The organism is Caloranaerobacter longqiensis, assembly GCF_050286925.1.
In the GTDB taxonomy this organism is placed as follows: Bacteria; Bacillota; Clostridia; order Tissierellales; family Thermohalobacteraceae; genus Caloranaerobacter.
In genome coordinates this window covers 1-115,343 of record NZ_JBFWFX010000004.1, presented here as the reverse complement: position 1 = coordinate 115,343, position 115,343 = coordinate 1, and the positions used below count along the sequence as shown (strand labels likewise).

At 29.5% G+C, this 115,343-nt stretch carries 118 protein-coding genes, 2 other RNA genes, 3 pseudogenes and 2 riboswitches (1 of these 125 running past the window's edge); of the genes and pseudogenes, 11 read left to right on the top strand and 112 right to left on the bottom strand.

Annotated features, from left to right (window positions below; all coding sequences use genetic code 11):
- Positions 1 to 145: the 3' end of a putative polysaccharide biosynthesis protein gene (locus AB4Y15_RS05275; RefSeq protein ID WP_427338906.1), read on the top strand. Its footprint begins 1,397 nt before the window's first position; 145 of the gene's 1,542 nt are visible here — the last part of the coding sequence; its start codon lies off the left edge, out of view; the stop codon is at positions 143 to 145.
- A gap of 21 nt (positions 146 to 166) precedes the next feature.
- On the opposite strand, the gene ssrS is transcribed toward AB4Y15_RS05275, so the two are convergent.
- From ssrS to AB4Y15_RS05255, 4 genes are all read right to left on the bottom strand, one after another.
- Positions 167 to 345, bottom strand: a non-coding RNA gene (gene ssrS / locus AB4Y15_RS05270) — 6S RNA.
- A gap of 420 nt (positions 346 to 765) precedes the next feature.
- The gene (gene ftsH / locus AB4Y15_RS05265; protein ID WP_427338905.1) at positions 766 to 2,517 is read right to left on the bottom strand and encodes an ATP-dependent zinc metalloprotease FtsH; all 1,752 of its coding nucleotides are present in this window, start codon (positions 2,515 to 2,517) and stop codon (positions 766 to 768) included.
- Between the two features lie 169 nt (positions 2,518 to 2,686).
- Positions 2,687 to 3,004: a hypothetical protein gene (locus tag AB4Y15_RS05260; RefSeq protein ID WP_427338904.1), complete on the bottom strand. Its 318-nt coding sequence runs from the start codon at positions 3,002 to 3,004 to the stop codon at positions 2,687 to 2,689.
- A gap of 195 nt (positions 3,005 to 3,199) precedes the next feature.
- The gene (locus AB4Y15_RS05255) at positions 3,200 to 4,147 is read right to left on the bottom strand and encodes a calcium/sodium antiporter (protein WP_427338903.1); all 948 of its coding nucleotides are present in this window, start codon (positions 4,145 to 4,147) and stop codon (positions 3,200 to 3,202) included.
- 231 nt (positions 4,148 to 4,378) lie between these two features.
- On the opposite strand from AB4Y15_RS05255, the gene AB4Y15_RS05250 reads away from it, so the two are divergent.
- The gene (locus AB4Y15_RS05250; RefSeq protein WP_427338902.1) at positions 4,379 to 5,011 is read left to right on the top strand and encodes a hypothetical protein; all 633 of its coding nucleotides are present in this window, start codon (positions 4,379 to 4,381) and stop codon (positions 5,009 to 5,011) included.
- Between the two features lie 113 nt (positions 5,012 to 5,124).
- Here the strand turns inward: AB4Y15_RS05250 and AB4Y15_RS05245 are convergent, their stop codons facing one another.
- The 7 genes from AB4Y15_RS05245 to AB4Y15_RS05215 form a co-directional block, all read right to left on the bottom strand.
- Positions 5,125 to 6,399: an MFS transporter gene (locus tag AB4Y15_RS05245; RefSeq protein WP_427338901.1), complete on the bottom strand. Its 1,275-nt coding sequence runs from the start codon at positions 6,397 to 6,399 to the stop codon at positions 5,125 to 5,127.
- A complete protein-coding gene (locus AB4Y15_RS05240; RefSeq protein ID WP_427338899.1) occupies positions 6,392 to 7,003 on the bottom strand; it encodes a radical SAM protein in 612 nt (203 codons plus the stop codon). The genes AB4Y15_RS05245 and AB4Y15_RS05240 overlap by 8 nt, the downstream gene beginning before the upstream one ends.
- Before the next feature lie 119 nt (positions 7,004 to 7,122).
- Positions 7,123 to 7,296, bottom strand: coding sequence for an SPASM domain-containing protein (locus tag AB4Y15_RS05235; RefSeq protein ID WP_427338898.1), 174 nt, complete (start codon positions 7,294 to 7,296; stop codon positions 7,123 to 7,125).
- A gap of 31 nt (positions 7,297 to 7,327) precedes the next feature.
- Positions 7,328 to 7,600, bottom strand: a complete 273-nt coding sequence (locus AB4Y15_RS05230; RefSeq protein ID WP_427338896.1) for a hypothetical protein — start codon at positions 7,598 to 7,600, stop codon at positions 7,328 to 7,330.
- 1,060 nt (positions 7,601 to 8,660) lie between these two features.
- Positions 8,661 to 8,753: an IS3 family transposase gene (locus AB4Y15_RS05225; protein ID WP_427339027.1), complete on the bottom strand. Its 93-nt coding sequence runs from the start codon at positions 8,751 to 8,753 to the stop codon at positions 8,661 to 8,663.
- Positions 8,754 to 9,091: 338 nt separating this feature from the next.
- A complete protein-coding gene (locus AB4Y15_RS05220) occupies positions 9,092 to 9,361 on the bottom strand; it encodes a hypothetical protein (protein ID WP_427338894.1) in 270 nt (89 codons plus the stop codon).
- Between the two features lie 121 nt (positions 9,362 to 9,482).
- Entirely contained in the window at positions 9,483 to 10,385 is a 903-nt protein-coding gene (locus AB4Y15_RS05215; protein WP_427338893.1) for an RluA family pseudouridine synthase, read from the bottom strand.
- Positions 10,386 to 10,801: 416 nt separating this feature from the next.
- Here AB4Y15_RS05215 and AB4Y15_RS05210 point away from each other — a divergent pair, with 416 nt between their 5' ends.
- Positions 10,802 to 11,620, top strand: a complete 819-nt coding sequence (locus AB4Y15_RS05210; RefSeq protein WP_427338891.1) for an NAD(+)/NADH kinase — start codon at positions 10,802 to 10,804, stop codon at positions 11,618 to 11,620.
- Between the two features lie 37 nt (positions 11,621 to 11,657).
- Here AB4Y15_RS05210 and pepF read toward each other — a convergent pair whose 3' ends face one another.
- The 3 genes from pepF to AB4Y15_RS05195 form a co-directional block, all read right to left on the bottom strand.
- Complete coding sequence (pepF, locus tag AB4Y15_RS05205) at positions 11,658 to 13,463, bottom strand: oligoendopeptidase F (RefSeq protein ID WP_427338889.1); 1,806 nt, start codon at positions 13,461 to 13,463, stop codon at positions 11,658 to 11,660.
- Positions 13,464 to 13,638: 175 nt separating this feature from the next.
- Complete coding sequence (locus AB4Y15_RS05200) at positions 13,639 to 14,034, bottom strand: hypothetical protein (protein WP_427338887.1); 396 nt, start codon at positions 14,032 to 14,034, stop codon at positions 13,639 to 13,641.
- Between the two features lie 29 nt (positions 14,035 to 14,063).
- Positions 14,064 to 14,507 carry a cell wall hydrolase gene (locus tag AB4Y15_RS05195; RefSeq protein WP_427338886.1) on the bottom strand — a complete coding sequence of 148 codons (444 nt, stop codon included), beginning with the start codon at positions 14,505 to 14,507 and terminating at the stop codon, positions 14,064 to 14,066.
- A 179-nt stretch (positions 14,508 to 14,686) separates the two neighbouring features.
- On the opposite strand from AB4Y15_RS05195, the gene AB4Y15_RS05190 reads away from it, so the two are divergent.
- The 4 genes from AB4Y15_RS05190 (at position 14,687) to sdaAA (ending at position 17,617) form a co-directional block, all read left to right on the top strand.
- The gene (locus AB4Y15_RS05190) at positions 14,687 to 15,070 is read left to right on the top strand and encodes a PspC domain-containing protein (protein ID WP_427338883.1); all 384 of its coding nucleotides are present in this window, start codon (positions 14,687 to 14,689) and stop codon (positions 15,068 to 15,070) included.
- A 1-nt stretch (position 15,071) separates the two neighbouring features.
- Positions 15,072 to 15,947, top strand: a complete 876-nt coding sequence (locus AB4Y15_RS05185) for a toast rack family protein (RefSeq protein WP_427338881.1) — start codon at positions 15,072 to 15,074, stop codon at positions 15,945 to 15,947.
- 118 nt (positions 15,948 to 16,065) lie between these two features.
- Complete coding sequence (gene sdaAB / locus AB4Y15_RS05180) at positions 16,066 to 16,746, top strand: L-serine ammonia-lyase, iron-sulfur-dependent subunit beta (RefSeq protein WP_427338879.1); 681 nt, start codon at positions 16,066 to 16,068, stop codon at positions 16,744 to 16,746.
- A gap of 1 nt (position 16,747) precedes the next feature.
- A complete protein-coding gene (sdaAA, locus tag AB4Y15_RS05175) occupies positions 16,748 to 17,617 on the top strand; it encodes an L-serine ammonia-lyase, iron-sulfur-dependent, subunit alpha (RefSeq protein ID WP_427338878.1) in 870 nt (289 codons plus the stop codon).
- 48 nt (positions 17,618 to 17,665) lie between these two features.
- Here the strand turns inward: sdaAA and AB4Y15_RS05170 are convergent, their stop codons facing one another.
- From AB4Y15_RS05170 to AB4Y15_RS04790, 77 genes and pseudogenes are all read right to left on the bottom strand, one after another.
- A complete protein-coding gene (locus AB4Y15_RS05170; protein ID WP_427338876.1) occupies positions 17,666 to 18,640 on the bottom strand; it encodes a 5'-nucleotidase, lipoprotein e(P4) family in 975 nt (324 codons plus the stop codon).
- A gap of 382 nt (positions 18,641 to 19,022) precedes the next feature.
- Positions 19,023 to 19,376, bottom strand: a transfer-messenger RNA (tmRNA) gene (ssrA, locus tag AB4Y15_RS05165).
- Positions 19,377 to 19,406: 30 nt separating this feature from the next.
- Positions 19,407 to 19,877, bottom strand: coding sequence for an SsrA-binding protein SmpB (smpB, locus tag AB4Y15_RS05160; RefSeq protein WP_427338874.1), 471 nt, complete (start codon positions 19,875 to 19,877; stop codon positions 19,407 to 19,409).
- Positions 19,878 to 20,142: 265 nt separating this feature from the next.
- Positions 20,143 to 21,036: an MBL fold metallo-hydrolase gene (locus AB4Y15_RS05155; protein WP_427338873.1), complete on the bottom strand. Its 894-nt coding sequence runs from the start codon at positions 21,034 to 21,036 to the stop codon at positions 20,143 to 20,145.
- Positions 21,037 to 21,562: 526 nt separating this feature from the next.
- Positions 21,563 to 21,829 (bottom strand): S1 RNA-binding domain-containing protein, encoded by a 267-nt coding sequence (locus tag AB4Y15_RS05150; RefSeq protein WP_427338871.1) that lies wholly within the window; start codon positions 21,827 to 21,829, stop codon positions 21,563 to 21,565.
- A complete protein-coding gene (locus AB4Y15_RS05145) occupies positions 21,826 to 22,866 on the bottom strand; it encodes a hypothetical protein (RefSeq protein ID WP_427338869.1) in 1,041 nt (346 codons plus the stop codon). The genes AB4Y15_RS05150 and AB4Y15_RS05145 overlap by 4 nt, the downstream gene beginning before the upstream one ends.
- 29 nt (positions 22,867 to 22,895) lie before the next feature.
- Positions 22,896 to 23,711, bottom strand: a complete 816-nt coding sequence (locus AB4Y15_RS05140; RefSeq protein WP_427338868.1) for a hypothetical protein — start codon at positions 23,709 to 23,711, stop codon at positions 22,896 to 22,898.
- Positions 23,712 to 24,227: 516 nt separating this feature from the next.
- Positions 24,228 to 24,395 carry a hypothetical protein gene (locus AB4Y15_RS05135; protein WP_427338866.1) on the bottom strand — a complete coding sequence of 56 codons (168 nt, stop codon included), beginning with the start codon at positions 24,393 to 24,395 and terminating at the stop codon, positions 24,228 to 24,230.
- Between the two features lie 89 nt (positions 24,396 to 24,484).
- A complete protein-coding gene (rnr, locus tag AB4Y15_RS05130) occupies positions 24,485 to 26,599 on the bottom strand; it encodes a ribonuclease R (protein WP_427338865.1) in 2,115 nt (704 codons plus the stop codon).
- A 20-nt stretch (positions 26,600 to 26,619) separates the two neighbouring features.
- Positions 26,620 to 27,171, bottom strand: a complete 552-nt coding sequence (locus AB4Y15_RS05125; RefSeq protein WP_427338863.1) for an HDIG domain-containing metalloprotein — start codon at positions 27,169 to 27,171, stop codon at positions 26,620 to 26,622.
- Between the two features lie 23 nt (positions 27,172 to 27,194).
- Positions 27,195 to 27,938: an alpha/beta hydrolase gene (locus tag AB4Y15_RS05120; RefSeq protein WP_427339025.1), complete on the bottom strand. Its 744-nt coding sequence runs from the start codon at positions 27,936 to 27,938 to the stop codon at positions 27,195 to 27,197.
- Between the two features lie 152 nt (positions 27,939 to 28,090).
- The gene (locus AB4Y15_RS05115) at positions 28,091 to 29,254 is read right to left on the bottom strand and encodes a D-alanine--D-alanine ligase family protein (RefSeq protein WP_427338861.1); all 1,164 of its coding nucleotides are present in this window, start codon (positions 29,252 to 29,254) and stop codon (positions 28,091 to 28,093) included.
- 28 nt (positions 29,255 to 29,282) lie between these two features.
- On the bottom strand, positions 29,283 to 30,920 hold the full coding sequence (locus AB4Y15_RS05110; protein ID WP_427338859.1) for a UDP-N-acetylmuramoyl-tripeptide--D-alanyl-D-alanine ligase: 1,638 nt from the start codon (positions 30,918 to 30,920) through the stop codon (positions 29,283 to 29,285).
- Positions 30,913 to 31,686, bottom strand: a complete 774-nt coding sequence (locus tag AB4Y15_RS05105; protein ID WP_427338857.1) for an alpha/beta fold hydrolase — start codon at positions 31,684 to 31,686, stop codon at positions 30,913 to 30,915. The genes AB4Y15_RS05110 and AB4Y15_RS05105 overlap by 8 nt, the downstream gene beginning before the upstream one ends.
- 221 nt (positions 31,687 to 31,907) lie before the next feature.
- Positions 31,908 to 33,920, bottom strand: coding sequence for a sodium-translocating pyrophosphatase (locus AB4Y15_RS05100; RefSeq protein ID WP_427339024.1), 2,013 nt, complete (start codon positions 33,918 to 33,920; stop codon positions 31,908 to 31,910).
- An 18-nt stretch (positions 33,921 to 33,938) separates the two neighbouring features.
- On the bottom strand, positions 33,939 to 34,169 hold the full coding sequence (gene secG, locus AB4Y15_RS05095; protein WP_427338855.1) for a preprotein translocase subunit SecG: 231 nt from the start codon (positions 34,167 to 34,169) through the stop codon (positions 33,939 to 33,941).
- Positions 34,170 to 34,315: 146 nt separating this feature from the next.
- Positions 34,316 to 35,605 carry a phosphopyruvate hydratase gene (gene eno / locus AB4Y15_RS05090; RefSeq protein ID WP_427338853.1) on the bottom strand — a complete coding sequence of 430 codons (1,290 nt, stop codon included), beginning with the start codon at positions 35,603 to 35,605 and terminating at the stop codon, positions 34,316 to 34,318.
- Between the two features lie 95 nt (positions 35,606 to 35,700).
- The gene (gene gpmI, locus AB4Y15_RS05085) at positions 35,701 to 37,233 is read right to left on the bottom strand and encodes a 2,3-bisphosphoglycerate-independent phosphoglycerate mutase (RefSeq protein ID WP_427338851.1); all 1,533 of its coding nucleotides are present in this window, start codon (positions 37,231 to 37,233) and stop codon (positions 35,701 to 35,703) included.
- A gap of 14 nt (positions 37,234 to 37,247) precedes the next feature.
- On the bottom strand, positions 37,248 to 37,994 hold the full coding sequence (gene tpiA, locus AB4Y15_RS05080) for a triose-phosphate isomerase (RefSeq protein WP_427338849.1): 747 nt from the start codon (positions 37,992 to 37,994) through the stop codon (positions 37,248 to 37,250).
- Between the two features lie 11 nt (positions 37,995 to 38,005).
- Positions 38,006 to 39,199 carry a phosphoglycerate kinase gene (locus tag AB4Y15_RS05075; protein ID WP_427338847.1) on the bottom strand — a complete coding sequence of 398 codons (1,194 nt, stop codon included), beginning with the start codon at positions 39,197 to 39,199 and terminating at the stop codon, positions 38,006 to 38,008.
- Positions 39,200 to 39,277: 78 nt separating this feature from the next.
- Complete coding sequence (gene gap / locus AB4Y15_RS05070; RefSeq protein WP_427338845.1) at positions 39,278 to 40,291, bottom strand: type I glyceraldehyde-3-phosphate dehydrogenase; 1,014 nt, start codon at positions 40,289 to 40,291, stop codon at positions 39,278 to 39,280.
- A 41-nt stretch (positions 40,292 to 40,332) separates the two neighbouring features.
- A complete protein-coding gene (locus AB4Y15_RS05065; protein WP_427338844.1) occupies positions 40,333 to 41,358 on the bottom strand; it encodes a sugar-binding transcriptional regulator in 1,026 nt (341 codons plus the stop codon).
- 216 nt (positions 41,359 to 41,574) lie between these two features.
- Positions 41,575 to 42,954 (bottom strand): RNA polymerase factor sigma-54, encoded by a 1,380-nt coding sequence (gene rpoN, locus AB4Y15_RS05060; protein WP_427338843.1) that lies wholly within the window; start codon positions 42,952 to 42,954, stop codon positions 41,575 to 41,577.
- Between the two features lie 156 nt (positions 42,955 to 43,110).
- Complete coding sequence (locus tag AB4Y15_RS05055; RefSeq protein ID WP_427338841.1) at positions 43,111 to 44,043, bottom strand: ABC transporter permease; 933 nt, start codon at positions 44,041 to 44,043, stop codon at positions 43,111 to 43,113.
- Positions 44,044 to 45,165 (bottom strand): ABC transporter permease, encoded by a 1,122-nt coding sequence (locus AB4Y15_RS05050; RefSeq protein ID WP_427338839.1) that lies wholly within the window; start codon positions 45,163 to 45,165, stop codon positions 44,044 to 44,046.
- A gap of 31 nt (positions 45,166 to 45,196) precedes the next feature.
- Positions 45,197 to 46,693 carry an ABC transporter ATP-binding protein gene (locus AB4Y15_RS05045; RefSeq protein WP_427339022.1) on the bottom strand — a complete coding sequence of 499 codons (1,497 nt, stop codon included), beginning with the start codon at positions 46,691 to 46,693 and terminating at the stop codon, positions 45,197 to 45,199.
- 113 nt (positions 46,694 to 46,806) lie between these two features.
- Positions 46,807 to 47,711: pseudogene (locus tag AB4Y15_RS05040) on the bottom strand (BMP family lipoprotein).
- 299 nt (positions 47,712 to 48,010) lie between these two features.
- Complete coding sequence (grdD, locus tag AB4Y15_RS05035) at positions 48,011 to 49,192, bottom strand: glycine/sarcosine/betaine reductase complex component C subunit alpha (RefSeq protein WP_427338837.1); 1,182 nt, start codon at positions 49,190 to 49,192, stop codon at positions 48,011 to 48,013.
- Between the two features lie 11 nt (positions 49,193 to 49,203).
- The gene (gene grdC, locus AB4Y15_RS05030; protein ID WP_427338836.1) at positions 49,204 to 50,742 is read right to left on the bottom strand and encodes a glycine/sarcosine/betaine reductase complex component C subunit beta; all 1,539 of its coding nucleotides are present in this window, start codon (positions 50,740 to 50,742) and stop codon (positions 49,204 to 49,206) included.
- 93 nt (positions 50,743 to 50,835) lie between these two features.
- Positions 50,836 to 52,146 (bottom strand): glycine reductase complex selenoprotein B, encoded by a 1,311-nt coding sequence (gene grdB / locus AB4Y15_RS05025; protein ID WP_427338835.1) that lies wholly within the window; start codon positions 52,144 to 52,146, stop codon positions 50,836 to 50,838.
- A gap of 30 nt (positions 52,147 to 52,176) precedes the next feature.
- The gene (gene grdA / locus AB4Y15_RS05020; RefSeq protein WP_427338833.1) at positions 52,177 to 52,653 is read right to left on the bottom strand and encodes a glycine/sarcosine/betaine reductase complex selenoprotein A; all 477 of its coding nucleotides are present in this window, start codon (positions 52,651 to 52,653) and stop codon (positions 52,177 to 52,179) included.
- 79 nt (positions 52,654 to 52,732) lie between these two features.
- Complete coding sequence (locus AB4Y15_RS05015; RefSeq protein WP_427338832.1) at positions 52,733 to 54,019, bottom strand: glycine/sarcosine/betaine reductase component B subunit; 1,287 nt, start codon at positions 54,017 to 54,019, stop codon at positions 52,733 to 52,735.
- A gap of 44 nt (positions 54,020 to 54,063) precedes the next feature.
- Complete coding sequence (trxA, locus tag AB4Y15_RS05010; protein WP_427338831.1) at positions 54,064 to 54,381, bottom strand: thioredoxin TrxA; 318 nt, start codon at positions 54,379 to 54,381, stop codon at positions 54,064 to 54,066.
- 17 nt (positions 54,382 to 54,398) lie between these two features.
- The gene (trxB, locus tag AB4Y15_RS05005) at positions 54,399 to 55,346 is read right to left on the bottom strand and encodes a thioredoxin-disulfide reductase (RefSeq protein WP_427338830.1); all 948 of its coding nucleotides are present in this window, start codon (positions 55,344 to 55,346) and stop codon (positions 54,399 to 54,401) included.
- 81 nt (positions 55,347 to 55,427) lie between these two features.
- Positions 55,428 to 55,808 (bottom strand): GrdX family protein, encoded by a 381-nt coding sequence (locus AB4Y15_RS05000; RefSeq protein ID WP_427338829.1) that lies wholly within the window; start codon positions 55,806 to 55,808, stop codon positions 55,428 to 55,430.
- A 155-nt stretch (positions 55,809 to 55,963) separates the two neighbouring features.
- Positions 55,964 to 56,067: riboswitch (glycine riboswitch) on the bottom strand.
- A gap of 76 nt (positions 56,068 to 56,143) precedes the next feature.
- A complete protein-coding gene (locus AB4Y15_RS04995; protein ID WP_427338827.1) occupies positions 56,144 to 57,256 on the bottom strand; it encodes a DUF362 domain-containing protein in 1,113 nt (370 codons plus the stop codon).
- Positions 57,257 to 57,325: 69 nt separating this feature from the next.
- Positions 57,326 to 58,174: a DegV family protein gene (locus AB4Y15_RS04990; RefSeq protein ID WP_427338826.1), complete on the bottom strand. Its 849-nt coding sequence runs from the start codon at positions 58,172 to 58,174 to the stop codon at positions 57,326 to 57,328.
- 155 nt (positions 58,175 to 58,329) lie between these two features.
- A complete protein-coding gene (locus AB4Y15_RS04985) occupies positions 58,330 to 59,934 on the bottom strand; it encodes a Na/Pi cotransporter family protein (protein WP_427338825.1) in 1,605 nt (534 codons plus the stop codon).
- Between the two features lie 248 nt (positions 59,935 to 60,182).
- Positions 60,183 to 61,475 carry a glutamate-1-semialdehyde 2,1-aminomutase gene (hemL, locus tag AB4Y15_RS04980; RefSeq protein WP_427338823.1) on the bottom strand — a complete coding sequence of 431 codons (1,293 nt, stop codon included), beginning with the start codon at positions 61,473 to 61,475 and terminating at the stop codon, positions 60,183 to 60,185.
- The gene (gene hemB, locus AB4Y15_RS04975) at positions 61,476 to 62,453 is read right to left on the bottom strand and encodes a porphobilinogen synthase (protein WP_427338822.1); all 978 of its coding nucleotides are present in this window, start codon (positions 62,451 to 62,453) and stop codon (positions 61,476 to 61,478) included. It lies immediately after the preceding gene.
- 11 nt (positions 62,454 to 62,464) lie between these two features.
- Complete coding sequence (cobA, locus tag AB4Y15_RS04970; RefSeq protein ID WP_427338821.1) at positions 62,465 to 63,979, bottom strand: uroporphyrinogen-III C-methyltransferase; 1,515 nt, start codon at positions 63,977 to 63,979, stop codon at positions 62,465 to 62,467.
- Positions 63,980 to 64,912, bottom strand: coding sequence for a hydroxymethylbilane synthase (gene hemC, locus AB4Y15_RS04965; protein ID WP_427338820.1), 933 nt, complete (start codon positions 64,910 to 64,912; stop codon positions 63,980 to 63,982). It abuts the gene before it with no gap.
- A gap of 19 nt (positions 64,913 to 64,931) precedes the next feature.
- The gene (locus AB4Y15_RS04960) at positions 64,932 to 65,591 is read right to left on the bottom strand and encodes a precorrin-2 dehydrogenase/sirohydrochlorin ferrochelatase family protein (RefSeq protein ID WP_427338819.1); all 660 of its coding nucleotides are present in this window, start codon (positions 65,589 to 65,591) and stop codon (positions 64,932 to 64,934) included.
- Positions 65,584 to 66,351, bottom strand: coding sequence for a cobalt-precorrin-6A reductase (locus tag AB4Y15_RS04955; RefSeq protein WP_427338818.1), 768 nt, complete (start codon positions 66,349 to 66,351; stop codon positions 65,584 to 65,586). Before AB4Y15_RS04955 ends, AB4Y15_RS04960 begins: the two co-directional genes overlap by 8 nt.
- Positions 66,348 to 67,088 carry a precorrin-3B C(17)-methyltransferase gene (cobJ, locus tag AB4Y15_RS04950; RefSeq protein WP_427338817.1) on the bottom strand — a complete coding sequence of 247 codons (741 nt, stop codon included), beginning with the start codon at positions 67,086 to 67,088 and terminating at the stop codon, positions 66,348 to 66,350. Before cobJ ends, AB4Y15_RS04955 begins: the two co-directional genes overlap by 4 nt.
- A gap of 24 nt (positions 67,089 to 67,112) precedes the next feature.
- The gene (hemA, locus tag AB4Y15_RS04945) at positions 67,113 to 68,393 is read right to left on the bottom strand and encodes a glutamyl-tRNA reductase (RefSeq protein WP_427338816.1); all 1,281 of its coding nucleotides are present in this window, start codon (positions 68,391 to 68,393) and stop codon (positions 67,113 to 67,115) included.
- Positions 68,394 to 69,434, bottom strand: a complete 1,041-nt coding sequence (gene cbiG / locus AB4Y15_RS04940; RefSeq protein WP_427338815.1) for a cobalt-precorrin 5A hydrolase — start codon at positions 69,432 to 69,434, stop codon at positions 68,394 to 68,396.
- Complete coding sequence (gene cobM / locus AB4Y15_RS04935) at positions 69,427 to 70,188, bottom strand: precorrin-4 C(11)-methyltransferase (protein ID WP_427338814.1); 762 nt, start codon at positions 70,186 to 70,188, stop codon at positions 69,427 to 69,429. Before cobM ends, cbiG begins: the two co-directional genes overlap by 8 nt.
- A 44-nt stretch (positions 70,189 to 70,232) precedes the next feature.
- The gene (gene cbiT / locus AB4Y15_RS04930; protein WP_427338813.1) at positions 70,233 to 70,823 is read right to left on the bottom strand and encodes a precorrin-6Y C5,15-methyltransferase (decarboxylating) subunit CbiT; all 591 of its coding nucleotides are present in this window, start codon (positions 70,821 to 70,823) and stop codon (positions 70,233 to 70,235) included.
- On the bottom strand, positions 70,813 to 71,436 hold the full coding sequence (cbiE, locus tag AB4Y15_RS04925; RefSeq protein WP_427338812.1) for a precorrin-6y C5,15-methyltransferase (decarboxylating) subunit CbiE: 624 nt from the start codon (positions 71,434 to 71,436) through the stop codon (positions 70,813 to 70,815). Before cbiE ends, cbiT begins: the two co-directional genes overlap by 11 nt.
- Positions 71,433 to 72,551: a cobalt-precorrin-5B (C(1))-methyltransferase CbiD gene (cbiD, locus tag AB4Y15_RS04920; RefSeq protein WP_427338811.1), complete on the bottom strand. Its 1,119-nt coding sequence runs from the start codon at positions 72,549 to 72,551 to the stop codon at positions 71,433 to 71,435. The genes cbiE and cbiD overlap by 4 nt, the downstream gene beginning before the upstream one ends.
- A gap of 28 nt (positions 72,552 to 72,579) precedes the next feature.
- Complete coding sequence (locus AB4Y15_RS04915; RefSeq protein WP_427338810.1) at positions 72,580 to 73,200, bottom strand: precorrin-8X methylmutase; 621 nt, start codon at positions 73,198 to 73,200, stop codon at positions 72,580 to 72,582.
- Positions 73,201 to 73,219: 19 nt separating this feature from the next.
- Entirely contained in the window at positions 73,220 to 74,095 is an 876-nt protein-coding gene (locus AB4Y15_RS04910) for a GHMP family kinase ATP-binding protein (protein WP_427338809.1), read from the bottom strand.
- Positions 74,096 to 74,120: 25 nt separating this feature from the next.
- Complete coding sequence (locus tag AB4Y15_RS04905) at positions 74,121 to 75,644, bottom strand: cobyric acid synthase (protein WP_427338808.1); 1,524 nt, start codon at positions 75,642 to 75,644, stop codon at positions 74,121 to 74,123.
- A 1-nt stretch (position 75,645) separates the two neighbouring features.
- Positions 75,646 to 77,037, bottom strand: coding sequence for a cobyrinic acid a,c-diamide synthase CobB (locus tag AB4Y15_RS04900; RefSeq protein ID WP_427338807.1), 1,392 nt, complete (start codon positions 77,035 to 77,037; stop codon positions 75,646 to 75,648).
- Between the two features lie 11 nt (positions 77,038 to 77,048).
- Positions 77,049 to 77,855: a sirohydrochlorin cobaltochelatase gene (locus AB4Y15_RS04895; protein ID WP_427338806.1), complete on the bottom strand. Its 807-nt coding sequence runs from the start codon at positions 77,853 to 77,855 to the stop codon at positions 77,049 to 77,051.
- A gap of 19 nt (positions 77,856 to 77,874) precedes the next feature.
- Positions 77,875 to 78,600 carry a precorrin-2 C(20)-methyltransferase gene (gene cobI, locus AB4Y15_RS04890; RefSeq protein WP_427338804.1) on the bottom strand — a complete coding sequence of 242 codons (726 nt, stop codon included), beginning with the start codon at positions 78,598 to 78,600 and terminating at the stop codon, positions 77,875 to 77,877.
- Positions 78,601 to 78,693: 93 nt separating this feature from the next.
- Entirely contained in the window at positions 78,694 to 80,127 is a 1,434-nt protein-coding gene (locus tag AB4Y15_RS04885; RefSeq protein ID WP_427338803.1) for an RNA-guided endonuclease TnpB family protein, read from the bottom strand.
- Positions 80,128 to 80,242: 115 nt separating this feature from the next.
- Entirely contained in the window at positions 80,243 to 81,082 is an 840-nt protein-coding gene (locus tag AB4Y15_RS04880) for an energy-coupling factor ABC transporter ATP-binding protein (protein ID WP_427338801.1), read from the bottom strand.
- 28 nt (positions 81,083 to 81,110) lie between these two features.
- Positions 81,111 to 81,848 (bottom strand): cobalt ECF transporter T component CbiQ, encoded by a 738-nt coding sequence (gene cbiQ / locus AB4Y15_RS04875; RefSeq protein WP_427338800.1) that lies wholly within the window; start codon positions 81,846 to 81,848, stop codon positions 81,111 to 81,113.
- A gap of 27 nt (positions 81,849 to 81,875) precedes the next feature.
- Positions 81,876 to 82,157 carry an energy-coupling factor ABC transporter substrate-binding protein gene (locus AB4Y15_RS04870; protein WP_427338799.1) on the bottom strand — a complete coding sequence of 94 codons (282 nt, stop codon included), beginning with the start codon at positions 82,155 to 82,157 and terminating at the stop codon, positions 81,876 to 81,878.
- Positions 82,157 to 82,900 (bottom strand): energy-coupling factor ABC transporter permease, encoded by a 744-nt coding sequence (locus AB4Y15_RS04865; RefSeq protein ID WP_427338798.1) that lies wholly within the window; start codon positions 82,898 to 82,900, stop codon positions 82,157 to 82,159. Before AB4Y15_RS04865 ends, AB4Y15_RS04870 begins: the two co-directional genes overlap by 1 nt.
- A 208-nt stretch (positions 82,901 to 83,108) precedes the next feature.
- Positions 83,109 to 83,296: riboswitch (cobalamin riboswitch) on the bottom strand.
- A gap of 411 nt (positions 83,297 to 83,707) precedes the next feature.
- The gene (locus tag AB4Y15_RS04860) at positions 83,708 to 83,959 is read right to left on the bottom strand and encodes a hypothetical protein (protein WP_427338797.1); all 252 of its coding nucleotides are present in this window, start codon (positions 83,957 to 83,959) and stop codon (positions 83,708 to 83,710) included.
- Positions 83,960 to 83,986: 27 nt separating this feature from the next.
- Entirely contained in the window at positions 83,987 to 84,283 is a 297-nt protein-coding gene (locus tag AB4Y15_RS04855; RefSeq protein WP_427338796.1) for a hypothetical protein, read from the bottom strand.
- Between the two features lie 272 nt (positions 84,284 to 84,555).
- The gene (gene trmL / locus AB4Y15_RS04850; protein WP_035164096.1) at positions 84,556 to 85,026 is read right to left on the bottom strand and encodes a tRNA (uridine(34)/cytosine(34)/5-carboxymethylaminomethyluridine(34)-2'-O)-methyltransferase TrmL; all 471 of its coding nucleotides are present in this window, start codon (positions 85,024 to 85,026) and stop codon (positions 84,556 to 84,558) included.
- A 12-nt stretch (positions 85,027 to 85,038) separates the two neighbouring features.
- A complete protein-coding gene (locus AB4Y15_RS04845; protein WP_427338795.1) occupies positions 85,039 to 85,518 on the bottom strand; it encodes a chemotaxis protein CheX in 480 nt (159 codons plus the stop codon).
- Positions 85,519 to 85,647: 129 nt separating this feature from the next.
- Positions 85,648 to 86,469, bottom strand: a complete 822-nt coding sequence (locus AB4Y15_RS04840) for a Cof-type HAD-IIB family hydrolase (RefSeq protein WP_427338794.1) — start codon at positions 86,467 to 86,469, stop codon at positions 85,648 to 85,650.
- An 82-nt stretch (positions 86,470 to 86,551) separates the two neighbouring features.
- Positions 86,552 to 87,343, bottom strand: coding sequence for a heme ABC transporter ATP-binding protein (locus AB4Y15_RS04835; protein WP_427338793.1), 792 nt, complete (start codon positions 87,341 to 87,343; stop codon positions 86,552 to 86,554).
- Positions 87,344 to 88,411 (bottom strand): FecCD family ABC transporter permease, encoded by a 1,068-nt coding sequence (locus tag AB4Y15_RS04830; protein ID WP_427338792.1) that lies wholly within the window; start codon positions 88,409 to 88,411, stop codon positions 87,344 to 87,346.
- A gap of 18 nt (positions 88,412 to 88,429) precedes the next feature.
- On the bottom strand, positions 88,430 to 89,395 hold the full coding sequence (locus AB4Y15_RS04825) for an ABC transporter substrate-binding protein (protein WP_427338791.1): 966 nt from the start codon (positions 89,393 to 89,395) through the stop codon (positions 88,430 to 88,432).
- A 21-nt stretch (positions 89,396 to 89,416) separates the two neighbouring features.
- Positions 89,417 to 89,947, bottom strand: a complete 531-nt coding sequence (locus AB4Y15_RS04820; protein ID WP_427338790.1) for a cob(I)yrinic acid a,c-diamide adenosyltransferase — start codon at positions 89,945 to 89,947, stop codon at positions 89,417 to 89,419.
- 124 nt (positions 89,948 to 90,071) lie between these two features.
- Positions 90,072 to 91,358: a lipase family alpha/beta hydrolase gene (locus AB4Y15_RS04815; RefSeq protein WP_427338789.1), complete on the bottom strand. Its 1,287-nt coding sequence runs from the start codon at positions 91,356 to 91,358 to the stop codon at positions 90,072 to 90,074.
- 69 nt (positions 91,359 to 91,427) lie between these two features.
- Positions 91,428 to 91,961 (bottom strand): methylated-DNA--[protein]-cysteine S-methyltransferase, encoded by a 534-nt coding sequence (locus tag AB4Y15_RS04810; protein ID WP_427338788.1) that lies wholly within the window; start codon positions 91,959 to 91,961, stop codon positions 91,428 to 91,430.
- Between the two features lie 8 nt (positions 91,962 to 91,969).
- Positions 91,970 to 92,632, bottom strand: a complete 663-nt coding sequence (locus AB4Y15_RS04805; protein ID WP_427338787.1) for a DUF2225 domain-containing protein — start codon at positions 92,630 to 92,632, stop codon at positions 91,970 to 91,972.
- A 40-nt stretch (positions 92,633 to 92,672) separates the two neighbouring features.
- Positions 92,673 to 94,025 carry a VanW family protein gene (locus tag AB4Y15_RS04800; protein WP_427338786.1) on the bottom strand — a complete coding sequence of 451 codons (1,353 nt, stop codon included), beginning with the start codon at positions 94,023 to 94,025 and terminating at the stop codon, positions 92,673 to 92,675.
- 108 nt (positions 94,026 to 94,133) lie between these two features.
- Entirely contained in the window at positions 94,134 to 96,128 is a 1,995-nt protein-coding gene (locus tag AB4Y15_RS04795) for a cell division protein FtsA (protein WP_427338785.1), read from the bottom strand.
- A 246-nt stretch (positions 96,129 to 96,374) separates the two neighbouring features.
- Positions 96,375 to 97,619 carry a hypothetical protein gene (locus AB4Y15_RS04790; RefSeq protein ID WP_427338784.1) on the bottom strand — a complete coding sequence of 415 codons (1,245 nt, stop codon included), beginning with the start codon at positions 97,617 to 97,619 and terminating at the stop codon, positions 96,375 to 96,377.
- A 105-nt stretch (positions 97,620 to 97,724) separates the two neighbouring features.
- On the opposite strand from AB4Y15_RS04790, the gene AB4Y15_RS04785 reads away from it, so the two are divergent.
- A complete protein-coding gene (locus AB4Y15_RS04785) occupies positions 97,725 to 98,285 on the top strand; it encodes a hypothetical protein (protein WP_427338783.1) in 561 nt (186 codons plus the stop codon).
- Positions 98,286 to 98,354: 69 nt separating this feature from the next.
- Here the strand turns inward: AB4Y15_RS04785 and AB4Y15_RS04780 are convergent, their stop codons facing one another.
- The 4 genes from AB4Y15_RS04780 to AB4Y15_RS04765 all read right to left on the bottom strand — a co-directional run bounded on the left by AB4Y15_RS04780 (position 98,355) and on the right by AB4Y15_RS04765 (position 100,594).
- Entirely contained in the window at positions 98,355 to 98,951 is a 597-nt protein-coding gene (locus AB4Y15_RS04780) for a hypothetical protein (RefSeq protein ID WP_427338782.1), read from the bottom strand.
- 61 nt (positions 98,952 to 99,012) lie between these two features.
- Entirely contained in the window at positions 99,013 to 99,360 is a 348-nt protein-coding gene (locus tag AB4Y15_RS04775) for an SdpI family protein (protein WP_427338781.1), read from the bottom strand.
- Positions 99,361 to 99,385: 25 nt separating this feature from the next.
- Positions 99,386 to 99,862, bottom strand: coding sequence for a GNAT family N-acetyltransferase (locus AB4Y15_RS04770; RefSeq protein WP_427338780.1), 477 nt, complete (start codon positions 99,860 to 99,862; stop codon positions 99,386 to 99,388).
- Between the two features lie 60 nt (positions 99,863 to 99,922).
- Positions 99,923 to 100,594: an HD domain-containing protein gene (locus tag AB4Y15_RS04765; protein WP_427338779.1), complete on the bottom strand. Its 672-nt coding sequence runs from the start codon at positions 100,592 to 100,594 to the stop codon at positions 99,923 to 99,925.
- Positions 100,595 to 100,795: 201 nt separating this feature from the next.
- Between AB4Y15_RS04765 and AB4Y15_RS04760 the strand changes: the two genes are divergently transcribed.
- Positions 100,796 to 101,725: a DDE-type integrase/transposase/recombinase gene (locus AB4Y15_RS04760; RefSeq protein ID WP_427338778.1), complete on the top strand. Its 930-nt coding sequence runs from the start codon at positions 100,796 to 100,798 to the stop codon at positions 101,723 to 101,725.
- A 64-nt stretch (positions 101,726 to 101,789) separates the two neighbouring features.
- Here AB4Y15_RS04760 and AB4Y15_RS04755 read toward each other — a convergent pair whose 3' ends face one another.
- From AB4Y15_RS04755 to AB4Y15_RS04715, 9 genes are all read right to left on the bottom strand, one after another.
- Positions 101,790 to 102,506 carry a CPBP family intramembrane glutamic endopeptidase gene (locus tag AB4Y15_RS04755; RefSeq protein ID WP_427338777.1) on the bottom strand — a complete coding sequence of 239 codons (717 nt, stop codon included), beginning with the start codon at positions 102,504 to 102,506 and terminating at the stop codon, positions 101,790 to 101,792.
- A 212-nt stretch (positions 102,507 to 102,718) separates the two neighbouring features.
- The gene (locus AB4Y15_RS04750; protein ID WP_427338776.1) at positions 102,719 to 103,354 is read right to left on the bottom strand and encodes a sugar phosphate isomerase/epimerase family protein; all 636 of its coding nucleotides are present in this window, start codon (positions 103,352 to 103,354) and stop codon (positions 102,719 to 102,721) included.
- Between the two features lie 421 nt (positions 103,355 to 103,775).
- Positions 103,776 to 104,420 carry an endonuclease III gene (gene nth / locus AB4Y15_RS04745; protein ID WP_427338775.1) on the bottom strand — a complete coding sequence of 215 codons (645 nt, stop codon included), beginning with the start codon at positions 104,418 to 104,420 and terminating at the stop codon, positions 103,776 to 103,778.
- Positions 104,421 to 104,483: 63 nt separating this feature from the next.
- A complete protein-coding gene (locus AB4Y15_RS04740) occupies positions 104,484 to 104,765 on the bottom strand; it encodes a DUF503 domain-containing protein (RefSeq protein ID WP_427338774.1) in 282 nt (93 codons plus the stop codon).
- Positions 104,766 to 104,894: 129 nt separating this feature from the next.
- The gene (locus tag AB4Y15_RS04735; protein WP_427338773.1) at positions 104,895 to 106,082 is read right to left on the bottom strand and encodes a glycine C-acetyltransferase; all 1,188 of its coding nucleotides are present in this window, start codon (positions 106,080 to 106,082) and stop codon (positions 104,895 to 104,897) included.
- 23 nt (positions 106,083 to 106,105) lie between these two features.
- Positions 106,106 to 107,152 (bottom strand): L-threonine 3-dehydrogenase, encoded by a 1,047-nt coding sequence (gene tdh, locus AB4Y15_RS04730; RefSeq protein ID WP_427338772.1) that lies wholly within the window; start codon positions 107,150 to 107,152, stop codon positions 106,106 to 106,108.
- A 131-nt stretch (positions 107,153 to 107,283) separates the two neighbouring features.
- Entirely contained in the window at positions 107,284 to 108,402 is a 1,119-nt protein-coding gene (gene queG, locus AB4Y15_RS04725; RefSeq protein WP_427338771.1) for a tRNA epoxyqueuosine(34) reductase QueG, read from the bottom strand.
- A 12-nt stretch (positions 108,403 to 108,414) separates the two neighbouring features.
- On the bottom strand, positions 108,415 to 108,990 hold the full coding sequence (gene lepB, locus AB4Y15_RS04720) for a signal peptidase I (protein ID WP_427338770.1): 576 nt from the start codon (positions 108,988 to 108,990) through the stop codon (positions 108,415 to 108,417).
- Between the two features lie 184 nt (positions 108,991 to 109,174).
- The gene (locus AB4Y15_RS04715) at positions 109,175 to 109,909 is read right to left on the bottom strand and encodes a ZIP family metal transporter (protein WP_427338769.1); all 735 of its coding nucleotides are present in this window, start codon (positions 109,907 to 109,909) and stop codon (positions 109,175 to 109,177) included.
- Between the two features lie 321 nt (positions 109,910 to 110,230).
- Here AB4Y15_RS04715 and AB4Y15_RS04710 point away from each other — a divergent pair, with 321 nt between their 5' ends.
- Both AB4Y15_RS04710 and AB4Y15_RS04705 read left to right on the top strand, forming a co-directional pair.
- Entirely contained in the window at positions 110,231 to 111,130 is a 900-nt protein-coding gene (locus AB4Y15_RS04710) for a YIEGIA family protein (RefSeq protein ID WP_427338768.1), read from the top strand.
- A 23-nt stretch (positions 111,131 to 111,153) separates the two neighbouring features.
- Positions 111,154 to 111,348, top strand: coding sequence for a capping complex subunit for YIEGIA (locus tag AB4Y15_RS04705; protein ID WP_427338767.1), 195 nt, complete (start codon positions 111,154 to 111,156; stop codon positions 111,346 to 111,348).
- Between the two features lie 33 nt (positions 111,349 to 111,381).
- Here AB4Y15_RS04705 and AB4Y15_RS04700 read toward each other — a convergent pair whose 3' ends face one another.
- The 8 genes and pseudogenes from AB4Y15_RS04700 to AB4Y15_RS04665 all read right to left on the bottom strand — a co-directional run.
- Positions 111,382 to 113,520 carry a heavy metal translocating P-type ATPase gene (locus tag AB4Y15_RS04700; RefSeq protein ID WP_427339020.1) on the bottom strand — a complete coding sequence of 713 codons (2,139 nt, stop codon included), beginning with the start codon at positions 113,518 to 113,520 and terminating at the stop codon, positions 111,382 to 111,384.
- Between the two features lie 48 nt (positions 113,521 to 113,568).
- Positions 113,569 to 113,766: pseudogene (locus tag AB4Y15_RS04695) on the bottom strand (cation transporter); the annotation flags it as partial.
- Between the two features lie 62 nt (positions 113,767 to 113,828).
- On the bottom strand, positions 113,829 to 113,966 hold the full coding sequence (locus AB4Y15_RS04690; RefSeq protein WP_427338766.1) for a hypothetical protein: 138 nt from the start codon (positions 113,964 to 113,966) through the stop codon (positions 113,829 to 113,831).
- A gap of 20 nt (positions 113,967 to 113,986) precedes the next feature.
- On the bottom strand, positions 113,987 to 114,109 hold the full coding sequence (locus AB4Y15_RS04685; RefSeq protein WP_427339019.1) for an imm11 family protein: 123 nt from the start codon (positions 114,107 to 114,109) through the stop codon (positions 113,987 to 113,989).
- Positions 114,088 to 114,252 (bottom strand): annotated as a pseudogene (locus AB4Y15_RS04680) (imm11 family protein); the annotation flags it as partial. The gene AB4Y15_RS04685 and the pseudogene AB4Y15_RS04680, both read right to left, overlap by 22 nt.
- Before the next feature lie 71 nt (positions 114,253 to 114,323).
- Positions 114,324 to 114,683 carry a hypothetical protein gene (locus AB4Y15_RS04675; protein ID WP_427338764.1) on the bottom strand — a complete coding sequence of 120 codons (360 nt, stop codon included), beginning with the start codon at positions 114,681 to 114,683 and terminating at the stop codon, positions 114,324 to 114,326.
- A gap of 14 nt (positions 114,684 to 114,697) precedes the next feature.
- A complete protein-coding gene (locus AB4Y15_RS04670; RefSeq protein ID WP_427338763.1) occupies positions 114,698 to 114,889 on the bottom strand; it encodes a hypothetical protein in 192 nt (63 codons plus the stop codon).
- Positions 114,890 to 114,925: 36 nt separating this feature from the next.
- Positions 114,926 to 115,343: RHS repeat-associated core domain-containing protein (locus AB4Y15_RS04665; protein WP_427338762.1), on the bottom strand; the 418-nt coding region annotated here is incomplete at its 5' end.

The following is a 115,343-nucleotide window of genomic DNA, read 5'->3' as shown; positions in this document are numbered from 1 at the left end:
TAATTACCTTAGATCGTTAAACACACAAAACTATATAAATTTCTTAGTATGCCTATTTGTAGGTGGTTTGACTTATTTCTTAATATTAACATTAATTAAAGGCCTTCCTCCCTTTTTACTTAAAAAACTTCTACATAAAAAATAACCCTTAAGCTAAATGCTTAAGGGTTATCCCGTGATGCCGTCGCCCTTCTAATTCGCACCCGCTGCTCACACAGGTGGGTGTTCTATCTGTAGCTTTTGACTTCCTACATCAATTAGGCATGTCATACACTACAGAACCCGAACTCCCGGATGTCTAATGTCGGTCGAATTATCAAGGGCTTACGAACATCTCAGGATTTTTTGTTTGACTTTATTATAACACAAATTTAAGCTTTTTAAAAATCAAAAAAGCATTATTAAAAATGTTAAAATGCAAATATCTCAAGTTGTGTAAACTTTATTTGTTTTTTTGATGAAATTCAGTAGTTGACAAGCTCTAAAATACTAAGTCCTAAGCCAAAGTCTTAAAGTTTCATACTTAATTGTAATAATTGAAAAATGAAAGCGAATAATTGCAAAGCTTTTGCAAAAAAAACTTGATGAAGAATTTCAGAAAAATCGAGTAGGCTTAGCATGGACGCTAAGCCAGCATCCTACAAAACAGGACGTCTTGATTAGGTGCGTTAGGATTTTTCGAAATTATAAGTCTATGTTTTCTCTAAAGATTTGTCTATGAGCGTTATTTTTCAATTCGTTAATGAATATAACTTTATCTTTGATTTAATGATTTATCAATAAATTCAATTCTTCTTCATTAATAGTCTCATTACAAATCAAATGATTAGCTACTTTTTCTAGTAACTCTAGATTATCTCTCAATAGCTCTAAAGTTTCTTTATATAACTTTTCTAGCAAATCTCTTGTCTTGTTTATTATAAAATCATTGCTACCTAATTTATCTCCTAATAATGTTTCGTAGCTTACTAAACCAGCAGATTCTTCCATGCCAAATCTACTAATTAACAACAAAGCCATTTTAGTAGCTTTTTGTAAATCATTTGAAGCTCCAGTTGTAATTTTATCTTTTCCAAAAATAATTTCCTCTGCTGCTCTACCACCAAGAGATATTTTTATATTCTTAATTATATCTTCCTTAGACTGATACATGCTATTAGGCGGTATATTCATACTAAAACCTCCAGCACCTTTAGTACTTGGTATTATTGTAACCTTTGTAACTCTATTTTCTGGTGCAATAAGTTTAGTAACTAAAGCATGTCCAGTTTCATGATATGCTGTTATTCTTTTATCTTTTAAGGATATAGTGCTTTTATCCTTCTTTTCTTCACCAGCTATTACTGTATAAAAAGCTTTATCTATGTGTTCCATTTTTATTGTTTTTTGATTATTTTTTGCAGCTATCATAGCAGACTCATTCATTAAATTCTCCAGTTTAGCTCCACTAAAATATACTGTTTGATAAGCTATTTTCTTTAAATCTACATTTTTATCTAAAGGCTTATTTCGACTGTGTAATTTTAATATCTTATACCTAGCATTTACATCTGGAAGTCCAACTTCAATTTGTCTGTCAAACCTACCTGGTCTCAAAAGTGCTTCATCCAATGTATCAATTCTATTAGTTGCTGCTATTACTACTATTCCTTCATTCCCTTTAAATCCTGACATTTCAGTTAATAAAGCATTCAATGTTCTATCACTCTCATCACTTCCACCACCTACATTTCCTACTCTTTTCTTCCCTAGAGCATCTATCTCATCTATAAATATTACACATTTACCAGCTTGTCTAGCTTTTTTGAACAGACTTCTAATCCTACTTGCTCCTAACCCTGCATAAACTTGTATAAAATCTGAACCTGTAACAGCAAAATAAGGAACATTTGCTTCTCCAGCCAAAGCCTTAGCCAAAAGAGTCTTACCTGTTCCAGGTGGACCGTATAATAGTACGCCTCTTGGCATTCTAGCACCATATCTCTCATACTTTTCAGGATTTTTTATAAAATCTACTAACTCTTTAAGACTTTCTTTAGCTTCATCATTCCCTGCAACATCATCAAAAGTTATAGACTTAGTATTACTAAAATCACTTTCTATAGAAGACATATAAGCCATTTCCTTCTGAGCTTGCTTAGCTGTATTTTTACTTAAAAAATATCCTATAAATCCGAAACTTCCTAAAACTAATAGTAAAGTAAGCAAATTCATTATTGCTACATTTTGTTCAACTTCTTCAACATTTATACCCTTTGTTAAAAGACTTTCTTTAAAAGACTCTGATCTTGGATTGTCTGTTATAAAATATGTCCCATCTGCTAATTTACCTTTAATCTTAGAACTATTACTTAAATAAACAGTTTCAACACTACCTTTTTCTACATACTCAATAAATTTTTTATATGAAATATTTTCATAATCTTTATTATTGATTTGAAAATATATTAAAACAGAAATTATAACTATAAATGCTGCTAATGCAAAAAATATTATCTTTCTTTGTTTTTTAATCATTGTTATATCCCCACTTTCTAGTTTACATAATACATTTTATAGTATATCAAATTTATCATCACATGTTCAATTTGTAATATTTAGTAATGTTTACATAAAATTTTGACACCTTCAATTACAGCTTACAAAAATTAAAAAAACTTCGAGCTATAATGCTCGAAGTTCAAATTTACTCTTTTATATCTACTTTTTTAAGTATTTCTACTAATTTATCTAGTTTTTTAGACTGCTCTTCACTTAAAAATGGCCTTATTTTCTCAAGCTTTTTAATCTTATTCAAATACTCTTCCTTTGTCATATCATTTGAAAAGATTTTGCTATATTTCATAACCTCTAACATTAGTTCTTCTTCTGTCTTATTTGAATAGTTGTTTGCTAATTCTTTTAATTCTTCTAGTTGTTCCGGTTTTATCTCTATTTTCCCCTTAAACTTTTCTAAAATTTCTTCAAGATTTTTTATTCTGTCGTTACCTAATTCGCTACTCATGTAAACATCCCCCTTTAAACCTTTTTTATAATCCATAGGAAATTACATACTTTTCAAATTATGAATTTAAAATATAATTTCCGTAATGGATATAGTCAAAATCTTCCTTAATTTATTTAAATCGAAGATTTTGTTTATATTAAACAATACATTATATTATATGATTCTTATCAAAAATTATACACTTCAATATATCTACGAAAATACACTATAGAGTAGTGTTATGTATCCAATATAAACTAGTAATAACATTAAACCATTTAATCTAGTAATTTCATTTCTTCTTAAGAACGGAATTAATAATAATAACATCAATATTAATGCTACCGGAAAATCGAAAAAAATATTTTGTTTTAAAAGTTTTAAGGGGGTTATTACACCTGAAATTCCAATTACTAACGTTATATTTAAAACATTAGCTCCTATTATGTTACCTATAGATAAACCTCCATGCCCTTTTCTTAATGCAGTAATAGCTGTAACCAATTCTGGTAATGAAGTACCTAATGCAATAAGTGTAAGGCTTATAATTGCTTCTGGAATTCCTAAGTATCCTGCTAAAATAACACCATTATCTATAAGTAAATTAGCACCTATTAATATAGCAGTTATTCCAAATATAAAACTTATTGCAATTTTAATTATCTCTTTAGAAAAAATCTTTTTATTACCCTTATTTGATACTGATGCCTTTCTACTTTTAACGCTATAAGAATTATATATTACATATATAATAAAAAGTGTTATCAATATTATTGAATCAGCTCTATCAATAAAACCATTAAATCCTAAGATAAAAAGTAGTATCATATATAAAACCATTAAAAAAGCTTTTCCACTAAACAATCTTTTATCTATCTTACTAGGCATAATAATGTTAGTAAGTCCTAATATTAATCCTATATTACATATAATAGAACCTATGGCATTACCTACACTCATTGTACTATGTCCTTTTACTGCAGCTGTTGCAGAAACCATAATCTCTGGTGAAGTGGTTGCTATACTTACTAATGTGGCTCCTATAAATACTTCTGGTAATCCTGATATTTTTGCTATTTTTACTGAAGAATCTACAAACCAATCTCCACCTTTTATAACTAAAATCAAACCAAATATAAATAATATTATTGACGTAAACAATATATATCACCCTAACTTAGTATTTTGTTTTTCTATAAGTAATATAACTAATACAATAAATATTTATCCGTTATAGAATAAATCCTTTAATTTTAATAAATTTAAAAAAATTACATTTTATTACACATGAATATAATAAAATATTTTATCTAATGTGTAACAGATTTATAATAAATATCATATTATACTTATGCGAGGTATTTTAATTTTAACTATTTAGGAGGATTAAAAGTGAATAAGTTACAAATAAGTACACCAAAACAAATTAATATAAGTCCTCTTAATAATAAATTATTATTATTATTTACAGCTCTAATCTTTATGCCAAAGTTAATTAACCAGAGATTTTCTTTGCAAAATTTATCAAAAATATTTATACTTAATAATCTTGATAAAAAAATACACATTCTAAAAAAAGTAGGCCCTTACCTACCTGAACAAATGGTAGGAACATTAAATATTTTTATAGTTAACCTCGAAAAAATAAACAGAATAATGGGACTATATGAATTCATTACAATGGGAAAAACTTTTGAACCAATAACTCCTGTAACTAATATAACACCAAAAGAACGTATAAACAAGATATTTCAATCTTTACAGGAAGAAATTCCGGATGATAAACTGCTCACTATAAAACCAATGTTAGATTTAATGATAAACATTGATAAATTCAAACCTATTATATCAACTCTAACCAAAATTTCTTCTGCAAATGACAAATCAGAAATAAATATTGATGACATGATTGATTTAATAAAACCTATGCTTGGAGATGAAGAAGCAAAAAATATTGATAAAATGAAAGATATGCTTCAGATGATGGAATTACTTAATGTGTTAAACAGTAGTGATGAAAACTAATCTAATATAAAAAACTCCTCTCCAGGTTGTATTTTATTTCCTAGAAAGGAGTTTTTATTTTCATTCTAAATATATTCAGCATAGTACAACAAACCGTCCTTTTGTATCAGCTGTCAGTTTGAACTAACAATTTCACATACTCTTAAAATGCTCGCTCTAAAAATCGTATAAATAATCCAAATTATGTTCATTGCTAAAACTGTGATTATAGCTAATGTAAGAAAATTAATTTTATCAATTATATAACTACCAATAATCGTAGAGATTGGCATAATAGCCATAGAAAATGTTGTAATAAATGAGTCGACTTTACCAATCATGTATGAAGGAACTTCTTTTTGCATATAAACTAATGTTGGCACATTTATATATACAATTATAACCCCATAACAAGCTTGTAATATCAAATGTATTATGAAAAATAACATAAAATGAGATGTTCCCACTAAAAAAAATACCATATTTATAACTAATAAAACTACATAAATAGTTTTAAATGTAATTCCTCTATAATAATGATTGATAATATTATCAAAATCATAATCGCCAATAAATTTTGTCATTATTATTGAACCGATTGCTGTAAAAGATGCTGCTGTTGATAAGTAAATTGGATCAACTTTAACTAATTGATTGAAAAAATAAGTAAACCCATTTCTTGCTAATGGTTCATATACAAAGTTAGAAAAAATCGAAATCATTGTAACAAAAAATAATGGCTTTAGTTTCAAAAGAAATTCCATACCATCTTTTAAGTCACTTAAAATTAGTTTTAATCTAATCTTATTATAATTTTCTTCTTTAGTATTCACATTAATAAACTTCTCAAATATACCTGAAATAACAAAACTTATTCCGTTAAATAGCATAATACCTTCAATTCCAATTAATTTGTATAAAGCTCCAGCAAAAAAGATACCTAAAATCCTTTTAACATTATTAATCAAATATATAAATGAGTAACCATCTGTAAGTTCTTTTTTACTTATAACAAACCTAATAGCAGCAGTAGATGAAGGTATAAATAAAGCATCACATAATACATGAATAGCAGTACTAATATATAGTGAAATTAAAATTAAACTTATGTCGCCAGTTTTTATAATGACTAATAAATTAATGAATATTGATAATCCTCGTATAAAATCGCAATAGATTAATACTCTAATTCTGTCTAATCTGTCACTAATCGCACCACCGATTGGTGCAGAAATAACATATAGCAACAATCTAAACGATAAAAAATAACCAACAATCACTGCTGAACTTGTCAATGATAATAAGTACCATGCAAGAGAAAACATATAAAATTGACTGCCAATATCTGAAACAAATTTTCCCCAAAACAACTTACTATAGTTTTTATTTTTAAAAATGTTCTTATTCATATTCTTCTCCTTTTTTTATCACTATACTAATTTTTCTTTTTACACGATTTAAAATTTTAAGATTGATATTGTAAGTTTCTTGTATATTATCTATTTCATATAGATGAAGATTTTCTCTATCAAGAAGATTCAATGGAGTTATTATTAATGTAAACAAATCATGTACAATTTTAAATGCTTTTACTTTTAAATGTTTATGAAGATAATTCATTTCCTCAATAATCATATTTACTGGTTTTAGTCTCGATTTTCGCTGCCAAAATAATTTTGTCGAACAAAATACACAGTTAAACGGACAACCTCTTCCTCCTTCAATAGAAATTGTTTTATTAATAAGATTTTGTTTATTATATTTAATAATTTCAAAATCATATGGCAACATAGGCAGCTCAGATTCTCTAATTAGTGGAACAATTCTGTTATGTTTAATATTCCCTTGTTCTATATAAACAACATTTGGAACTTCACCAAAACTTATTTCGCCTTGTAAAAATTTACTATATTGTTCCGCAAAAATCTCACCCTCAAACTTAACAATAAAATCGATAAAATCAAACTCTTTTATTACTTTTTCAGCAACCTGACTAGCATGTGCACCTCCCATAAATACAACTTTTTTTAGAATATAGTTTCTTAATCTCTTTGCCGATTAATAATCCATTAATAAAATTATTACTAAAAGAAGTAATTCCATAAGTATCATATTTTGAAACAAATGGAAATTTAGCAATCTTCACAATCTAAGCATTCATTTCTGGACTTAAATAAATCGGATTTTCTAAACTTTTTAGCTTTATCACTAACCCAAATATTTTTTATATTGCCATCATATATATTACCTATAGGTTCTCTAATAAGTCCACATGGAAGTATGTTTCCATTTGGTTCAATTCTCATTCACAAAATTGCTGCATCACACTCAAGATTTTTAAAATATTCTTCGTTTTCGTCTAATTTTAAAATCATAATTAATATTGATAGAATCTTTCTTTGATCTTTTAACCAATCCAGACTTGATTAATTTTTGTGCAATATCAAATGAAGCAATTTTTTCATGTTGTTTTATGTATTTTAATTCATCGATGAATTCTTCTTTTAAAAAAATAGGTTCAATTTCAGCAGTTTTAGAATGTAAATAAATAAATTCAATTCCATTTCGTAATTTACCAAATGAAAAATTCTCGTTTATATAAGCATTCATATATTCCTCCATTTTTCATAAAAAATCATCCAACAATCATTAATGGGTATTGGATGATTTTTTAGATTTTAATAAGCGTCTTCACAAGAGCTTTGTTTTGCCATACAAATATCAATATCCATTTCTAAAGATAATTCATCAAGAATTTCAGTTTGAATAGTTAATTGTTCCATTGTCTCACCCATTTCATATACTCTATTACTCTATGTTGAAAGTATATTTGATACTTAAAAACTATTTATATACAATTATACGAGAAATAACTAAGTAAAACAAAAAAAATAATTTATGTATTTTATACGTTTTTTGTTTTTTTATACTATCATATTATCAATAATAATACAACTTTTTTCGTTCTACATATTTCGTTATAATGCGACAATTTTAAATAATTTTTAACTCTAGTTTTACAGAAAAAAGTAAAAATGGTAATAGTAAAAGAATACAAAGTGACGTCAAAATGTGTGAAAATAAGTGTAAAATTCTCTATATTAAAATTATAATTATAAAAATCTAGCAGATTAACCCGTTAATTTTGAACAAAAACTCACTAATACTCATTTATTTTCAAAATTACTTTGCAATTTCCTTAAGGGCTTAGGGAAAGCTATATTTACAATTTTATTGTTGTTTAGGCTTAATACCAAATTATACTTTTTCGTAATATTTATTTAGCGATATATAGCTTATAAACCCATGTATCCTAGTTTTATTATAGTTTTTAAGAATTCAGAACTTCTTTATAAGCATGGGCAAAACTTTTAGATTCATGTCTAGATAGACACTCGTCTTCTAATATTCTATGAAATGCCTTTATATGGGTATTTTTATTTGGTGTATTATAAGGAATTCTTTCATGTTCAAATTTTAGTTTTATATATTCTTTTTCAATTGATATCTAATAAATTGTGGCCCATTATCTGACCTTATGACTAATTATATGCCCATATTTAATATCTACTTTCCATAAGGAATTAGATGTAATTATTTCTCGATTTTTAGATATTTTTTTGGATGCTTAGGCTTGATTTTTCTCTGAGGTCTTAATATATCTAGTTCTTTATTTACATAGTCTATACACTTTCTTCTTATTGATAATTAAGTTATATTTTCTTTTTAGAATTATAGTTATTTTGTAATATCCATAGCATATTCCTTCTGTTTCTATAATTGCTAGGATGAATTCTTTTATCTGTTCATCACAGATATAGTAGCATTACCTGTTTCTTGTACTTCTTTGACTATTTGTTTTTTAAACTCAATTGAATATTTTTTCCCTTTCATTTTGACAACCTTCTGCTTGAATTTATAATACTAAATTTTCGTTTGGTTATCCAAAATGGTCAGAAGGCTTAATAGTTACTCAATGTCAGATTAGCATAAAATAATAACTCCTTATTAATATAATAAATTGCCAAACATAATCCTAACCTCTAAAACAAGCATACTACAAAAACCTAGATAAATAAATTATCTAGGTTTCTTAATATTTTAATAAGAAGCTTTAGTATGATCATTATTTTCATACTTAAGTTGAGTATTAAGTTTTACAACATGTGAATTTTTATCATAATCTATACTTATATTAATTGGTCTTCCATCATCCTGATGATACTCTAAATACAAATTAATTATATCTTTTGCATGATTATCGTCTATATCCTCATAAACATTAAAATACTCTTCTTCTGGCATTATAAGTTGGAGATGATATATTCCATTATTATCTCTTCTTCGTGTTTCTAAAACACTATTTAACATTAAATCACCTCACATATTATTATTTTCCCCAAAACCTTAATTAAAATAATTATTATTTATAATAACTTTTTTTCAAAAAATACAGACTGTTGACATAGCTAACAACAGTCCGAAAAGCTTTTTAGCAGCTTAGTTTTTCTATAAGTAACTTCATATCTTTAGGTAACTGAGCAAAAATAGTTTTTCTTTCTTTTGTTCTAGGTGTTATAAAACTAAGAGAGTAAGAATGTAGTGCCTGTCTATCAATCAATTGACTAGGTTTATTATATAGTGAATCTCCTATTATTGGGTGTCCTATATGACTTAAGTGAACTCTTATCTGATGAGTTCTACCTGTTTCTATATGTATTTCTAGTAATGTTGCATTTTTATAACGCTCTAATACTCTATAATTTGTTATTGCTATTTTCCCATCTTCTAATACAGTTCTTTTTATAGAAATGTCATCACATCGCCCTATAGCTTTTCTAATTGTGCCTTCATCGTCTTTAACTATACCCTCTACTATAGCTAGATATCTTTTTTCAACTATATTAGATTCAAATTGTTGTGCTAATTGCTGATGTGCAAAAGGATTTTTAGCGATAACAAGAATGCCAGATGTATCCATATCAAGTCTATTTACAAATCGTACCTTCTTTTTTATCTTTTTTTGCTTAAAATAATATGCAACACCATTTGCAATCGTATTATCTGGATGACTTTTAGTAGGATGTACAACTATTTTAGGCGGCTTATTTAATATAAGTAAATCAAAATCTTCATATACAATTTCTATTGGTATTTGCTGAGGTACATTTTCGTCTGTTTCATCCTCCATGACAATAGTTATTTTATCTCCCTTTTTAGCAGTTTTATTAGTTTTTATTCTTGAACCGTTTAAAAAAACTGATCTAGTCCTTTCAAGTTTTTTTAAAAATCTATCTGAAATGTTAAATTTATCTTTTAAAATCTCTTTTATTAACAAACCATCTTCATCTACATAAAAATTAATTACACTCTCACTTTCTATTAACTCAATCATAAACTTCCTCCAATCCATTATATTCTAGTTTGTTATTAAGATTAGTATTGTTTTATGCTATAATTATTATAGCATAGTAATTGCAAATAATATCATTAATACAAACTAGAAAACTAACTCCTTTTTTTTAGTACTTATAGAAATAAAACTTTATTAACGGACTATATTATTGGTTAACAATTTACGGTTATTCAACCTGTAACCTGTTAACTATTAGCCTACTTTTAGTTTTAAAAATGTTAATAATTATAAAAGAACAAAATCTTCGATTTAAATAAATCAAGGAAGATTTTGCCTATATCCATTACGGAAATTATATTTTAAATCATCCACAATTTGAATGGTATATAATTTCCTATGGATTATAAAGACTCAATTGATAGGTCAAATTAATATTCTATATTGGAGGGATAATTTTGTCCTTTGCAGGATTTGACAATAATATAATCAATATTATACATAATAATAAGAATGATTCTATTAAAACGGCTAATATTTTAAAAGAAAAACTAACACAAAGAGGCTTTAAAATCGCTGTAGGTTATGACTATAGTGCCGCATTAAATATTTGTATTGGTGGAGACGGTGCTTTTCTTAAAGCTGTTCATAATTATAACTTTCCTGATATACCTTTTATCGGAATAAATACAGGACATCTTGGATTTTTTCAAGAGGTTTCTCCTGATAAAATAGATAACTTTATAGATAATTTAGTTAAAGGCAAATACAAGATTGAAGAAATTTTCCTCGTAGAAGCATTAATTTGCACTAGAACTAGCTGTATTGAATTAATTGGAGTAAATGAAATTGCAATTAAAGGAATAGAATCAAAGACAATTCATCTCGATATATCAATCGATGATGCTTACTTGGAAAGACTTAGTGGCGACGGAGTAATAATATCTACTCCTGTCGGCAGTACTGCATATAGCTATTCTGCTGGCGGAAGTATAGTTCATTCATCCTTAAAAACTCTTCAAATAACTCCTTTAGCCCCTCTCAATTCTAACGTTTATAGAGCATTAACTTCTAGTATAATTGTGCCTGAAAATATGACTATTAAAATTAATCCTGAATACAGATTTGAAAATTCTATTCTAATTGTAGTGGATGGTCAGCAGTATAAATTTGATAATATAGTTGAAATTAACTTTAAATTATCTGACATGACAATAAAAATGCTTACTTTAAAAAGTAAAAACTTTTGGAATAAAATAAAAGAAAAGTTTTTATAAATTATGTATTTAGAAAAAGGCGGCAATGCCGCCTTTGTTATAATAAACTCTCCATTTCATCAAGTAATCTGTTAAATAGTTTAAGAGCATTATCTACAGGTTGTGGTGTAGTCATATCTACTCCTGCCTTTTTAAGTACATTAATTGGATAATCTGAACTACCACTCTTCAAGAAATCAATATATTTGTTTACTGATTCTTTGCCTTCTTTTAGAATTTTCTGTGACAATGCTATAGCTGCAGAAAAACCAGTCGCATATTGATATACATAGAAATTATAATAAAAATGTGGAATTCTTGCCCATTCCATTGCTATCTCATCATCAATAACAATATCTGGCCCATAGTACTTTCTATTCAACTCTTTATACATTCTACATAAGCTATCAGCTGTTAATGACCTTCCGTTTTCAACTTCTTCATGAATTAATTTTTCAAACTCTGCAAACATAGTCTGTCTATAAACTGTCCCTCTAAACTTCTCTAAATAATGATTTAAAAGATATAGCTTTTCATCTTTATTTTTAGCTTTATCAATCATATACTCCATCAGTATAGCTTCATTAACAGTAGATGCAACTTCTGCAACAAAGATACTATAACCACCATATATATAAGGCTGATTTTCTCTTGAATAATAGCTATGTAAAGAATGTCCCAACTCATGTGCTAATGTAAATACGCTGTTTAAATTATCCTGATAATTTAATAGTATAAACGGATATGAATCATATGTTCCCCAAGAATAAGCCCCACTTCTTTTACCTTTATTTTCATAAACATCAATCCATCTTGAGTTGAAGCCTTCCTTAACTATTTCTATATATTCATCTCCTAAAGGTTTAAGCCCTTCTAATACTATTTTCTTTCCTTCTTCATATGGTATTTCCATATCTATATCTTTAACTAGAGGTGTATATAAATCGTACATATGTAATTCATCTAATCCAAGCACTTTCTTTCTTAACTTTACATATCTATGCATCGAAGAAAGGTTATCATGTACTGCTTTAATTAGATTATCATATACATCAACAGGAATATTGTTCACATCAAGGGCAGCTTCCAATGAAGAATTATATTTTCTCACTTTACTATAAAAAATATCTTTCTTTATGTTAGCTGATAATGTTGCATAAAAAGTATTCCTATATTTATTGTAAGTATCATATAGCCCTTTGAATGCATCTTTTCTAACTCTCCTATCTTTGCTTTCCATTAATTTTATGAAATTCCCATGAGTTATAGTAACTTCATTCCCTTTTTCATCTATTATAGTTGGAAACTTTATATCAGCATTATTTAGCATTCCAAATATTGTTTCAGGTGAATTAGCTAATTCTCCAGCTTGTGCAATAATAGCTTCTTCTTCTGGAGAAAGATAATGTTTTTTCCTTCTTACTATTTTTTCAATATGATGTCTATACAGTTTTAATCCTTCAACATTGTCTAAATAATCATTCAAAACACTTTCCTTTATCGAAAGTATTTCTGGCACAATAAAAGAAATACTTTCTTCAACCTCTACCATTAAACTTGTTGCTCTGTCTGCTAAAGCCTGATACTTACCATTTCTTGTATCTTCATCTTCCCTCATTTTTGCATATGTGTAAACATTATTAATCATTCTTAAAATTTTACTTTCTAATTCTAGTACTTCCAATAATACTTTTCCACTTTCCCCCACTTTGCCCTTATATTGCTTAATTTGCTTAATGAGTTTTTTAATAGTTTGAAAGTCTTCTTCCCACTTATCATCGTTTTCATACATACTCTCTAAATTCCATTTGAATTTTTCTTCAATTTCATTCCTTTCCTTAAGTACATTTTTAGTACTAGTCATTAAAAATTCCCCCTTCTCAACTTAATTAAATATACCTAACATTATTTTATACTTTATTAATAAAGTTTACCACTTTTTTCTTATTTATCAACCAAAAAAAGAAAAAAAATGTGTTTGGTATGATGCTAGAACAAGCTCAGCTACTAAGATTTTACTCTTAGTAGCTGTTGTTGTTTTATTCAAAAACCTTAACAAACTTAATAGAATACAAGTCACAAACTATTAAATCATTTGTTTCTGCCTGTCTTAAAACGATATGGTCAATTCCAACTTCTTCCAAAGTCCCCTCTTTATCTACAAACATATTAGTTCCAACTATGAAATCTACTCTAATAAATTTCCCTATTAATGTTTTTAAATATCCTTGTAAATAATTCTTATCAACAATTACTGGTGGCCCAGGTTCTATCTCAAAATCTACTGGATTCTCTATTTGAGGTGGCATACCTACTGGATAACCAGGACAAGGCATAGGCATTATTGGCATTTGTGGCATCATTGGCATCATTGGTTGCATTGGAGTGCTAGGTTTCTTTATATCTTTTGTAACATGATTTGCCTTTCTTCTCAAAATAATCCCTCCTTTTCAAATAAAATAAATTAAGTGTCTTTGTATAACTCAGTTGGTGAATAAAAACAATGTTTTCTTATTCTAGTTCTCAAATTCCCTGTTCCATTCCAAGGGAAAATACCTGGACATGTTGGACTAAATGGATTCATATACCACAGACAATCTCCTATATTATAAACTTTATTACCTGATAAAGCCCAATCTGCAATATCGTAATGTATCTTTTCTGGTGGATTAGCCCAAATTGTCTGAGGGTTAGCTCTACCAGCTATTATGCCTTTAACGCAATCGAATTGTCCTTTCTGATAAATAACTTTTCTTAAATCTCCCTGACATACTCTTTGATACTCTCCATAAGCTACATGAACTCTATTCATTACTACTGTTGCAACTGCCTTCATTCCTAATTCGCCTTCTCCTCCTGCTTCACATTTAATTAGTCTAGCAAACAACTCACGTGTGGAGTATGCCATATTCACACCTCCTTTATGCCTACTGCTACTAATAATATATTTATTAAAAATATAAACTGGCACACGTATTTAATAATTTATTACCAGAAATTTGAGAAATATAGTAAATTTTTAGAGGAATTCTTTCGAAAATGTTTAATAAATATAAATAGAAAATATCAAAGAAAGGAGTTTTAGAAATGCAACAAAAGTTATACCGTTCAACTAGTGATAGAATGATTGCAGGTGTTTGTGGTGGCATAGCTGAATATTTTGATATTGACTCTACTTTAGTTAGATTATTTTGGCTTATATTGGGATTTACTATGGGAATAGGTTTTTTAGCATATATAATATGTGCTATAGTAATCCCTGAATCACCTGTATTTTCACATGAATATAACTATAATAACAAAAATAATACTGATAGAAATAGAATACTGGCAGGTTCAATCTTAATTCTACTTGGAGTCATATTTCTACTTAAAAAGACATTATATTGGATTGATTTCGAAAAGTTATGGCCTATTTTACTCATAATTGCAGGTATATATATAATATATAATCAGAAAGCGAGGGAATGATTTGAAAAATAAAAATTTTACAGTAGGTTTTATATTAATATTTTTAGGCATCTTTTGGCTTTTAGATAACCTTAATATTTTAAATTTTTCTGTTTGGAATATTTTCTTTGACTTATGGCCCGTAATTTTAATTATTATAGGACTAAATTTAATATTTAGAAAAAATAAAATTATTATTATTATTGCTTGGATATTATTTATAATCTTTGCTATATTTTATGGATTTTATTTAGAAAATTCAGATTTAGATGAATTAGAAAATCAAAACATAGTGTTAGAAAAAAAAGATTTTATAACCAATGGTATTTTAGAACTTAAGTTGTTAGCAGGTGATTTTAACTTAAAATCAACAAAAAATGAACTTCTTAATGTTTATACAACTGACCCAAATGTTTACTATGAATCTAATTTTAATAATAATTCAAAAACTGCACAAATTGAATTTAAATACAAAAAGAATAAAAAAATAGTAACTAAAAGAGGTTATAAATACAAATTTAATATTGATGAAAATATAGTCTGGGATATAAATGTCGATATGGGAGCTATAGATGGCTCTTTTGATTTGCAAAGTATCAATTTCCAAAACTTAGATATTGATGCTGGTGCTGGAAGTGTTGATATTTTATTAGGTCAGAAACTTAAAGACTCAAAAGTCGATATTGATATGGGAGCTGGTGATATTAATATAACTATTCCAAGAGATTTAGGGGTTAAAATTAGATTCGATGGTGGTGTAAAACATAGTAATCTGAAGAATCTTAATTGGATACATAAAAACAATTATTATATATCTCCTAATTATGATAATGCTGATAAAAGAATTTATATAGCTGTTAATATAGGTGCAGGTAATCTTAATATTAAATATGAATAAAATCAAAGCCCCATCTTTTTTAGATGGGTCTTTTCTTATTCCATTATAATTCTTATTGTATCTGTAAATACTAGGTGTTAAAATAACAATGGAAGATTACATAAGAAGGGAGATACAAATGAAAAATTATAGTACATTTGACATACTAGGTCCTATTATGATTGGCCCTTCAAGTTCTCATACAGCAGGTGCCGCAAGGCTAGGTAAAGTTGCCATGGAAATAGCAGGTAATGATTTTGAAGCTGTAACTTTTTATTTACATGGGTCTTTTGCAAAAACATACAAAGGGCATGGTACTGATAGAGCTTTAGTTGCAGGCGTTTTAGGCATGGAGCCTTATGATGAAAGATTGAAAAATTCTCTTAATATAGCAAAAGAAAAAGGGATAAAAATCAGATTTGTTGAAACTGATTTAGGATATGAACACCCTAATACAGTAAAAATAGTATTTTATATGAAAGATGGCAGAAAAATAGATGTAACTGGTTCATCTATAGGTGGTGGTAGTATTATCATTACTAATATCAACGGATATAATGTTGAATTCTCTGGCATGTATCCTACTCTAGTAATTAAACATATAGATAAAAAAGGTATTATAAGTAAAGTTACTACAGTTTTAGCTAAACATGATATTAATATTGCAACTATGAAAGTAAATAGAAAAACAAAAGGAAAAGAAGCTTCCATGATTATTGAAACTGACCATGAAATTAATCCGATAGTTATTGAAGAACTACAAAACATAAAAGAAATTACTAATGTAAAAGCAATTAATCCTATAAAGAAGAGGTGTTAAAATGTTCAATACTGGTGAAGAATTGCTCAAAATAGCAAATGAAAAAGGACTTAAACTTTGGGAAATTATACTAGAAAATGAAGCCCAAGTTTCGGAAATAGACAAAAAAGAATTAAGAAATAGAATGAAAGAAAATCTTATAGTAATGAAAGAAGCTTCAACACGCGGTTTAGAAAATGATATTAAATCTATAAGTGGTCTTATAGGTGGAGATTCTAAAAAAGTTGAAAATTATAGAAAAAGCAAAAAAACTTTATGTGGAGACGTCATAAACAAAGCTATGGCAAGAGCATTATCTTGTTCTGAAGTAAATGCTGCTATGGGTAAAATTGTAGCCGCTCCTACTGCTGGTTCTTGTGGAATAATACCTTCTGTTATTTTTACAGCTGCAGAAGTTTTAAACGCAAATGAAGAAGATATTATAAATGCTCTTTTTACTGCTGCAGGTATAGGTCAAATTATTGCTAAAAATGCAACAATATCAGGTGCAGAAGGTGGATGCCAAGCTGAATGTGGAGCTGCATCTGCTATGGCAGCAGCTGCAGTTGTTGAAATGGCTGGAGGAACACCAGAAATGTCCTTACATGCAGCAGCTATTGCTATAAAAAATATTCTAGGACTTGTATGCGATCCAATTGCCGGTTTAGTAGAAGCACCATGTGCTAAAAGAAATGCTTCAGGTGCAGCAAATGCATTAATTTCTGCCGATTTAGCTCTTGCTGGTGTCAAAAGTATAATACCTTTTGATGAAGTTGTAGAAGCTATGTATAATGTAGGAAGAGCTCTTCCTGTTGAATTGAGAGAAACTGCATTGGGAGGTCTTGCTGCAACCCCTACTGGCAAAAAGTTAATGAAAGAAATATTAAAATGAATTAAAAAAACCTTGATTTGCCAAGCAAATCAAGGTTTTTTAGTTGAATTAATTTTCAAAATTCCAAACTCTTAAATTTCTCTTTCTCATCTCGTTTTTCTCTTTAGCAGAAGCGCCCCAATTATAGTTATATATAGCCCCTTCCCATTCACCATACATTGGGTTAGGTAGTACTATAAACTTTGTACCAAAGTAGTCTTTATACTCATCAGTAACTGCGAATCTATCTTGTATAGATTTTTTCTCGAAAACTTCTGAAAAATCGTTTAGATTATCGCCCATAAGTAAAACTATTCTATAATTCTCATCTACTTTCTCTCTTCTTGCTTTTTTGCTAGATTCTGCAGTTCTAAGCATTATATGCTCTTTATCAGCAAATGGGAATCCCTTTTCCTTCAAATTCTTCAATGTACCTTCAAAACCTACCATTTTTCTATTTGAAATATAGAAAACTTCTACTCCTTTATCTGCAGCATAGTTTAAAAATTCTACCGCTCCTGGGATAGGTTCTGCAATTCCTTCTGCCATCCATGGATTCCAAGTTTTTGATGAATATCCGTAATCTTTTCCAATTAAATGTGCTTCATATGCGCTATTATCAAGAACTGTTTCGTCTATATCTACAATAATTGCTCTCTTCTCAGTTGAAGTATTAGTAGCTAAATCATTATCTAATATCATTTTTGCAAGATTGAAAGCTTGATAACATAATGCTCTATATTCAGCTGAATTTTGAACCCAAGAAGTAGCCATTACTAACTGTTCATTTAAGTCTTTTGTAGTATAATCCGTTAATACTATCTTATCACCAGGAAATATTAAATGAGGATTTTTTAATTTATTAATTTCTGCTAACTTTTTCCAATCCAATCCATATTGTTTTGCTATTTTACCTAGTGTATCACCAGGTTTTACAATATAAACATCACTTCCAGCTATCGCAAGAGCATTTACACCAACTAAAGCAATAGCCATTAATAATACAATAGCAGTGCTTAATACTTTTTTTCTGTTCCTAAACATTAAAAAACCTCCTTATAGTTATTTTCGAATTATAAATATGTATAATAATTCTACATTTATATACAATATTCTACATTTATATAATTTTCCCTTCTTTATTTTGTTTAAATAATTTTAATATTTCCTATTATTAAACACTTTATTTTTTAGAAATTATAAAAATTAATTTCCTATACTGACATTAAATTATTAGAATGGGTTACAAAGATAAACACAGAAATTCCTACTCATTATAGAATAATTTATAATGATGCTATTGAATTTTTAATAGATATAGAACCTTATCTAGTTATTCACAAAAAAGCTAGAGCAAAACTTATAATAGAGAAATATAAAAAAGCCTTTGATTTACATTTTAATGTAAATCAAAGACTTTCTTTACTGGTGGAGGCGGTGGGAGTCGAACCCACGTCCGAAAGCACTTCGTCAAGAGCTTCTCCGAGCGCAGTTGCTGTATTATATTTCGCCAAGAATGACGCCCAGCAACAGGCTTCATCCTCGGCTATCTCCAATTAATCTACTATAGGTCGGAGAACCCCTATAGCAGTTCCCTGCAGTCTATGACACTTACACTCTAATAGGCAGGTCTATTAGAGGAAGCGGCCGCGTATTTCCTTACGCAGCTAAAGCGTAATTATCGTTTGCGTTTATTTTTAGATGCCACTTTTAACGTTGCTTGGCGACAACGGCTCGCTACTCTTGACTCCATGCCCCCGTCGAAACCATATTCGCCCCCATGATATCGACAGAACTTACTTCTTATCTGTTAATAATTATACTTTGCACTTAAATGTTTTTGTATCCTTCTTTCAGCATCTCTCTTAGCAATATCATGTCTTTTATCGTATAATTTCTTTCCTTTAGCTATTGACAATTCCAATTTTACTAGTCCATTTTTTATATATATGCTTAAAGGTATCAAAGAATAACCCTTTTGTGTAGTATAGCCAATTAACTTATTTATTTCTCTTTTATGAAGCAATAATTTCCTTTTTCTCAACGGGTCGGTATTGTAAATATTACCCTGCTCATAAGGGCTTATATGCATATTATTAATAAATACCTCGCCATTTTCTACAACAGCATAGCTATCCTTAAGATTAACTTTGCCTTGTCTTATTGATTTTACCTCCGTACCTGTTAAAACAATACCTGCTTCAAATGTTTCTTCAATAAAATAGTCATGCCTTGCCTTTTTGTTTCTTGCGATTATTTTTATATTATTACCTTTTCCCATATTTACCACCACATTATATTTAGTGCGAAAGTAATTATAGCATATATATATTTTTTTGTCAATATCCCTCACTTTTTGGATTGTGCCAAACTACTGTAAATTTTTAAAGGATAGAAAATTTCCGAATTTTATAAATTTATTATTTTTTAACTATATCGGATAGACTACTAACCACTTTCGCCTAAATGTAATGTTTGCCGAATAATATGGATTAAGTTAATGTCTTTGATTTCTAACTATCACGGATTCAGCAATGAATTTTAATTTATATTTTTTTCCAATATAATGTGTTACCACTTATCATTAGCTCAAATCTGCCTTTCTTATATAAAAAACTAAGATAGGCCATTGTTACTGTATTCATTAAATAATACTGTTGAATGCTTTTTATTTCTATTTTATAATGATTACATAACTCCCTCAGAATTTCCTCAGTTGTTTTACTTCCTCTAATATTATGTATAAGATACTTCTCAACATCTTCAATTATTTTCAGATTAGCAATAGCTAAATCTAAAATGTTATCTAATGGTTTTGCATGACTAGGAACATAAAACTTATACTTGCTTTCTTTAAGAAAATTTAAAGTTTTTTTCTGTTTGTCTATATCTACACAAAATGGAATTTTGTGTTTTTTTAATGTATCCTTTGAAATGATAGAATCAGCACAAAATAGAACATTCTCAACTCCTATTCCAATCTGGTTAGGCGAATGGCCTGGTAATCGGACAATTTTTAACTCTATTTTATCAAAGAATAATTTACTTTCATTATTTTTTATAACGTAGTCAACTCGAGATGGTCTTGCCATCAAAAACTTATTTTTTAAATCTTTAATAGGACTTGCACCAGAAAAGAAATAAAAAGGCTCTAAATAAGAATATTGTATTATTCCTGCTTCTATTTCAGGGGCATAAATCTTTGCGCATGTCTTTTCTTTTAAATAAGCATTTCCTCCACAATGATCTGCATGTGAATGTGTATTTATTATTGCTTTAAGATAAAGACCATAATTTTCTAAAGCTTTTAATATCTTTATTCCAGTATCATCATCTAAACCACTATCTATTAAAATTACCATTTTACCATCACGAATAACCCCTATATTTGCTGGGTTTGGAATAAAATAAACTTTTTCAGTTATTTGTCTCAATTCCATTTTATCACCTCAAACTAACACATAGCAATGCGACATTTTTGGTTCTTGTTTACCTTCAATTATCTCTAATGTTAGATTCCCACTTTTTATAACTTTTGTTTTCGTTAAATCTATTGTTTTAACATAGATTCTAACTTTGTCCTTCAAAAGATACAACTAGGTATTGTCAAAAGTTTTAATATTCTTTTCACGTTTAGTAAGTTTTGTTGAGTTTGATAAATATTGATTGATTATAATTCTTAAAAATTTACGAAGATAATTAGTCTTATTAAATTATTAGGTTGTTAAGTAAATATTGCTTACTTTTTTATCATTGTATAACAATAAAATACAATTGTAAATACTATTTCTAATTTTTCATTTAATTAGTATATAAATTCTAAAAATAGTAATAACAAAAAGCCGATAAAAAAAATATTAGGCTTAACTTTAAATGCTAAGCCTAATAATCTTTACTCTACAAATATAAAATCAATTTCTCTTTTATCTATATCTGCTTTCATTACTTTTACTTTTCCAACTACATCTATTTTATAAGTCTTTTTAGTTCTTTCACCAATAAAACTATGATTAAACTCATCATATATATATAATAATCGTCAACTAAAGTACTTATATGAACTAAACCCTCTACAGTGTTATCTAACTCTACAAAAATACCGAACGACATAACACCAGATATTATACCCTCGTAAATTTCGCCAAGTCTTTCTGACATATATTCTACTTTCTTCAAATCTTCAGTTTCCCTTTCAGCTTCATCTGCTATTCTCTCTCTTATATCGTACCTCATTGAGTAATGCTCAATATTCTATTAGGCTTTTGTATGTCTATTTCTTTAACTATTTTATTATTTTCTAATACATATATTTTATTATTAAGCCAGCTACTTACTAATAACTTACCATTATGAAAAGATAAATCATTAGGGGAACTTATACCTGTAATTTTATTCACCATCTTTCTTGTTAAAGGATCAATTACTGATATTACATCACCTTCATTATTATCGATATTTAAATGTATTACATATATATATTCTTTTCCTTTTATTGTAGCCTTACAAACTTTATATCTATATTTAGAGCTTACTTTTATCTTATCTATTAGCTTACCTTTTTTATAATCTATTACATATACATATGGTTCATCTAATAAAGTAGAAACTGCATATATAAGATTGTTACCTATAAACTCCATTGATGTTATTTTAGGTTTAAACGAAATTGTTTTTATTATAGAATCATTTTCTAAATCAATAACATCAAGTTTCCAATCTCCACCTGTTACTCCCCATGCGCTAACTATCATTTTATTATCATCTGTAAAAACTATATCTTCAATACAATTATTATATTTAATATGTTTTACAACAGTATCATTAACTGTATCAATAACTGTAATACCATTTTCTTCTTGTGATGTAATTTTACAAGCATACCATATATAAGCTTTTTTATTGTATTTATTATATCTTACCTTATCTGGAAGAGTATATTCTAATATTATCTCATTTTGCACTTTTCCATCTTTAAATACTTTTATCTTTTTTCCAACATTGTTTGCATAACCATAAATTGGTACATACACTTTGTTTTTTTCTCCAATCGCCATGTCATAAGCACCATTTAGCTTTGTTTGTTCTACCACATCATATGTATCATTTGCTAAATAGTACATTTTATAGGTTGATAGAACATATAAACCTGCTCCTGTTTTGCTATCATATGAACTCGCCACATTACTATGTTTAATTTTCATCGTAACCATAAATGTCGAAATAATAATTAATATTATTATAACTGATATTCTTTTTCTAATTTTGCTCAAATTATCACCACTTTACTTTAAAAATAATATTAATTTGCAAATTCAAAAATTACTGTATCAGTATCACTATAAATATTATCTGGGAAACAAAAGATACCGCTATCTCCATCTATATCTACATTTGTGATTTTATTCCATCCTTTCCAAGGCAGTTTTGTACAATACCACGAACTTTCATCATTTTTACCTGAAAGCTTATATGGTTTCCCTAACTGCTGCTTAAGATAATCTACTATAGCATCGGTAGCATATTTTCTTTGATCAGGTAAATCTATTTTGTAATCCACATATAATCCTATTGCTTCATCATATCCATGATATTTAGATTTTGATTCCCATATTACACCTTCACCTATTTGAGCAGATATAAACTTATCTTCTTCTTCTACAAATATTCCTCCATGTCTATAATATCCATAAGGACAAAAACCATCATGGACTAAAATAATATCTCCATCCATAAAGTATGTATAATCTATATTATTAGACCCCGTAGGTTCTCCAATACCTATATTCATATCAAAATTAAAACCATTATTTTCTCTTAAATTACAGTTAATTATATCATTTCCTATAGCTTTTATAATGTTTTGTGTTTTTTTGGTATTAAAGTCTCTGATATCTGATAAAGCTAGTATTTTATTTTTATTTTGCTGATAATATTTACTAATTTTGTCATCAAGTTTTTCTAAAACTTTGTTTTTTTTGAACTCTTTTGCTTGTTGAATTTTTAATTTTAATTTATCACTATATGAACATTCTAATTTGCTATCTTGAGCAAAAGTTATTAATGTAGAAGGTAAAAATAAAAAACATATCACAAAAAATATTACAAATTTTTTCATAAATAATTTCCTCCTTGCATAATATAGTTTGTAAAACACTTCAAAATAAATATCTTATCTAATAGTTTTCACATACCTACTCACCTCCTCAGACACGTTTCAAACAGCTAGTTGCAAAATTTTGCAACTTTAAAAATAAGATATTTATTCAGATTTATTTCAAAACATCCCACTTCGTCAAACATTTTTGAATTTTACAAAAATTAATGTTCAAAATAAAACACAATCTAACAGAAAGAAGAAAACTTCTAGAGTTTTCTAGTATGCATATACTTTTAGTAATTTCTTTAATAAATTTAACAATGAAAATATCTTCTTAAAACTTTTGTTTCTGCTTTTATTACGTAAAATAATTAATCTTATTAAATTATTAGGTTATTAAGTAAGTAGTACTTGCTTCTTATTATAATACAACAAAAAAACAATTGTAAATATTTTCTTCTAATTTTTCATTTAATTAGTGTATAAGCTCTAAAAATGGTAATAATAGAAGCCAAGATTCTTATGTTTAGTATCCTAACTTTTATAATAATATTCATTTAAAATCTCAAACAAAATCATAACTGCTTGCACAATTTGCAAAAATGCTTCTAATATTCCTGAATCAAATTGCGTTTTATACCCTAGCATAATTTTCTTTATTTCTTCACTACTAAATTCATGAGGTCTATATATTCTAAGCAAGCATACTAGATAATACCTGCCTCAACTATTAACAAAAAGCCGATAAAAAAAATATTAGGCTTAACTTTAAATGCTAAGCCTAATAATCTTTACTCTACAAATATAAAATCAATTTCTCTTTTATCTATATCTGCTTTCATTACTTTTACTTTAACTACATCTCCTATTTTATAAGTCTTTTTAGTTCTTTCACCAATAAAGCTGTGATTAAACTCATCATATATATAATAATCGTCAACTAAAGTACTTATATGAACTAAACCCTCTACAGTATTATCTAACTCTACAAAAATACCGAACGGCATAACACCAGATATTATACCCTCGTAAATTTCGCCAAGTCTTTCTGACATATATTCTACTTTCTTCAAATCTTCAGTTTCCCTTTCAGCTTCATCTGCTATTCTCTCTCTTATAGATGATTGCTCTGCTACATAAGGTAATTTCTTCTTTAGTTTCTCAATTTTACTTCCTTTCAATTCACCATTTATAAAAGCTTTTATTATTCTATGAATCTGTAGGTCTGGATATCTTCTTATAGGTGAAGTGAAATGACAGTAATATCTTGCTGCTAATCCAAAATGACTATCAGGTTCAGCACTATATCTAGCTTTCTTTAATGATCTAAGCATTAATGTATTTATTACTGTCTCTTCCTTAGTACCTTCTACTTTTTTAAGCAGATTTTGAAGTTCTTTCGGATGAATTTGTTGAATACCCTTTAGATGATATCCAAAATTATGAATAAATTTATTAAATTCATTAATCTTTTCTTCATCTGGATCTTCATGTATTCTATATACAAATGGAATTTGTGACCAATACATATATTCTGCTACCGTTTCGTTACAAACAAGCATGAACTCTTCAATAATTCTATTTGCTATTCTTCTTTCTGCTTTCTTAATATCTATAGGTTTTCCATTTTCATCTAAAATGATTTTTGCTTCATCAAAATCAAAATCTATGCTACCTCTGTTTTCTCTTTTTTTCCTCAATATATTACACAATTCCTCCATAGCCTTTAAATCTTCTAGAATATGGCTATACCTTTTCTTCAATTCCTCATCATCATTTTCTAAAAGATTTGAAATATCTGTGTAAACTAATCTTTCTTTACTTTGTATAATACTTTCCACAATTTCATGGTCTATTACTCTACCTTGTTTGTCAATTTCCATAAAAACACTTAAAGTAAGTCTAGGAACTCCTGGGTTTAAACTACAAACACCATTTGACAATTTCTTAGGAAGCATTGGAATAACTCTATCAACTAAATATACACTTGTACCTCTCTTTAAAGCTTCTTTATCTAAATGGGACTTTTCTTTTACATAATAAGATACATCAGCAATATGAACTCCTAATTTGAAATTCCCATTATCCAATCTTTCAATTGATACTGCATCATCTAAATCTTTGGCATCTATTCCATCTATAGTGAAAATGTTTTTATCTCTTAAGTCTAAACGTCTATTTATCTCTTCTTCCGGAATTTCTTCAGGTATATTATCAGCTTCTTTTAAAACCTTTTCAGGAAACTCTTCTGTAAGACCATATTTTTTAATTATTGCCAATATATCTGTCCCTACATCACCTTTATAACCTAATATTTCTATTATCCTACCTTCAGGATTTCTCCTTTTTTCAGGCCATTTAGTAATTTCAACAACAACTTTTTGATTTGTCTTAGCACCATTTATTTCTGACTTTGGAATAAATACATCCATATTTATCCTGTTATCGTCAGGAACTACAAATCCAAAATGTTTACTTTTTTCAAATGTTCCTACTATTGTCTTATTAGCTCTTTCAAGTATCCTTATAATTTCTCCTTCTTCACTCTTACCTCCAAAACCTCTACTTATTATTCTTGCTATAACTCTATCTCCATGTAGTGCTCCATTTAAATCTTGTGAAGCTATAAAAATATCTTTAATATCCTTATTATCAGGCACTACAAAACCATATCCTCTAGGATGTCCCTGCAAAGTACCTACAATTAAATTCATACGCTCAGGTACACCATATCTGTCATTTCTAGTTTTAACAATCATACCTTCCTTCTCCATTGCATCTAACAGCTTGTAAAAATCGTTTATTTCATTATCTGCAATTCCAAATACCTTTACAAGCTCTTGTTTAAGCATTGGCTTATATGCTTCTTCTCTCATAAATTGTATAATTTTCTCTTTTGTACTCATAACACGATACCTCCAAACTATTACAATTCTAATTCTTTTGAAATTTCTTGCATAGAACTTAAGCCTATTTCAATAAATTCTTCTAACTCTAAACCTAATTCTTTACAAGCAGCTATTTGTTCCCTATTTGCACCTTTTGCAAAAGACTTTTCTTTAAACCTATTTAACACAAATTTCACATCAATTTTATTTAATTTCTTTTCAGGTGATATTAAAGCTGCTGCAACTATTAACCCCGTTAATGGGTCGCTTGAATATAATGCTTTATCCATTAAACTATTTCTTTTTAAGCCATGCATATCATTATGCGCCTTTACTGCATAGACGATATCGTCATCATAACCTAGCTTCTCTAACATTTCTGCACCAATTAAACTATGCTTTTCTGGATTCTTAGCTGTCTTTTCATAATCTATATCATGCAGTAGTCCCGCAATCCCCCATTTTTCTTCATCTTGTTTTAGCTTTCTTGCTAATCCTTTCATAACTGCTTCTGTAGCTAACATATGTTTAATTAAATTCTTATTTTTAACATTAGCATTTACATGTTTTAAAGCTTCTATTCTATTCATCTTAACTACCCCCATTCAAATTTTTATAAGTTTATTTCAACTAAGAATTTTTTAATTTCATTAAATACTTTTTCTCTTTCTAAATCTAAAGTTACTAAATGACCACTTTCTTTTAAATATAATAATTTTTTAAGCTGAGAACCGACTTTCTTAAAAATATATTCTGCACTTTCATATTTTACAGTTTTATCATTTTTAGATTGAATTATAAGTATTGGAGATTTAACTTTTTTCAATCTTCTCTTAGTAATTCTGATTAATTTTAATAGATGAGGAATTGCAGCTACTGGTGTTCTATCATAACTTATACAGTAATCTTTTACATCTTCAAATTTTCTCTCAGGTTTTGGTATGTATTTTTTAAAATATTTAATTATCCTTGCAAAATACACCTTTTTATTTACTATTTTTATAGGTGCAGCAATACTTACTACTGCATCTACATTAAACCTTTCTGCTAAATTAAGTGCTATTATTCCACCCATAGATAATCCAATTATAACTACCTTATTACATTTATGCATCAAATCTATCAATTCCATTTCTGCTGATGATAGCCAATCTTTCCAAGTAGTTTTTTCCATATCTTCTACTGTTGTTCCATGCCCTTTAAGTAATACACCTTTCACCGTATAACCTTGTTTATGAAGAAATTCTCCTAACAGCTTCATTTCTGCTGGAGAACCTGTAAAACCGTGAATTAACAGACATCCAATATCATTTCCTTTAAAATAAAATGCCTTAGCATTATCGTGTAAATATTTCATTTTCAACACCAACCTCTAATTCGTTTCTACCTTATATTACAATATTATAACATATTTTATTTGCTTAAATTAAAATTTAAGCAAATAATGGCTAATAACTATCAGCTAAAAAAAATAATTGGGACAAACTAAAGTCCCAATTATAATTAGTTCTATATTTTCCCATCTTTGTTTTGAAAATCTATTTTATTAAACAAATTGACATCATAAGAATACATATTTTTATTTTTTTCTTCATGACTCTTTATTGCAATTTCTATTAGTTCATCTATAAGTTCTTTAAACGATATACCCTTTGGCTCCCATAAATAATAAGCTATTGAACCAGGCATTGTATTAATCTCATTTACATATATATTATTTTTATCATCCAATAAAAAGTCAATTCTTGCTATACCTCTGCAGTCAATTGCCATAAAAGCTTTTTTCGCTAATTCTTCTATTTTAACTCTAATATCATCTGGTATATTTGCTGGTATTATTCTCCTGCCATTTTTAGTTCCTTTAGTATTGCTCTTAATATACTTATCTTCAAATGATAATAATTCTTTCCATCCAACTGGCTCTTCACAAACTGAAGTTTTCAATTTATCATCATATCCAATAACTGAACAGTTTATTTCTCTAGGCTTTTCTACTCCTTTTTCTACAATTATCTTTCGATCATACCTAATAGCTACTTCTACTGCTTTTATTAAATCTTCTCTATTTTTAGCTTTAGAAATTCCAATACTTGAACCTAAATTAGCAGGTTTCACAAAAACTGGATATCCTAATGTCTTTTCTATTTCTTCAATTAATTTTTCTTTATCTTCCCATCTACTTCTATAAAACCACATATAGTCAACCATTGGCAACTCATATGATTTAAAAACAGATTTCATCATAACTTTGTCCATTCCAACAGACGAAGCTAATACACTACCTCCTACATAAGGTATATTCATTAATTCAAATAACCCTTGTAATGTACCATCTTCTCCATTAGTTCCATGAACTGCTGGAAAGATTACATCTAATGTTTCTAAAATTTTCTTGCTAAAAAAATTAGTTTTCTCTGGATGAGAGTATATTTTATGATTATTGTATTTCGGAGTTATAACTACCTCTTTAATATTTCTAAAATCTTTGTTTTTGAAGTTTTCGAATTTGCTTAATGAATCACCAATAAGCCATTTACCTTCTTTGTCTATATAAATCGGTATAACTTCATATTTTGATTTATCAATATTTTCTATAACTTGTAATCCTGTTATGACAGACACTTCATGCTCAACACTTCTTCCACCAAAAACTACGCCTACTCTTTTCTTCATAAAAAACCCTCCTAAACTAAATAGATAACTATTCGCTATAAGTATCTGGTAAATCATTCTCAAATAAAACTACATCACCAGGTTTCACTAGCTCCTGTAATTTTACGGTAGCTTCGTTCAATGTACTAACCACAAAAATCTTATCTTTGCTATAATTCATTTCTCTTAATCCTTCAAAAATCGGTTTTGTTCTATTTTTCCCTATAAGAATTACATAATCGCATACATTAGCTATATTCTTACCAAACTCTTTATTAGCTTCAACTTCTTGCTCTCCTAATTCAATCATTCCAGGGGTTACTATTATTTTTCTTCTATCTTTAAACTGATTAATTACATCAAGTGCCGCTTTTGCTCCTACAGGATTAGAATTAAATGCATCGTCAATAACAATAACTCCAGTACCTGGATTTATCAGTTGTAATCTATGTGGAACGGGTTCTACTTTTTCTATTCCTCTAGCTATCTCCTCTAACGTTAATCCTAAAGCTTTAGCAACAGCAGCGCCTGCAAGCAAATTTTGTATATTATGTTTACCAAGTAGTTTTGTTCGACATTTAACAGAATTTCCTTCTCTATCATTAAGTATGAAGGTTGAACCAAATTCGGATATTTCTAAATCTGTTGCATAAATATCTAATTTCTCAATATCTTCCATTCCATATAATATCTTTTCCTTAAAAGTTTTATCAGCAAGTTTTCTAATATATTTATTATCATAATTAAAAATCGCAATACCTTCTGGTGGCAGTTCTTCAATTAATTCATACTTTGTTTTCATTATATTTTCTACATTTTTAAACGTTTCTAAATGAGTAGGACCTATAGCTGTTAAAACTCCTATTTTAGGATTTGCAAGCCTAGCTACTTCCTTAATATCACCTATATTTCTTGCCCCCATCTCCACAACAAAAACTTCATACTCATCGGTCAAATCATTATTAATAACTTTACTAATACCCATTGGAGTATTATAACTTTCAGGTGTTTTTAATACTTTATACTTTTCTTGTAAAATCGTCGATGTTATAAATTTCGTACTAGTCTTTCCAAAACTTCCCGTGATACCTACAATTTTCAAATCTTTAAAAGTTCTTACTTTGTTGTAAGCTTTATTATAATAATATTTATTAATCTTCTTTTCTATTGGAGCTACTAATATATTAGCCAATATCATATTATATGGTTCAAAATAATGTATAGTGCTTAACAATAATAAAGCTAAAGGATAAGTATAATACTTTTCATAAGGTAGCATTATTAGTATAACAGTTGCTATCAAAATTTCAATTCCTATTACTATGAAGTTTGAAACAAATAGCCTTTTTGCCCTTTTAGTAAATACTAATTCTTTTTTCGCTTTCTCTTTTTTAAATTTAATTGAATCAGCTATACCACCTATCCAAAGTAGAATATATATGATTGTAAAAATCTCATTTTTAGCAATAATTGAAGCAATAATGCAGATAATTGTAGCATTCACAATACCGAAAAAAATATATTTTAATTTCCTAGGAAAAGCTTTATAACTAAATTCGTTAATCCACTTTTTAAAGTTATTATTTTTATATCCTTCAAGTTGAATCATATGTAAGAAATATTTACTTCTATGATATATGGCAAAAATCCAAACCCCTAAACTTATTACCAAAAATATATCACTCATTTAATTCACTCTCCTCTAAGAACTTATCAACAATTACTATAAATCTATTATATTGATCAAGATATGAAAAATGTCCTGCATTTTTCAAAACAACTAGACCACTATCTTCAATTTCCTTTTCCATAATTTTACCCATATAAACAGGGGTTGCTTCATCATTTTCACCCCATATCAGTAAAGTAGAAGCTTTTATTCCTCTAAGTAGAGGTTTTAAATCTTCATTCACAACCTTTACTAAGATCTTTCTCATATCTCCAGCTTGTTGATAATCTTTAGAACCAAATTTCCTATAGAACCTTTCCATAGCTTTTTCTTTATCTTTCCAGAAAAATAACAATCTGTATAAAAACTTCAAAGTCTTAAAAGTATAAACTTTAATATAATACTTCAAAGTTCTCTTCGGTATTAACCCAGCGCTATCAACTAATATCATTTTTTTTATGAGTTCAGGATATTTATTAGCTAAAACTATTGAAACTCTACCTCCAAAAGAATGTCCTATTAATATAACTTCTTTCATATTCATTTTGTCAATAAACTTTTTTGTCAGCCTAGCATAATCATATACTCCCCATACTTCGTTAGGTTGCTGACTTTCGCCAAACCCTGGAAAATCTATTGCATAAACTCTAAATCTATTTTTTAAATGATTAAAAACTGGCAGAAAACTATCTATATTTCCGCCCCATCCATGCAATAGAAGTATGTTCTTCCCTTCTCCTTCACACTTATAATTTATTGTTAAACCATCAATGTTTATTTTCATCTATATCACCCTACTGTTTTATTTAAAAAATTTTGTTATAATCCATAGAATATTATATATTTTAATTTATTTAAATCAAAGATTTTGTTTTATTACATATTATTATATTAATCCAATTAATTATAACTAATTACTTATTTAAGTATACCAAAACTTTTTATATTAGTCGATAGCCAAAACTTCACTAAAAAAACCCTTCTCTAAAAGAGAAGGGTTTTTGGCTAGAATAAATTAAGTATTAAACCACCAAATTTTAAGAATAATGGTGCGAATACTAAAGCAACGATAGTCATAAGCTTAATTAAGATATTTATAGATGGTCCTGAAGTATCTTTGAATGGATCTCCAACAGTATCTCCAACAACTGCTGCTTTATGAGCTTCACTACCTTTTCCACCATGGTGTCCTTCTTCTATATACTTCTTAGCATTATCCCATGCACCACCTGCGTTAGCCATAAGTATAGCCATAAGTACACCTGATACTAATGCTCCAGCTAAAAGACCTCCTAGAGCTTCTGTTCCTAATATTATTCCTGTTAAAAGTGGAGCAAGTACTGCTAATAAACCTGGAACCATCATTTCTCTTAATGCAGCAGCTGTACTGATATCAACACATCTCTTATATTCTGGTTTAGCTTTACCTTCCATGATACCAGGTATAGTTCTAAACTGTCTTCTAACTTCTTCTATCATACTAAATGCAGCTTTACCAACTGCTTCCATAGTTATTGCTGAGAATAAGAATGGCAGCATACCACCTATTAATAAACCTGCAATAACTGTTGGTTTTGTTAAGTCTATACTAGATAAGTTAACTGCTTGAGTATATGAAGCAAATAAAGCTAATGCTGTAAGAGCTGCTGAACCTATCGCAAATCCTTTACCTATAGCAGCTGTAGTATTTCCTACTGCATCTAGTTTATCAGTTATATTACGTACTTCTTTTGGTAATTCACACATTTCTGCAATACCACCAGCATTGTCTGCTATTGGTCCATAAGCGTCAACCGCAATTGTCATACCAGCAGTTGATAACATACCTACTGCAGCTAGAGCAATACCATATAAACCGTGACTTGCACTAGCAGCTCCACCACTAGTATAGAAAGCAACTAATATACCTATAGCTATAACTAAAATTGGAAGAGCTGTTGATAACATACCTACAGCTAAACCACTAATAATGTTTGTCGCGCTTCCTGTTTCTGATTGGTCTGCAATTTTTCTTACCGGTTTAAAGTCACCTGAAGTATAGTATTCTGTAAGTTGTCCTATAATAATACCTACGATTAAACCAGTTACTATTGCTGCAAATGGTTTAAGTGAACCAAGTAAAGAATTACTTAAGAAAAATGCAACTACTATTGTAATTATTCCACTAACATAAGTACCCATTTTTAAAGCTTTATGTGGATCTGAATCTTCTTTTCCTCTAACAAAGAATGTACCAATAATAGATGCTACTATACCTGTACTTGCTAAAAGTAATGGATATAATGCACCATTTACATCAAAAGCTAATAATCCTAATGTAATTGCTGAAATTATAGAACCTACATATGACTCAAATAAGTCAGCCCCCATACCTGCAACGTCTCCAACATTGTCCCCAACGTTATCAGCGATAACAGCAGGGTTTCTTGGGTCGTCTTCAGGTATACCTGCTTCTACTTTACCAACCAAGTCTGCTCCAACGTCTGCAGCCTTAGTATAAATTCCTCCACCAACACGACCAAATAGAGCTATTGATGATGCCCCTAAACCAAAACCTGTAATTACTGCAGGGTCTTTAAATATTAAATATAAAGAACCAACTCCTAATAAACCTAATCCAACAACTGCCATTCCCATAACTGCTCCACCTGAGAATGCAACATCTAAAGCCTTGTTCATTCCTGACTCTTTTGCTGCATTTGCAGTCCTTACATTCGCTTTAGTAGCAACTCTCATTCCAAAGAATCCTGCTAAAGCTGAAAATACTGCACCTACAATGAAACAAATAGCTGTATACCAACCTATACCTATTCCTAAAATTATAAATAGTATTGCAACGAAAATTACAAGTGTTTTATATTCCCTTGATAAAAATGCCATAGCTCCTTCCTGTATGTAGGAAGATATTTCTTTCATCCTCTCAGTTCCAACATCTACTTTATTGATTGAAGCTGCTTTGTAATAAGCAAAAATTAACGCTATAACCCCAATTATAGGCACTATTATATTCAATTTAATACCTCCTTTATTTAATTTTTACTGTAAAGCTGCAAGTACTAATGCAGATAATATGAAAATAGCAGCTGAAATACTAGTAACCTTACTTAGCATTCCTTCATAAGTTCTCCCTTTATTTTTTCCCCATATACTTTCAGCACCGCCAGCTATAGTTCCTGATAAGCCAGCACTTTTACCAGATTGTAATAATATACTTGCTATTAAAATCAAACTTGAAACTAAAATTAGTATAGTAAATAGTATTTTCACCCTTACACCTCCCCACCTAATAATTAACAAAGCTATTTTAACATAGGATATTAATAAAATCAATAAATTTGTTAAAATAAATAAGGGTAGCAGCTATCTACCCTTATTATTGGCAAAAATTTCTTTTATATTCACTACTAAAATAATTATTTAAGATTATAAAATACTTCCTTACCTTTATATTGAGCAGTTTTACCTAACATATCCTCAATTCTTAATAACTGATTGTATTTAGCAACTCTATCAGTTCTTGAAGGTGCACCTGTTTTAATTTGACCAGCATTTGTAGCTACTACGAAGTCTGCAATAGTTGCATCTTCTGTTTCACCTGATCTGTGTGATACAACTGCAGTATATCCAGCTCTTTTTGCCATTTCAATTGCATCTAGAGTTTCTGTAATTGTACCAATTTGGTTTAACTTAATAAGAATTGAATTAGCAACACCTTTTTCAATACCTTTTGATAATCTCTTAGTATTAGTTACAAATAAGTCGTCACCTACTAATTGTATTTTATTACCTAATTTTTCAGTTAATAATTTCCATCCTTCCCAATCTTCTTCATCTAGACCGTCTTCGATTGAAATGATAGGATACTTTTCAACTAAATCACTGTAGAAGTTTACTAATTCTTCAGCAGTTAACTCTTTACCTTCACCAGCTAATTTATAAACTTTCTTTTCTTTATCATATAGCTCAGTTGCAGCAACATCTAATGCAAGAGCTATTTCTTCACCTGGCTTATATCCAGCTCTCTTAATAGCCTCAACAATAGTTGCTAATGCCTCTTCGTTTGATCCAAGGTTTGGAGCAAATCCACCTTCGTCACCAACTGCTGTATTTAATCCTTTTTCTTTTAAAACTTTCTTTAAATTATGGAACACTTCCGCACCCATTCTTAAAGCTTCTCTGAAATTTGGTGCTCCAACAGGCATTACCATAAACTCTTGAATATCTACATTGTTATCAGCATGTTTACCACCATTTAAAATATTCATCATTGGTACTGGTAGAGTTTTAGCATTTACTCCTCCTAAATATTGATATAAAGGTACACCTAATGCATTTGCTGCAGCCTTTGCAACAGCCATTGAAACACCTAAAATAGCGTTAGCACCTAATTTACCTTTATTCTCTGTTCCATCTAACTCTAACATTTTCATATCTATTGCAACTTGATCAAGAGCATCCATTCCAATTATTTCAGGTGCAATTATTTCATTAACATTTTCAACAGCTTTAGTAACACCTTTTCCTAAAAATCTAGTTTTATCATTATCTCTTAATTCTACTGCTTCAAAAGCACCAGTTGATGCACCTGATGGTACTGCTGCTCTTCCCATTGCACCACTTTCTGTCCAAACTTCAACTTCAACTGTTGGATTTCCTCTTGAATCTAGTATTTCTCTAGCATAAACATCAATTATCTTTGTCATTTTAAATTCCTCCTTTTAATTTGTAATTTTAGTCATTAGTTAAATAAAGTTATTAGTATTTGTAATAAATAATAAACAAGTATAGTTCAACTACTTTATCTAACAATTAATGACTGTCCTGTCATTTCATTTGGCTTTTCTATACCCATCATATCAAGTATAGTTGGAGCAATATCAGCTAGTATACCTTCTCTTAATTTTACATCTCCCTCACCTATAACTATGCAAGGCACCTTATTTGTAGTATGAGCTGTTATTGTTTTACCTGTATTCTCATCTATCATTTCTTCAGCATTACCATGATCAGCAGTAATCATAACTTTGCCGCCCTTTTCTACTATTAACTTAACTATATCCCCTAGACATTCGTCTACTGTCTCAATAGCTTTAACTGCTGCTTCAAATTTACCTGTATGGCCTACCATATCTGGGTTTGCAAAGTTCAAAACTATAAAATCATATTTATCTTCATTTATTCTTTTTATTACTTCTTCTTTAACTTCTACTGCACTCATTTCAGGCTTAAGGTCATATGTTGCAACTTTAGGTGAAGGAATCAATACTCTTTCTTCTCCTTCATTTGGTTTTTCTACTCCACCATTGAAGAAGAAAGTAACATGAGCATATTTCTCAGTTTCAGCTATTCTTAACTGCTTTAATCCTTTTTTACTTAAGTACTCTCCCAAAGTATTTACATATACTTGAGGTTTATATGCTATTTCTACATTATCAATAGTTTTATCGTATTGAGTCATACATACAAAGTAAACATTTACTTTTTTATCTCTAACAAATCCATCAAAATTGTCATCAACAAAAGCTCTAGTTATTTGTCTTGCTCTATCTGGTCTAAAGTTAAAGAATATTATTGAATCATTATCTTCTATTACTTTAATAGGGTTATTATCTTTTACTATAACAGTCGGTATAACAAACTCATCTGTTATATCTTCATCATAAGATTTATTTAATGCCTCAATAGGAGTTGAAGCCACTCTACCTTTTCCTAACACCATAGCATCGTAAGCTTTCTTTGTTCTATCCCATCTTTTATCTCTATCCATTGCATAATATCTACCTGATATAGTAGCTATTTTCCCGACACCTATTTCAGAAAGCTTATTTTCTAGTTCTTCAATATATTTCTTAGCACTTTTAGGTGGTACATCTCTACCATCCAAGAAGCAATGGATATATACCTCTTTTAATCCATATTTTTGTGCTAATTCTAAAAGTGCATATAAATGTGTATTATGGCTATGAACTCCACCGTCAGATAATAATCCCATTAAGTGTAAACTTGAATTGTTCTTTTTAGCATTTTCAACTGCTTTTATAAATTCTTGTTTTTCGAAGAACTCTCCATTTTCTATCGCTTTACTTATTCTAGTAAATTCTTGATAAATAATTCTACCTGCACCTATATTTAAATGTCCTACTTCTGAATTACCCATTTGCCCTTCAGGCAATCCTACTGATAGCCCACTAGCTTCTAGTTTAGTACTAGGGTAATTCTCTAATAGCATTTTGTAATTAGGTGTTTTAGCTTTCAAGATAGCATTACCTTCATAATCTTTGCCTATTCCCCAGCCATCAAGTATTATTAGAGCTACTGGTTTGTTAGCCATTTTTTTCCTCCTCATTAAAAGTTTACAATATTTATAAAATCTTCTGCTTTTAGACTTGCTCCGCCTACCAAAGCTCCATCAATATCAGATTCATTCATTAATTCAGTAATATTATGAGGTTTTACACTACCTCCATATTGTATTCTTACTTCTTCAGAAATATCTACTCCATATTTATCTTTAATTGTCTCTCTAATAAAAGAAATCATGTCATTTGCATCTTTACTTGAAGCAGTTTTTCCAGTACCTATTGCCCAAATAGGCTCATAAGCAATAACTACATTAAGCATATCTTCAGCACTTACATTTTCTAGTGCTTTAATAACCTGCTTACTAACAACATCTTTTTCTATATTCTTCTCTCTTTGCTCAAGAGTTTCTCCAACACAAATAATAGGCTTTATTCCATATTTTAAAGCTGATATTACCTTTTTATTAACAGTCTCATCAGTTTCATTGAAATATTGTCTTCTTTCAGAATGTCCAATTATAACATAATCAACTCCTATTTCTTTTAACATTACAGGAGAAATTTCCCCTGTATATGCTCCTTTTTCTTCCCAATGCATATTTTGAGCACCTAATTTTACTTTAGTACCCTGAAGCTCTTTCTTTATTTCACTTAAAGATGTAAAAGGTACACATACAACTACTTCAATATCTGTATTGTCAGCTACACTTTTAATTTCTCTAACTAGCTTAATACCTTCTTTAATAGTATTATGCATTTTCCAGTTTCCAGCTATTATAGGCTTTCTCATAATGTTCCTCCTTACTTATCATCAATCGCCGCAATACCAGGTAATGTTTTTCCTTCAAAGAACTCTAATGATGCTCCACCACCAGTTGATATATGAGTCATTTTATCGTTGTATCCTGTCTTTTCAACAGCAGCTGCACTATCTCCTCCACCAACAATAGTTACAGCATCTGATTTTGCCATAGCTTCAGCTATTGCTTCTGTTCCCTTTGCAAAGTTCTCCATTTCAAAAACGCCCATTGGTCCGTTCCATATAACAGTTTTAGCTTTTAATATTTCTTCAGCAAATATCTTTCTTGTTTCCTCTCCAATATCTAATCCCATCATATCTGCTGGTATTTCTTCAACTTTTACAGTTTTAAATTCAGTATCATTCTTAAATTCTTTTGCTACAACAGTATCTACAGGTAATAATAATTTTACTCCTTTTTCCTCAGCCTTTTTCATAAGCTCTTTTGCTAACTCTATTTTATCTTCTTCTAAAAGAGATTTTCCTATTTCATATCCTTTTGCTTTTAGGAATGTGAACATCATTCCTCCACCTATTAATAAACTGTCTACTTTATCTAATAGATTTTCGATAACTCCTATCTTATCTGAAACTTTAGCACCACCAAGTATAGCTACAAAAGGTCTTTCTGGATTTGACATAGCCTTACCCATAACTTCAATTTCTTTTTTAACAAGATATCCTACAGCTGATGGTAAATGTTGACTAACACCAACATTTGAAGCATGTGCTCTGTGAGCTGTACCAAAAGCATCATTTACAAAAAGGTCAGCTAATGAAGCTAATTCTTTTGCAAACTCTTCTCCATTTTTTGTTTCTTCTTTTCTATATCTAGTATTTTGTAGTAAAACTACATCTCCTTCTTTCATTTCTGCAACAGCTTTTTTAGCATTTTCTCCAACTACGTTATCATCTGCCGCAAAAATTACCTCTTTATTTAAAAGTTCAGATAATCTCTTTGCTACTGGCTCTAAACTGTATTTAGGATTAGGCTCTCCCTTTGGTCTTCCCAAGTGTGACATTAGTATTACTTTTCCACCATTATTAATTATATACTCAATTGTAGGGATTGCACTTCTAATTCTTCTATCGTCAGTTATTTCGCCATTTTCATTCATTGGTACGTTAAAATCACATCTTACTAATACTTTTTTACCTCTAACATCTAAATCCTCAACTGTTCTTTTATTTAACATATTACCCCTCCTCAAGTAATTCTACTTCTTAAAGGTAAAGCCGGTTTTGTAGATAACTACAAAACCGGTCAATATCTTTTATAGTCCTCTTTCGATGATGTATTTTACTAAATCAACAACTCTTGTTGAATATCCCCATTCATTGTCATACCATGAAACAACTTTAACCATATTTCCACCAATTACCATAGTTGATAATGCATCAACTATTGATGAATTAGGATCCTTTCTATAATCAATAGATACTAGTGGCTCATCTGAGTATCCTAATATTCCTTTTAATTCTCCTTCAGCAGCTTCTTTTAAAGCTTTATTTACTTCTTCTGCAGTAGTTTCTTTCTCAACTTCAAATACTACATCTACTACTGAAACAGTTGGAGTTGGTACTCTCATTGCCATACCACTTAATTTTCCTTTTAACTCAGGTAATACTAATGCAACTGCTTTAGCTGCTCCTGTAGTTGTAGGAATGATTGATTCAGCAGCTGCTCTAGCTCTTCTTAAATCTTTGTGTGGTGCATCTAATATTCTTTGGTCGTTTGTATATGAGTGAACTGTAGTCATTAATCCTTTTTTGATTCCAAATTTTTCTAATATAACTTTAGCAACTGGTGCTAAACAGTTAGTTGTACAAGAAGCATTTGAAATTATATTATGATTTGCTGGGTCATAATCTTTCTCATTTACGCCCATAACTATTGTTACATCTTCACCTTTAGCAGGTGCACTGATTATTACTTTCTTAGCTCCTGCTTTAATATGCTTTTCTGCACCTTCTCTATCTCTGAAAATACCAGTTGATTCTATTACAATGTCTACTCCTAATTCTCCCCAAGGTAATTTTTCAGGATCTCTTTCGCTTAAAACTTTTATTTTCTTTCCATTTAGTACTATATAATCTCCTTCTACTTCTACAGTTCCTTCAAATTTTCCAAAACATGAATCATATTTGAATAAATGTGCTAAAGCCTCTGGTTTTGCTAAATCGTTAATCGCTACAACTTCGAATTCAGTAACCCCATTTTCTAATGCTGATCTTAAAACATTTCTTCCTATTCTTCCAAAACCATTAATACCAACTTTAATAGCCATTGTATATTCCTCCTTTATATTTTTTAGCTACATAATGTAGCTTATTTGACTAATTCTAGTATCTTTCTAGCTGCTCCCTCATCTGTAATTAAAGTCATATCTCTTTTAAGACTACAAATAGCAATTATAGCCTCAGCTTTACTTACACCACATGCAACTCCAATTACATTTTTTAAATTCTCAAAATCCACTAGAGATAAACCTACTGAATTTGATTCCCAAACTTTTTCCCCTTTTGTATTAAAGTAATGTCCAAAAGCCTCTGCAACCGCACCTCTACTCTTTAATTCTTCGATTATTTCTGGACTAAGCTGTCTTCTTCTTGCCATAACATCTGCTCTACCTATTCCAAATACTAATACATCCAGTTTTTTTATAGCATCAACAATCTCTCTAATTTCTTGTACTTGTAAAAGTGCATCAAGTGCTTCTTTGCCTATATTATCAGGTATATGCAATAATTTATAATGTCCACCTAGTTTTTGCGCCAATTTTGCTGCTACATTATTAGCCTGTACCTCTACATTTTTTCCAAGTCCACCTCTAGCAGGAAGCACAAGGATATCACTTTCTCCTTTTTGATTTGGCATTTCCTCAGCTAATTGAGCCATTGTAGTACCACCAGTTATTCCTATAATACTATCGTTTTTTATGATCTGTCTTAAATACTTAGCTGAAGCTTTACCAATGTCCTTTAATATCAATTTATCCTCATCATAATTACCAGGTACTACTATAACATTGCTAATATTTAATTTCCCCTCTAACTTTTTTTCTAACCCATTCAAATCTTTTAATTTATGTATAAAATCTTTCAAATCCTCAATTATTATTTTGCCTTCTTCAGTAACATTCATACCTTGAGATTTTATTTCCAGTAAACCCTGTTTTTTCAATATGTTAACTTCTGTCCTTATTATTCTCTCACCAATATTCAAACTATTAGCTAACGTTCTTCTGCCTATCGGTTGATTATAACATATGTTCCTTAAAATATTATACCTTTTTTCTAAAATCTCAATCATCTCAGGCACAATTTTTCTTTGTAGCTCTATAATATCTTTCATGATTTCTCTCTCCTTATGGACTCGGTGTCCATAACAACACACTCCAAACCAGTCCATTGAAATAACTATGTAAGATATAGAAAATAATCACAAGCCTCATGGACGTTTAATGTCCCACATATAATTATTATGTCCCATTGCTTATAAAAAAATTTACCAACAACTATATTATAATCAATATACTTTTAAATTTCAAGATTAGAACCTTATTTTTCTTTAATATCTTTTTCTTAAATTTGAAGAAGGAATACTTAATTCATCTCTATATTTAGCTACAGTTCGTCTAGATATTTTTATATTTCTCTTTCTTAATATATCCGTTATTTTTTGGTCACTCAATGGCTTTTTAGGATCCTCATTTTCTATTAACTCTTTTATCATAGATTTTACACTAGTTGATGAAATTTCCCCTTCATTCGCTGATACTCCTCTTGAAAAGAAAAATTTTAATTCAAATATTCCTCTAGGAGTTTGTATATATTTACCGTTTATTGCTCTGCTTACTGTAGACTCATGTATTCCTAACTCATCAGCTACCATTTTTAAGGATAAAGGTTTCAAAGCTATTCTCCCTTTTTCAAAAAACTCTGTTTGATGTCTAACTATTACATCTACTACTTTGTAAATCGTCATTCTTCTTTGTTCTATACTTTTAATTAGCCATAAGGCAGAATCAAGCCTACCTTTTATAAATTTAACAATATCTTCTTCAATTGCTTGATTAAGTAGTCTTCTATAGTAATTATTCACAGTTAATCTAGGTGCAGTTATATCGTTCACATGTATAACATATTCACCATCAATAATCTCTAAAGTAACATCAGGCTTTATAAACTTAACATCATCACTACTGCTGATAAAGCTTCTTCCTGGCTTTGGCTCAAGAGATTTGATTAAATCACAAATAAATTGTACCTTTTTTATACTAATGTCCAATTCTTTTGAAATTTTGACAAGTTTATTACACGCTACTTCTTCTAAATAATTCTCTAATACTTTATAAACATAAGGGTCTTTTATCCCCTTATCTTCTAACTGTATTTTCAGACACTCCTTCAAATCTTTAGCTCCCACGCCAACCGGGTCAAAAGTCTGAATTATCCTTAAAACGTTTTCAACTTGATTATTTTCAACATTTAACTGAGTCGCTATCTCATCAATTGCAATTCTTAAATAACCATTTTCGTCTAAACTTTCAATTATGAATTCGCCTATTTTTTTATCTATCTCGTCAAATAAAGTTAGATTCAATTGAAACAAAAGATGTTCTTTAAGTGTAGTTTTATATGTTATATAATTTTCTAAAATCCAATCGTTACTGTCATTTTCTTTATAACTACTATAACTTATATCATCATATTTCCCTAAATATTCTTTCCAATTGATTTCAGTTTTTAATTTTTCTAAATCTATCTCTCTCTCTACCTTACTCTCTCCAGATTCAATTTCCAATAATGGGTTTTTTTCTAATTCTTCCTCAATAAATTGTAACAATTCAAAATTTGTAAACTGTAATATTTTAATAGCTTGTCTTAATTCTGGTGTCATTATTAATTTCTGAGACTGCTGAAGACTCAATTCAAATCCAAGTCTCATATATTTCACTCCTAAAATATTTAACTTATTACTATATCTTATAATATTAATCACTAGTTTATGACTAATCTACCTTTTTAAATATTATATCAAAAATCATATGTAAAATAAAAGCTCTCTGCTTTATTAGACAGAGAGCAAAATACATTTTTGATATTATCTTTCTCCTTTTTCATAAGGTATACCATCTGCTGCTGGAGCAACAGCTCTACCTACCACACCTGCTAAAGCTAATATTGTAGCTACATAAGGTATAATCTGTAAAAACTCTGATGGTATAAAACCTAATCCAAGAGTTGATGCTTGTATTTGAATCGCTTCTGTAAATCCAAAGAATAAACAAGCTAGAAAAGCACCTACAGGATGCCATTTACCGAATATCATAGCTGCTAAAGCTATGAAACCTTTCCCTGCAGTCATACCTTCTCTGAATAAACTTATCGCACCTAATGATAAAGCTGAACCTGCAATTCCAGCTAATGCCCCACTTATCATAACACATATATATCTAATCTTATATACATTAATACCTACTGTATCAGCTGCTCTTGGATGTTCCCCAACTGCTCTGACTCTTAATCCAAAAGGTGTTTTATATAAAACATAATATGAAACAATAACAGCTAATATAGCTAAGTACACAAAAGGTGTTAACTGTGAAGTCAAATCCCCAATAATCGGTATTTTATTTATAAGAGGCAAAGGTTTAGCTCTAATTGCCTTTTCAACTGGATCAGTTTGCCCCGATCTATGCCACACCATCTCTAATAGGAAAGCGGTAAAACTTGCTGAAAGTAAATTTATTGCAACTCCAGTAACTACTTGATCTGCTTTAAGATGAACAGCTAAGAAAGCTAGAATTAAAGAAGTCAATATACCAACGATAGCCGCAACTAATACACCTAACCAAGGTAAATCTGTAAATTCGGTAGTTAATATCGAGAAGAAAGCTCTATTTATCATAATACCTTCAAGCGCTATATTAACAACACCAGACCTTTCAGAAAAAACTCCTCCTAATGATGCAAAAATAAGTGGCGTTGCTAATCTTAAGGCTGATGCTACTACTGCTATTATAATCCCTAACACTTAATTCACCCCCTCAACATTGCCTTTTTTATTTCTGCGTTCTCTTATTTTAGATACAAATTTTACAATTCTTTCACCTGCTATGAAAATGATAATTATACCTTGTATGATTCCAACTACTTCCCTTGGAATACCTGCAATTTGCATTTTCCTAGCACCATTACTCAAAATACCAAATAAAAGTGCACTAGCTAATACTCCAAGTGGATGATTTTTACCAACTAAAGCAACAGCTATACCTGTAAAACCATATCCAGGTGAAGCAGGAGCCATATCTACTTTATATGTTAAACCTGCTACTTGTGTAGCACCGGCTAATCCTGCAAACATACCTGATATAACCATCGCTAATATTAAATTCCTTGAAACACTTATTCCACCATATTCTGCTGCATAAGAATTTTGTCCAACTGAACGTATTTCATATCCTAAAGTTGTTTTAAATAATATAAAGTATGCTGCAATAGCACATATTATAGCTATAAATATACCTGTATGAACACTCGAATAACCAAACCAAGGTATAATTTCTCTTAATTGAGTTAATCTTGCAGATTCAGGTAGTAAAACAGTATGAGCTTTTTGTGTAGTTCCTTCTAAAGTAGAAGGGTTTAATGCAGTTCTAACAAAAAAATTACTTACATGAATACTTGTATAGTTAAGCATTATTGTAGTTATTACCTCGTGTACACCTAATTTTGACTTAAGAAAACCTGCAATTGCTGCCCAAAGCGCACCACCCAATGCACCTGCTAACATAATTAAAGGTATAAATACAAATCTTGGTAAATTTCCAAATGCAGAATTAAATATATAACCAGCAGCTACTGTAGTTAATGCTCCAATTACATATTGTCCTTCAGCTCCTATATTGAATAAACCACATCTAAAAGCAAATGAAACCGCCAAACCAGTAAATATTAAAGGAGTAGTTTTTAAAAGCGTTTGTCCAAACTTGTCTAAACCTCCTAAACTACCGCTAAAAAGTGCCCCATAAGCAACTAAAGGATTGTTCCCTGTCCAAATAATAAATAAGGCACCTATTAAGAAAGATAATAAAATTGCTGATAATGGGAATTTTATGTTTTCAATAAATACTTTTAACTTACTATCTTTTTCCATTATTTCACCTCACCTTATTAATATTTCAAATTTATGCTTTACCTCCTGCCATCATAATACCAAGTTTTTTCTCGGTAGCTTCTTCTGCATCAAGAATTCCAACAAGCTTACCGTCATATATTACACCTATTCTATCAGCTAATGCCATAACTTCATCTAACTCTAGAGAAACTAAAAGTACAGCCTTTCCTTTGTTTCTCTGTTCTACTAATCTTTTATGCACAAACTCAATTGCCCCAACGTCTAAACCTCTTGTAGGCTGTGCAGCAATTAATAAAACTGGATCTCTATTTAGCTCTCTTGCTATAATGACTTTCTGTTGATTACCTCCTGAAAGCGACTTTGCAGTTACTTCTTCGCTTGGTGTTCTAACATCAAATTCTTCAATTAATTTTTTAGCATGTTCATGAATAACATCATAATTCATTATTCCATTTTTACTAAATGGTTCTTTATGATGATCTCCAAGTATCATATTTTCTGCAAGCGTATGATTAAGAACTAATCCTCTCTTATGTCTATCTTCAGGTATGTGTCCTACTCCTTTTTCAATTATTTCTCTAGTTTTTAATCTGGTAATATCTTTACCTTCTAATAAAACCTTCCCTTTTGTTGCATTTCTTAGCCCTGTTATCACCTCTACTAGTTCAGTTTGCCCATTACCGTCTACACCTGCTAGTGCAAAAATTTCTCCAGCTTTAACCTCAAAACTAATACCTTTAAGTGCTGGTACTCCTCTATTATCTAATGCATGTAAATCTTTAACTTCTAATACCGGCTTACCAGCTTCCCGTTTTTCTTTTTGAACTACTAAATTAACTTTTCTACCTACCATTAACTCAGCCAATTCTTCACTATTAGTATCTTTTGTATTTAAAGTATCTATAACTTTACCTCTTCTTATAACTGTTACCCTATCACTCATAGCCATTACTTCTTTTAATTTGTGGGTAATTAAAATTATAGATTTACCTTGATTAGCAAGGTTCCTTAAAATTACTCCAAGTTCTTCAATTTCCTGCGGAGTAAGAACTGCAGTTGGTTCATCTAATATTAAAATATCCGCTCCTCTATAAAGAGCTTTTAATATTTCAACCCTTTGTTGCATACCTACAGAAATGTCCTGTATCTTTACATTTGGGTCTACAGCTAAACCGTATTCGCTTGAAATCCTATTAACTTCCTCTACTGCTTTTTCCTTGTCCAATTTCAATCCACCATACAATGACGGCTCAATACCTAGGATAATGTTTTCCGCTACTGTAAAAGGCTCAACCAACATAAAATGCTGATGCACCATTCCTATTCCTTTTTCAATAGCAATGTTAGGGTTTTTTATTTCCACCTTTTCTCCTTTAATATATATTTCACCAGATGTCGGCTCATATAAACCATATAATATATTCATTAAAGTAGTTTTTCCAGCTCCATTTTCGCCTAATAAAACGTGAATTTCACCTTTCTTAACAGAAAAGTTAACATTATCATTAGCAACAACACCCGGGAAAACTTTAGTAATGTTTTTCATCTCTACTACATAACTCACCCAAATTCCCTCCTTTAAACAGAATTAGGCCAGATATTACATCTGACCTAATTATTATAACCGATATTATAAAATTTTATCAAGTACAAATATTTTTACAATTCTGGAGCTTCAAAAGCTTCAAACTCTTCTTTAGTTTTAGGAACTATTATTTTACCTTCTATTATAGCTTTCTTATATTTTTCAGCTGCATCTTTTAATTCTTTAGTTAAATTACCAGCTTTATCGCTATAACCTACACCTTCTTCTTTTAAACCATAAGTATAAACTTTACCTTCAAATGTTCCTTCTTTTACAGCTTTAGCAACATAGAATGTTGCATTGTCAACTCTTTTAACCATTGAGCAAAGAACGTTTTTTGGTGCTAGAGCTGATTGGTCTTTATCAACACCTATCGCCCAGAACCCTTTTTCTTTAGCTGCTTCAATTAGTCCAACACCAACACCACCAGCAGCATGGTATATAATATCAGCACCTTTTTCATGTTGCACTAATGCTATTTCTTTACCTTTAGCAGCATCTTCAAAAGAATCAGCATAGTTTACAAATACTTCCGCATTAGGGTTAACAGCTTTAACACCTGCTCTAAAACCATATTCAAACTTTTCTATTAGAGGGAATTTCATCCCACCAATAAAACCTATTTTGTTAGTTTTAGTTGCAAGCCCAGCTATAACCCCTACTAAGAATGAACCTTCTTCTTCTTTAAATGTAAGTGATGCAACATTTGGGCATCAACCACTGAGTCAATTATAGCAAATTTTTGATTTGGGAATTGCTCTGCTGCTGTCTTCATTGATTTATTGAATAAGAAACCAACACCTATAATTAAATCCATATTTTCCTCAGCAAAACTAGTTAAGTTTGGTAAATAATCATCAGCAGTTTCAGACTCAAGTACTTTTCTTTCAATACCAAGCTCTTTTTCTGCTCTAGCTAGACCTTCCCAAGCAGAATCATTAAATGACTGGTCCCCTAATCCACCAGTATCAGTAATCATACCAATAGTTACCTTTTCAGTTTTAGTAGTACATCCTACTGCTAAAGTAAGTACTAAAACAGTAGTCAATAAAAGTGCAATAATCTTCTTAGACATCTTAAAATACCTCCTTAAATATTATTTTGTCCGCAAATTAGTTTGCAGAATTAATCAACAAATTATAATATTCTATAAAATTATAAAAATTCCTCTAAAAGTTCTTAATTTTTTGTAATCCATATATATTTTTTCTGTAATAGATAATAAAATCTACTTTATAATTTATGTAAAATACCCTAGGAATATACCTAGGGCATTTACTAACATGGGTCAGATTCCTTAGATGTATAACCAGCATCCGCCAATACTTCTATAGCTTTTTCTAACTTCGCTTCATTCACCATTACTATAGGACCTGTACAGCCCATTCCACTTTCAGCATAAATGCCGTTTTTCCACAATGTTTTAACAGCATTTTCTAATTCTAAAATATCTATACCTGAAATTGATCCAGTTACAACTTCCTTTGGTGGAGGTACAACATCCTCCTCTGCTTCTTTAACTGCCGCTCCTTTTTTCAATCCCTTTATTATATCATCTAATTTAGCTTTCTTCGCTTTAGCAAACTCTTCTTTACTAATTCTTATTAAATCTCCTTTAGCAAGCTTTGCAGCATATGAAATAGCATTTGCTACTACTGGAACACCTGAAGCTCTTGAAAGTATTAATATTATTCTACTGTAATCTTCTCCAATTCCAGGACCATATCCATAACCTATAGCTTCATAGCTTCCTCCTGTTGTAAATGAAGAGAAAATCTTCATAAGTAAATTACCTGTTAATGTATCAGTAATCATTACATCAGGTGTTCCTGCCAAAAGGTCATTTCCTCTCATTACTGAACCACCATCTGCTCTCATTGATTCAGTAAAGTTTATTTCATATCCATTATTTGATAATTCTTTAAGAGCTCTTTCAACTTGTCTAGCCCCATCAACATTAAGTATCCCAACAGTAGGATTTTCTATTCCCATAGCTTTAGCAGTAATAATACCAAAGATTCCATTTTTTATCATGGCTTCTACTCTATCTGGAGAAGATGTTCCAGTTGTAGTAGCTATAAACATCTCTCTACCTAAACCAGGTGTAATAACCTTTCCTACAGTTGAAACGCCTATTGGGAAATTATAATGCATTGTAACAGCACTATGAATCTCACCATTATCTAATAATTCTTCCATTTTCTTATGAGCTTCTTCTTCAGTATTAGCCTCAATTATTTCTAACTTTGTATCTACTTTAGGTCCTATCAATACTACTTCAATAGAATTATCTCTTGCTTGAGCTATTTCAGCTCCTTTAACTATATTCTCAACGCCATGCTCACTGCCTAAGATTGTAATACCTACTCTTATTTTCTTCCCAAATTGTCCTGTTTCTATTGCATCAGCTATGTCATTAAAAACTTTACCAATGAGCTTTTTTACGTTGTTATCTGACATCTATATCACCTCTAATCTCTCAAAAGATGTGATGCAAATTCCCTCATAGCTTCTGCTACTAACTTTTTAACTTCTTCTTCAGAAACCCCTTTATTACTATCCACTTTACCACTATTTCTTTCAATTACGATTGACACACCATCAAATAAATTTGTCATACGGCCTAAGAATAAACTACCTTTACCAACAATCATAACTCTATTTATTTTGCCATTAAGTAATTCTTCTCTTGCAAATCCTATATAAGGAACACCAGAAGGAATATGTCCTTGAGTTGGAGCCCATCCTGGCATACCATGTTTTTTAACAAAATTCATTAAATCTTTTCTGTCTAGTTCTTTTCTCTTAACACCTAAAGCGGCAATCATCTTATAGTTTGATGTAGGAACATCTCCCGCTCCAGCAGGTTTAGTAACATCTGGGTTTTGCATCTCAACAGAATATTTATCTATATCTGTAATCTTTAGATTTCCTTTATCTAATGGAGCAGTTATTAATGAAGTAATTACAGCCTGTGGTGATGAACCTGTTCCAACAGTATGACGTCCTACCAAATCAGTTCTTAATACAGGGTTAACACCATCATTTTTACTTACTAGTACCGCAAATCCACCTAAAACATCTTCTAATACAGGCATACCCTTTTTAACGTGATCTTTTCCGTTCATTCCAAGTTTTGCAGTTGCTCCTCCACCTACTATTACAACATTCTCATAAACTCCTGCCTGAACTAAAGCAGCAGCTTCTATTAGTGCATGAGTAGGTGCAGCACAGAATCCTCTTGTATCTGAACCAGTAGCATTAATGCAACCTACAACTTCTGCAATTGCCTTTGCAAAGTTTCCTCCACCTCTTTGGTTCATATCTCCGCAGGCTTCTTCTGAACATTCAATTACATAATCTATATCTTCTGCTTTAAAATTGTTTTTAGCTAGTAAATTTAATAAAGCTAATACTCCTGAGGCTTTAACAACTAAGTTTTCGAATAAAGTATGAGCATTCAAGTTAATATCAATATCATGTGCTCTCTTAACACATCCAACTATTTTTCCTTCATTATAGATCGGTTCTGCGTGCTGTTCATTAATTAGTTTTTCTATTTCAGAAATTTCTTCGCCTTCTTTAAGTTTTGAAATTAAGTTATCATTTATTAGAGGATGTTTTTCTAACTTCTCTTTAACAACTTTAGTAAATTCTTTTTCAAGTTTTACCAAATCAAATACATCAGATATCTTCATAAGACCTATAAATTCATCTTGTGGCATTATTTCGCCAAACTTACCAAATCTTTCTGCACCTTCAACCTTTTTGTCGTACCAAGGCATCTCATATTTTGCTAAATCATCTGGCGAAATATTTCCAATATAAGTTTGATTTGGTGCATAACTTACAACTTCATCAAAACTACGTAAATGTTTTGGTAGCTCTTTTAAATATTCAGAATCAGGATTTATTAATCTCTCTGAAGTTTGAGTAGTACCATTGTGTATAACCATATCAGGTGCATGAACTAAAATATAACCTGCTCCTTTAACTACTGCAAAACTCATAATTTTCACCTCCGTAAAAAATACACTAACTTTTCGCTATTTTAATAAAGGGTGATGAACCTATCATCACCCTTATAGTTTTATATGATTAGCTTACTCTTCAAAAACTGTCTGTCCATCCACTTCAGTTTGCAAAGCTTTTAATGCTCTTTCAACTAAACTTCTTCTTAAAGCCTTTTCTTCCTCTCTGCTAAGACTTGGATTTCCAAGTGGATGTGGTATCGCTATTGTTGGAACTATTCTATTAGCACCAACAGTTAGTGATATAGGTACTACTGTACACATGTGAACTACAGGAATACCTGCTCTTTCAATTTCTTTAACCATTGTTGCACCGCAACGTGTACAAGTACCTCATGTAGATGTCAAAATAACAGCATCTACACCATCTGCTACTAACTCTTTTGCAAACTCAGCTGCAAAAGCTTTAGCATTAGCAACGGAAGTACCATTACCAGTTGTAGTATAGAAGTATCTGTGAAGCTGACCAATCTTACCTTCTTTTTCAAGTTCTCTAAGAACATCTACAGGTAATACCCTATCTGGATCTTCATTGGCATAAACAGGGTCATAACCACCATGTGCTGTTTCATGTGTCTCTGATGTTAAATCATCAAATTGTGAAATGTCATATTTACCATATTTAGATGCACTTGAAGACTCTATATGATCTGGATTACCCTTTGGTACTATACCTCCAGAAGTAACTAGAGCAATCTTAGCTTTAGTAATATCTTTTACTGGAGGATTAGGCTTAACCCTATCAAAATCTGGCATCGGATACTCAGTTTTAAACTCTTCACCTTTGAGCTTTTTGATAAGCATTTCAACTGCTCTTTCTGAACCTCTTTTTTCTGCGAAATAATTCTTTCTTATGCCTCTAGGAATATAACCTTCCTCATCAGGAGTTTTTATTTCTTCACCTTTTGCTAGTTTTAAAGCTAGAGCAGCCATTGACTTAACAGCTTTTCTCATGCCAGCTGCACTATTTTTAGTTTCTATTATATAAACACTCTTTTTGAACATGTCTGCTCCAGGGTTTTCTGGATACATACCTGTTAATACTGGTATCCCTAATTCTTTATTAACAGCCTCAGCTATAGTACCGCAAGCAACCCCATATCTACCAGCATTAAATGCTGGACCTGCAATAAATAAATCAGGACTATACTTTCTAACCATTTCAATTATTGTTTTCTTTGCTTCTTCTATATTTTCATTGAAATATGAATCACCGCAGATTATAGTTGCTACTATTTCTGCCTCATCACCAAACCTCTTGTTAAATTCCATACCAGGACCTACAGCGCCTTCTCTTACTTCAGGCTTGTGGTCAGCTTTTTCTTCCCCACCAATTCCTGCAAAGAACTGGTTAATATAATGAACTACTCTTATTTTGCTCATTTTTTCCCCCCTCTCTAATTCGGGTCTTTTTTAGTCGTTAAATTTACAGTATTCTTCTCGTATACTGCTAACTTCACTTATAATCTCATCTACATCTAATACCATTTCCATCATACCAATTTGCTCATCATAAACTTCTGGATCAATTTCATTTTTGAATTCTGGTTCTACTGCATGATATACTCTAAGTCCTAACTGGACTCCTGCTAATGGACCTGCAAAAGTAGGGTCTCCTGCTGTAACAGTTTCAGCTGCTAGCCCAGCAGCTTCTGCTTCAGCAGCTCCTAATATTACAACAACATTTTCAGCACCATACTTCTCAGTTAAATCTTTGACCCTCTTTTGATTTTCTAGGTCCATAGCTCCTGCAGCAGTTCAGACAAAACATTCAGTTGATGCAAAAACTACTTCAGCTTCAGTAGTCTTTAAGCACTCTTCAATAGCTGGTGCAGGAATTCCATCTCTGTCACCAATTATGATTACTTTCTTACCATCTAATAATCCCATTCTTACCCTTCCTTTCTATCTAATTTTTATTTCAATTTTCTTTGTTTTGTACACTATTTATAATTTGCAAGTAAATAGTTTAATATCCTTTAGCTGTTAATTTATTAAATCCTAGCTCATTAGTAGCTCCTGTTATAGCTTGTAATTCAACTACTATAGAACCATCTTCTCTTAAGCTACCATCAAATCCACCAGCAATCTTATTAGCAGGTTCAATATGTCCTATAACTTTGTCCATAGGTGGTAACTCGATAACTTCATTAGCGTTACCGCCTGTTACAACAGCATTTGCTAATGGATCTGCATCTGCTAATGATTGTGAAGCTCCATCTCTTCCTGCATACTCATCTGTTACAATAACTGTTTTAATACCTTTTTGTTCTATTTTCTTGCAGTTCATAATTAAGTCTGTATCTGGGTTACCAAAACCTTCTTGTGAAATGATAACACCATCTACACCTAGATATTCAGCTAATTTAGCAGTCCAGTTTGATGAACGCTCTTTATCAGCTAAATATACGTTTTCATTAGTTATAATAACACCAACAAAATTCAATTCTTTTCCATGCTTTTTATAAAGGTCTTGAATTATTGGGTTGTTTAAATGATGATAAGTAGTATTCTTATCACAAGCTGATACACAGTTACCACTTATAATAGCACCATCCATAATTTCAGTAGGGCTTATTAAAGTAGGTAATATCTGTTTAGCATCAACACCATATACATAAGTATCATGTAATAAACCTTGACTTTGAAGCATTAATACATATGCTACCTTTGGTAGATTTGGATATTTTTCAATACTCTTAAGTAATGGTAAAAATTCGTAAGTTTCAATATCATCTGGCTCTACATTTTTAGCTGCTCTACCTAAATATTCTGCGGCTTTTAATCCAGCCATTCTAACCGCTTTTTCATGCTCATGCTGTTTTAAACCTTCAACTGGCTCACATACTAAAACAACATTATTTAACTTTGAAAAAGGTGTATACTCGGCTCCTGGGCCAGTCATATCAATTATACCTTCTTGGAAACCTACTATTTTACCAGTAGTTACTACAGCAGCGCCTTTCAAAACATTAGTTCTTCCAGAACCAACCGTTTCTACTTTTGATATTACGCCAGGGAAAATACCGCCTTTTCCTTCTACTTTAACTCTAGGCTCAATAACGTCTTTTACAGGCATAATTCTTACACTTTCACCTGGCCTAGCTAACTCAACTTCTACACTCTTTAGATGTTCATCTTCTAATATAATGGAAATCAATTCTTCTTTATTTACATAAAGTACTCCATTTTCAACCTTTGTTTCATTTCCAAATTGAACATCTTTGATATAGATATTTCCTAATTCTAGGCGCATGCAGTTCACCTCCCTTTAATTTTTAAATAATTCAAAGATGAAATTTAGATATACTTTTTAATCATTTCTTCTATATTTGCAGGTGTTGCATCTTCTTTTGTTAATTCGTCAATCTTTTCTCCATCTTTATAGATAGCTATTGTAGGTAATCCTAACACTCTTTGCTTAATAGCTAATCTTCTTGCTGATGAAGTATCAAGTTTGCAGAATTTCATCTTATCTCCATATTTTTCTGCTAATTTTTCTATGTGTGGCAATAAAGCTTTGCAAGGTTCACAGCTTTTTCCCCAGAAGTCTACTAAAACATATCCTTCTGCATTTAGTACTTCAGCTTCAAAAGTTTCCTTATTTACTTCTAACATCATAACCCCTCCTTATTTTATTCTCTAAAATTGTTCTCGATATATTTTTCAGCCTGTGTAGCAGCTATTGCACCATCTGCACAGGCAGTAACAACCTGTCTTAATGACTTCTTCCTACAATCTCCTGCCGCAAAAACTCCTTCAATATTTGTTCTCATATCTTCATCAGTTAACAAATAACCTCTTTCATCCATATCTAATATACCTTTGAATAAATCAGTTTGTGGCATATATCCTATGAATACAAATATACCAAATGTACCATCTTCTTCATTTGCACGTATTTCTGTTTCCTCACCAGTAACTCTGTTTCTTATAACCATTGACTCTACAATACCATCACCTTTTATTTCCTTTACTTCAGAATTCCAGATAAAGTCAATTTTATCATTCTTAAATGCTTTTTCTTGAATAGATTTAGCTGCTCTTAACTGATCTCTTCTATGTATTATAGTTACTTTTCTAGCGAACTTTGTCAAATAAATAGCCTCTTCTACTGCCGAATCCCCTCCACCGATTACATATACGTCAAAATCAGTAAAGAAATCAGCATCACAAGTAGCACAGTAAGAAACTCCCTTTCCAATAAACTCTTTTTCTCCTGGACAATTTAGTTGTCTAGGTTTTGCTCCTGTTGCAACTATTACAGTTTTAGCTCTGTATTCTCCTTTTTCCCCTTTAAGTACTTTGATTTTTCCTTCTAATTCAACTTCAATAATATTATCAGAAACTCTTTCTGCTCCAAATTCTTCAACTTGTTCAACCATTCTTGCGATTAAAGAAGGTCCTGTCGCATTTCTAATTGACCCAGGGTAATTAGCTACTTCGTCTGTAGTTACTATTTGTCCTCCTGTTCTATCTTTTTCAATAACTAAAGTCTTTAATCTTGCTCTTCCTGCATATAAAGCGGCTGATAAACCCGCTGGGCCTGAACCTATAATTACTACATCATACAAATTTTCCATAATCAACACTCCTTTTAAAATTTTTAATAACTTAACTAAATTCTCTCTTTAACACTTTTTATACAAATACAGCTCTTCAAATTATACCCCTTTGTTTATAACAATATCTTTAATAAGCGACAAATCTATAGTTTGAAAATCTAGTAAAATCTTTTCCGACCAATTTGGTGTCTTAAAATCTCTTAGAAATTTTTCTGTAGTTTCAATACTTCTTTCAATAATTATCAGCGAATCGTAATCTAGATTTCCTCTATCAATACTAATAATTATAGATTTGTAAGGTGTTTCATTAGGTTTAACACTACCTGACAAAGGATGTGATAACAATTTATGGCCTAGATGCACTCTGTCTCTAACTTTCCTCAAAATATTCAAATAATCCGTTTCATAATATTCTACTAAGATATATTTCGATAACTGATTTTTTACTAAAGGGTTATTAGTTATAAGTATTTTACCCAATCAATTCACTCCTTAAAAGGAAAAGGTTTTCAGTAAAAATGACATAAAAACAGAGTAAAAGCCCCCCTATAGGTGCCTTTACTCTGTTTTTAACCTGAGAGTTTCTTCTTTTACAAGAATTGCTCCTTCGGTGCCCTAAAGGCTCTCCAGAGAACTGTCGAAATACGGTCCTTTTGCCTGAGAGCTTCATTATATACCGGCACACAAGGTATATAACTTACTCCTTCGGCGCCTTAACGGTCTCTCCCGCATTTCTCATCCAGTTAAAACGATATTAAGTTTCTCTATACTCATATTATAATACATAAATTTTTCTTATACAACAAATTTTTCATTTATTTAATTTCTATTAATTCATAATTTGTACTACCTAATCCAATAGCTTCTCCATACTCTAATATTCTATTAGCATCAACTTGTGGATGCAAACCATGAAATTTATCTTCACCTGGTTTGTGTCCCTCTTTCAAATCACTATTTTTTATTCCCATTTGCTCATTTATTAAATCTATACTTGCCTTATCTATTGCTACTGGATCAAAAGAAGCTAATATACCTACATCATTAACTATTGGTACATCACTCCACGGAACACAGTCACACATTGGAGTTACATTCATCACAAAATTAAAGTATGCAACTTTACCTTCTTTGTTTTTAACAGCTCCATAAGCATATTCAGCCATTTTTTCAAGGAAAACATCTGAATCTGTCTCCCATTGTATTTGAATTGCACGTTTAGGACATATTGTTATACATTCACCACATCCAATACATTTGTCTTTATCTATAACTGCTTTATTATCTGTCATCTCTATAGCTTCAACAGGACAATGCTTAACACATAACTTACAACCAATACACTTCTTACTAATTACTTTAGGCTTAGCATCAGAATGCTGAATCTGTTTTCCTGCAGCAGTCGCACAACCCATTGCTAAGTTCTTTATAGCACCACCAAATCCAGCCATTCCATGTCCCTTAACATGACTTAATACAATCATAGAATTAGAATAATAAATATCTCCAGCTATTTTTACCGTTTCAAAATGATTTTTGTCTATTTTAACTTCAACTGAATTCTTACTATATATACCATCAGCTATTATTATAGGAGCATTTACCACAGCATATGCAAACCCGTTTTCTATAGCAGTTTGTATGTGTGTAACGCTATTTGTCCTGCTTCCTGTATAAAGAGTATTAGTATCTGTTAAAAATGGCTTAACTCCACATTCTTTTGCTTTATTAACTATTTGTCTAACAAAAATTGGATGTATAAAAGCACTAGAGCCTTTTTCTCCGAAATGCAATTTTATTGCAGTTAAATCATCTTTTGATAACACCTCTTTAATACCAGCTTTATCAAATAACCTTTGAATTTTATTCGGTATATTATCTTTTTTACTTCTCGCTCTTAAGTTTACAAAATAAACTTTACTTGCCACTCTATCACCTTCCTGTAAATAAGAATGTAGTTTGTCTTCTAACATCTACTTTATCAATAACTTGATTTTTTATTCTTTTTCATAATATATAGCAAATGCACCAGTACCAGCAAAAATAGCTACTGTACAACCTACTTCACTAAAAATTATTTCTCCAACATCAAAGTTTTCTTTAATAGCATTTACAAGTTCCATACTAATTTCTTCGTTTCTTGCATGATTTATACCTATTGTTTTATTCTTTAGATTTACATTATCACTCTTCATTTTTTCTATAATCCACTTGATTACTTTTTTTCTTCCGCGAATTTTATCCATCTGCACAATATATCCATCTCTCATAGTTATTACTGGTTTAATTTTAAGTTTTTCTCCCAAAAATGCTTTAGTAGCAGATATTCTACCAAGTTTCTTTAAATTTTCTAGTGAATCAATTACAATAATATATTCTAATTTATCAATTAACTCATTTAATCTTTCTATGATTTCATCTTTACTTTTGCCGTTTTTTGCCATTCTTGCAGCTTCTAACACTATAAGCCCTTGTCCTAATGTAATTCCTTTAGAATCTACAACTATAACTTTATCCTCTATTCCCGCTAACTGCATAGCTGTTATAGCCGACTGATATGTACCGCTTAGTTTCGATGATAAAGTTATTACAATTAAATAATCATAATCGTCTTGGAATTTTTTATATATATCTAAAAACTCCATTGGAGTTATTTGCGAAGTAGTTGGTAATTTAACACTTTCATCCATTTTTTTATAAAACTCATCAACTGTAATATCAACCTTATCTTTATAACTTTCATTTTCAAAATTAATTGTTAAAGGAACAACCTCTATATCATATTCATCAATATATTGCGAAGGAACATCAGAAACACTATCTGTTATAATTTTTATTTTTTCCACATCTATTTCCTCCTTATCTAGACTATATCTTTAAACATTATTATATAATTAAAAGATAAACTACTCAAGAAAAAACGTCAATTATCAGTCAATAGTCAATAGCCATTAGTCTATTAACTACAGACTACAAAAAAGAGCCTAAAAAGGCTCTTTTATCACTTAAGTGCATCTAAAATTGTTAAAGCAATATTTGATGCATGGTCTGCTATTCTCTCCAAGTTGCTTATCATATCTAAAAATACTATACCTGAACTTGGATGACATAACTGTTTATTTAATCTTTCAATATGGTTTGATCTTAATTGTTTCTCCATTAAGTCAATTTCTTCCTCAAAAGCTATTACACTTCTAGCTATTTCTGGATCCGCTGTTTTATATGCCATAAGAGCTGTTCTATACGAATTTTCTACTTTCTCAAACATCATTTCAAGTTCTCTTAAAGCTTCATCTGAGAAATTAAGTTTATTATCTATTGCATATTGTGCAAGTTCAGCAATGTTATCAGCATGGTCTCCAACTCTTTCTAAATCGTTAACTGTATTGAATAAAGTAGTTACCCTGACTTGTTGCTCATCAGTCAAATCAGCATTTGAAAGTTCTACAAGATACTGAGTAATATCCTTTTCTAATTGATTAATAAATTTCTCTTGTTCAAACACTTTATGTGTTAACTTTTCACTCTTGTTAAAGAAAGACTCTTTTGCCATCTTAAGAGAATTTTGAGCAATTTTACCCATTCTTAAAACTTCTTTTGCTGCCTGACCTACTGCAATAGAAGGAGTTTCAATAATTCTAGTATCTAAATATTTTAATCCAGTGCTATCTTCTTCAACTTCCCCTGGTATTAACTTTTTAGCAGCCATAACAATAAATCCTGCAAATGGGAATTGAATTATTACGTTAGTAATATTAAAGAACGTATGTGCATTAGCAATCTGTCTTTCAACGTCTTGAGGCGTTAAACGTGTTACTAAATGCTGTATTGGGTATCTTAACACAATCATAAATATCAATGTACCTATAATGTTAAATAATAAGTGCATAAGCGCAGCTCTCTTCGCTGTTTTATTCGCACCAATACTTGATAATAGGGCAGTAACACAAGTACCAATATTATCACCAAATAATATTGGTAATGCTATATCTATTGTTATAAGTCCTTGACTGGCTAATGCTATAAGTAAACCTATTGAAGCACTACTACTCTGTACTATTGTAGTTAACCCAAAACCTACTAGAATACCTAAAAATGGATTTTCCAAACTAACTAATAAGTCCTTAAAAACTTGTGACTTACCTAAAGGTTTTAAACTGTGCTTCATAAAATCCATACCAATAAAAAGTATACCGAATCCTATAAGTATCTCAGCAATCTCTCTGTGCTTTTTCTTTGAACTAAATAGCCAAATAGCAACACCTATTGCCACTATAATTGGTGCAATATCTGTTAATTTAAAAGCTACTAATTGCGCTGTTACGGTTGTACCAATGTTAGCACCCATTATTACTCCAATTGCTTGGCTTAAAGTCATAAGTCCTGCATTTACGAAACCTACAACCATTACGGTAGTAGCACTACTACTTTGAATAATCATAGTTACTACCGTACCTACAAGAACTCCCATAAATCTGTTATTTGTCAAAATTTCGATTAATTTTTTTAATTTTTCACCGGCTGCCTTTTGTAACCCAGTTCCCATAAGGTTCATACCGTATAAAAATAACCCTAAACCACCAAGTACGCCAAAAGCAATCTCCATACTAGTACCTCCAATCATTCTTTTGTTAACACAGTATTAATAATATATTATTTTTTATTATGTTTTGTTAATTCTATGTTAAATTTATTATTTTTTCTTTTATTTTGTTAACTTTATATTAATCATAATTTTACATTTCATTATAATAGTAGTTTAACTCAAAAAGACGACTTATATTAGTTAAAAAATAAGCTGACAGCTAATAGCTGACAGCCTTATATTTATCGCGTCATTATAAACTCATTCCACTACGAAGTGAGCTTTTTTAATGCATTATAATTAGCTTCTATAGTTTTTTCTATATCTTCTATCGTATGAGCAGCAGAAATAAATCCAGCTTCGAATTGAGAAGAAGCTAAATATATACCTTGTTTTAACATTTCTTCGAAATATCTTGCAAACATCTTAGTATTACTTTTAATTGCAGTTTCATAATCATATACTTTTTCATCTGTAAAATAAGTACATATCATAGAACCAATCCTATTTATTACAATATTAATTCCAAGTTTAACGGCATTTTCCTTAAATCCTTCTTCAAGTCTTGCAGCTTTTTGTTCTAATTCCTCATATATTTTAGGATTATCTCTTAGAATCTTAAGAGTTGTAAATCCTGCAGTTACAGCCAAAGGATTTCCAGATAAAGTACCTGCTTGATATACTGGACCTATAGGAGAGATCTTGCTCATTATTTCTCTCTTGCCTCCGTAAGCTCCTACAGGCAATCCTCCACCTATTATTTTACCAAAGCAAGTTATGTCAGGCATAACATTATATAAACTTTGAGCACAGCCATATGCAACCCTAAAGCCTGTCATAACTTCATCAAATATAAGGATAGCCCCATATTTATATGTAATATCCCTTAAAAAATCTATAAATTCCTGTGTAGCCGGAACAACACCCATATTCCCTGCTATTGGCTCAATAATAACTCCCGCTATTTTATCTCCATATATTTTAAATATTTCTATTAGCCCTTCTATATCATTATATCTAGCTGTAATTGTGTTTTTTGCTATATCTGCTGGTACTCCAGGGCTATCAGGTATTCCATGAGTTAATGCTCCTGAACCAGCCTTTACAAGAAGGCTATCAGAATGTCCATGATAATTTCCAATAAACTTAACTATTATATCTCTATTAGTATATGCCCTAGCCAATCTTAAAGCACTCATTGTTGCCTCTGTTCCTGAATTAACCATCCTAACCATTTCAACTGAAGGTACTGCTTCACAAATAAGTTTGGCTAATTTTGTTTCCATTTCTGTAGGTGCCCCAAAACTAGTTCCTGTCTCTACTGTATTGTGTAATGCCTTTACTACTTCTGGATGACAATGTCCAAGAATTAATGGCCCCCAAGATAGAACATAATCAATATATTCATTCCCATCTATATCATATATTTTAGAACCCTTTCCTCTTTGTATAAAAGGAGGATTGATTGAAACTGATTTAAAAGCCCTAACCGGACTATTAACTCCTCCTGGTATATATTTTTGAGCTTCCTGAAATGCTATTTTTGATTTTTGTAAATCCATTTATATCTCCTCCATAAGCCATTTAGCAATATCTTTAGCAAAATATGTAATAATGATATCAGCTCCCGCCCTCTTTATGCTTGTCAAAATCTCAAATACTATCGTCTTTTCATCTACAAGCCCCTTTTGAGCAGAAGCCTTTATCATTGCATATTCTCCGCTTACATTATATGCAGCAATTGGAACATTGAAATTATCTTTTAGCCTTCTTATTATATCAAGATAGGATAGTGCAGGTTTAACCATTACGATATCAGCACCTTCTAAAAGGTCTAGCTCAACTTCTCTCAAAGCTTCATTTGAATTACTAGGATCCATCTGATAGGTTTTTCTATCTCCAAATTGAGGTTTTGAATAAGCTGCATCTCTAAAAGGTCCGTAAAATGCAGAAGCATATTTAACACTATAGGCCATAATTGACACATTAGTAAATCCATTTGCATCAAGCGCTTCTCTAATTTTAGCTACTCTTCCATCCATCATGTCAGAAGGTGCAACCATATCAGCACCAGCTTTAGCATGGGATAAAGCAATTTTAGCTAAATAATCTAAAGTGCTATCATTGTCTACATCTTCATTTTTAATAATTCCACAATGTCCATGGTCAGTATATTGGCACATACATATATCAGTTATTACTAAAATATCTTTATTTATTTTCTTTATTTCTTTTATACCTCTTTGAACTATACCTTCATCATTATAAGCCTCACTTCCAATAGGATTTTTCTCTTTTGGTATTCCAAAAAGTAATACTGCTTTAATCCCTAACTTAGATATTTCTTTTATTTCTTCCTCTAACATATCAACAGAAAAATGATAATTACCAGGTAATGAACTTATTTCTTCTTTTATATTTTCCCCTTCTACTAAAAATAAAGGATAAATTAAGTCGTCAACACTTAATTTTGTTTCCCTTATCAAACTTCTAATACTGTTATTAAGTCTCAATCTTCTAGGTCTAATTCTTAAGCTCATTTTTTTCACCCCTAATGTTTGTAAAAATAGTTTAATATTTCATCAATCAATCCAGAAATACTGTATTCCTTTGCCTCTATATCCACATTTAATCCCAATTCTCTTGCTGTAGCACCTGTAATAGGACCTATTACAGCAACTTTGGCGTCTTTTATTAATTCTAAATTTTCTTTTCCTAAAATTTTGACAAAATTTTTTACAGTAGATGAGCTGGTAAAAGTAATAATATCGATATTCTTCTGCAAAATCCTAATAAGATCTTCTCTATTATGTTTTGGTACTACTGTTTTATAAACAGGAATATCATCTACCTTTGCACCTAATTTTTCCAATTCCTTCACCAAAATGTTACGTGCTATATCAGCTCTAGGTAAAAGTACATAATCACCATCTTTAATTTTATCCTTTAAAATATCAATAATAGCTTCAGCCCTGTATTCCTCAGGCATATATTTAACCTTTAATCCCATATCATATAATTCCTTTGCTGTAGCAGGTCCTATAGCACAGATTGTAGCATTTTGAAGAAACCTTATATCAAAATCAAATTTCTTCATTCTATTGAAGAAAAATTTAACTCCATTTACACTAGTAAAAATAATCCACTTATATTTTTTTATATTACTTAATGCCCTATCTAGCTTACTATAATTATCATTTTCAACTATTTTGATAGTTGGAAATTCTATAGCCTCACCCCCTAATTCCTCTATCTTTTTGGAAAGACTACTTGCTTGATGTCTTGTACGAGTTACAAGAACTTTTTTACCAAAAAACGGCTTTTTGTCAAACCAGCTTAAACTTTCAGCAAGATTTACGACTTCCCCAACGATTATAATAGCAGGATTTTTGAGATTGTTTTTTCTGACTTTATCAGCAATATTTTCTAAAGTACCTTTAATTATTTTCTGCCCAGCCGTAGTCCCTTTTCTTATTACAGCAGCAGGTCTATTAGGTGGCTGTCCTTTTTCAATAAGATGATTGCATATATTTTCAATATTTTCTATGCCCATTAAAAATATTAATGTTCCCTTTAGTTTCCCTAAAATATCATAATCTAAATGTGCACCTTTCTTATTTGGAGCTTCATGCCCTGTAATAACATGAAAAGAAGAACTTAAATTTCTATGAGTTACTGGGATACCACAATATGCAGGTACTGAAATAGCTGATGTTATCCCGGGTACAATCTCAAATTCCACATTGTTTTCAGCTAGTAATAATGCTTCTTCTCCCCCTCTACCAAAAACAAACGGGTCTCCGCCTTTAAGTCTTGTTACTATTTTACCTTCTAAAGCCTTTTTTAAAATAAGCTGATTTATTTCTTCTTGACTATAACTATGATTATCTGGTTTCTTTCCTACGTATATTATTTCTGCATCATCACGAGCATAATTTAATAGTTTTTGATTTACTAATCTATCATATAAAATAACATCTGCTTTTTCTATACACTCTAAACCCTTTAATGTAATAAGTTTATAGTCCCCTGGACCAGCTCCTACTAAATATACTTTCCCTCCCATTTACATATCACCTTCTATTTCTCTCAATATATTTTTACCACCCTTTTTTAAAATCTCCAGAGCAATTGCTTTACCTAAATCTACATAATCTTTTACACTTCCCACTTTTTGAACCTTTATTAATCTTTCTCCACCTATCGAAGCTACCATTCCAATCATTATTATTTTGTTTTTATCTATAAAGGCATAAGCTCCTGCTGGTACATGACATCCACCATTTAAAACTCTCATAAAATTTCTCTCAGCTTTAACTGCCAATTCTGTTTTTTTGTCGTTTATTTTAGATACTACTTCTCTAATAAAACTATCATTCTTTCTTATTTCTATTCCTAGAGCACCTTGTCCAACAGCTGGTACAATATCTATTTCGTTGAAGTATTCAGACACTTTATCTTCCAAACCCAATCTTTTTATCCCTGCTGCAGCTAAAACAATCCCATCTAGATCCATATCATACATTTTGTTTATTCTAGTCTGTATATTTCCCCTTATAGGTTCAATTTTTATATCTCTTCTTAAAGCTAGTATTTGAGATGCTCTTCTAAGACTACTTGTACCAATCTTTGCACCTATTTTTAGTTCATTTAATCTTTTTTTATCCTTAGTAATCAAAACATCTCTTGCATCTTCTCGCTCTATTATTGCTCCTATTTCTAATTCCTCTGGAAATTCACTGGGTACGTCTTTCATACTATGAACTGCTAAATCTATTTCTTTATTTAAAAGGGCAATTTCTATCTCTTTAACAAATAATCCTTTTCCACCGATTTTGTTTAATGTTTTATCTAAAATTTTATCTCCCATAGTTTTTATAATTTTTATTTTAAAATCCAATTGAGGAAATATTTTTTTTAATTTATCTATAACTATTTTAGTTTGGATAAGAGCTAACTTGCTTCCTCTCGTCCCAATAATTATCTGTTTTCTATCCATTTATCTCAACTCCTTAAAACTACACATTCATATCTTCAAAAATGAAGATTTTGTTATACAAATTATACAATTCCTTTTTTAAATCTTTTATTTCTTTATCAATATATTTCTCTATAATTCCTGAATTAATTATTTTAAACAAAATATCTCTTCGTTTATTAATATCATTTACTTCCCTTTTTACCTTTTCCCTTATTTCTCCTAAAAGATTAACATACTCAGAATATTCTTCTGGATATAATTTCTCTAACTCTTTTCTTATTTTCTTTGACAAAGCAGGGCTTTTACCATTCGTAGATATAGTTATAGATAAATCTCCTCTTTTAATCTTTGAAGGAACAATAAAATCACACATATCTTGCCTATTCACTATGTTTATCAAGATATTTTTTTCTTTACATTCCCTTAAACATTCATTATTAACTTTGTCATCATTCGTAGCTGCAAATACTAAAAAACTTCCTTCTAAATCTCCATAAATGTATCTTCGTCTTTTAATGCTTATTAAACCTTCTAAAGCATATTCTTCAAGTTTTTGTGTAAAAAAGGGACTTATTACTTCAATAATGCACCCATATTCAAGAAGAGAATTTACCTTTCTTTCTGCAACCTTTCCTCCACCTATGACCTTGCATATTTTACCATTTATGTCCAGCATAATAGGGTAGTAATTACCCATAAACCTCACACACCTTTTTTATTAGTTGATTTATATCATCATAAACTAATTCTCCATATATGTTAGGTCTTTCTATTACAACTACACTTATTCCACATTCCTCTGCAGCTTTAAGTTTCTCAACAGTTCCTCCTATTTCCCCACTATCCTTTGTTACCATGATATCGATGTTATATTTTTTTATAATTTCTATGTTCATTTCCTTCGAAAATGGCCCCTGCATCGCAATAATATTTGATGGTTTAAAACCTAAATCTTCACACCTTTTTAAAACATCACTAGTAGGCAAAACCCTTGCAAATAACCTTTGGACATTTATATATTTTACAAATATATCTAAAGTCTTACTGCCTATGGTTAGTAATATATTACCTTTCCTATTTGCTAAACTCTTTGCGGCTTCCTCATAATCTTCTGCTCGCTGAACTATATTTTGAAATTCTGATAGATTTCCAATTTCTTTCCTTTGAAATCTAAAACAGGGAATCCCTTTATATTTACAAGCCCTATTAATATTTTTGCTTACTTTTTCAGCATAAGGATGGGTTGCATCTATCACTAGCTTTATATTTCTTTCATCAATTAATTCAAGCATTTCCTCATAATCTAGGTTTTTGCTGTAAACTTCTAAATCTTCATACTTTTTAATTAAATACTTCCCATAATCTGTAGTAGTAGTAACTATAAGCGGGTAATTTTTTTTATATAAAATATAGGCTATTTCCCTTCCATCTTTGGTTCCACTCAAAATAAGAATCATATGTTATATCCCCTCGGTGTAATCATTTTACCATTTTCAATATATGTATTCGAATTACCTACGATAACTATAGTAAACATGTCTATTTCATAATTTAGCATATTTTCTAAATCAGTTATAATCACTTTTTCTCCAGTACGTTTTGCATTCTTAACTATTCCAACAGGAGTAGATGGTTTTCTATATTTTAAAATGATATCCCTCGATTCAACTATTTGATTTACCCTTCTCTTACTTTTAGGATTATATAAAGAAATAATAAAATCACCCGCTGCTGCACATTCAATTCTTTTTTTAATTATCTCCCAATCGGTAAGTAAGTTGCTTAAAGAAATTACTGCAAAATCATGCATTAGAGGAGAACCTAATGATGCAGCTGCTGCATTAGCTGCTGATATACCCGGAACAATTTCTACATCTATTTCACTTTTTCTTTTATTTATAAGTTCTAAAATAATTCCAGCCATACCGTATATTCCTGGATCTCCACTACTTACTATTGAAACTATTCTCCCTTTTTCAGCTTCATCTATAGTTAAATTGCATCTCTCTATTTCCTTTTTCATACTAGAATCAATAACTTCCTTACCTTTTAGTAAGTCTTTAATTAAATTTATATAAGTTTTATATCCTATAACAATTTGAGATTTTTCTATTGCCTTTAAAGCCATAAGGCTCATATGCTCCATATTCCCAGGTCCAATGCCAACAACATATATTTTCCCTTTATTATTCATATCATATCACCCACTTAAAAAATGCTATTTTGTATGGTGTTCCTTTCCAGATAATCCAAATAATTCTTTGGTAACTCGAGCAAATAATTCTCCTTCTTTATCTTCTCCGGCTCTTTTAAGTTCAAGAAGAGGTCTTTTAAAGAGTTTTTTTACTAAACTATTAGTAAAAAGGATTATCTGCTCTTTTTCTTTATCACTTAAATGATTCATTTTCTTTATGAAACTTTCTAACTCTTTATCAACAATTGATGAACTATAATTTTTTAATTCTTTTATAACTGGAAAGACAGGCAAACAACTATACCAATTTTCAAATTTTATGCAATCTTCAATTATAATTTGGGACGCTACTTTTGCAGATTCAATTCTCAACTGATAGTTTTCATTAGCTACATCTTTGAGCTGATCAAGTTCATATAAAGAAACTCCCATTAACTCTCCTATTTCTGGTTCTACATCTCTCGGAAGTGCTATGTCTACGATACATATTTTTTTATCTTTTTTATGATATTTTACAAATTCATCCTTCCTTAAAACATAATGCGGAGCGCTAGTGGAAGAAATAATAATATCAACTTCGTTAATCATTTTGTATCTATCTTTAAAATTTACCACACCAATTTCCCTATATCTTTTAGATAAATCAACAGCATGTCCCTTTGTCCTGTTTGTTACATATATCTCCTTAACTCCTTTGTAAATCAAATTCTCTATTGCAATTCTGCTCATTTCCCCTACACCAATTACAAGCACTTTTCTATTAGTCAAATCTTTAAAAATCTTTTCTATAAATTTAATTGCAATAGAACTTATAGATAATGAATTCTCCGAAATCTTTGTCTCCCTCTTTATCTTTTTTGCAGTAGTAATTGCTTCTCTTATTAACTTATTTAAAATTGTACCTGTAGCATTTTTATTTAAAGCAAACTCATGGGCTTTCCTTAATTGACCAAGTATTTGATCTTCTCCAATAACTAAAGAATCTAGCCCTGCAGCCACATTAAAAACATGTTTAACTGCACAATCAGATGATTTTTCATAAAAATAGTTTTCTATATAATTTGAATCTAAATCGAAAAATCTAGTATAAAATCTTTTTATTTCATCAATTCCCTTTTCAATATCACTAACAACGGCTATTATTTCACTTCTATTACATGTTGAAAGAATCAAAAATTCTTTAACAAAATGGCATTTTTTTAAAATTTTATATCCATCTTCCTTTTGACTTTCTTTAAATGAAACTTTTTCTCTTATATGTATAGGTGCCTTCTTATGATTTAATCCAACTACAACAATATCCATCTAACAATCACCTTCTTCTACTAAAGCAATAGTAATACCATCATATTTTCTTTTATTTAAGATTAATCTACCTTTATTAGAAGCCAATACAGCTACCGGTTCAGCTACTGCTCCTACACCTATAGATTTCTTAACAAAATCTGAAGTCTGAAATTTATGTTCTATTTCCTTAACTTTTCCGCTACTTATAATTTCAAGAGGTACATTCATATATTTAGCAGCCTCTAAAATACCTTTTTCATCTTTTTTTAAATCTATAGTGGCAATTTTTTTCACAGATAAAATGCTTTTATTTGCTTTATTCAATGCATCTTTAATTGCCGATATAATTTTTTCTTTATCTATTCCCCTTCTACATCCTATACCAATAATAAGATTTTTAGGTCGTAATAAAACTGCATCTATATTTCTAGGCAATCTCATATTTTCATTAGTAATAAAGATTATCCCTTTATACGCTGAATAATCTTTTGAGTTTCTTATAATCTTTATATTATACGGTAAGTGAAAGTCGATATTTATTTGAGATTCAATTCCTACCATTTCGCCATTTACTATATGAGCCGTTACTTTTGTTGCATTCTTCATATTTTCTATAATGCAGTTTAATTTTATAGCAATCGTATCAACAGCCAATGTTTCGTTGACATCGGATGAAGTAGTAATAACGGGATTTGAATTTAACCTTCTAGCAATATCTAGTGTGTATTCATTTGCAAATCCTAGATGCCCTGATAATAAAGATATAACATTTTTGCCTTTTTCATCTAGCACTATAACGGCAGGATCTACAGTTTTACTTTTAATATGCGGTGCTATTACTCTAACTACTATTCCGGTTGCCATGATGAATATAAGACACCTATATTTATGGAAAATTTGAGGGATTAAAGATTGTATATCATTTTGTATCTTTAAAATCCTATCTCCGCAGATATCAAATCTTTTATTTATATAAAGAACACTATCCTCATATTCATTTAAAAGCTTTAATCCTAACTTAATTCCACCCTTTGTAAGAGTTATTATTGCCTTATCCATTTTTATTAACCTTCCTATACTCATGACTAAAATTTTTATCATATAGTTTAGATAATTCATAATTATTTCCTAGGAAATCTCCTACAAGTATTTGTGCAGTTTTTGTAATATTAGCTTCTTTGACTTTTTGAACAATATTCTCTAAAGTTCCTACAACGATTTTTTCATCCTTCCATGAAGCTTTTTGTACTACCACAATAGGAGTGTTTTTAGGATAATGAGTAGTTAATCTCTCAACTAATTTATCAATCATATGTACTGAAAGAAAAATACACATTGATGCTCTATGGCTTGCCAAACTCTCTATTTTTTCTCTTTCAGGTACTTTAGTTCTTCCTTCCATTCTCGTCAAAATTACTGTTTGAGAAACTCCTGGTAATGTAAACTCCTTTTTGATAGCTGCCGCCGCTGCAACAAATGAACTTACTCCAGGTATTACTTCACACTCTATACCCTTTCTTTCTAATATATCCATTTGTTCTCTTATAGCACCATATATACTGGGATCTCCTGTATGTACCCTTGCAACTATTTTCCCTTCTTTTACACCTTTCTCCATAACATCTATTATTTCTTCTAAAGTCATAAATGCACTGTTATAAACATCTGCATCTATCTTTCTATTATTTAATATTTCATCATTAACCAAGGAGCCAGCATAAATGATAATATCTGCATTAGCAATTATTTTTGCCCCTTTAATAGTAATAAGCTCTGGATCTCCAGGCCCAGCTCCTATGAAATAAACCTTCATAAACACCACTCTTTTCTATTTGATATTTTATACGACTGAAACTATTATTTTTTTGCAGATATTATATAAACGGGATTTAATCCTTCCATAATTCTATAATTCCCAATCTCTTTCCCCTTTGATATCGAAACTGAAACAATATCTATATCATTAAATTTAAACTCTTTTAAATATTTAATAGATTTATATATTGTTTCAATTGTAATAGCATTAATGACAACAATCCCTCCATCTGACAATTTCTCTTTGCAAACTTTTAATATTTCTTTCAATTCTCCTCCACTTCCACCAATAAAAACTCTATCAAATGAATTTATCTTTTTAAGTTCTTCTACTGCATATCCATGAACTACATTTATATTTGGAATATTAAATTTTTTTATATTTTCAATAATTAATTTTATTCCCTCTTCATTTTTCTCTATGGCAGTAACAGAACCTTTTTTACAAATGAGTGCTATTTCTATAGAAACAGAACCTGTTCCTGCTCCTATATCTACAACATTCATATTTTCCTTTAACCTTAGTTTTGAAATAGAAATTGCTCTTATTTCTTCCTTAGTCATTGGAACTTTTCCTCTAATAAACATGGAATCTGGAATTCCACTCGTAGAATACTGCCATTTACTCCTCATCTTCTATCACCACTACAGAAATACCCATATTTCTCATTTTTGATATATTTTCGGGTGTATCACAAATAATCCTCTCATTAATGTAAGAAAGATTTTCACCAACTATCATTTTCTTATTTTTTATTCCTTCTTTTAACAATAGAGAAGCTATATAAGATGGAGATTTTCTAAAATCTGTAAGCAATATTACCTTTTTATTACTTTTTACTACATTGATAATATCTAACTCTCTTCCATGAACACTTCCTATAAAGAAATCATGCCAAGATTTATTGAGTTTTGCCATTAAGTATTGATATGAACTTATTCCTGGCACAACTTCCATTTCTTCATCTTTAAAATATTTTTTAAGATAATCTAACATACTATAAAAACCAGTATCACCAGATAAAAGTAATGCTATTTTTTTATGTTCTTTATTTTTTTTTATATAGTCGATTATTTTGGTTAATTTACTATCAATGATAACTAATTCTTTCCCACAATTTTGAAAATCCATTAATAATCTTTTCCCACCAATTAAAACTTCACTTTCATTTATTTTTTTCAAAGTAATGGGCAATATGTAATCTTTATGCCCTGGTCCCATACCAAGTACATATATTTTATTCATCGAAATTCCTCCAAAATTTTCTTAGCATTATCTCCAATATATAAAATTCCTTTTTCCATCGAAAACATAATTACTCCAACTTCTAATTCCCCATAAGAATAATTAATACATCTTTCTTCAGCTTTTTTACATAAAACTTCATAAATAGACTGATACCCATATCTCTCTATTACTTTTATTGCTGCTTCTGTAGTGATACAATCAAAAATTTCTTTTATTACCTCGCTAGGTGCTCCTAAAAGTGCTAAATTTGCTCCAATTATTTCGTTTCTAGCATCGGCAATTTTACTATGGGTATTAAAAATTCCTGCTGAAACTTTTACTAATTTTCCTATATGTCCTATCAATAATACTTTTTTCACATTTAACTCTACACATTTATTAAGCATAAACCCAATAAAATTACTAATTTTAATAATATACTTCTTTTCAATACCAAAATTCTTTAATGCCTTTTCCTCCCCATAGTTGCCTGGAACTAATACAACTTTATCAATACCTTTTTGTTTAAGTATTTTAAATTCTAAAGCCAGAGACTCTTTAAAGGCTTCATCAGACATAGGTTCAACTATCCCACTTGTTCCTAATATTGATATACCATTTAGAATTCCAAGCTTTGGATTAAAAGTTTTTCTAGCAATTTTCTCTCCTTCTGGAACAATTATAGTAACCTCTACTCCTTTATTTTTGGGTAAAATTTTTTTTATTTCATTTTTTATCATTTTTAATGGAACAGGATTTATAGCAGGACTGCCCACTGGCACATAAAGTCCTGGCTTTGTAACTATGCCTACACCTTGTCCACCTTTTATAATTATTTCAGAAGTATTTGTAATTTTCACCTTTGCACCTATCAGAATACCATTTGTAATATCAGGATCATCTCCACCATCTTTTTTTACATAACAAATTGCACTACTGTTATCTAATACTTCTGGATTTATTATTTCTAGATTTAATTTCCATCCCTTCGGAGTGTCTATTTCTATTTCTGATACTATTTCGCCTCTTAGAGCCATAAGAGTAGCAGCTTTGGACGCAGCAGCAGCACAAGAACCCGTAGTATACCCATACCTCATCTTTTTACCATCTTTAAAAACATACTTATCTAACATGCTCATACCTCTTTTCTAAAATTTCCTACTAGAGCATATAAAGAATGGCATTAATAATAGCTGCTGCAACAGTACTTCCGCCTTTTCTACCACGAGTAACTATATATGGAACATCTAATTTCAAAAGCTCTTCTTTCGATTCTGCAGCTCCAACAAAACCAACTGTTACTCCAACTATCAAAGAAGGAATAGCTTTACCTTCCTTTACTTGTTTGACTAGCTCAAATAATGCAGTAGGAGCATTACCAATTACAAATATTCCCTTAGGATTTTCCTTTATGGCCTTTCTCATTGCTACAATCGAACGGGTTACTCCTTCTTTTTTAGCTTCTTGAGCTACGTCTTCGTCTGCTACATAATTAAAAACTTGTCCTCCATATTCAGATAATTTTCTTTTATTGATACCAGCCATAGCCATTTTAGTATCAGTTATAATATTAGTTCCATTTTTTATAGCGACTTTTGCTCTATCTAAAGCTCCTTCCTTTATTACCGTAATATCTGCATACTCAAAATCAGCCGTAGTATGGATTATCCTTTTTATAATTTTACCGATATCTTCTGGAAATATCTTGCTCCCCAATTCTTTAGTTATTATTTCAAAACTCTTTTTTTCAATTTCATATGGATTTTTAATATAATCTAACATAATACCTCACCTTGTTTTATTAAATATATCTGACTCCACCTTCAACACTTTTTGTGGAATATATTTTAGAATATTCTTCTTTTATATTAATTTTATTTAAAGCATATATTAACTTTTCTATATCAACTATATTTTCATCATACAATATCCCTACAACTGTACCACTATGGGCAACATTTACCCCGTAGGCATTAAACTTATGGGATATTTCAATAATTTCGTTTAGTCTAGGTTTAAAAACTATATTCTGATTTGCTAGAGAACTTATAGTACATGCTGTTCCTAATAGCTTTTTATCTTTTTCACTGCATGCTCTTGAAAAATACTCAAAAGCCTTTTCAATATATTTTTTATTCATATTCCTCAAATGACTAAAATTATTTTTTCTAAATTCCTGAGTATCTAACATACTATTACTTTCTAGTATTAAAATATTGATTTGAGGATTCCACTCAAATTTTTCTTTAATTATGCCATTTATATGATCAAATAAAGTTAATTCTTTGAATATAGTGCTATCTGTAGGCTCAATATTACAACATAATTTCGCAAGTTCTTCATCAGATATTTTTTTACCAATTAATTTAGTAGTTGCCATAATAGTTCCACATATATCGGCAGTGCTGCTTGCCATACCCTTTGCTACAGGAATTTTTGAATTTATAGTCAAAGATAAATTTTCTGCATATTTTATAGGTATATCAAAGTATTCTAATGTTTTATATAAAGCTAAAGTAGCCTTCTTTATTCTAGAATCTAACTTGCAGCTCTTTTTCTCTTCAATTGTAACTTCAGAATAAATATCTATAGGTAATGATATAAGTTTCTCACTATCGCCTATAATTCCTTGAATATACTCTCCACAAGAACCAGGACATTTTACTTTAACTTTCATAACAAAACCTCTTCACATATAATTTTTAATCACCATTCACTATTTTGTATATTTTATCCATATCAATATTTTCTCTTACTAATTTAGCAAGCTTTTTATATTCATTCTCTTTAAATTCTTTAAAACTATTAACATTTGATTGTATCTGATTCAATCCTTTAGAAAGCCTTATTTTATTTAAAATTTCTCGTGTGAAATTTATATTGTCAAATATTCCATGAATATATGTCCCAAATACATTCCCTTCTTTATTTATTGCTCCATCGTATATTTCTGTCTCCTCATTTAATCGTTTTCTTATCTTCGTAAATGGCTTAACCTTACTACCCAATTTTGTTTGCCCCATATGTATCTCATATCCAACAATATCTTTATATTTCAAATCTTTAAAAATACCATTACTGTATATTATTTCAGCTTCAACCTGTGTAGTTGTCTTTTCAATCTCAAATATCGTCTCTGTATCTAATAACCCTATACCGTTTATTTCTTTTATTGAACTTTCCGTTCCATAAGGGTCTTTTATTTTTTTTCCAAGCATTTGATATCCTCCACAGATCCCAACTATTAATTTGCCATCTCTATGCAGTCTATATATTTGTTCTTCTAGCCCAGAATTTCTAATATATATTAAATCTTCAATAGTATTTTTAGAACCTGGAATTATTAATATATCAGGATTTCCTATACTTTCTCCTCTCATGACATATCTTAAATTAACATCCTCTTGTGTTTCAAAGACATTAAAATCGGTAAAATTTGATACATGAGGTAAGTATAATATTTCTACATTTATAACCCCATTATTGTTGTTATGTTTTCTAAACCTTTCAGCTAAACTATCTTCATCTTCAATTTTTATATCGGCATAGGGAATTACTCCTAATACAGGTATATTAATTAAATTCTCAAGCATTTCTATACCTGGTTTTAAAATTTCAACATCCCCTCTAAATTTATTTATGATTACTCCTTTAACTCTACTTCTCTCTTCTTCACTCAAAAGCATAATTGTACCATAAATAGAAGCAAAAACTCCTCCTCTATCTATATCTCCAACTAATATTACTGGAGAATCGGCTATTTCAGCCATCCCCATATTTACCAAATCGTTTTCTCTAAGATTTATTTCTGCTGGACTGCCTGCCCCTTCTATAACGACTATATCATTTAAACTACTTAACTTTTCATATGCTTCTTTTACTACATCCTTTAATTTAGATTTAAAATTATGATATTCCATAGCTGAAAGATTACCATATACCTTCCCATTTAAAATAACTTGACATTTTTTATCCGTTGTAGGTTTTAATAGAATAGGATTCATTAATACTGATGGCTTTTGCCCACATGCTTCAGCTTGAACGACTTGAGCTCGTCCCATTTCTAGTCCTTCTTCTGTTATGTATGAATTTAAAGCCATATTTTGTGACTTAAATGGTGCCACTTTATATCCATCTTCCATAAATATCCTACATAATGCAGCCGTAATTATACTTTTTCCTACTGAAGAAGCCGTTCCTTGAATCATTATGGATTTGTTTTTCAACTTAAACACTTCCTTTTTTAAATAATCTGCAATTTTCTATAAAATCTTCTGCTAGTCTCTTATTACTATAAAAGTGTATATGAGCATAAGCTCCTAAAGTGTTGTTTTTCACTATTCCGCATTTCCAAGAGTTTATAATTTTATTCTCCCTAATTTTGTCTACTCGATAGATATAATTATCATTAGTACTCTCATCTAAAATAGATCTATGAAATTCATGTGCCTTTACTTGAGTAGGCATTTTAGATATAGTACATGATTTAAGAATATTTACATAAACATATCCAAATCGTTGAAGTTTATTAGTCATTCTTGCATTTCTATTAAATATTCCAACCATTTCATATGTTTTACCATCAATGGTAGTAATAGATTTACATAAATACATTAGTCCACCGCATTCTGCATATATCGGCATTCCAAGCTCTGATGCTTTTTTTATCTCATTTCTCAATTCCTCATTTTCTTCAAGCTCTTTAGCAAAAACTTCAGGAAATCCTCCCCCTAAATATAATCCATGTAAATTATCAGGTAGTTTTCTGTCTTTTAATGGACTAAAATATACTAATTTTGCTCCTAATTCTTCTAATAAGTCTAAATTATCTTGATAATAAAAATTAAAGGCTTTATCTAATGCTACCCCTATGTTGACATCTTTAAGTCTTGTTTTATTGTCATTATTATACGTATAGTATAATGTTGAAACTTCTTTAGAAATTTCTATTATTTCATCTATATCAATAGTCTCTTCTATCATAGAAGAGAGCTTATCAAGTTTTTCATTTAAATTTTCTACTTCCGCAGTTGGTATTAATCCTAAATGTCTACTTTCGAGTTTAATATCTATATTCTTTTTTAAGTACCCTACACATTTAATTCCGGTAAATTTTTCTATAGCCTCTTTAATCAATTCATAATGTTTTTGCCCCGAAACATTATTTACAATAACTCCTTTAATTTTAACTTTTTCATCATACAATTTATATCCTAACACCTGTGCAGCGGCACTAGACGATACTCCATTTCCATCTATTACTAATATGACAGGACTCTTTAAAATTTTAGATACATGTGCCGTACTGCCATTATCTTTTTCTATTCCAAAGCCATCGTAAAGTCCCATTACCCCTTCAATTACTGAAATATCTTTGTCAAATGAATTCTTTACAAAAATATCCTTTATTGCCCTTTCTTCTAACATCCAGCTATCAAGGTTTCTAGATTTATTACCTGTTACAAAACTATGAAAAGCAGGATCAATGTAATCTGGACCAATTTTATAAGGTTGCACATTTAAACCTCTTTTACTAAGAGCTTTCATTATTCCTACAGATACTGTTGTCTTGCCAACGCCGCTTTGAGTACCACCAATTACAAATCTTGGCATTTTCATAAATATCATCCTCATTCTACAATTGTTTTTGCCTCATATGCATGTCTTATATAAATGTTTTGTATTCCTCTATTCTCACCTAATCCATGTAAATATACATCAACTTCATATCCAGCCTTTTCTAAAATAGTTTTCCATGAATCACTTTCTTCTCCTGCCATATCATTTAGTGCATGTTCTCCTGCTACAAGCATAAATGGCATTAAAGTAACTTTCTCTATATTATTTTCTTTAAGTCTATTCATAACTTGTTCAATTTCAGGATATCCTTCAACTGTTCCCACAAAAACGTTTTTATATCCTAAGTCATTAAATACATATTCCATTGCTACATATGCAGCATTCGAATGGTGGCAAGTTCCATGTCCCATAAAAACTACTGCCTCATTTTCTTTTAGGTTTGTAAACTGCTTTGCTAATGCATTAACTGTTTCTTTGTAATCTTCTGTAGATGTAAGCAAAGGTCTGCCTATTTTAAATTTATCAAAGAATTTAACATAATTCATAGCTTCTGAAACTAACTCTTCATATTCAATTCCATTTATTATATGTAGTGGCTGTATAATTACTTCCGAGTAACCCTGATTTTTTAGATATTCTAATGCTTCTTTTACATTAAAAACCTCAATATTATCTCTTTTCTTTAATATATTTATTATTGTTTGAGAAGTAAAAGCCCTTATTATATCGTAAGCAGGAAATTCCTCTTCAAACCTCTTTTCAGTAGCTTCAATTGTTAATTTTCTAGTTTTAGCATAGCTAGTCCCAAAACTAACTACTAAAATTGCTCTCTTATTTGAGTTTATTTCTCTTTTCATCTTTTTCTCCTCTCTTAAGTTAATATTTATATATTTTCAAACCATTCTTTTTAATTATTATTGTAGAAAGATATGGAATTTTTTCATTAATTATTACATTAATGTCCGTAATAATTCTCTCTTCTTCTGTACCACACTTAGAAATTAAAACAAAATTGTTTTCAAGCCCCCTTTTTAATAATTCATTAGCAAGAATTTTACAATCATTTGCTGGCTTCATTACTATAACATTTTCAAAATTGTCCAAAGCCCTTTTAAGTTTGTCATTATCACCTTTTCTTAATGGAACTACACTAAATCCTTCTTCCCATTCAGCTATGGGCATATTTAAACTACTCGATACAGAGCAAAATGAGGTAATTCCCGGTATTGTCTTGACTTCAATATCGTATTTCTTTAAATAATGCAAAAGATACATATATGTACTATAAATAGTAGGATCACCTAAAGTGATAAATGCTACTGTTTTGCCTTTGTTCACCATTTTTGCTATTATAGAAGCATTTTCTTCCCATTTGTTTTGAAGCTCATTTTCATCATATACCATGGGAAATGTCAAATACATTATTTCTGCATTACTTTTTATATGTTCTTTAGCTATTTTATAAGCAAAACTCCCTGCTGACTCTCTTTTTTCTGGACATATTATTACATCTACTTCATTTAATATCTTTTTTGCTTTAATAGTTATGAGTTCCGGATCTCCAGGACCAACTCCCACTCCATAAAATATACCTTTTCTCATATATACCGTTGACTTATATCTATAAAAACCTTATAGAAAGCAACGCATACCTATAAATCTTTATAGATTTATAGATCTTATCCGATACTTCTATTATGAGGCTATAAGCCTGCATAACTCGAAGTCGCTTTCTACTTTTATAGGATTGCACAGCTTAAGCATAAGCCAACGGTTTTCACCTCCTATTTTGTATTTTTGCTGTGCTTTTCTATTGCCCAATATACATATATTCCTCGCTCCGTTTAAATCAGCATTAATTATTTTATTTATAACTTTGTCTTTGAATAAACCTCGTTTAACTCGCTTCCCATTTAAAGCATTAGTTAAATCAAGGTTATATTGGGATAATTCTTGCATTATTTTTATATCTTCTGTTAAGCTACTTACTTTAGATGTGTAGCTTTCATCTACGAATTTTACTTCTATTCCATAACCTTTGGCTTTGTATTCTATATACCTTATTAACTTTCCAAATGGTATTTGTATAAAGCTTTGCTTGTTAGTTTTATTCAATCTGCACTTACCATTATTTTTTAGATTGTTTAGGTTGTCCGATAATATTATCTCTGTTACATCATGTTTTTCTAGATACTCTAATACTCTTTTACTGATTTTATGAAATTGATCATGAAAATATCTATTTCTTTTTTCGTAAATATATGTTCTATATTTTTCTAAATATCTTTTTCTATTTTTATCTTTTGTAGTCTTTATTTCTCTGTTTAATTTTGCTATAAATCTATTAAAGTTAGCGTTATATGTCTTGAACTTTTTACCATCTATTATTAAACTTAGTGTTTCTTTATCGTCTACATATATACTTAAAAGGTTGTTTATTCCTATATCTATCCCTGCACTTTTGTAAGGTTTTTCTTTTATTTCTTTCTCTTCTTTTTCATATATGAAAAGTAAGTACAATTCACTGTTTGAAAAATTAAGATGTACTGCTTTAATATTTTTTAAATTCCCTACTACTTTCTCTAATTCTTTATGATTTATATATGTCCTTATCATTTTATTGTTAAGGTTTATTCCTAGCTGATTTTTTCTTTTTAATGAAAATCCTTTATAACTATCTAATGGAATTGTATAATTAGTTAGTTTTGATAGTTTTTTAGGTTTTGGCGGTTTTGCTTTATAATCTCCACTTTTAACTCTAGTAAAAAATCCTTTATATTGATATTTTACTCTTTTCATTATTTCTACTAAATTGTGAATTTTAAGTCTTTTAGATAAGTTTATTAAGTCATTCATTATTTGATGGTTTTTATATTTATTTCTGATATAAGTTAGCTTTTCTTCTAGCTTTTTCGGAGTAGTTCTTCTAAATAGTGCTCTCATTATTTCATAGTTAGTTAACAACCTAAAATCTCCGATGTTTTGTTTATAGTCTTGATTAAGGAGTATTATATACATGTTTTCAAAATGTCTATACTTGTAAATATAATCTATAACCTTTGATTTGAATTTTTTGTCTTTTATTCTCATTTTGTATGTTCTTATATTTTCATCTGCTGATTTACTCATCTCCCTTTAACTCCCTCTATAATCTTCCTTAACTACTTTTTGAATTTATAATTGTTTTAAAGTTTTTATAAGTTTTTATAAATATTTTGTAACTGTTAATTATCCTCCATAAATCTTATATTAATTCTATTATTTTAAATAATTCATCCTTATTTTTAGGTATACCATATTTATTTTTTATTTCTGGGTATTTATCTCTTAATTTTTCATAAAATTCAAGTATTATCGGTTTCTTTACATTCGCTATTTCCATTAATTTATCATTGCTAAATATTTCATATGGTGTACCTTCGCCAAGAATATTACCGTCATATAATACATATATATAATCAGCCCAAGAATAAATATTATCTGGATTATGTGAAGAAATAATAATTGTCTTATTTTCATTATTAAGCTGATTAAGTATTTCAATTATTTCATCAGCAGCTTTTGAATCAACATTAGCTAATGGCTCATCTAAAATTATTACTTCAGGACTCATTGCAAGAATAGATGCTATTGCAACTTTTTTCTTTTCTCCTCCACTAAGAAAATGAGTAGGCCTATGAACTAAATTTTCTATTCCAAGCTTAGTTATTACATAATCTACTCTCCTCTTAACTTCATTAATCGGTATATTTAAATTCATAATACCAAAGGAAATCTCTTCATATACACTTGAAGAAAAAAGTTGAGCATCAGAATCCTGAAAAACTATTCCAACCTTACTTCTTAAATACTTTAGATTTTTTTTATCATATACAACTTCTTTGCCTTCAAAATATATTTTCCCATAATCTGGCTTGTATAGCCCATTCAAATGAAAAAATAAAGTAGTTTTGCCTGCTCCATTTGGACCTAAAATACCTATTTTTTTACCCTTTTCAATATTAATATTTAAACCCTTAAGTGCATAAGTCCCATCAGGATACTTATAGTGTATTTTTTCACAGGAAATTATTATATTCTTCAATATACTTTCCTCCATTAACTTTAATTGTTTAGAAGAATGCTATAACTATAGTAAATGTAAAATATATGGAAATCAAAATCTTATTTTTAAATGAATATTCATATTCCTCTTCTAAAACGTTAATCTCACCATCATATCCCCTTGAAATCATTGAAAGGAACAACATTCTATGAATGTGAAACGATTTTATAAATACATTACTTATAAGTTTACCTAATGAATAATATCCTCTTTTAATACTGCTATATCCTAACCTACAAAGTTGTGAATTTTTTATATTACTCGCGGTATCTAACAAAACAAATATAAACCTATATATTATCATGAATATTTCAACAAAAGTTTTAGGTAACTTCATTCGCCTTAAAACCCATATTATATCGTTAATTGGAGTAGTAAGAGATATAAAATAAAGACAATTTATTGAAGCAAAAACTCTAAAAAATAGATGTATTCCTGTATTTAATCCCTCTTTTCTTAATCCAATATAAAGGGATTTAATTTTTATAAAATAATCTAAAACTTCATAAGTTCTAGAAAAATCGATTGCAATTGCTAAAAAACTAATAATTAAAAATGGAAGTGGAATAAATAAAATTTTAAGATAATATTTTACTGGTATTTTGGCTATTACTAAAATACTAAATGAAAAAGTAATAATCACAAAAATATATAGAAATAATGATTTAGATATAATGCATGTAAATAATGGAAAAAGTCCAAAAAGAACTTTTTCCATAGGATGAATTTTTCTAATATTATTCATATATGAATATTTATCTATCAAAATCATTTAATCTACCATTCTCCTTCTTTTCCCCATGTAGTAACCAAAGAAATAGAAAATAAATCCACTTCCTATAGCTGCTTGAAGAGCAAATAATAAACTTTCTATTTCTCCACTTGGAGGCTCCCAAATACTATTAAACCATGGTTCATAATCCGGATCTAATGTACTTATATATTCTTCAGCTAAACCATCAGCTCCACCAAATTCTGCATCTTTTTTTACTACAAGAGGAATAATAGTAAGTATTATAACAATAAAGATAATTAACAAATTTCTTTTAAACATCATTTCTCCCCCCTTATTGCAGCCAGTTGTTGAAGTTCATCCTTATTATATTGAGTTAGTAAATTGTATACGACTACAGTTAAAAATCCTTCACTTATTGCTAAAGGTATTTGTGTAACTGCAAATATACCTAAAAATTTAGTTACAGAAGCAATAACTCCACCAATTTCAGATGGAAAAGCAACTCCAAGCTGTATTGACGTAACAATATATGTAACTAAATCTCCTATTGCTGCTGCAAGAAAAATACTTAAACTTTTTGATTTTTTACCTTTACTAAATAATTTATATATTCCATATGCAGCTATTGGACCAGCAATTCCCATTGAAAATACATTTGCTCCTAATGTAGTTATTCCCCCATGTGCAAGTAAAAGCGCTTGAAATATCAAGACTATTAGAGCTAGTACACTTGCTATCATAGGCCCAAATAATATAGCACCAAGACCTACTCCGGTAGGATGAGAACAACTTCCTGTAACAGATGGGATTTTTAATGATGAGAGTACGAATACAAAAGCACCGCATAATCCTAACAACATTTTCATATTAATATCATCTTTACATATTTTATTCATTCTCCTTATGCCAATTAATATAAATGGAATTGAAACTATAAACCAAATAATAGTCCATTTAACTGGTAAAAACCCTTCCATTATGTGCATTGCATATACATTATTTGGTGTTAGAAAATATAAAAAGTAAATAGATAAGAATAAAAATATTTTTTTGTTTTTCATATTTTTTCCCCCTTTTTATGTATTTCATATTTTTTAAATAAAAAGTTACATATACCATAATTATTTATGATATATATATTTTGTAAAAAAACAAAACCTTGCAACAGCATGCAAGGTTTTTCGCTAAATAGACATAATAAAAGACACACTAGGGAACACAAGTGCATCTTTTACTATCAATAATAACGCACACACTTCCCTCCGAAGCTGTTGCTAAAGTTTTAAGGCAGGTTTCCTGGCTCGCGCTTCATCCTACTCCCTTGCCTTCCCTGGTTTTACCAAGTGGCATAATAAGGTTTCGTCTTCGCTCACAGTAGCGGGGGCTGCGTCGGATTTTCACCGAACTTCCCTTTTAACTTCTTTAAATAAAGAAGCACCTTAAAACTTCAATATTAAGTTTTTCTTCAATTTCTATTATAAAAATAATAATAGAAATTGTCAATAAAATATAATTTTGCCCCTATTTGTAATATGTATAAGATTATAAGGTTGTAAAAAAAATATTAAAGCTATTCTTATTGATTTTTTCATACTTTAATAATCACTTGCCAATCTTTAAATAATTATCTCAATATCTACATGTCCTAAACTTGCCGCTACATATAAAGGCGTCTGTCCATAATCATCCTGTGCCTCTAAATCCCCACTATTTAAATCGCTCACACTTTAACCCTCCATTTTGTATTTGTAATATTGTAAGTATTCTATCATTCTTTCCTCACTAAGAGCATGGTTAACCTTAACTATACCGTTTTATACTTCAATACGCTAAAGTGGGCTATCTTTTCAATAAGCCCGCTAAAATTATCAAAAACATCTAAAAATTATTTCAATACTAGATACTATCTCTTTTAGTTTTTTATCCTCTATAACATATTCTCCAACTTCTTCAATATCTTCGTATAATTTCTCCGTCTCATAGTTATACTTTTCCATTATTGATATTTTACCTTCTGGATGTGTTATACAATATTCCTTACCCTTATATCTAAACTCTATTTCTCCTCCTCGCTTTAAGTTGTCGTAAAACTCATCTAATGTATTAAATTTATTTTGCATAACATATCTCCTCTTTAGTTATTGTAATTATTCTGATTTAAATTCAATTCTTTCCCACAATTTACGTCCTTTTTCTGTCATTTCAAACCAATAATCCTCAATCTCTTTATTATCATAAGATAATTTAATAAAGTAATCATTGCTACTGCCATTAGGATATGTTATATATATCAATGACTTATCAAGTAATTCATTTAAGCATTTTTTAACCTTTTTTCTACTAAACTCTATATTAAAATAGGATAGCAAGTGTTCAATTTGTTCGATGTTTTCTCCATCATCTGCTAATGTATTCAAAATTTCAAATAAAAGTTTATCCTTCATCATAATTAAGCTTTCCTCTCTTGTCTGCTATTACTTCTAATATACCTTTTATTAATTTTAAACTTACATAAATCTATGTTCATTGTATACAAAACCGCTTTTACATGTCAATACCATTAATGCAACTTTTTACCGACGTTTTTCTGCAATTTTCGTCATATTATGTTAAATCAACCTAAAAAAATAATAGCTCCATATCGAGCTAATCATAATTTTGATATTCATAAAATTATAAAAATGTTCAGCTTTTTGTGTCTAAAATACTCTGTTTTTTATCTAAGATTAGGAAAGTTTAATTGTCTTAAAGCTTCATAAGCTATAATTGCCACAGAATTTGATAAATTCAAAGATCTTGCATGCTCATTATCCAGCATTGGTATTCGCATACATCTATCTATATTCTGTTTAAGCAACTCCTCTGGTAATCCAGCCGTTTCTTTTCCAAACACAAGAAAACACCCATCAAAAAACTTCATGTCTGTATAACTTTTTTTCGCTTTTGTAGTTGCATAAAAAAACTTCTCTTTTCCATATTTTTCTAATAATTCATCAAAACTATCATAATAATGTATATCTAAAATATGCCAATAATCTAATCCTGCTCTTTTTAAATATTTATTATCTAGCGAAAAACCTAATGGCCTAACTAAATGCAATGATGTACCTGTAGCTGCACAGGTTCTAGCAATATTCCCTGTATTTTGTGGAATTTCAGGTTCAACTAAAACAATATTTAAAGCCATAAAAAAACCCCCTTATAAATTTTTATCATCATTATCTTTTAATATAATATTAACCTCTATTGTATCATTTCCTGCTTTAAATGGAATACAGTATATAACTTCATCGCTTACTATATATTTTATATCTTGCCCATATATCAACGCTGGTATAGACAAATCAATTGCAATTCCTGTATTATAAATATCTGAAATAGCATTACAAATTAACATATTATTCATATCACATAATATTTTTACACAAGAAGCATCTAATTCAGCAATAGGAATATCATTTAAAATGCTCGATACAATCTTTTTAGATATTGACTCAGAGAGTTTTATTATAATCTGTCCTTTTAAATTACCAGATAAACCGGTAATTATCCCTATATCATCTTTTAACTCAACCTCTTTTTTTATATAAGGTTCTTCAATTTCCACAAATAATCTTATTGCCTGGGAAAATATTTCTTGCCCTGATTTTATCAAGGCACTTATTATAATATCATCCATATGTCCACTCCTTCAACCTAATTTAATACTATTATTGATTACTATATATAATTTTTATTCTATTTTTTGAATTATAAAATTAGTCGATAGTCAATAAAATAATAACTATTGACTATCGACTATCAACTATTAAAATATTAATTCTTTTAAAGCTTTATATACACCGTCATTATCATTTGTATCCGTAATTATATCAGCCTTCTTTTTTACTTCTTCTTCTGCGTTGCCCATAGCTATACCACAGCCTGCAAATTCTATCATTGATAAATCGTTATAATTATCCCCAATAGCTATCACTTCACTACTTTTAATATTTAATATATTACATAACTTTTCTAGTGCTTTACCTTTAGATACACCTTTATTCATTATATCAAAACTAGCTTTCCATGAACTTACAATTTCGATGTTCTTATTCTTACTAAGTATATTCTTTACATAATTTAATTTATCTGAATCATTATCCATTATAACAAATTTATAAATCTTAGGTTTTCTCTCTTCAAATAATTTCTGGGCATCATCAATTAATTGTATATTAATTCTGTCCCCTGATTTCTGTTTTTTATTCCAATTATAGTATTTTAAAGAATTATAGTTTAATTCTTTTGTATAAAATGTATCATTATCATAAAAATGAAAATACATATTATTGTCTTCTAATACTTTAATTATTTCTCTACAGTCAACAGGATTTATAGGATTTTCATAAAGCACATTATTCCTATGATATTCACAAATATATGCTCCATTACAAGCTATTATTGGAGTTACGATTCCCAATAACTTTGCATAAAATCTTGCAGATGTGAATATTCTGCCGGTTGAGATAACTACTTGTATTCCTTTTTCTGTAGCAATTTTTAATGCATTCTTATTTTTCTCTGAAATTTCATTATTACTATCCAATAAAGTTCCATCCATATCTACTGCTATCAATTTATAATTCATGCATATCCCCTTCTCTATTTTAATTTTTTTAAAAAATCTTATTCACTAATCAAGATAATCATAATCATTATACTAAATTATTTCATAATTTTTTCGATGTTAAAGGTATTAAATATGGACTATTAGTATATAAATTTTCGGTAATAACAACATTTAAATTATACGCCATTTCTATATTTTCATATGTAATTACTTCTTTAGGTTTCCCAATACTAATTATTTCACCTTTATTGAGTAAAATCATTTTACTGCTATATCTAGCCGCTAAATTTATATCATGTATAACAATTACTATAGTCATATTTTTTTCTGTATTTAATTTTTTTAGCAGAGAGAGAATCTCTATCTGATGGTTTATATCTAAATGCGAAGTAGGTTCATCTAAAAGCATAATTTCAGGCTCTTGAGCTAAAGCTCTAGCAATAATTACTCTTTGCCTCTCTCCGCCACTAATTTGGTTAATACTCTTATCTTTTAAATGCAGAGTATCTGTAAGTTTTAGCGAATCTTTTACTATTTGAAAATCTTTATAACTTTCACTTTGAAATCGACCTAAATATGGATTTCTCCCCATAACAACTACGTCAAATACTGAAAAATCATAAGCAATATTCGTATCTTGCGGAACTATAGCTACTTTTTTTGCTAGCTCCTTTGCCTTATATTCTCTTATTTCTTTTCCATCTATTTTAATAGAACCTCTACTCGGTTTATATATAGAAATCATATTCTTTAATAGCGTCGACTTCCCTGAACCATTAGGACCTATTATGCTGACAAATTCTCCTTTTTCTATTTTAAAATTAATATCCCTTAAAACCAAATTATCTCCATAACTAAAATAAAGGGATTCAACTTCAATAGCCATCTCCATCTATTTCACTCCTGAGTAATAAGTCTTTTTATTCTTTAACAAAAGATATAGAAAAAAAGGAGCCCCAAACATAGCTGTAATAATACCTACAGGCACTTCTGTTGGTGATATTATAGTTCTCGCTATAGTGTCTGCAAATATCATAAATATTCCTCCGACTAATGCAGAAGAAGGCAACAAAATCCTATGGTCAGGCCCTATAACAAGTCTTATTATATGCGGTATTATTAAACCAACAAAACCAATAATACCACTTACCGAAACTACCATTGCTGTCATAAAAGCACATATAACTAAAATAGTTAATTTTACTCTTTCTACCTCTATTCCCATACTTCGTGCAGATTCTTCTCCCGTAAGCATAACATTCAAATCCCTTGAAAAGAAATTTAATATTGCTATTGAAAGCAGAACAGGTATTGTAATTGGAATTAATTCGTCCCATCCTTTTGAAGAAAAACTGCCCAAAGTCCAAAATATTATCCTATTCACGTCTTTTGTATGTATAACCATCAGAAAAGACATAATAGCCGTAAAAAGCTGTCCAACGGCTATCCCAGATAATAAAAGCGTATTTATTGGAACCTTGTTCTTTACCTTTGAAATAAAATAAACTATAAAAGTAGAAATCATAGCTCCTAAAAAAGCACCAATCGAAACGCTCGAAAGTTTTAATAAACCAATATTAAATCCCGAAATAATTATTATAGAAGCACCTAAAGCTGCTCCTGATGATATCCCAATAACATATGGATCAGCCATAGGATTTTTAAACATTCCTTGAAAAGCAGCCCCAACACTTGAAAGGGCTGCTCCTACTAATACACCTAATAATACTCTAGGCAATCTAACTTTTAAAATAATGATAAAATGAGATTGTGGTATTTTATCTATGTCTACATAACTGCCAATATAAGGCAATCTTGAAATTACTATCTTAACTGTTTCCGATACACTTATATTAGCAGTACCTATTGTAGCAAATACACAGATACTTATTACCAATACAATAAATAATATTAAAAACACTATACTTCTCTTACATTTAATTTTAGATATAAACTCCATATACATCACTACTCTATCTTATTTAAATGCTTCTGGATGTATTTTTCTTGCTATCAATTCTAATCCATCTACTATTCTAGGTCCTGGTCTTGATATTATATCAGGGTCTAATATATAAACTCTATCATTCTTGATAGCATTTATATTCTCATATCCAGCTCTTGATTTTATACTATCTACCGTTTTGTTCTCTCCATATTTTGGTACCAAATATACATCTGGATTTCTTTCAATAAGCTGTTCTAAATCAAACTGAGGATATTTCCCTTTTGCATCTTTGGCAATGTTTTCTCCACCTGCTAAATTAATAAGCTCATCAATGAAAGAACCTGGACCTGCTGTCATTAACGGTTTATCCTGCAATTCATAAAATACTTTCACTTTTTCTTTCCCTGAAACTTTTGATAACACAAAATCTCTTTTTGCCATCATATCAACTATAGTCATTTTAGCAGCTCTTCGTCTATTAGTTATTTTGCCTAATTCATCAATCAAATTAATTACATCATCTATAGACTCTGGCTCATAACTTAATACTTTAATACCAGCTTCTTTTAATCTCTTATTAACTTCTTCTTTACCCTGTCCATACTGTATTACTAAATCTGGAGCTAGTTCTATTATTTTTTCAACATTTACATTAAAAGAATCTCCAACTTTTTCTTTACTTTTTGCCTCTTCTGGATAATTACAATAATTTGTTACACCTACTACTCTGTTACCTAAACCTATTGCAAATAAGATTTCAGTATGACTAGGTGCTAGAGACACTATTCTTAATGGCTCTTTTTCTATTGTAACTTTATTTCCGAAATCATCTTCTACTTCTATTGGATAAATTGCACCAACTTTATTAGATTCATTTATCTCACTCTTATTATCAATATTTTCTTCTTTCTTTTTAATACAACCCGTAAATGCTCCCATAATTAATATTAAAGATAATAATAAGACTAATACTTTAGTAAATTTACTTTTAATCACTTTATCCCCTCCGTTTATTATCTAATACTCAATTCCTTTCCTCGCTGGTATGCCCTTTTCAAAAGGATGCTTAATCATCTTCATTTCACTAACTAAATCTGCTCTATCAAGTATAGCTTTAGGAACATTCCTTCCTGTTAATATGATTTCCATATTTTCAGGTTTCATGTCTAAAATATGTAGAACTCTATCTATTGAAACTAATTTATTACTTATAACGCCCATAACTTCATCCAAAATAAGAATATCGCAATCATTTTTCCTAATTGTCTCTTCAATAAAATCAAAAGCATAACTAATTTTTTTCTTTAATTCTTCTTTTTCAGCTTCATTCATATTCCAGAAAAACTTTTTTGATTTATCAAATCTATATATTTCAAAATTCCCATTAAACTTTTTCGTACTAAATAATTCTCCGGAATCACGTCCTTTTAAAAACTGTACCATTTTTACTTTGTAACCATATCCAACAGCTCTCAATCCTAGCCCTAATGCCGCTGTAGTTTTCCCCTTACCATCACCTGTATAAACTTGAATTAATCCTTTATCCATTTTCCCTACCCCCTTAAAATCTTGATAAAACATAAAAATATCAACCCTATCAAATGAACAATAGGGTTTTTGAATCCACAATATGATAATATCAAATTGTATTTATTTCTTCAAATTATTTTCTCTATATTTTTAAGATAAAATTCTCTTTATTTACAACCTCATCAGCTTTTTTAACTATACTATTCTCATTACCTTTTAATACCATTATTTTAGTTTGTTTATCTTTTTTAGTTTTAATATTTACTGTTAAATTTTTTAACTTATCATTATCCATTATAATCCAATAGAAATCCTGTCCTAATTTCTCAACATATAACTCTCCAGCCCTGATAAACCTATCGTTAAACATAACATTACAGCCTCTATTATTACTAATAGAAATTTTATCTACATTACTAGCAATAATACTATAAACATTTAACATCTTTTTGTGTCTTGCTCTCATAAGTCTTCTAGCTCTCTTAATATTTAGAATGCTAGATAAAATACTTCCACATTCTTTTAAGATCTCAACATGATCACTTTTTATGTTATATCTATCTCCATATACAGTATAAACACTTTCTTCTGTTACAGTCCCATCTCCTCTGATTGTATAAACTGCATATTTGGGTTTACCATCAAACCATTTAATAGATTTGGGTATCTTTTCAACACATAAATACTTTCTAGTCTGTTTTCCTGTTCCTGCTATAAGATAAATTTTTATGCCTTTTTGATACATTTCGTATATGTTTTTATTTAAAATATTCAAAAACTCATTTTTACTACTGATTTGAGAAATAGGTATGAATCGCATAAATCCATTGTTATTTTCTATAAATAGATAATCTCCATACTCACTACTAGGTAATAAATCTTTGATTGATGGAAAATAATTGTGCAATAAACTTAAATTATCTTTTTCTCTATGAATAATCTTCAAAATCCAAATAAAACCCTCCCAAAGAATTTTTAAAAATAAACTATCGCTATATTCTTTATAAGGCAGTTCTCCTCCTGCCCAAAAATAGTATGCATTTACTGCTCCACTATTAGGTGTTGAAATCATAATGAGTTTATCTACATCATTTTCATAAAAATCGCTTTGAATATATGCTCTTGCAACTATCCCGCCCATACTATGACAAATAATATTAACTTTTTCTTTTTTTGTCTTCTCTTTTGCTTTTTTAATTACAGGAATTAAATATTTTTGTGCGGAATAAGCATTTTCTTTTCTCCAATCATAAAACGCTATAAAAAGGTTTTCGTCAAGCCTATATCCTAGTTTATTAAGGTCTTCTATTATCGGCCTATATACATAATCGGCTGGTCCGAATCTAAATTTTCCTGTACCAGGAATTATATCGCTACCAATAGAACCAAAAAGCCCTGGTATAAAAACTATTGGATATTTAAAAAACATCCTACCACCTTCTATGTCTTTTCTAACATATTATGCGGTAGGATTTAAAAATGAGCAAAAATAAAACTGCTAATATTTAACTATATATTTTTCTTTCCTAGCTTCTATTTTAACACCTTCAAGCTTTAGTAATTTAATTTTGTAATCAATTCCTCCCCCATATCCACCTATCTCTCTATTATTATTTATAACTCTATGACACGGAACAACAATAGGAATAGGATTTTTGTTATTTGCTCCACCAACGGCTCTAAACCCCTTTGGTTTCCCTATTGCCAAAGCTATATCTTTATAAGACTTAACGCTCCCATATGGAATCTTAAATAGCTGTTTCCAGACTCTTTTTTGAAATTCTGTACCATAAAATTCTACTGGCATATCAAACTTTTTTAATTTACCCTTGAGATATGACTTTATCTGCAAACTATATTCCAACTCTTTACCATTATACTCACTAATTTCATCAAAATAAATTCTAAGCCAATTAAAAAAATTTTCTTTCCCTTCTGTCTGTAAACTCAACCTTACTAACCCTTTGCTTGTAAAAGCTAAATATATCTCGCCAAGCAAATCCGAGACAAAACTATAATAATAGACTTTCATTTAAATACCTACCTCTCTCCTTTGACTAAATACCATTGATCCCTTACTAGCTTGTCTAATCTTGGGTTATTCTTAATAGCTCTATTAGATATAACTTTACTAAACCATTTTAACGCCTCTTCTCTATCTCCTAATCTTCTATGTAGTTCTCCAATCAAATAAGCTAATGATAATTCATCAAAAGGAGTCGAAGGAATATCTTCGTTATAATACGCATTTTCAAAAAGTTCTACACTTAATTTTAAAAATCTTTCTTCTTCTGCATTCCCATTCAATCTGTTCATCCAAGCCAGTCTTAAAGTTATATTTCCCAAGTCATAATTTTTAAAGTTTAATAGCTGACCACAGTATAAAGCCAACTTATAACATGTAATTGCTTCATCCACACTTCTCTTTGAAGAAAATTCTCTTTTTATCCATTTATTTGATACATTCTGCTTAATCACTTCAATATCTTTAGATTTTATCTTGTCAAACTTGTCCTCTAATGCAGCATACCCACATTCTGGGCAAACAAATACACTATATTTTAAAGGATTCTCTCCTTTATAATATGTAAAAAAATCAGTATCTCTTTTTTCAACTCTTAGTTTAGAACTTTTAACTTTGCTTGTTGTAAAATCACTTTTACAAACAGGACATTTTACCTTTTTTGTGTATAATTCTTCCATTGTAATCCCTCCGTATATTGCTTATATTGTACTAGGTCGTTTATTGCGATTCATCTGTTTGTCCAGGTCCTACCTTGACAATTTCTTTTCTAGGTTTGTAATAATCGCTAGATATAATCTCTGTCTTTATTTTTTTACCATTCTCATAAATTTCCTTATACGTTTTAACTTTATACCCATATCTTCCTTTTTGTAATATATTTCTTGTTCCTGGTTTTAATTTTTTATCAACTTTTATCTCTACTTCTGGTTTTAATACCTGAATAATCTTAGATTTTATCTTAACCACTCTATTTTTTTTAACCTTTTTACCAAAAATCGTTATTGTTAAATTATTATCTCTAACTTCTGAATGTATATATACAGGATAATCTGTATTATTACTAAATTTAAAATCTAAATAATCATATGCAACAGTTGCATCTAATCCTTTTTCAACATATATCGCCGGTATAGAATGAGGATGTCTCTCCTCTACTTTAAGGTCCGACAATAAAACTGCATTATACAATGTTGTAGAAACTTGACAAACTCCTCCTCCAACACCTGATGTTAAATCTCCATCTAATATTATTTTAGCCTCTTTATACCCTGCATTAGCATCTCTAGGGCCTGTAGTTTCATTAAAAGAAAAAACCTCACCAGGTAAAATAATCTTCCCATTAATACTGCTAGATGCTAATTTAATATTATATTTTCTTCCTGGACTACTGCCTGCAAAAGTAGTAGAAAAACTTCCTAATCTATCTTTTATATGCTTTAGCATATCCTCTGTAATTTTAGGTTTTTCTATATCTACTGGTATTTCCACAGAACCTCCTACTAAAACTGCTCTTACTATTCTACTTTCTAATTCTTCTCTATTAACCTTTCTACCATACACTTCAGGAAATACTTTAAAACCATTCTCACTATAAATTATATAAGCATCTTTACTTTCTACATTTATATCTTTAGAAACTCTAATTATAATATTTCTTAAGTTAATATCATTATACAATAATCCCATTTCTATATTGTGTCCATTAACTCTAGTATATAATATATCTTTAATTCTCTTTATTATAGTACCTTGTCTACCAATCAAAAAAGCCTCATCAACAGCTTTGTAATAATCATAAGCAACACCCAATTCTTTATATTCAATTATATACTTATAATCTTCATAAATTAATTTAATAAATTTATTATTAAGTTTATAACCCAATTCCCTTTCTAGATGTATTATAGCTTCACTTCTGTCCAGTCCTCCTACATCTATATTGTTAATTTTAACACCTTTATATATAGTAGTTATATTCAATGAAATAAATATAAATATAACAAATAATAAAATTAAAGCAATTAATATACTCACAAATACTTTAACAAAATATCTATTTAAACCAGACATAATATGCCCCCTTAGACAGTAATAACATTATCTTAATTCACCTTATTAAATACTATTAATTAATTGCTAATTATATGAAAATTAACTGTCTAAAGAGGCCACTTTATATCACTTTGACCAATATATATTTATAATATCACCATTTTTTAATTTTTGCATCAACTCAGCCTTTTTACCATTTACTTCAAGCTTTAACATACCCATAGGTTTTGATAAATCAAAATCGATGTAATCAAAAATATCGACAAATATAAAACTCTCTTTTTCATAAGAAATAATTTTATCTTCACCATTAATTTTTAATGTAATTGTATTATGACTATTATTTTTTTCAACATCTTTTTCTTTTTTTATTTCAACAGAAATCTCATCATTATTTTTAAGTTCACAATCACTTGATATTTTATTACCATTAATAAATATTTCATTTTCTTCAATGCTTATATTACGTTCCATTAACAACTCAAATAAAGTCTTTATCTCATCATATACAATTTCATCATTTTCATTGATTATAATGTTATCATCAACTCTTCTTCCATTTACAACAACTTTTTTGATTAAATTTATTTTCTCTCCGTTCAAAAATACACATTTATTTATATTCACTAAATCATAAAGTCTTGGCATAGCTTTTTTACCCTTTGTAGCTGCTTCAATAATAATTTCATCTCCACTATCTAATTTATGCTCTAGATTAGCAGGTCTTCTATTGACAAATATCTTTGCAGGCTCTCCAATTTCTCCTTTAATTATCTTTTCTTTACCATTTATAAAGCATTTAAAGTCATCCCCTCTTTTAGGTATAAGATTTCTTGGATTATACCCAATAAGTACAAGCACATCTGATACTTTTATCTTTTTAGAATTCAACAGCTTTACCTTTTTGCCATTTACGATTATTTCTAAGAAATCTTTATATTTACTTTGTATTGCAGTAATAGCTATTCCTATTGGGGTAATTGCATGAGGCCCATTCAATTCTTCTGGTATACCTTCTACATTTTCAATAGAACTTGTATCTCTGATAACAACTCTTTCTTTTGGCAAACCTAAAAAATTAGCAAGCAAATCAGGTAATCTAGGTATATTACTACCTCCTCCTATCAAAAAGACAGCACTAGGAGGTTTATCGTTATATTCTAGTATTCGTTTTGCAATTTCTTTTGCTAAATTTTCAATAGATTCTATTATACTATCTAATATCTCTTCACTTGTAAGTTCATGCTCTATCCCAACTATATCTGTGAATTTATGTTTGGTTTCCCTATTTAAACTTACTTTTAATTTCTCAGCAGTATCATAATCTAGTAAGTAAGTTTTTGCAATTTGTTCCGTAATTTCATCTCCAGCAATAGAAGCCATTGCATATGCTACTATTGTTCCATCTTTTGTAATTGCTATATCTGAAGTCCCAGCCCCAATATCAACAAGAGCAAGATTTAATAACCTAAGATTTTTCTTAATAGCTACATTAATAGCTGCAATCGGTTCTAAAGTAATGTTTATTACTTCTAAATTTACTCTATTCATTACAGTATACAAACTATCTACAACTACATGAGGTAAAAATGTTGCTAACAAATCAACACCTATTTTATTTCCTCTATGCCCTTCCAAGTTTTCTATAAAATTATCATCTAAATAATAATTTACTACTGTGTACCCAACACAATAATATTTAGATTCTTCCATGCTTTTGTTAGACTCTAACAGCTCCTGTGCCTTTTGCACAGCTTCCATTTCTAAACTTTCTATCATTGTTTTATCTATTTCCGTCCCTATTTCTGTATTTCTATCAACCCTTACCCTGTAAGTTTTAAGTGCTCTACCTGCTGCAGCTATTGCAACTTTATCTAATTTTTTACCAACTTTATTTTCTAAACTTTGTTTTACTTCCTTAACTATTTTAGCAACACCATTAATATCATGAATTTGTCCATCATACATGCTTCTTTCTTCATGTTCTCTGATTTCGCTGGCTATAATTTTGAATATTCCTTCATCGTCATAAATTCCTACTAATCCAATAACAGTTCTTGTACCTATATCTAAAGAAAAAATCAATCTTTCTTTGTCTATATTAGAAATCTCATAGGCCACTTGAAACACCCCTTTTATAATTTAACCAATTAAACCTATTCTCCATAAATCCCTATAATTCCTTTTATAACGTCAAAAAAGTCTACATCATTAGTTTAAATGTTGCAAATATAAATACATGATACTATTTATATGAAATCTACATAACTTTTTCATTTAGCAAATTAAAAGGTAGGCATTTCAAAGAATACCTACCTTTTATTATCGCAGAGAACTTTTATTAAGTTATTTTTTATATATTTGTTTCTAAAGATCAAACATTAAGTTTTTATAAATGCTAAGACTTTTATATTTTGCAATACCTGTAATGTTATGTCTTATTCTAAAATCAGCTTTTGCATGAAAATCTGTATATCCTGGTATATTTGTATCATACTGTTTATAAAAAGCTTGTGCAGTCGCATGATGTGTACCAATTGATGTAAGAACTAAATTATCATAATTTACATCACACGCATTTGAAGCTGTAGTTGGATAAATGTTTTCACTTCGAATATCTGCAGGGCTGGTATAATTCAAATTTAATGAAACAAATCCTAAGCTCAAAGCAAAACTAGCATTGATTGTTACTCCTGAATCACTATATCCTATAAATCCCCTTTGAACTCTATCAATATATCCTCTATCACTTACTCCTATCTGTATTGAAATTTCATCAACAGTAAACATATTTATATCCCAATAATACTTATCAAAATATGTATCATGTTGGTATGCATTTAATATTTTTAATTGTGCTTTTGTATAATCTCCAGAGTTTATAACACCATTTACAGGATACTCAAATTCTAAACTCATAGTTATTACATCATCATATGTTGTTCCATTAAATGCATATGATTCTGTATATGTATAGAACTTACTAGAAGTAGCAACTACAGAAAGTGTATTTACTAAATTATGGTTTTCTTCAAACTTTGTAGATACAGGTTCAAACACTTTTGATAACCATAATATTTCCCTACTATCACAAATATCTAGACTCTCTATATTTTTATTAAAATAATTTAATGCCTTAGATAATAACTTTGACTTATCAACATCTATTTCAATAAAAATCAACTGATTATTACTTTTATCCTTTAAATAAATATTAAGTGTTTTTTGGCTATTACTAAATATTTCTTTTATGTAGCCTTGGATGCTATTAAATGACATATGAATTAAATTAAAATTATTTAAAGAATCATTACCAATACCAACTAAAATATCATTAGATTGATAAAACTTTTTCATTTCTAAATTTAATTTAAATTTTTTTCCATAAACACTGCCATCTAATAATAGTAATTTGTCAGTAAATTGGACATTTGTAAATCTAACATCGTTTAAAGATTTTCTCTCTAATTTTCTATTTAATTCCATTTCTGCAATAGAAGATATTTTAGATGTATTTTCAATTATGACTGCTGAATTTTTAATAACTTCACTTTTGCCTAATATTTTTTCTTGTGCAAACACTAAACTATTTGGTATAATTAAAACTAGCATAATGATAAAACATACCATTTTGCGCATTATATTACACTTCCGTATTTTTTTATTTATTTGTAAATATTATACTATAAATATCATATATTGTAAAAAGGTGGTTTTATGAATAAATTTCTCGGAAAACTAATTATTTTTGTCTTATTAATAACTAGTCCTTTTATAATATTTGCTTACAATAAAAGAATTGAAAACATTGAAACTAAAAAAATGAATGAAATTATAAAAGAAGTAAGCAAAAATTCAATAGTATGTGAGAAAATTATTAAGTTATATGAGAAAAGTCCAGACAACACATTTTACAATTTAAGTCCTTCTATTAAAAAAAAAATTCTCAATCTTTATTATGATGAATTTTACAAAAATCAAGTTTTTATTATGTCAGAAATAGAAAAAATGCTTAAAAGTAATCAGAAAAATAGTTATATGATATTAAATAATCTTGGAGATAAAAGTTATAATACTACGTACTCTTATAACATTCCAAAAGGAAATGGGTCATATTATTACTTTAAAGCCCAAAAAGATTTACTAGAGCATATCTTATATGTTTACAACAAATCTGGATACGAAGAAAGAAAAAAATTATTATTACAGTTTTATAGATATTATCTTCCTTTTAATTCAGGGTATCAACGTGCATTAGATGATGTTTTCAATGATTAATTTATTATTATATTGTGTCCTTAATTTTAAACAGCTTCATTCGATTTTACATACAAGAGAAAAAGTCCCTTAATGGGACTTTTCATATATTTGCTCATCTAATTTTTTAATAGCTTCATCACATATTTTTTCTAATTTTTTATATGAATCTCTGATAAAATATCTAGGCTTTTTTTGATAAAATGAATCTTCTTCATAAAAGTCCATAAGTGTTGTATATAATCTAATACTCGCTATTTTCTTCAACACTTGTCTATCATAATCGGAAAACCCCTCTTCACTTAAAACAAATGATCGTCTTAATTTATATATATATTCTTTTAACTCATAAATATCAAAATCAAAATTGCTATTTAACTCTCTAGCAAATTCCAACGACCGATTACACAGACTCAATTTTCTTCCAATATCCTTTAAAGTTTGTATTACGTATCTTCTGTCTTTAAGTTTTTCTTCATCTACCTTAACCAATTTATCTTCTAATTCAGATAAAATAATATTAACTGTTTCTGCAGTACCAGAATTACTTAATTTCAAAAACCTATCAATCTTTTTTTGTTTATCAAACAATGCACTCAACAAATTAATATTAAGTAAAATAGATATGCATAATAAAACAGGCAAGCTTTTATTAATAAATTCTTTTATTCTCATATAATTGTTCATCCCCCTACTCCTGACTTTTCAGGTAAATTAAAGTATGGCTTATTATAATATGATACAAAATTCATACTTTCCTATTTCCATCTTTATTAAATAATTTTTTTAAATGAAGCTCTGTAAGCGGAATTGCTAATATAATTAAAACGAGACTGACAATAGTTGAAATTATTGCACTAATTTTAGGATTTACAGTTTTATAAATAACAAAACTAATTATAGTAGAAATAACTCCCAAAACTATTAGCATTTTTGCACTATATCTATTTCCTTCTTCCCAAGTTTCTTTATTCTTCATAGATAAATATGTTCTATATCCAGATATAAAATTGATTTTTTTAGGTGGAAAAATTTTAAGTATTATACCTACGATAACCATTGAAACCCCTGTAATAATATTAAAAAACAGAGTCATTTTAACCACCTCACTATATTAAAAACTATTTATATTTATTATTTACTTGTTCAAGTATAATAGTTTTAGGGAAAAATCCATATTTTTTATAAAATGATAAAACTTCTTCATTTCCAACACTTACTCCTATACATATTGATTTCACATTATTTAAGTCCATCCAATCTAGTGCATTTCTCATAAACTCATTACCAATTCCAAGTTTTCTATAGTCTGGTTCAATATATAATGATTCAATTTCCCCTATGTTTCTATCATTTATCGTACTAATGCAATAACCAATATTTACATTTTTCTCTACATCTCTTGCAATCTCAACTTTCATAAATCCTTTTTTAGCTTTATCTATTAGTCCTTTTTTTCTAACTTCAAATGTAAATTTTGAAAATTTTTCCGAGAAGTATTTTGAACTATTCTCATGATGCTTATTTAACTTCTCCCATAGAAATCCAATACTATCTAATAAATCTTCATTGCCAGATATATACTCAATTTTTTTCATTTTTTACCTCCATATTTTTAAATTTTTGTTTTGATAAATTTATATTATTTCTATTCATTTTTATATAAACCTTAAAACAATATCCCTTCCATCTAATTCATCTTCTAACTGATTCGTAAATGAAATAATAAAATCTTTCTTCTTTTTTAAAATTTCTTTTGCTGTTGATGTTTTTAATTTAAGCATTTTTCTATTACAAAAATCAATTTCAAAATTTCTTACTCTATCTAATAGCTGGTCAAAAAAGAATGGAGAATTATTATCAACTCGATTAGCAGCCATAAATATCGAAAGCACACCAATTTCGTCTAATATATCCGCATCTTTTAACACTTTACAGCAAAAATCATCTTCATACTTGTCTTTATCTGAATGAGTTTCAATCATATAAAGAAGTTTTTCAATATCTTTTATCTGAGAAGATACTTTATAATTCTCATCTAACCAACATTTAACTATTTCTGCTCCAACTTTGGCATGTTGCTGCCTATCATCAAATCTACCGATATCATGAAGAACAGCAGCAGTTCGCAATAACTCGATTTCCTTACCACTTATTTTTTGTTTTTCACCTTTAAGAATTTTCATTACATATGATTCAACTCGAAATGAATGGTATACAACAAACTCCCACCCTTTTCTCCAAGGATAATTAGTTTCATTTGTGCATCCTTTTTCTCTCAAATATGTAACAAGGAATTTTCGTGCTTCACTTAAGACAATACTCTCCATATATTTCTTCTCCTTCCTTGAACAATATTTTATCTTATATACTTATATATCTATAAGCTTTATTTATCTTATCAAAGTTAATTTAATTATCATCATTTAGCTTTAGCATACTATCTCCCCTCTTTGAATAGAGGTATTGTCAAAAGTTTAGAGCAAATTTGACACCCAAACATTGAAATTTTAATGATTATATAGGTTTGGTTGTCTCCCCCCTCTGGATATACTTTATATGAATTACAACATGGCAAACCTCCTAAACCTATCAATCGCAGAAAGAAAATTAATTACCTTAAAGATACTAAATGCCCTTATTGTGGTGCTCCTGAAGAGTATATCTATGCCAATAATGGCTCGAAAGGTCAATGCTTGTGTAAAGTTTGTAAAAATACTTTCATATTAGGTTCTAAATCGAATAAGAAAACTATAAACAAATGTCCTTACTGTGGTCATACTTTAGAAAAAACTAAAGATAGAAATTCTTTTGTAATTTACAAATGTAAGAATGATAATTGTAAATATTATCAAAACAAATTAAACTCGTTAACTAAAGAAGAAAAAGAAATATATAAAAGTAATCCTGATAAATCCAAACTCAGATATATCTATAGAGAATTTAAGTTTTCTTTAGATTCTCTTAATCCTAATACTCCTAATAGACCTAAAATTGATTTAACTAAAGCCCATAATCCTTTAAATATTGTAGGGCTAATTATGACTTTTTATGTGAACTTTGGTCTATCGTCTAGAACTGTATCTAAAATAATGGATGAAGTATTTAACATTAAAGTATCACATCAAACAGTATTAAATTATGCTCAGGCTGCCGCCTATTGTTTATCTGGCTTTACTAAAGATCACATTAAAGATTTATCATCAAAATTATGTGGTGATGAAACATACATAAAAATCAAAGGTAAATGGAGATATATATTTTTTATACTAAATCCAGTAAAGAAAATATTAATATCAAGTTTAGTATCTAAAAAACGTGATACTTTAGCTGCCTGTACGGCAGTAAAACAAGTAATAGACTGTTTTAAAGAAATACCAAAAGATTTAACATTTATCTTCGACGGCAACCCAATTTACTTATTAGCTAAACTATTTTTCTTTAAGCGTCTAACGTTTTGAGCATTATAGATGCGCTATGTATCTTATAGCATATCTATAATGCTATGTTAGATGTTGTAAATGCTTAAATAAGATTTGCAATAGTATGTAATATTGAGCTGGTTATTATGTCCTTAGTTTTATATGCTATATATCCCAAAGTAATACTAATCGGCATAATAAAAAATATACTCATTATTACTCCTTTTAAATCTAAACCAAGTACTATTATTCTTTGGGGTATATGTATAACTGAAAATATTAAAGCTGTTAAGAGTAGTCCTCGTAATTTCCCAAATTTATAAATTAATCTATTTTGTGCATATCCTCTCCATAAGATTTCTTCTCCAATTCCTACAATTAAAAAATACATTAAATTATAAATCGTAATGTTTATTTCTTTATTTCCATATAGTTTTAATTTCATTAAATAATATACTGCAATCAACAAAACACCTAGAATTAATGATTTCAAAAAATTTTCTGATGTTATTCCGATAGTATTTATTCTTTCTCCGTTATAGAATATATTAATTAACATAGGTAATAAAATTAATAGCTGTGCAAATAACATAAACACAATTTTATTATTTTTATATACTTCACTAAAATAGTTCTTTATTATTATCAAATATATTGTTGAAAGTACCATATACATAAATATAACTATTGAAAATATAATAAAATAATTCTTTTTATAATTTATTTTTGTTTTATTGTCATTAAATTTTATTAATTTACAATATAAAAGTACTATAAAAATGATAGTAATCATAATTAATGTTTGTTTAATAAAATTCATACGGTCATTCCCCCTTTTGCTTTATGACATCTAACGTCCTTACGCCTCACGATGTCCTGCACTCTTTTAGTAGGATATCGTGAAGCGTATGTTATGTGCTGTTTTCTACTCCGGCGATTTATAAACTTTATCTTCTCCTGGAAAAACTTCTAGTGACATATATCCTTCATAATTTATTTCTTTTAACTTTTCCATAATAGTTTCCCAATTTATTATTCCTTTCCACAAGGTAACCAATGATTATCTTTTTTTCCATTATTATCAGATATATGTAAAGCTATGACTCTATCCTTATACTTGTCTAATAAATAGGAATTATTTTTACTCCATAAATTTGCATGAGATGAATCATAACACAAGCCCAAATACGGTGAATTTATACTTTCTAATATCTCCTCAACAAATTCATCTTTTCTTGTATTTTCTATTGCAATTTTTACTTTATATTTTTCTGCCTCTGAAACAATTTTTTCTAGACTATATAATCCATACTCATTAACACTTTTTAAGTCATACCCTCTCGTTAAATGCATTACTATCATTGGAATTTTATATTTATTACAACCACGAATCCATCTTAAATGTTTATCAACAATATCTTTACGTTCAATCTTGTCATTACTCCAAAGTAAATTACACTCATAATACGGCACATGAAGATTTTCAATATTAATATCTATATTTCTAATTTTATTTAATTGCTCTTCTCCATCTTTTGAAAATAATTCTTCTTCCCACCATAACATTGTAGAATCAAATCCTATATTCTTTATCATATTAATACAATCTACTAGGGGTAGATCATATCCAAACCAACTAAATACTCCTAATTTTATTTTGTTTTTCATGACAACCTCCACCTGATAAATCTGAATATTTCTGTATTTTTAGTAGTAAGACCCAAGACCCCTGCTCTAAACAATCAAAAAATTGCACATAACTCTAGTATTCGCGAACTTTAGTTCGCTTTTTAGTATAATATAGTAGGATTTACGGATATAGGTTCGTAAATATTTACTTAATGTATGTATTTATACGATTATTTATCCTCCATGCCCCCATCTCCTTTCAATTCTTAAGTAAACTATCTGTTTAATACAGTGATTTTGACTTAACAATATCTAATAAATTTCTCCATTTATTAACAAATTCCTCCAAAAATTTAATTTAATTTTTGATTAATTTAAAAAACAACAAAAATGAAATAAGAGGCATTGAGAACACTTACAAAACCTAGTTATTCTCTATGCCTCAAACATATAAAATATTTTAATTAATTTTTTTATAATAAAGGCAATATCGTGTTAATGGACAAATCTCGCATTTTGGTTTTCTTGCTTTACATACTCTTCTTCCATGATATATGAGCCAATGATGAGCATCTGACCAAAGCCTTCGTGGTATATTTCTCATTAAGTCTCTTTCTGTATCGTAAACATTATCACTTGAAGCTAAACCAATCCTATTAGATACTCTGAAAACATGAGTATCTACTGCTATAGCATCTTTTCCAAATGCATTACTTAATACAACATTAGCTGTTTTTCTACCAACTCCCGGCAATTTCACCAGCTCTTCTCTACTATCTGGAACCTCTCCATTATACTCTTTTATCAAAATCTCACAAGCTTTTAGTATATTCTTGCTTTTATTTCTATAAAAACCACAACTTTTTATCATCTCACCTAATTCTTCTTCAGTCAGTTTGATATAATCTTCTGGACTTTTATATTTCTTAAATAGTTCTTCTGTAACTTGATTAACTCTTTTATCAGTACATTGAGCTGCCAATATAGTAGCAATTAATAATTCAAATGCATTTGAGTAGTTTAACTCAGATTTTGCATTTGGATAAAGCTCTTGTAATATTTTTAAAACTTCCTTTATTTCTCCCTTAGTTAATCCTCTTTTCATACGCGAATCTTCCTTACGTCATTTTTTTGTATTTCTTCGGTCTTTAACTCATTACAAAAGATACTACAAAATTTCAATATCATAATTTGTAATCTCTACCCTGCCATCATTTTCTATAAAATTTATTACATTTGAAATTATACTGTTTGCATGTGAAGTATCATTTGTAACACATGCAAATCCTACAACAGATTTTCTCCAAGTGTCATTTAAATCAATTTCAGCTATTGAAACATTATACCTAGACTGTATTTTGCCTATAAGACTTTTTATTACATGTCTCTTTTCCTTCAATGAATTAGCTTCATATATAAACAAATCTATTTTGCAAGTTCCTACAATCATAAAACCACCTCAAAATCATCTTTAGTTTTACAGTTCCAATACAGGAAACTAGGAAACAATAGAACCTCCTTTGTTTCTTTTTTTGTAATAAAATATACATAAAAGGTGCAAAAAATTTGCACCTTTTTATTAGAGTAATCTCATTTCCTTTCCAACTTTTTCAAACGCTGCAACTGCTCTGTCTAATTGTTCTTCAGTATGTCCAGCAGTTACCATACATCTTACCCTACCAGTTCCTTTAGGTACAGTTGGATATACTATACCTGATACGAAAACTCCATTTTCAAATAACTTTCTACTAAATTCCATTGTTTTAGCTTCATCTCCAATTATTACAGGAGTTATTGGAGTTTCGCTATTTCCTGTATTAAATCCTAATTGGCCAAGTTTTTCTTTGAAGTATCTTGCATTTTTCCATAATCTATCGGTGTATTCTGTAGTTTCCATAAGCATTTTAATAGCTTCAATTATAGCTCCTACTGCTGCTGGTGGTAAAGAAGTACTGAACAATATTGGTCTTCCTCTATGATTTAACCATTCTTGCATTGTCTTGCTTCCTGCAACATAACCACCAATAACACCAATAGCTTTTGATAATGTACCAACACTGAAATCTACTCTACCATGTAATCCAAAATGGTCAACAGTTCCTCTACCACTTTCACCTAAAACTCCTGAACCATGAGCATCATCAACATAAGTCATAGCGCCATATTTTTCAGCAAGTTCTACTATTTCAGGAAGTTTAGCTATATCTCCATCCATACTGAATACTCCATCAGTAATAATTAAAATATTTCTATATTTATCTCTGTTTTCTTTTAAAACTTTTTCTAGACTATCCATATCTGAATGTTTATATACAACTCTATCAGCCTTACTTAATCTACAACCATCTATAATACTTGCATGGTTCAATTCATCAGATACTATTAAGTCGCCTTTTTCAGTGATAGCTTGGATTGTACCTGCATTACAATTGAATCCAGACTGGAATACCATAGCTGCTTCTTCTCTTTTGAATTTAGCAAGTAATTCCTCTAACTCCTCATGTAAATCCATATTACCTATTATAGTTCTTACTGCTCCTGCTCCAACACCATATTTCTCAACTGCTTCAATTGCAGCTTTCTTAAGTCTTGGATGATTTGCAAAACCTAAATAGTTATTAGAAGAAAGATTTATAACTCTTTTACCATTAAGTATTACCTCTGCTTCATTTGGTCCTTCTAATATCGGTAATTTTCTATAAACTCCTTGATCTTTTAGCTCTTGAATTTTTTCTTTCAAGAATGTTAACTCATGCACATTACTCATATTTTTACCTCCTCAAATAAAAATTATTTATTAGGATACAATACTACCTTTCCGCAATTACCACTCTTCATTAACTCCATACCCTTTTCAAACTCTTCTAATGGCAATTTATGAGTAATTATAGGTTCAAGATTTAAATTGCCTGAAGCAAGTAATCCTTTTACTTGATGCCATGTGTCATACATTCTTCTACCAACTATACCTTGTATTGTTATTCCTTTGAATATAATATCATTTGCTAAATCAAGCTCAACATTTTTAGCAGGAATTCCAAGTAATGACATTCTACCACCCAACTTGATGTATTTAAATGCCTGTTGTATTGCCTTAACGTTACCAGACATTTCTGCAACAACATCTACTCCATATCCCGAAGTCTCTTCTAATACTCTCTCGACAACGTTTTCCTTGATTGGATTTACAACAACGTCAGCTCCCATTTTCTTAGCTAATTCTATTCTGTATTCATTTACTTCAATAGCTATCACTTTTGAAGCACTTGCAGCTTTTGCAACAGCTACTGCCATTAATCCTATTGGACCACAACCTACAACTGCAATACTCTTTCCAACAATCTCACCAGCTAATACAGTATGTACTGCATTGCCTAATGGTTCTTGTATTGATAGTAATTCTACAGGAACATCTTTATCATTTACCCAAGCATTACTTTCAGGTATTGCTACATATTCTGCAAATGTACCATCAGTATCAACACCTAATATTTTAGTATTTACACAAATATGTGCATTACCTGTTGTGCAAAGAGGGCAAACTCCACACACAATATGAGTCTCAGCTGAAACTATATCTCCAACTTTTACAGATTTTACATTACTACCAACCTCTACAACTTCACCTGCAAATTCATGTCCCATTACTCTCGGTGGTTTAATCCTTTTTTGTGACCATTCATCCCAGCTATAAATATGATAATCAGTACCACATATAGAAGTTGCTAAAACTTTAACCAAAACATCATTAGGTCCTATTTTAGGTATATCTTTTTCTGCAAGTATTGCCCCAACACCAGGTTTATCCTTTAACACAACTTTCATTTTACCGTTCATATACTTGACCTCCCTAAAAATAATATATTAAATCAAAATATATAACCAATATTAATATACCACATTTAAAGCCATTTTTCCTTCATTGACAAATATTTTTAATATTTTGTCATATTTTTAACATAATTAATCTATTGCCTGTCAAAATAGTCAATAAGTTTACATATCTCTTCTTTGACCTCTATTGATTTTTCTTTTTCTAAGTGTGATAATAATATTCTTTTTCCTAGTTTCCTATCTATTTTCATTAATGCCCATGCTGAATACTCCCTAATCATTGGATTTGAATCTTCTAAAGCTTTATTTAATAACTCTATAGCTCTTTTATCTCTTAAGTTCCCTAACGCTATAATACAATTCCTTTTTAAAATATTTTTACCTCTCCAGCTTCCAGTTATATGACCGTATTTCTTCTTAAATTCTTTGTTTGATAAATTAAATATTTCAACAATATCTAAATACCCACCTGTTACTTTTGGAATAAACTCTTCAGTTTTACCTTTCTTAGCATTCTTATTCTTCGGACAAACTAATTGACAAGTATCACACCCATAGATTTTGTTATTCATTTTGTCTCTTAATTCATATGGAATTTTCTCTTTTGTTTGTGTAAGATATGAAATACACTTTTTAGGATTTAATACGTAGGCATCTTCTAGTGCTTTTGTTGGACAAGCATCTAGGCAAAGTCTGCAATCCCCACACTTACTAATAGATTCACTATCAACTTCAATCTCAAGATTAGTTATAATATACCCAATAAAAATAAAAGAACCATATTCATCATTTATTATCAAGCAGTTTTTACCATACCAGCCTATTCCTGCTCTTTTAGCTATTTCTTTATCTACTAGAGAACCAGTATCTACAAAAATTTTATACTCTACATCTTTAATCTCTTTAATATGATTAATTAATAATTCTAATTTTCTATATAATACATTATGATAATCTATCCCCCATGAAGATTTAGAAAGTCTACCTTTCAAAATATTCTTTGTATCAATATTATTTTTAAAATCAATATTATATGAAAGACCGGCAGCAATTATCGTTTTAGCTGACGGCATAATTTCTTTAGGATCAATCCTTAATTTTATATCTTCTTGCTCAAATTCTGCTATATATCCTTTCTGTTTCCTAAGTATTAAATACTCCTTTATTTCATAAAATGGCTCTGCACTGCAAAAACCTATTATATCTAGTCCAACTTCTATTGCTTTTTCTTTTACAAACTTTTTTAAATCCATTGTACTCATCCTTTAATCAGTTATTCCATCGCCATCTTTAGGATACTCTACTGCTAATGTGGTAGCACCTTTAATAGGCCATATCTTCGTTACTGCTTTTCCAACAATATTTTTTATTGGTACAAATCCAAAAGTTCTACTGTCATTACTATTATTTCGGTTATCTCCTAGAACAAAAACATATCCTTTAGGTACAATCCCCTGTAGAATATTATAATCTCTTTCTATATATTTTTCATCACTAATATATTCTTCCATCAATAGTTCATCATTTATATATACATGATTACCTACAATTTTAAACTTATCTCCTTCTATAGCAATAACTCTTTTAATAAATAATTCATCTCTTCGTTTTTTTAATGGTGGTTTAAAAATAATTATATCTCCACGTAAAGGTTTTTTATAGATATATGATAACTTATTGATTAGCAACCTGTCATTATCGTTAATTGTATATAGCATAGATTCTCCTTTTACCAGAGTAATGCCTATTATATACTTCTCAATCAAAATAGTTATTACTAATGTAATAAATATGATTTTTAAACAATTGATAAAAATATCAATTTTGTTTTTATTAATCATAATATCACTTCCTGTTACTTTTATTTTTCAGCAACTTTAAATACTATTTTAAAGTTTTGCCTATTCTTGGTTATATTATAATTTGAACTTTTTTAATAATGTTTAATTATTGTTAATCGAAAATGTATAGACCCTTTTAAACAATATTCGAATAGCTTGAAAAAGATTCAATTTAATTTAATCTCTACTCTCCAATAACAGTTCTAAAGATTATCATAAGTATTAATCCAATAATAAATCCATATGTAGCCAACATTTCATTATTATTACAATGACTTTCTGGTATTAGTTCATGTGATACTACATAAAACATAGCTCCCGCAGCTATTGAAAGTATAAAGGGCAATAATTTATCTGTTAATCTTGCAGCAAAAAAACCTATTATGGCAGCAATAGGCTCTCCTATTCCTGTTAAAAAAGAAAAAAGAAGTGCTTTACCTCTCGGATATCCACCTTCGATTAATGGTGCAGCTACTACTAGTCCTTCTGGAATGTTTTGAACTCCTATGGCTAATGCTAAACTTAAACCTGTACTTATATTGCCAGTTCCATATCCAACTCCTATGGCAAAACCTTCTGGTATGTTGTGAATAGCAACTGCTATTGCTAAAAGTACATTTTTTTTAAGTACACTATTATCATTTTTTTTATAGTTTTTTGTATGTATATGAGGTATGAAATGTTCTATAAAAGTCAATATTATCGTACCTATTATTATGCCTCCAATAACACTTAACAAGTTGCCATTTTTCAAAGCTGGCTGTATTAAATTAAATGAACTTGCAAATACCATAATCCCACCAGCAAAGCCTAAAAGCCCATCCTTTAAAGCTTGTGGAACTTTTTTTATAAATAAAAAAGGTAATGCTCCTACTCCAGTGCATAAACCCACCAATATACTCACTAATATTCCTTGCACTCAAAATCCCTCCTGTTAATCATATATATATTATCTATATACATTGGTGGGTTTATTCATGTATGTTAGGCATACAACTTTTCTAAATATTATCAAGCTTATAAACTGTATCTCTATCTACTTATTTATTTCAACTTTATTGATAGTTAATGTATATTAAAACTTATTGTTGAAAAAAATAAGAACAAAATCTTCGATTTAAATAGATTAAGGAAGATTTTGCCCTAATCCATTATGGAAATTATATTTAAAATTATCCACAAATTAATACAGTTTATAATTTCCTATGGATTATAAAAAAATAAATTAAGGGGAATTAATATGCAACAAAATCATCTTCTTGAATTACATGTTTTACTGTTTATATTTGTGGGTATCTTAGTCGGTTTTATTAGTAGGTGGTGGATGCTCAGAGGAGATGTAAGGCAATACCCTACTTTTCCAAATGGATATTTAATTCATTTAACAACAGGTTTTATAGCAGCAGCTATTGGAGCAGTTGCTTATCCAGCTCTATTAGGAAAAAACTATGTTGCTGTAACTTTTTTAGCCTTAGCTATACAGCAATTTAGAGATATTAGAAAAATGGAAAAAGAAACGCTTCATTCACTCGAAAGAGATAGTTATGCTCCTAGAGGTGAATCTTACATAGATGGCATAGCTAAAACCTTTGAGTCTAGGAATTATATTGTTATGATTGTTTCTCTCACAACTACAGTATCTGCATTCATGATAAGAAAATTTATTAAAACAAATTCCGTAATATTAATTCTTGCAGCAATAATTGGCTTTATTATTGCAAGTCTTCTTAAACAGTACACTAAAGGACATACATTAAAGGATATTATTACTATAGAAGAGGCCCCTCTTGAATTTAAAGATGGAGCAAATTTATATGTTGGAGATATTTTCATAATGAATGTTGGTTTATCTGCTACTAGAGAGAGGATATTAAAAAATGGGATTGGAGTTATATTAAAACCTAAAGGTGATAATGAAAAAATAATATTAAATCATCAAGGGCAAAGAACAGCCATTATTCATGAATGTTCTAGATTACTTGGACTTGAAAGATATGTAGCTACTAGAAGAAATTTTGATACGGGAGAATTAGCTTTAGTTATCGTTCCCATTGTTAAAGATATAGATAAGTTAAAAGAAATTATTCTTAATGTTCCTATACTTGAAATGAATAAAAAAAGACAAGAAAAAACTAAATAAAATCAAAGGAGAGTTCAGTTTAAATGAAAGAAAGTCAAACAAGAAGTATATTAGCCGTTGTTACTCTAGATAAAAATTTAGTAATTCACTCAAGTGCTCCTACTTTTTTAGCCAAAGATAAAAAATCTCAAGAAAAAATAGCTTCTGAACTAGGTAGAGTATTAGCTGGTAATGTTTATGGTCTAGCTAACGGAGTTATTATAATAACCCAGGAATAAAATTCCTCGAGCATGAAGCCCGAGGAATGCTAATTAAATATTGTTTACATTTAAAACTCTCATTGCATTTAATACTGCTATTAAAGCAACACCTACATCTGCAAATACTGCCGCCCACATCGTTGCATATCCTAATGCACCTAAAAGTAATACTATTCCTTTGACACCTAATGAAAATACAATGTTTTGCCATACTATCTTTCTAGTTCTTTTTGCAATCTTAATTGCAGTAACAAGTTTTGATGGCTCATCAGTCATAAGCACTACATCTGCTGCTTCAATAGCTGCATCTGAACCTAATCCTCCCATAGCTACTCCTATATCAGCTCTTGCAAGAACTGGTGCATCATTTATACCATCCCCAACAAATATTAGCTTACCTTTAGTTTGTCTCTCTCTTTCCAACATTTCAACCATTTCTACTTTATGTTGAGGCAAAAGCTCTGCATAAACCTTATCTAATCCTAACTTCTTACCTACACTATCAGCTACTTTTTTATTATCTCCAGTAAGCATTACAGTTTTATTTACGCCAATAGCTTTTAATTCTCTTATAGCTTTTTCAGAATCCTCTTTTATTTCATCTGAAATAATAATATAACCTGCATATTTTTTATCTATTACTACATGAACAATAGTTCCAACTGCATCAACATTTTCATAGTCAATGTTCTCTTTTTTCATCAGCTTATCATTTCCTGCAAGTACAACTTTACCTTTTACAACTGCTTTAATTCCATATCCAGATATCTCATCATAACTTTCTATATAATCCTTATTTATTTCCTTTCCATATTCCTTTAAAATCGAAACTGCAATAGGATGATTAGAATAACTTTCTGCATATGCAGCAAATTCCAATAACTGCTCTCTAGAAATTCCATTCTTTACTTTTATTTCTGTAACTTTAAATACGCCTTTAGTTAAAGTACCTGTTTTATCGAATACTACGGTATCTATATTGTTTAAAGCTTCAAGGTAGTTCCCACCTTTTACAAGAATTCCTCTTTTAGACGCTCCTCCTATACCTCCAAAGAATCCCAATGGTATAGATACGACTAAAGCACAAGGACACGATATTACTAAAAATACAAGTGATCTATAAATCCATTCTGAAAATTTAGCACCTTCAATTACAAGTGGAGGAATAATGGCTAAAGCTAAAGCACCAAACACTATTACAGGTGTATAATATCTTGCAAATTTTGTTATAAAGTTCTCAGTTGGAGCTTTTTTACTACTTGCATTTTGTACTAAATCAAGTATTTTAGATACAGTAGACTCTCCAAATTCCTTAGTTACTTTAATAGATAAAAGACCATTCTTATTAATGAAACCACCTAATATTTCGTCTCCAACATTAACTTCTCTCGGTACAGATTCACCTGTTAATGCAGATGTGTCTACCATAGATTTACCTTCTACAACTATTCCATCTAGTGGAACTTTTTCACCAGGCTTTACTACAATTATATCTCCAATATTAACTTCATCTGGTGATACTTTCTTTATATCTTCTCCAACTTTAAGATTCGCATAATCTGGTCTAATATCCATAAGCTCTGCAATAGATTTTCTAGAACGATTAACAGCTAGATCCTGCATAAATTCTCCAACTTGATAAAACAGCATAACTGCTACACCTTCTGGAAACTCTCCTACTAAAAAAGCTCCTATTGTTGCTACAGCCATTAAAAAGTTTTCATCAAATACTTGACCTCTTAATATATTTTTACCTGCTCTTAATAATATTTCTCCTCCTATTAATATATAACTTATAAAAAATAGAATAAACTCAATCCAAAATGAAAATTTAAAAATTATAGCAATACCAAAAAAAGCCGCTCCTGTTAATAATCTTATAAGCTCTTTTTTATTATCTCCTTCTGCATGAGAATGACTATGTCCATGTTCATGAATGTGTCCATTATGTTTTTTATCATTTTTACTTTCATCAATTACATCTACTTCTGGTTCTATTTTCTTTATTATTTCTATCGCTTCTTTTGTTATTCTATCCAAATCTTTTTTATTAGCTTCAATAATTAATTTTCCAGAAGCAAAATCTACATAGGCATTTTTTACTCCCTTTATTTCTTTTACCTTAGATTCAATTTTAGCCAAGCAGCTAGCACACATAAGCCCCATCAAGACTAATGCCTTTTTTGACACTTTTTCTATAATTTTTTCTCTAACAATTACATGAGGTTCAAATTTTTTTACAATATCCTTCGTTTCTAAAATAACCGATTCTATTTTATTTTCATCAAATAATTCAATAGTTAAAGTTTTAGTAACAAAATTTAGATTAGCAGCCTTAACATCAGCTAATTCATTTACTTTTGATTCTATTTTTGCTGCACAATTCGCACAATTTAATCCTTCTAATACCAGCTCTTTGCGAATTCTTTTGCTCATTTAAACACCCCTTTATATAACTTTATATATGAACAACTATTCATATGTTCATCTATATACTATTATATATCCTTTTTTTCGAAAATACAACTATGTTTTTTGATATCTTCTCTATCTCTCGATACCCCTATATCTCTATGTATTAATATACTTTTATTGAAACAACAATGGGTGAAGTGTTCATCTAACACTTCACCCATATACTAAAATAACCACCTTTCTAATATACCTTGACTTTTCCAAAATCAATTCCTGTCATACCATATTTCTTTACTATATCTACAAATCTTTCCGATACAAATATAGGAGTCTCATCTTCTTTTAATCTAAAAAAATATCTAATCCTTTTACCGGCTCTGCCTTTAATGCATATTTTATAACCGAAATGTATTTTCTATTTTCATCTATTTCAAATATATCATATACTGAATTATCTAAATCTAATGCTTCTACTAAATTACATACATTTACTACAAAATAATTGCTTAGTTTCGTATAGTCGGTTTAGCTAAAATTTTAAAATAATATTAAGTTAAGAAAAAACAAATATAAAATGTTTATTCTTGGTTTTCAACTTCCACTAAATACCCTATAAACTCTTCATGTAAAGCAATATCTTCTTTTAAAGATTTTTTTGTATCTGCATTGATAATATCTATGTTAAATTTATCAGTTAATTCATCTCCTCCATCAAACATAACTAATATTGAATGAATAACTCCTTCTATTATATCGTTTATAACTACTTTAAAAGCATTTTTATTATCAGTCTTTAATAATGATTTTAATACCTTGTATTCCTCTTCACACTCAGACGGTACTAAATCTACAACTTCATTTAATCTTTTTACTGAATTATTAACCCAATAATCTTTAATATCTTTTAACCTTTCAAATAATATTCTTTGCTCTTCCACACTGTTCCCTCCCTTTATTTATTAAACCAATATCTATTATATTTTCTATCAATTCTTCTAGCAAAATCAATTATTTCTTGTATAGTTGGAGTTCTACCTAATGCCTTATCCCATTTTCTCCACTCATTTGTAATTTTTAAGTGAATTTTAGTGCTTACACCTCTTAAATATCGAACTTCATGAATATTAATTCTTGCCTTTTTCATAATCAACTCGTACTTTTGTGGTAAAATATGATGAACCTAATATCCTTTAGGTAAATCAGGAAACTTCTCTAAAAATAATTTTCTATAATTATTTTTATTAGCAATTCTCTCCGTCACCTTAGCAAACAACTGCAAATTAATATTAAATAACCTTTTAGAAGTCCTTCCTATATCATCTAGTCCATTCTTAACAAATTTTACTGCATCATCTCCAATTTCCCCTATTCCTGTTGCTTCTGGTACTAACATCCCTACTCCATCTAATACCGCTGCTAAATAGTCTTTTTCTGCTAAGTCCATTGCTATGAATTGCATGTCCATTTGTGTGTCTGGTGATGATGCTATTGCTGTAGCCCATAACATTAATACTATTATCGGATTATGTCCTTCTGGGTCTGTGTATTTAATTGGATTACCTTTGCAGTAAGTGTATAGGTTTAGGCTAAGGGGGTTT

Excerpts from the sequence above, each read along its gene's own strand:
- trxA (WP_427338831.1), bottom strand. The coding sequence starts at position 54,381 with ATGTTAGAAGTAAATAAGGAAACTTTTGAAGCTGAAGTACTAAATGCA.
- AB4Y15_RS04800 (WP_427338786.1), bottom strand. The coding sequence starts at position 94,025 with ATGTCTGGTTTAAATAGATATTTTGTTAAAGTATTTGTGAGTATATTA.
- AB4Y15_RS04780 (WP_427338782.1), bottom strand. The coding sequence starts at position 98,951 with ATGAACAATTATATGAGAATAAAAGAATTTATTAATAAAAGCTTGCCT.
- AB4Y15_RS04895 (WP_427338806.1), bottom strand. The coding sequence starts at position 77,855 with ATGAAAAGAGAAATAAACTCAAATAAGAGAGCAATTTTAGTAGTTAGT.
- AB4Y15_RS04855 (WP_427338796.1), bottom strand. The coding sequence starts at position 84,283 with ATGAAGGATAAACTTTTATTTGAAATTTTGAATACATTAGCAGATGAT.
- AB4Y15_RS04835 (WP_427338793.1), bottom strand. The coding sequence starts at position 87,343 with ATGGAGATGGCTATTGAAGTTGAATCCCTTTATTTTAGTTATGGAGAT.
- AB4Y15_RS05125 (WP_427338863.1), bottom strand. The coding sequence starts at position 27,171 with ATGAATAGAATAGAAGCTTTAAAACATGTAAATGCTAATGTTAAAAAT.
- cbiD (WP_427338811.1), bottom strand. The coding sequence starts at position 72,551 with ATGTTAGATAAGTATGTTTTTAAAGATGGTAAAAAGATGAGGTATGGG.
- AB4Y15_RS05260 (WP_427338904.1), bottom strand. The coding sequence starts at position 3,004 with ATGAGTAGCGAATTAGGTAACGACAGAATAAAAAATCTTGAAGAAATT.
- AB4Y15_RS04900 (WP_427338807.1), bottom strand. The coding sequence starts at position 77,037 with ATGAAAATGCCAAGATTTGTAATTGGTGGTACTCAAAGCGGCGTTGGC.
- sdaAA (WP_427338878.1), top strand. The coding sequence starts at position 16,748 with ATGTTCAATACTGGTGAAGAATTGCTCAAAATAGCAAATGAAAAAGGA.
- rnr (WP_427338865.1), bottom strand. The coding sequence starts at position 26,599 with ATGAGTACAAAAGAGAAAATTATACAATTTATGAGAGAAGAAGCATAT.
- hemA (WP_427338816.1), bottom strand. The coding sequence starts at position 68,393 with ATGGATATTGTTGTAGTTGGATTAAATCATAAGAAGGCACCTATACAT.
- AB4Y15_RS05190 (WP_427338883.1), top strand. The coding sequence starts at position 14,687 with ATGCAACAAAAGTTATACCGTTCAACTAGTGATAGAATGATTGCAGGT.
- trmL (WP_035164096.1), bottom strand. The coding sequence starts at position 85,026 with ATGGCTTTAAATATTGTTTTAGTTGAACCTGAAATTCCACAAAATACA.
- AB4Y15_RS04810 (WP_427338788.1), bottom strand. The coding sequence starts at position 91,961 with ATGAAAGTCTATTATTATAGTTTTGTCTCGGATTTGCTTGGCGAGATA.
- AB4Y15_RS04820 (WP_427338790.1), bottom strand. The coding sequence starts at position 89,947 with ATGGATAAAGGATTAATTCAAGTTTATACAGGTGATGGTAAGGGGAAA.
- AB4Y15_RS04865 (WP_427338798.1), bottom strand. The coding sequence starts at position 82,900 with ATGAAAAACAAAAAAATATTTTTATTCTTATCTATTTACTTTTTATAT.
- AB4Y15_RS04815 (WP_427338789.1), bottom strand. The coding sequence starts at position 91,358 with ATGTTTTTTAAATATCCAATAGTTTTTATACCAGGGCTTTTTGGTTCT.
- cobI (WP_427338804.1), bottom strand. The coding sequence starts at position 78,600 with ATGAGAAAAGGTATATTTTATGGAGTGGGAGTTGGTCCTGGAGATCCG.
- nth (WP_427338775.1), bottom strand. The coding sequence starts at position 104,420 with ATGAAAAGAGGATTAACTAAGGGAGAAATAAAGGAAGTTTTAAAAATA.
- AB4Y15_RS05115 (WP_427338861.1), bottom strand. The coding sequence starts at position 29,254 with ATGAAGAAAAGAGTAGGCGTAGTTTTTGGTGGAAGAAGTGTTGAGCAT.
- queG (WP_427338771.1), bottom strand. The coding sequence starts at position 108,402 with ATGGATTTAAAAAAGTTTGTAAAAGAAAAAGCAATAGAAGTTGGACTA.
- AB4Y15_RS04955 (WP_427338818.1), bottom strand. The coding sequence starts at position 66,351 with ATGATTCTTATTTTGAGTGGAACCAAAGATGGAAGGGAAATAGCCTAT.
- AB4Y15_RS04960 (WP_427338819.1), bottom strand. The coding sequence starts at position 65,591 with ATGGGTAATTACTACCCTATTATGCTGGACATAAATGGTAAAATATGC.
- lepB (WP_427338770.1), bottom strand. The coding sequence starts at position 108,990 with ATGATTAATAAAAACAAAATTGATATTTTTATCAATTGTTTAAAAATC.
- grdD (WP_427338837.1), bottom strand. The coding sequence starts at position 49,192 with ATGTCAGATAACAACGTAAAAAAGCTCATTGGTAAAGTTTTTAATGAC.
- AB4Y15_RS05065 (WP_427338844.1), bottom strand. The coding sequence starts at position 41,358 with ATGAAAGATATTATAGAGCTACAAAGAAAAATTGTGCCTGAGATGATT.
- hemL (WP_427338823.1), bottom strand. The coding sequence starts at position 61,475 with ATGGATTTACAAAAATCAAAAATAGCATTTCAGGAAGCTCAAAAATAT.
- AB4Y15_RS04915 (WP_427338810.1), bottom strand. The coding sequence starts at position 73,200 with ATGTTAGATTATATTAAAAATCCATATGAAATTGAAAAAAAGAGTTTT.
- AB4Y15_RS04910 (WP_427338809.1), bottom strand. The coding sequence starts at position 74,095 with ATGAAAGTTAAAGTAAAATGTCCTGGTTCTTGTGGAGAGTATATTCAA.
- AB4Y15_RS05110 (WP_427338859.1), bottom strand. The coding sequence starts at position 30,920 with ATGAGTGATATATTTTTGGTAATAAGTTTAGGGGTTTGGATTTTTGCC.
- AB4Y15_RS05170 (WP_427338876.1), bottom strand. The coding sequence starts at position 18,640 with ATGTTTAGGAACAGAAAAAAAGTATTAAGCACTGCTATTGTATTATTA.
- cobA (WP_427338821.1), bottom strand. The coding sequence starts at position 63,979 with ATGGGAGGGAAAGTATATTTAGTAGGAGCTGGTCCAGGGGACTATAAA.
- AB4Y15_RS05120 (WP_427339025.1), bottom strand. The coding sequence starts at position 27,938 with ATGAAATATTTACACGATAATGCTAAGGCATTTTATTTTAAAGGAAAT.
- AB4Y15_RS05045 (WP_427339022.1), bottom strand. The coding sequence starts at position 46,693 with ATGAAAAACATTACTAAAGTTTTCCCGGGTGTTGTTGCTAATGATAAT.
- AB4Y15_RS04790 (WP_427338784.1), bottom strand. The coding sequence starts at position 97,619 with ATGCTAGTTTTAATTATACCAAATAGTTTAGTGTTTGCACAAGAAAAA.
- AB4Y15_RS05155 (WP_427338873.1), bottom strand. The coding sequence starts at position 21,036 with ATGGAATTGAGACAAATAACTGAAAAAGTTTATTTTATTCCAAACCCA.
- AB4Y15_RS04885 (WP_427338803.1), bottom strand. The coding sequence starts at position 80,127 with ATGAGTAAATCAGCAGATGAAAATATAAGAACATACAAAATGAGAATA.
- AB4Y15_RS05215 (WP_427338893.1), bottom strand. The coding sequence starts at position 10,385 with ATGATTGAGTTAATAGAAAGTGAGAGTGTAATTAATTTTTATGTAGAT.
- cbiG (WP_427338815.1), bottom strand. The coding sequence starts at position 69,434 with ATGGATAAGGCAATAATAACTCTTACAAAGGGTGGAATTAAGTTAGGA.
- AB4Y15_RS04740 (WP_427338774.1), bottom strand. The coding sequence starts at position 104,765 with ATGATTGTAGGAACTTGCAAAATAGATTTGTTTATATATGAAGCTAAT.
- AB4Y15_RS04775 (WP_427338781.1), bottom strand. The coding sequence starts at position 99,360 with ATGACTCTGTTTTTTAATATTATTACAGGGGTTTCAATGGTTATCGTA.
- rpoN (WP_427338843.1), bottom strand. The coding sequence starts at position 42,954 with ATGAGACTTGGATTTGAATTGAGTCTTCAGCAGTCTCAGAAATTAATA.
- AB4Y15_RS04705 (WP_427338767.1), top strand. The coding sequence starts at position 111,154 with ATGAAAGAAAGTCAAACAAGAAGTATATTAGCCGTTGTTACTCTAGAT.
- AB4Y15_RS04785 (WP_427338783.1), top strand. The coding sequence starts at position 97,725 with ATGAATAAATTTCTCGGAAAACTAATTATTTTTGTCTTATTAATAACT.
- AB4Y15_RS04805 (WP_427338787.1), bottom strand. The coding sequence starts at position 92,632 with ATGGAAGAATTATACACAAAAAAGGTAAAATGTCCTGTTTGTAAAAGT.
- AB4Y15_RS04845 (WP_427338795.1), bottom strand. The coding sequence starts at position 85,518 with ATGGATGATATTATAATAAGTGCCTTGATAAAATCAGGGCAAGAAATA.
- cobM (WP_427338814.1), bottom strand. The coding sequence starts at position 70,188 with ATGAAGGTTTATTTCATAGGAGCTGGGCCTGGAGATCCAGAGCTTATT.
- AB4Y15_RS05220 (WP_427338894.1), bottom strand. The coding sequence starts at position 9,361 with ATGTTAAATAGTGTTTTAGAAACACGAAGAAGAGATAATAATGGAATA.
- pepF (WP_427338889.1), bottom strand. The coding sequence starts at position 13,463 with ATGACTAGTACTAAAAATGTACTTAAGGAAAGGAATGAAATTGAAGAA.
- AB4Y15_RS04840 (WP_427338794.1), bottom strand. The coding sequence starts at position 86,469 with ATGAATTATAAATTGATAGCAGTAGATATGGATGGAACTTTATTGGAT.
- grdC (WP_427338836.1), bottom strand. The coding sequence starts at position 50,742 with ATGAGTTTTGCAGTAGTTAAAGGAGCAGGTTATATTTTAGTTCATGCA.
- AB4Y15_RS05230 (WP_427338896.1), bottom strand. The coding sequence starts at position 7,600 with ATGAATGCTTATATAAACGAGAATTTTTCATTTGGTAAATTACGAAAT.
- AB4Y15_RS04690 (WP_427338766.1), bottom strand. The coding sequence starts at position 113,966 with ATGGGTGAAGTGTTAGATGAACACTTCACCCATTGTTGTTTCAATAAA.
- AB4Y15_RS05075 (WP_427338847.1), bottom strand. The coding sequence starts at position 39,199 with ATGTTAAATAAAAGAACAGTTGAGGATTTAGATGTTAGAGGTAAAAAA.
- ftsH (WP_427338905.1), bottom strand. The coding sequence starts at position 2,517 with ATGATTAAAAAACAAAGAAAGATAATATTTTTTGCATTAGCAGCATTT.
- gap (WP_427338845.1), bottom strand. The coding sequence starts at position 40,291 with ATGGCTATTAAAGTTGGTATTAATGGTTTTGGAAGAATAGGAAGAAAT.
- AB4Y15_RS05105 (WP_427338857.1), bottom strand. The coding sequence starts at position 31,686 with ATGAAAATAAACATTGATGGTTTAACAATAAATTATAAGTGTGAAGGA.
- cbiE (WP_427338812.1), bottom strand. The coding sequence starts at position 71,436 with ATGAATAAAATATATGTACTTGGTATGGGACCAGGGCATAAAGATTAC.
- AB4Y15_RS04985 (WP_427338825.1), bottom strand. The coding sequence starts at position 59,934 with ATGGAGATTGCTTTTGGCGTACTTGGTGGTTTAGGGTTATTTTTATAC.
- AB4Y15_RS05195 (WP_427338886.1), bottom strand. The coding sequence starts at position 14,507 with ATGGCATACTCCACACGTGAGTTGTTTGCTAGACTAATTAAATGTGAA.
- AB4Y15_RS04765 (WP_427338779.1), bottom strand. The coding sequence starts at position 100,594 with ATGGAGAGTATTGTCTTAAGTGAAGCACGAAAATTCCTTGTTACATAT.
- AB4Y15_RS05150 (WP_427338871.1), bottom strand. The coding sequence starts at position 21,829 with ATGAGGTACGATATAAGAGAGAGAATAGCAGATGAAGCTGAAAGGGAA.
- eno (WP_427338853.1), bottom strand. The coding sequence starts at position 35,605 with ATGACAAAGATAATTGATGTTTATGCTAGAGAAATACTAGATTCAAGA.
- tpiA (WP_427338849.1), bottom strand. The coding sequence starts at position 37,994 with ATGAGAAAGCCTATAATAGCTGGAAACTGGAAAATGCATAATACTATT.
- AB4Y15_RS04710 (WP_427338768.1), top strand. The coding sequence starts at position 110,231 with ATGCAACAAAATCATCTTCTTGAATTACATGTTTTACTGTTTATATTT.
- tdh (WP_427338772.1), bottom strand. The coding sequence starts at position 107,152 with ATGAACGGTAAAATGAAAGTTGTGTTAAAGGATAAACCTGGTGTTGGG.
- AB4Y15_RS04735 (WP_427338773.1), bottom strand. The coding sequence starts at position 106,082 with ATGAGTAATGTGCATGAGTTAACATTCTTGAAAGAAAAAATTCAAGAG.
- hemB (WP_427338822.1), bottom strand. The coding sequence starts at position 62,453 with ATGAGCTTAAGAATTAGACCTAGAAGATTGAGACTTAATAACAGTATT.
- AB4Y15_RS05015 (WP_427338832.1), bottom strand. The coding sequence starts at position 54,019 with ATGCGCCTAGAATTAGGAAATATCTATATCAAAGATGTTCAATTTGGA.
- AB4Y15_RS05140 (WP_427338868.1), bottom strand. The coding sequence starts at position 23,711 with ATGAAAAAATTTGTAATATTTTTTGTGATATGTTTTTTATTTTTACCT.
- AB4Y15_RS04670 (WP_427338763.1), bottom strand. The coding sequence starts at position 114,889 with ATGAAAAAGGCAAGAATTAATATTCATGAAGTTCGATATTTAAGAGGT.
- AB4Y15_RS04860 (WP_427338797.1), bottom strand. The coding sequence starts at position 83,959 with ATGCAAAATAAATTTAATACATTAGATGAGTTTTACGACAACTTAAAG.
- cbiT (WP_427338813.1), bottom strand. The coding sequence starts at position 70,823 with ATGAGGAGTAAATGGCAGTATTCTACGAGTGGAATTCCAGATTCCATG.
- AB4Y15_RS05245 (WP_427338901.1), bottom strand. The coding sequence starts at position 6,399 with ATGAATAAGAACATTTTTAAAAATAAAAACTATAGTAAGTTGTTTTGG.
- cbiQ (WP_427338800.1), bottom strand. The coding sequence starts at position 81,848 with ATGAATAATATTAGAAAAATTCATCCTATGGAAAAAGTTCTTTTTGGA.
- AB4Y15_RS05235 (WP_427338898.1), bottom strand. The coding sequence starts at position 7,296 with ATGAGAATTGAACCAAATGGAAACATACTTCCATGTGGACTTATTAGA.
- hemC (WP_427338820.1), bottom strand. The coding sequence starts at position 64,912 with ATGGATAGAAAACAGATAATTATTGGGACGAGAGGAAGCAAGTTAGCT.
- AB4Y15_RS04755 (WP_427338777.1), bottom strand. The coding sequence starts at position 102,506 with ATGAATTTTATTAAACAAACATTAATTATGATTACTATCATTTTTATA.
- sdaAB (WP_427338879.1), top strand. The coding sequence starts at position 16,066 with ATGAAAAATTATAGTACATTTGACATACTAGGTCCTATTATGATTGGC.
- AB4Y15_RS04830 (WP_427338792.1), bottom strand. The coding sequence starts at position 88,411 with ATGGAGTTTATATCTAAAATTAAATGTAAGAGAAGTATAGTGTTTTTA.
- cobJ (WP_427338817.1), bottom strand. The coding sequence starts at position 67,088 with ATGAATAATAAAGGGAAAATATATGTTGTTGGCATTGGACCTGGGAAT.
- AB4Y15_RS05240 (WP_427338899.1), bottom strand. The coding sequence starts at position 7,003 with ATGGGAGGTGCACATGCTAGTCAGGTTGCTGAAAAAGTAATAAAAGAG.
- AB4Y15_RS05050 (WP_427338839.1), bottom strand. The coding sequence starts at position 45,165 with ATGGAAAAAGATAGTAAGTTAAAAGTATTTATTGAAAACATAAAATTC.
- gpmI (WP_427338851.1), bottom strand. The coding sequence starts at position 37,233 with ATGGCTAACAAACCAGTAGCTCTAATAATACTTGATGGCTGGGGAATA.
- trxB (WP_427338830.1), bottom strand. The coding sequence starts at position 55,346 with ATGGAAAATTTGTATGATGTAGTAATTATAGGTTCAGGCCCAGCGGGT.
- AB4Y15_RS04770 (WP_427338780.1), bottom strand. The coding sequence starts at position 99,862 with ATGAAAAAAATTGAGTATATATCTGGCAATGAAGATTTATTAGATAGT.
- smpB (WP_427338874.1), bottom strand. The coding sequence starts at position 19,877 with ATGGGAAAAGGTAATAATATAAAAATAATCGCAAGAAACAAAAAGGCA.
- AB4Y15_RS04750 (WP_427338776.1), bottom strand. The coding sequence starts at position 103,354 with ATGAAAAACAAAATAAAATTAGGAGTATTTAGTTGGTTTGGATATGAT.
- AB4Y15_RS04870 (WP_427338799.1), bottom strand. The coding sequence starts at position 82,157 with ATGTTTAAAAGAAATTTGTTAATTATCTTTATTGTTATAATACTTACT.